72 protein-coding genes and 2 tRNA genes (1 of these 74 cut by a window edge) are annotated in these 85,365 nt (G+C 70.5%); 28 read left to right on the plus strand and 46 right to left on the minus strand.

The genetic code is table 11. The features are described from left to right. The 4 genes in view from ehuA to ehuB are tightly spaced (at most 34 nt apart) and all read right to left on the minus strand, a layout consistent with a single transcriptional unit that may run on beyond the window. Window positions 1-634, minus strand: partial view of an ectoine/hydroxyectoine ABC transporter ATP-binding protein EhuA gene (gene ehuA / locus ACIBW9_RS01060; protein ID WP_398952042.1) — the 5' portion only. Its footprint begins 137 nt before the window's first position; only the first 634 of its 771 coding nucleotides appear in the window; it begins with the start codon at window positions 632-634; its stop codon lies off the left edge, out of view. Window positions 635-668: 34 nt separating this feature from the next. Continuing rightward, window positions 669-1,319: an ectoine/hydroxyectoine ABC transporter permease subunit EhuD gene (ehuD, locus tag ACIBW9_RS01065; RefSeq protein WP_398949927.1), complete on the minus strand. Its 651-nt coding sequence runs from the start codon at window positions 1,317-1,319 to the stop codon at window positions 669-671. Continuing rightward, on the minus strand, window positions 1,316-2,071 hold the full coding sequence (gene ehuC / locus ACIBW9_RS01070; protein ID WP_398949929.1) for an ectoine/hydroxyectoine ABC transporter permease subunit EhuC: 756 nt from the start codon (window positions 2,069-2,071) through the stop codon (window positions 1,316-1,318). The genes ehuD and ehuC overlap by 4 nt, the downstream gene beginning before the upstream one ends. Next, window positions 2,068-3,003 (minus strand): ectoine/hydroxyectoine ABC transporter substrate-binding protein EhuB, encoded by a 936-nt coding sequence (ehuB, locus tag ACIBW9_RS01075; RefSeq protein ID WP_398949931.1) that lies wholly within the window; start codon window positions 3,001-3,003, stop codon window positions 2,068-2,070. The genes ehuC and ehuB overlap by 4 nt, the downstream gene beginning before the upstream one ends. Before the next feature lie 259 nt (window positions 3,004-3,262). Here ehuB and ACIBW9_RS01080 point away from each other — a divergent pair, with 259 nt between their 5' ends. Next, window positions 3,263-3,757: a DUF3830 family protein gene (locus ACIBW9_RS01080; RefSeq protein WP_398949933.1), complete on the plus strand. Its 495-nt coding sequence runs from the start codon at window positions 3,263-3,265 to the stop codon at window positions 3,755-3,757. Here ACIBW9_RS01080 and ACIBW9_RS01085 read toward each other — a convergent pair. Together ACIBW9_RS01085 and ACIBW9_RS01090 are read right to left on the minus strand one after the other, a co-directional pair. Further along, window positions 3,738-5,165: an amidase gene (locus ACIBW9_RS01085; RefSeq protein ID WP_398949935.1), complete on the minus strand. Its 1,428-nt coding sequence runs from the start codon at window positions 5,163-5,165 to the stop codon at window positions 3,738-3,740. The genes ACIBW9_RS01080 and ACIBW9_RS01085 overlap by 20 nt on opposite strands. A gap of 22 nt (window positions 5,166-5,187) precedes the next feature. After that, window positions 5,188-6,135, minus strand: coding sequence for a D-2-hydroxyacid dehydrogenase (locus ACIBW9_RS01090; protein WP_398949938.1), 948 nt, complete (start codon window positions 6,133-6,135; stop codon window positions 5,188-5,190). Between the two features lie 151 nt (window positions 6,136-6,286). Between ACIBW9_RS01090 and ACIBW9_RS01095 the strand changes: the two genes are divergently transcribed. The 3 genes from ACIBW9_RS01095 (at window position 6,287) to ACIBW9_RS01105 (ending at window position 9,141) form a co-directional block, all read left to right on the plus strand. Further along, window positions 6,287-7,084, plus strand: a complete 798-nt coding sequence (locus ACIBW9_RS01095) for an aspartate/glutamate racemase family protein (RefSeq protein WP_398949940.1) — start codon at window positions 6,287-6,289, stop codon at window positions 7,082-7,084. After that, the gene (locus tag ACIBW9_RS01100; RefSeq protein ID WP_398949942.1) at window positions 7,081-7,812 is read left to right on the plus strand and encodes a decarboxylase; all 732 of its coding nucleotides are present in this window, start codon (window positions 7,081-7,083) and stop codon (window positions 7,810-7,812) included. The genes ACIBW9_RS01095 and ACIBW9_RS01100 overlap by 4 nt, the downstream gene beginning before the upstream one ends. 240 nt (window positions 7,813-8,052) lie before the next feature. Beyond that, a complete protein-coding gene (locus ACIBW9_RS01105) occupies window positions 8,053-9,141 on the plus strand; it encodes an LLM class flavin-dependent oxidoreductase (protein WP_398949945.1) in 1,089 nt (362 codons plus the stop codon). Here ACIBW9_RS01105 and ACIBW9_RS01110 read toward each other — a convergent pair. Further along, window positions 9,120-10,997 (minus strand): putative bifunctional diguanylate cyclase/phosphodiesterase, encoded by a 1,878-nt coding sequence (locus ACIBW9_RS01110; protein WP_398949947.1) that lies wholly within the window; start codon window positions 10,995-10,997, stop codon window positions 9,120-9,122. The genes ACIBW9_RS01105 and ACIBW9_RS01110 overlap by 22 nt on opposite strands. Window positions 10,998-11,312: 315 nt before the next feature. Between ACIBW9_RS01110 and ACIBW9_RS01115 the strand changes: the two genes are divergently transcribed. Beyond that, window positions 11,313-12,593, plus strand: a complete 1,281-nt coding sequence (locus ACIBW9_RS01115; protein ID WP_398949949.1) for a M6 family metalloprotease domain-containing protein — start codon at window positions 11,313-11,315, stop codon at window positions 12,591-12,593. Window positions 12,594-12,922: 329 nt separating this feature from the next. Here ACIBW9_RS01115 and ACIBW9_RS01120 read toward each other — a convergent pair. The 7 genes from ACIBW9_RS01120 to ACIBW9_RS01150 all read right to left on the minus strand — a co-directional run bounded on the left by ACIBW9_RS01120 (window position 12,923) and on the right by ACIBW9_RS01150 (window position 19,190). Continuing rightward, window positions 12,923-12,996: transfer RNA gene (locus ACIBW9_RS01120), tRNA-Lys, on the minus strand. Next, window positions 12,987-13,580: a bifunctional DNA primase/polymerase gene (locus ACIBW9_RS01125; RefSeq protein WP_398949951.1), complete on the minus strand. Its 594-nt coding sequence runs from the start codon at window positions 13,578-13,580 to the stop codon at window positions 12,987-12,989. The genes ACIBW9_RS01120 and ACIBW9_RS01125 overlap by 10 nt, the downstream gene beginning before the upstream one ends. 121 nt (window positions 13,581-13,701) lie before the next feature. Continuing rightward, window positions 13,702-14,067 (minus strand): hypothetical protein, encoded by a 366-nt coding sequence (locus ACIBW9_RS01130; protein ID WP_398949953.1) that lies wholly within the window; start codon window positions 14,065-14,067, stop codon window positions 13,702-13,704. 150 nt (window positions 14,068-14,217) lie between these two features. Then, a complete protein-coding gene (locus tag ACIBW9_RS01135; protein WP_398949956.1) occupies window positions 14,218-15,558 on the minus strand; it encodes an AAA domain-containing protein in 1,341 nt (446 codons plus the stop codon). Then, complete coding sequence (locus ACIBW9_RS01140; protein WP_398949958.1) at window positions 15,555-17,144, minus strand: hypothetical protein; 1,590 nt, start codon at window positions 17,142-17,144, stop codon at window positions 15,555-15,557. The genes ACIBW9_RS01135 and ACIBW9_RS01140 overlap by 4 nt, the downstream gene beginning before the upstream one ends. After that, a complete protein-coding gene (locus tag ACIBW9_RS01145; RefSeq protein ID WP_398949960.1) occupies window positions 17,135-18,292 on the minus strand; it encodes a hypothetical protein in 1,158 nt (385 codons plus the stop codon). The genes ACIBW9_RS01140 and ACIBW9_RS01145 overlap by 10 nt, the downstream gene beginning before the upstream one ends. Continuing rightward, on the minus strand, window positions 18,243-19,190 hold the full coding sequence (locus ACIBW9_RS01150; RefSeq protein ID WP_398949962.1) for a phosphatase PAP2 family protein: 948 nt from the start codon (window positions 19,188-19,190) through the stop codon (window positions 18,243-18,245). The genes ACIBW9_RS01145 and ACIBW9_RS01150 overlap by 50 nt, the downstream gene beginning before the upstream one ends. 194 nt (window positions 19,191-19,384) lie before the next feature. Between ACIBW9_RS01150 and ACIBW9_RS01155 the strand changes: the two genes are divergently transcribed. Beyond that, window positions 19,385-19,984: a histidine phosphatase family protein gene (locus tag ACIBW9_RS01155; RefSeq protein WP_398949964.1), complete on the plus strand. Its 600-nt coding sequence runs from the start codon at window positions 19,385-19,387 to the stop codon at window positions 19,982-19,984. A 110-nt stretch (window positions 19,985-20,094) separates the two neighbouring features. Here ACIBW9_RS01155 and ACIBW9_RS01160 read toward each other — a convergent pair whose 3' ends face one another. Beyond that, window positions 20,095-21,561 carry a hypothetical protein gene (locus ACIBW9_RS01160; RefSeq protein ID WP_398949966.1) on the minus strand — a complete coding sequence of 489 codons (1,467 nt, stop codon included), beginning with the start codon at window positions 21,559-21,561 and terminating at the stop codon, window positions 20,095-20,097. A 288-nt stretch (window positions 21,562-21,849) separates the two neighbouring features. Here ACIBW9_RS01160 and ACIBW9_RS01165 point away from each other — a divergent pair, with 288 nt between their 5' ends. Further along, entirely contained in the window at window positions 21,850-22,281 is a 432-nt protein-coding gene (locus ACIBW9_RS01165) for a hypothetical protein (protein ID WP_398949968.1), read from the plus strand. 61 nt (window positions 22,282-22,342) lie between these two features. Further along, window positions 22,343-23,212: a spermidine synthase gene (locus ACIBW9_RS01170; protein ID WP_398949970.1), complete on the plus strand. Its 870-nt coding sequence runs from the start codon at window positions 22,343-22,345 to the stop codon at window positions 23,210-23,212. A gap of 10 nt (window positions 23,213-23,222) precedes the next feature. Here ACIBW9_RS01170 and ACIBW9_RS01175 read toward each other — a convergent pair whose 3' ends face one another. Beyond that, a complete protein-coding gene (locus ACIBW9_RS01175; protein ID WP_398949972.1) occupies window positions 23,223-23,732 on the minus strand; it encodes a hypothetical protein in 510 nt (169 codons plus the stop codon). Window positions 23,733-23,843: 111 nt separating this feature from the next. Between ACIBW9_RS01175 and ACIBW9_RS01180 the strand changes: the two genes are divergently transcribed. The 3 genes from ACIBW9_RS01180 (at window position 23,844) to ACIBW9_RS01190 (ending at window position 27,511) form a co-directional block, all read left to right on the plus strand. Continuing rightward, entirely contained in the window at window positions 23,844-24,548 is a 705-nt protein-coding gene (locus ACIBW9_RS01180; RefSeq protein ID WP_398949974.1) for a response regulator transcription factor, read from the plus strand. After that, entirely contained in the window at window positions 24,545-25,921 is a 1,377-nt protein-coding gene (locus ACIBW9_RS01185) for a sensor histidine kinase (protein WP_398949976.1), read from the plus strand. Before ACIBW9_RS01180 ends, ACIBW9_RS01185 begins: the two co-directional genes overlap by 4 nt. A gap of 147 nt (window positions 25,922-26,068) precedes the next feature. Then, complete coding sequence (locus tag ACIBW9_RS01190) at window positions 26,069-27,511, plus strand: cellulose binding domain-containing protein (RefSeq protein WP_398949978.1); 1,443 nt, start codon at window positions 26,069-26,071, stop codon at window positions 27,509-27,511. An 88-nt stretch (window positions 27,512-27,599) separates the two neighbouring features. On the opposite strand, the gene ACIBW9_RS01195 is transcribed toward ACIBW9_RS01190, so the two are convergent. The 4 genes from ACIBW9_RS01195 to ACIBW9_RS01210 all read right to left on the minus strand — a co-directional run bounded on the left by ACIBW9_RS01195 (window position 27,600) and on the right by ACIBW9_RS01210 (window position 32,428). Further along, window positions 27,600-29,039, minus strand: coding sequence for a GH1 family beta-glucosidase (locus ACIBW9_RS01195; protein WP_398949980.1), 1,440 nt, complete (start codon window positions 29,037-29,039; stop codon window positions 27,600-27,602). A gap of 148 nt (window positions 29,040-29,187) precedes the next feature. Beyond that, window positions 29,188-30,081, minus strand: a complete 894-nt coding sequence (locus tag ACIBW9_RS01200; protein WP_398949982.1) for a carbohydrate ABC transporter permease — start codon at window positions 30,079-30,081, stop codon at window positions 29,188-29,190. Continuing rightward, the gene (locus tag ACIBW9_RS01205) at window positions 30,078-31,106 is read right to left on the minus strand and encodes a carbohydrate ABC transporter permease (protein ID WP_398949984.1); all 1,029 of its coding nucleotides are present in this window, start codon (window positions 31,104-31,106) and stop codon (window positions 30,078-30,080) included. The genes ACIBW9_RS01200 and ACIBW9_RS01205 overlap by 4 nt, the downstream gene beginning before the upstream one ends. Next, window positions 31,103-32,428, minus strand: a complete 1,326-nt coding sequence (locus ACIBW9_RS01210; RefSeq protein ID WP_398949986.1) for an ABC transporter substrate-binding protein — start codon at window positions 32,426-32,428, stop codon at window positions 31,103-31,105. The genes ACIBW9_RS01205 and ACIBW9_RS01210 overlap by 4 nt, the downstream gene beginning before the upstream one ends. A 390-nt stretch (window positions 32,429-32,818) precedes the next feature. Between ACIBW9_RS01210 and ACIBW9_RS01215 the strand changes: the two genes are divergently transcribed. Then, complete coding sequence (locus ACIBW9_RS01215; protein WP_398949988.1) at window positions 32,819-33,859, plus strand: LacI family DNA-binding transcriptional regulator; 1,041 nt, start codon at window positions 32,819-32,821, stop codon at window positions 33,857-33,859. A 102-nt stretch (window positions 33,860-33,961) separates the two neighbouring features. Here the strand turns inward: ACIBW9_RS01215 and ACIBW9_RS01220 are convergent, their stop codons facing one another. From ACIBW9_RS01220 to ACIBW9_RS01240, 5 genes are all read right to left on the minus strand, one after another. Beyond that, window positions 33,962-34,459, minus strand: a complete 498-nt coding sequence (locus tag ACIBW9_RS01220; protein ID WP_398949990.1) for a GNAT family N-acetyltransferase — start codon at window positions 34,457-34,459, stop codon at window positions 33,962-33,964. Window positions 34,460-34,528: 69 nt separating this feature from the next. Next, window positions 34,529-34,601: transfer RNA gene (locus ACIBW9_RS01225), tRNA-His, on the minus strand. Between the two features lie 104 nt (window positions 34,602-34,705). After that, window positions 34,706-35,308 carry an oligoribonuclease gene (gene orn, locus ACIBW9_RS01230; RefSeq protein WP_398949992.1) on the minus strand — a complete coding sequence of 201 codons (603 nt, stop codon included), beginning with the start codon at window positions 35,306-35,308 and terminating at the stop codon, window positions 34,706-34,708. A 109-nt stretch (window positions 35,309-35,417) separates the two neighbouring features. Further along, complete coding sequence (locus ACIBW9_RS01235; protein ID WP_398949994.1) at window positions 35,418-36,653, minus strand: helix-turn-helix domain-containing protein; 1,236 nt, start codon at window positions 36,651-36,653, stop codon at window positions 35,418-35,420. Between the two features lie 377 nt (window positions 36,654-37,030). Further along, complete coding sequence (locus tag ACIBW9_RS01240; protein ID WP_398949996.1) at window positions 37,031-37,363, minus strand: hypothetical protein; 333 nt, start codon at window positions 37,361-37,363, stop codon at window positions 37,031-37,033. Window positions 37,364-37,697: 334 nt separating this feature from the next. On the opposite strand from ACIBW9_RS01240, the gene ACIBW9_RS01245 reads away from it, so the two are divergent. Both ACIBW9_RS01245 and ACIBW9_RS01250 read left to right on the plus strand, forming a co-directional pair. Beyond that, window positions 37,698-38,225: a universal stress protein gene (locus ACIBW9_RS01245; RefSeq protein WP_115908015.1), complete on the plus strand. Its 528-nt coding sequence runs from the start codon at window positions 37,698-37,700 to the stop codon at window positions 38,223-38,225. Window positions 38,226-38,375: 150 nt separating this feature from the next. Further along, the gene (locus ACIBW9_RS01250) at window positions 38,376-38,942 is read left to right on the plus strand and encodes a GPR1/FUN34/YaaH family transporter (RefSeq protein ID WP_398949998.1); all 567 of its coding nucleotides are present in this window, start codon (window positions 38,376-38,378) and stop codon (window positions 38,940-38,942) included. A gap of 347 nt (window positions 38,943-39,289) precedes the next feature. On the opposite strand, the gene glmS is transcribed toward ACIBW9_RS01250, so the two are convergent. Next, window positions 39,290-41,107, minus strand: a complete 1,818-nt coding sequence (glmS, locus tag ACIBW9_RS01255; RefSeq protein WP_398950000.1) for a glutamine--fructose-6-phosphate transaminase (isomerizing) — start codon at window positions 41,105-41,107, stop codon at window positions 39,290-39,292. A 12-nt stretch (window positions 41,108-41,119) separates the two neighbouring features. Further along, the gene (locus ACIBW9_RS01260) at window positions 41,120-41,377 is read right to left on the minus strand and encodes a hypothetical protein (protein WP_115908018.1); all 258 of its coding nucleotides are present in this window, start codon (window positions 41,375-41,377) and stop codon (window positions 41,120-41,122) included. Window positions 41,378-41,554: 177 nt separating this feature from the next. On the opposite strand from ACIBW9_RS01260, the gene ACIBW9_RS01265 reads away from it, so the two are divergent. After that, complete coding sequence (locus ACIBW9_RS01265) at window positions 41,555-43,120, plus strand: purple acid phosphatase family protein (RefSeq protein ID WP_398952044.1); 1,566 nt, start codon at window positions 41,555-41,557, stop codon at window positions 43,118-43,120. 51 nt (window positions 43,121-43,171) lie between these two features. On the opposite strand, the gene ACIBW9_RS01270 is transcribed toward ACIBW9_RS01265, so the two are convergent. Then, the gene (locus ACIBW9_RS01270; protein WP_398950003.1) at window positions 43,172-44,035 is read right to left on the minus strand and encodes a DUF4429 domain-containing protein; all 864 of its coding nucleotides are present in this window, start codon (window positions 44,033-44,035) and stop codon (window positions 43,172-43,174) included. Between the two features lie 132 nt (window positions 44,036-44,167). On the opposite strand from ACIBW9_RS01270, the gene ACIBW9_RS01275 reads away from it, so the two are divergent. Beyond that, the gene (locus tag ACIBW9_RS01275; protein WP_398950005.1) at window positions 44,168-45,679 is read left to right on the plus strand and encodes a beta-N-acetylhexosaminidase; all 1,512 of its coding nucleotides are present in this window, start codon (window positions 44,168-44,170) and stop codon (window positions 45,677-45,679) included. A 58-nt stretch (window positions 45,680-45,737) separates the two neighbouring features. Here the strand turns inward: ACIBW9_RS01275 and ACIBW9_RS01280 are convergent, their stop codons facing one another. The 10 genes from ACIBW9_RS01280 to ACIBW9_RS01325 form a co-directional block, all read right to left on the minus strand. Next, window positions 45,738-47,510 carry an IucA/IucC family protein gene (locus ACIBW9_RS01280; protein ID WP_398950007.1) on the minus strand — a complete coding sequence of 591 codons (1,773 nt, stop codon included), beginning with the start codon at window positions 47,508-47,510 and terminating at the stop codon, window positions 45,738-45,740. Further along, on the minus strand, window positions 47,507-48,046 hold the full coding sequence (locus ACIBW9_RS01285; RefSeq protein WP_398950009.1) for a GNAT family N-acetyltransferase: 540 nt from the start codon (window positions 48,044-48,046) through the stop codon (window positions 47,507-47,509). The genes ACIBW9_RS01280 and ACIBW9_RS01285 overlap by 4 nt, the downstream gene beginning before the upstream one ends. Continuing rightward, entirely contained in the window at window positions 48,043-49,326 is a 1,284-nt protein-coding gene (locus tag ACIBW9_RS01290) for a lysine N(6)-hydroxylase/L-ornithine N(5)-oxygenase family protein (RefSeq protein ID WP_398950011.1), read from the minus strand. Before ACIBW9_RS01290 ends, ACIBW9_RS01285 begins: the two co-directional genes overlap by 4 nt. After that, window positions 49,310-50,752 (minus strand): lysine decarboxylase DesA, encoded by a 1,443-nt coding sequence (gene desA, locus ACIBW9_RS01295; protein WP_398950013.1) that lies wholly within the window; start codon window positions 50,750-50,752, stop codon window positions 49,310-49,312. The genes ACIBW9_RS01290 and desA overlap by 17 nt, the downstream gene beginning before the upstream one ends. 130 nt (window positions 50,753-50,882) lie before the next feature. Continuing rightward, window positions 50,883-51,716: a siderophore-interacting protein gene (locus tag ACIBW9_RS01300; protein ID WP_398950015.1), complete on the minus strand. Its 834-nt coding sequence runs from the start codon at window positions 51,714-51,716 to the stop codon at window positions 50,883-50,885. Window positions 51,717-51,857: 141 nt separating this feature from the next. After that, the gene (locus ACIBW9_RS01305) at window positions 51,858-52,904 is read right to left on the minus strand and encodes an ABC transporter substrate-binding protein (RefSeq protein ID WP_398950017.1); all 1,047 of its coding nucleotides are present in this window, start codon (window positions 52,902-52,904) and stop codon (window positions 51,858-51,860) included. Window positions 52,905-53,070: 166 nt separating this feature from the next. Further along, window positions 53,071-54,231 carry an acyl-CoA dehydrogenase family protein gene (locus ACIBW9_RS01310; RefSeq protein ID WP_398950019.1) on the minus strand — a complete coding sequence of 387 codons (1,161 nt, stop codon included), beginning with the start codon at window positions 54,229-54,231 and terminating at the stop codon, window positions 53,071-53,073. An 8-nt stretch (window positions 54,232-54,239) separates the two neighbouring features. Beyond that, window positions 54,240-55,163: a hydroxymethylglutaryl-CoA lyase gene (locus tag ACIBW9_RS01315; protein ID WP_398950021.1), complete on the minus strand. Its 924-nt coding sequence runs from the start codon at window positions 55,161-55,163 to the stop codon at window positions 54,240-54,242. Next, window positions 55,160-57,100, minus strand: a complete 1,941-nt coding sequence (locus ACIBW9_RS01320; protein WP_398950023.1) for an acetyl/propionyl/methylcrotonyl-CoA carboxylase subunit alpha — start codon at window positions 57,098-57,100, stop codon at window positions 55,160-55,162. The genes ACIBW9_RS01315 and ACIBW9_RS01320 overlap by 4 nt, the downstream gene beginning before the upstream one ends. 11 nt (window positions 57,101-57,111) lie before the next feature. Then, the gene (locus tag ACIBW9_RS01325; RefSeq protein ID WP_398950026.1) at window positions 57,112-58,728 is read right to left on the minus strand and encodes a carboxyl transferase domain-containing protein; all 1,617 of its coding nucleotides are present in this window, start codon (window positions 58,726-58,728) and stop codon (window positions 57,112-57,114) included. Between the two features lie 95 nt (window positions 58,729-58,823). Between ACIBW9_RS01325 and ACIBW9_RS01330 the strand changes: the two genes are divergently transcribed. The 3 genes from ACIBW9_RS01330 (at window position 58,824) to tesB (ending at window position 61,598) form a co-directional block, all read left to right on the plus strand. Next, window positions 58,824-59,420 carry a TetR/AcrR family transcriptional regulator gene (locus ACIBW9_RS01330; RefSeq protein ID WP_398950028.1) on the plus strand — a complete coding sequence of 199 codons (597 nt, stop codon included), beginning with the start codon at window positions 58,824-58,826 and terminating at the stop codon, window positions 59,418-59,420. A gap of 107 nt (window positions 59,421-59,527) precedes the next feature. Beyond that, window positions 59,528-60,685, plus strand: coding sequence for an acyl-CoA dehydrogenase family protein (locus ACIBW9_RS01335; protein WP_398950030.1), 1,158 nt, complete (start codon window positions 59,528-59,530; stop codon window positions 60,683-60,685). A gap of 46 nt (window positions 60,686-60,731) precedes the next feature. Then, complete coding sequence (gene tesB, locus ACIBW9_RS01340; protein WP_398950032.1) at window positions 60,732-61,598, plus strand: acyl-CoA thioesterase II; 867 nt, start codon at window positions 60,732-60,734, stop codon at window positions 61,596-61,598. Between the two features lie 16 nt (window positions 61,599-61,614). Here tesB and ACIBW9_RS01345 read toward each other — a convergent pair whose 3' ends face one another. Beyond that, window positions 61,615-62,403 carry a phosphatase gene (locus ACIBW9_RS01345; protein WP_398950034.1) on the minus strand — a complete coding sequence of 263 codons (789 nt, stop codon included), beginning with the start codon at window positions 62,401-62,403 and terminating at the stop codon, window positions 61,615-61,617. A gap of 152 nt (window positions 62,404-62,555) precedes the next feature. Continuing rightward, complete coding sequence (locus ACIBW9_RS01350) at window positions 62,556-64,028, minus strand: PucR family transcriptional regulator ligand-binding domain-containing protein (protein ID WP_398950036.1); 1,473 nt, start codon at window positions 64,026-64,028, stop codon at window positions 62,556-62,558. A gap of 122 nt (window positions 64,029-64,150) precedes the next feature. Between ACIBW9_RS01350 and ACIBW9_RS01355 the strand changes: the two genes are divergently transcribed. From ACIBW9_RS01355 to ACIBW9_RS01365, 3 genes are all read left to right on the plus strand, one after another. Then, window positions 64,151-65,611 (plus strand): sodium:solute symporter, encoded by a 1,461-nt coding sequence (locus tag ACIBW9_RS01355; RefSeq protein ID WP_398950038.1) that lies wholly within the window; start codon window positions 64,151-64,153, stop codon window positions 65,609-65,611. A gap of 66 nt (window positions 65,612-65,677) precedes the next feature. Further along, on the plus strand, window positions 65,678-66,667 hold the full coding sequence (speB, locus tag ACIBW9_RS01360) for an agmatinase (protein ID WP_398950040.1): 990 nt from the start codon (window positions 65,678-65,680) through the stop codon (window positions 66,665-66,667). Further along, window positions 66,664-68,349, plus strand: a complete 1,686-nt coding sequence (locus ACIBW9_RS01365; protein WP_398950042.1) for a thiamine pyrophosphate-binding protein — start codon at window positions 66,664-66,666, stop codon at window positions 68,347-68,349. The genes speB and ACIBW9_RS01365 overlap by 4 nt, the downstream gene beginning before the upstream one ends. 32 nt (window positions 68,350-68,381) lie before the next feature. Here the strand turns inward: ACIBW9_RS01365 and ACIBW9_RS01370 are convergent, their stop codons facing one another. The 3 genes from ACIBW9_RS01370 to ACIBW9_RS01380 all read right to left on the minus strand — a co-directional run bounded on the left by ACIBW9_RS01370 (window position 68,382) and on the right by ACIBW9_RS01380 (window position 72,353). Further along, the gene (locus ACIBW9_RS01370; RefSeq protein WP_398950044.1) at window positions 68,382-69,110 is read right to left on the minus strand and encodes a class I SAM-dependent methyltransferase; all 729 of its coding nucleotides are present in this window, start codon (window positions 69,108-69,110) and stop codon (window positions 68,382-68,384) included. A 71-nt stretch (window positions 69,111-69,181) separates the two neighbouring features. Then, window positions 69,182-69,985: an endonuclease I family protein gene (locus tag ACIBW9_RS01375; protein WP_398950047.1), complete on the minus strand. Its 804-nt coding sequence runs from the start codon at window positions 69,983-69,985 to the stop codon at window positions 69,182-69,184. 136 nt (window positions 69,986-70,121) lie between these two features. Further along, the gene (locus ACIBW9_RS01380) at window positions 70,122-72,353 is read right to left on the minus strand and encodes an ArnT family glycosyltransferase (protein ID WP_398950049.1); all 2,232 of its coding nucleotides are present in this window, start codon (window positions 72,351-72,353) and stop codon (window positions 70,122-70,124) included. Between the two features lie 389 nt (window positions 72,354-72,742). Between ACIBW9_RS01380 and ACIBW9_RS01385 the strand changes: the two genes are divergently transcribed. From ACIBW9_RS01385 to ACIBW9_RS01405, 5 genes are all read left to right on the plus strand, one after another. Further along, a complete protein-coding gene (locus tag ACIBW9_RS01385) occupies window positions 72,743-73,597 on the plus strand; it encodes a serine hydrolase (protein ID WP_398950052.1) in 855 nt (284 codons plus the stop codon). A 48-nt stretch (window positions 73,598-73,645) separates the two neighbouring features. Then, on the plus strand, window positions 73,646-74,671 hold the full coding sequence (locus ACIBW9_RS01390; RefSeq protein WP_398950054.1) for an esterase-like activity of phytase family protein: 1,026 nt from the start codon (window positions 73,646-73,648) through the stop codon (window positions 74,669-74,671). 96 nt (window positions 74,672-74,767) lie between these two features. Next, the gene (locus ACIBW9_RS01395; RefSeq protein WP_398950056.1) at window positions 74,768-78,502 is read left to right on the plus strand and encodes an ABC transporter ATP-binding protein; all 3,735 of its coding nucleotides are present in this window, start codon (window positions 74,768-74,770) and stop codon (window positions 78,500-78,502) included. A 77-nt stretch (window positions 78,503-78,579) separates the two neighbouring features. Beyond that, entirely contained in the window at window positions 78,580-78,972 is a 393-nt protein-coding gene (locus tag ACIBW9_RS01400; RefSeq protein WP_398952047.1) for a hypothetical protein, read from the plus strand. Between the two features lie 97 nt (window positions 78,973-79,069). Beyond that, window positions 79,070-80,491, plus strand: a complete 1,422-nt coding sequence (locus ACIBW9_RS01405) for a S28 family serine protease (protein ID WP_398950058.1) — start codon at window positions 79,070-79,072, stop codon at window positions 80,489-80,491. Window positions 80,492-80,525: 34 nt separating this feature from the next. Here ACIBW9_RS01405 and ACIBW9_RS01410 read toward each other — a convergent pair whose 3' ends face one another. The 3 genes from ACIBW9_RS01410 to ACIBW9_RS01420 form a co-directional block, all read right to left on the minus strand. Next, the gene (locus tag ACIBW9_RS01410; RefSeq protein WP_398950060.1) at window positions 80,526-81,161 is read right to left on the minus strand and encodes a hypothetical protein; all 636 of its coding nucleotides are present in this window, start codon (window positions 81,159-81,161) and stop codon (window positions 80,526-80,528) included. A 165-nt stretch (window positions 81,162-81,326) separates the two neighbouring features. Beyond that, complete coding sequence (locus tag ACIBW9_RS01415; RefSeq protein WP_398950063.1) at window positions 81,327-83,120, minus strand: glycoside hydrolase family 3 protein; 1,794 nt, start codon at window positions 83,118-83,120, stop codon at window positions 81,327-81,329. Between the two features lie 331 nt (window positions 83,121-83,451). Beyond that, the gene (locus ACIBW9_RS01420; protein ID WP_398950065.1) at window positions 83,452-84,369 is read right to left on the minus strand and encodes a LysR family transcriptional regulator; all 918 of its coding nucleotides are present in this window, start codon (window positions 84,367-84,369) and stop codon (window positions 83,452-83,454) included. Between the two features lie 89 nt (window positions 84,370-84,458). Here ACIBW9_RS01420 and ACIBW9_RS01425 point away from each other — a divergent pair. Next, on the plus strand, window positions 84,459-85,365 hold a 907-nt coding region (locus ACIBW9_RS01425; RefSeq protein WP_398950067.1), incomplete at its 3' end, for an EamA family transporter.

Below are 85,365 nucleotides of genomic sequence, written 5' to 3' on the forward strand. Positions count from 1 at the left end.
TCTCATGGGTGACGCAGAGCATCGTGATGTCCGTCGTGTGCGCGATGTCACGCAGCACGTCCAGCACCCCGGCCACCAGCTCGGGGTCGAGTGCGGAGGTGACCTCGTCGAGCAGCAGCACCTGGGGGCGCATGGCGAGGGCGCGGGCGATGGCGACGCGCTGCTGCTGGCCGCCGGAGAGCTGGGTCGGGTACTTGTCCGCGTGCTCGGTCAGGCCGACCAGCTCTAGCAGCTCCCGCGCCCGCTCCTCGGCCTCGTCCTTGGACAGGCCGAGGACATGCACAGGGGCCTCGGTGATGTTCCGCATGACCTTCATGTTGGGGAACAGGTTGAACTGCTGGAACACCATGCCGATGTTCTTGCGCACCTCACGGACGTGCTTCTCGCCGGCCGGGACGAGCCCGTCGCCCCGCACCTCGTGCGTGAGGTACTCGCCGCCGACCTTGATGGTGCCCTCGTCGGGCTTCGTCAGGGTCATCAGCAGCCGCAGGATCGTGGTCTTGCCCGATCCGGACGGGCCGATCAGCGTGACGTGCTTGCCGGACGAGACGGTGAAGTCCAGTGAATCGAGGACGGTGTTGGCGCCGAAGCGCTTGGTGACCTTGTCGAAGCGGATCAGCTCGCTGCCGTCCACCGCGGGATTGGCCGTTTCTTTCGAGAGGCTGCTGTCAGCGGACAAGACGACGCTCCAGGACTCGCAGAAGAAGGGACGCAGGGTAGGAGATGACGATGAAGGCGATGCCGACGATCGTGATGGGCTCGACCGTGTGGAAGGTCTGGGCGGAGTACTGCCGGGCCTCGCCCAGCATCTCCAGCACACCGATCACGAAGATCATCGGAGTGTCCTTGAGCATCGCGACGACGTAGTTGCCCAGGGCCGGTACGACGCGCCTGATCGCCTGCGGCAGGATCACCGCGAACCAGGTTCGGGTGCGGGGCAGGTTGAGCGCCGTGGCCGCCTCCCACTGGCCCGCGGGCACACCGTCGATGCCGGTGCGGTACACCTCGGCGGTGTACGTCGAGTAGTGCAGGCCCAAGCCGATCACGCCGGTGGTGAGTGCCGAGAGCGTGAGCCCCCATTCGGGCAGCACGTAGAAGAGGAAGAACAGCTGCACCAGCAGCGGGGTGTTCCGTACGAACTCCGTGACCGCCATCACCGGCCAGCGCACCACGACGTGTTCCGAGCGCTGCATCATGGCCCACACCAGGCCGAGGGCGAAGGCGAGCAGGGCGCCGAGCGCCAGTGCCTCGAGGGTGACCAGCAGGCCGTGCCAGAACATCGGCATGAAGTCGCTGACCGCGTTCCAGTCCCACTTCACCGGACAGCACCTCCACCGGACGTCGCGCCCGACCGCGCGAAGTCGTCGACCTGGCCGCCGTTCATCCGGTCCCGCAGGCCCTCGCGCTTCTGCGGGGCCTGGCCGATGCCGGCCTTGGCGTGCCGCTCCACGACGCGCATGCCGCGGGTGAGGACGAACGCCAGCACGAAGTACATGACGAGGATGATCGTGTAGACGGGTGCGCTCTGGCCGGTGGCGTTGCGCACCAGTGAGGCGCCGAAGGTGATGTCGCCGACGCCCATGATCGAGACCAGGGCGCTGCCCTTGAGCATCTCGATGAGCAGGTTGTTGAACGGCGGGACCATCCCCGGCCAGGCCTGCGGAAGGATGATCTTGCGCAGTTGCTGGGCGGGGCTGAAGCTGAGCGCGATGCCCGCCTCACGCTGGGCCGGCGCCACCGCCTTGACGGCACCGCGCACGACCTCCGAGCCGTACGCGCCGTAGCTCAGGCCGAGGGCCAGCACCGCGGCCCACATCGGGACCAGCTGCCAGCCGAAGCCGATCGGCAGCACGAAGAAGATCCAGAACATCAGGATCAGCGCGGAGGTGCCGCGGAAGATCTCGAAGTACGCGCCGGAGAGGAAGCGCACGATCCACAGCCGGTGGGTGCGCGCCAGGCCGATGGCGAAGGCCACGACGGCGGCGAGTGCGGCACTGTAGACGGTGAGCTGGACGGTGACCCATATGCCGCCCAGGAGGAGTTTCCACAAACCCCAGCTGATTTCGCTCATGGCTTGCACTTCTCCTTGGCGGTGATCGTCGTCATCTGGTCCTTCGTGAAGCCGAAGGGCCGCATGACCTCCAGGAGTTCACCGCTCCGCTTCATCTTGTGCAGCTCGCGGTTGAAGGCATCCCGGAGACGGGTCTCGGGGCTGCGGAACGCGAAGGCGCCGACGTCGATGACCGGCTTTCCCTTCACATACGGCGTGACTTCCGGTGTGCCCTCCACCTTCCGGGACCTGCTCTGGTTCACGACATTGCGCACGGTGACCGCCGTGCCGACGAAGACATCGACACGGCCCTGCTCGACCGCGAGGAGGCCGGCCAGCTGGTCGGGCAGGGTCGTGATGTGCTTGACCCCGGCCTCCTTGGCGTAGTCGATCTCCGCGTAGCCGAGGCCGGTGGCCATTCTGGCGCCGGTCCTGGCGATGTCCTTGTAGGTGCGGAGGTTCTTCGGATTTCCCTTCGGCACGATGAAGGAATCGAGCATCTGGTATTCGGGGTCGGCGAAGATGACCTGGTCGCAGCGCTCCGGAGTGATGTACATGCCGGCCGCGACGCAGTCGAACTGAAGGGAATTCAGGCCGCTGATCAGTGAGCCGAACTCGGTCGCGAACGGCTCGACGTTCTCGACCCCGAGCCGCTTGAAGATGCGCTCGGCGACGGCCGGCGCCTCGCCCGTCATCTTTCCGTCCTTGCCGATGTAACCGAAGGGCTGTTCGCCCGCCAGGCCCAGCCGGACGACGCCTTTCGCCCGCAGTTGGTCCAGCAGATGCCCGCCGTCGCCGGTGTCCGCCGTCGCCACCCTGCTGCATGCGCTGGTCGCGCCCATGGCGCCCACCGCGCCGAGCGCCGCTACCCCCGCGAGCAGCGAGCGGCGCCGGATGCCATTTGTGTCGTTTCTTGTGTCGTTTCCTGAGTTCTTGCCCTGTGGTGGAGCCATGGGCGCGCGTCTACCCAGACCGATTCCAGCTATGCCGTCTGTTTGCGGCCCCTGATGAGGGCGGGGCACGCGAGACGCAGTTGGCCGGTCCGCCGCTGCACTGATGCTTCACAAGGGGGCACGCGTGGCGTCCTCCTGCGCGGGCACCAGGAGTCTTGTGGCGCGGGCACCACTGCTGCCGTTGGCTCTTGGGGAGGTGACCGGACGGGCAATCGGCGCGGCACACATGGCTGAAACCGGCTCCCTAGGAGGGCACCACATGGCCGACCGTCACATCGAAGTCTCGCTGCTCAAGCGGGGCGTCCACTGCACGGCGAAGCTCCTCGACGAGCGCGCCCCGCACACCTGTGCGGCGGTGTGGGACGCCCTTCCGCTCAGCGGCGACGTCTACCACGCCAAATACGCACGCAACGAGATCTACGCGCTGTTCCCGCCGTTCGCCGACCGGGAACCGCCGCTGGAGAACCCGACGGTCACACCCATTCCCGGCGACCTCTGCTACTTCTCCTTCGCCGGCACGGAACTGGGCACCAAGGCCTACGGCTACGACACCGACGTACGCCCCGGCACCACCGTCGTCGACCTCGCCCTCTTCTACGAGCGCAACAACCTGCTGCTCAACGGGGACGTGGGCTGGGTCCCGGGAATCGTCTGGGGCCAGGTGACCGAGGGCCTCGCCGCGATGGCCGAGGCCTGCAACGACCTGTGGCGGTCGGGTGCGGCGGGGGAGACGCTCAGCTTCCGGCGGCTGTGACGCCTGAGGTGACACCCGCCGCGATCCCCGCCTCGTAGAGCGCATGCGCCGCCCGCAGCACCAGGGCGTCCCGATGCCGTGCGCCCACCAGCTGCAAACCGATCGGCAGGCCGTCCCCGTCCACGCCGACCGGGACCGTCGCCGCCGGCTGCTGGGTCATGTTGAAGGGGTACGTGAACGGGGTCCACCCCGTCCAGCGCCGGTGACCGGAGCCCTTCGGCACCTCGGCGCCCGCCTCGAACGCCGTGATCGGCAGCGTCGGGGTGACGAGGAGGTCGTGGGACTCGTGGAAGCGGCCCATGCGGCGGCCGAGTTCCATGCGGACGTCGACCGCGGCGAGGTAGTCCAGCGCGGTCAGGCGGGCGCCCGTCGCGCAGATCTCCCGCAGTCCCGGGTCGAGCAACTTGCGCAGTTCAGGGCCCAGTTGCTGGGTCACCCGGGCCGCCCCGGAGAACCACAGGGTGTGGAAGGCGTCCACCGGGTCGGTGAAGTCGGGGTCGGTCTCGGTGACATACGCGCCGAGCTCCGCCAGCCGTTCCACCGCCCGCCGTACCGCGGCCGCCACCGCGGGCTGCACCGCCACCTGGCCGCCGAAAGACGGCGAGTAGGCGATCCGCAGACCCTTCACCCCGCCGGACAGCCCGGCGGCGAAGGAGTCCGGCGCGGCGGCCAGCGCCGACCAGTCGCGGTGGTCCGGCACCCCGATCACGTCCAGGAGCAGCGCCGCGTCGGCCGCGTCCCGGGTCATCGGGCCGACATGGGCCAGGGTGCCGAAGGCGCTCGCCGGGTAGAGGGGCACGCGGCCGTACGTCGGTTTCAGGGCGAAGATGCCGCAGAAGGCGGCCGGGATACGGACGCTGCCGCCGCCGTCCGTGCCCAGCGCGAGGGGTCCCGCGCCCAGCGCCACGGCCGCCGCCGCGCCACCGCTGGAGCCGCCCGCGGTGCGGGCCGGGTCGTACGGATTGCGGGTCACCCCTGACCGCGGCGAGTCCGTGACGCCCTTCCAGCCGAACTCCGGGGTCGTGGTCTTGCCGATGAACACGGCTCCGTGTTCGCGCAGGCGGGCGACGGACGGGGCGTCCTCGTCCCAACTGCCCTGCTCGGAGATCGTGTCGGAGCCCTTGAGGGTGGGTGACCCCCGCAGCAGGATGATGTCCTTCACCGTCGTCGGGACCCCGTCCACCAGCCCCTTCGGTTCGCCGCGCCGCCATCGCTCCGTCGACTCCTGGGCCTGCGAGAGGGCCTCGTCGGCCAGCAGTCGCACAAAGGCGTTCACCTCTGGCTGGCTCTGCTCGGCCCGTTCCAGCGTGGCCCGCGTGACCTCCTCCGGACTGAACTCGCCCTTGCGGTAGCCCTCGACGATCCGTACGGCGGTCAGTTCGGTGAGGTCGAGGCCGGGGTCCGTCATCTGCCCTCCATCGCTCGGCGGTTCAGCGTCCTGGTACGTATCCGCGCTTCTTGTCCACCACGTTCAGCAGAGGTCTGCCCGCCTCCCAGCGTTCGTACAACTCCACGAACTGGGAGCCGAGTTGATCGCGCCAGCCGACCGTGTCGCCGCTCATGTGCGGGGACACGATCAGACCCGGGACCTCCCACAACGGGCTGTCGGGGGTGAGGGGTTCGTGTGCGAAGACATCCAGTGCGGCGCCCGCGATCCACCGCTTGGCCAGCGCCTCGGCGAGCGCCTCCTCGACGACCAGACCGCCGCGCCCGATGTTGATGAAGCGCGCGGAGGGCTGCATCACACCGAAGCGGCGCGCGTCGAACATGCCGTGCGTCTGCTCGGTCAGCGGGGCGGCCGCGATCACCCAGTCGGCGCGGGCGATCAGCCGGTCCAGGTCGTTCGGGCCGTAGATGCCGGTGTGCGGAGTGCGCCCGACGATCGCCGTCGTCATGTCGAGCGCCTTGAGCGTGCGGGCGATCGTACGGCCGATGGGCCCGGAACCGACGACGCAGGCGCGCGTGCCCGCGACCCGCTGCGTCTCACGGTGCCGCCAGGTGTGCTCCCGCTGCAGCTCCCAGGTCCGCGGCAGATCCTTGGCCATGGTCAGGACGAGCGCGGCGACGTACTCGGCGATGGGCTGGTCGAAGACGCCGCGGGCATTGGTGACCACCGTGTCGGAGGCGGCGAGTTCCGGACACATCAGGTGGTCCACGCCCGCGCTCGCCGTGTGCACCCAGCGTGGCCGCGGGCCCTCGCCCGGCCAGGCGGAACGCACGGCCCGGGACGTGAAGTCCCAGACCAGCAGGACGTCGGCGTGCGGCAGGCGCTCGGCGAGGGTCGACTCGTCCGCGTGCTCGATCCGGGCGCGGCCGGTGAGTCTGCCGAGGCGGGGCAGGGGGTCGGTGTCCAGGACGAGAAGCGTCGGGGTGGTCATGCGGAAAGCCGTTTCTTCGGGAGGTTGCGGCCGTCTGACATGCGAGGTTTGACCACGCTCGCACCCGAACCTACCTTCGTCAACACGGGTGCGATGGGGGGTCCGTTGCTCCGCTGTTTCTCACGGTGAGGCGGTGGCCGCCATGGGCGCCATGGATGTTTCCTTCCTCGGTGGACCACTTCCCCAGCGGGGTGTGGGTGTGGTCGCCCCCTTCGACTTCGCTCTGGACCGCGAGCTGTGGCGCTGGGTCCCGGACGACGTCTCGCTGCATCTGACGCGGACGCCGTTCGTGCCGGTCGAGGTGAGCCTCGACCTGGCCCGGCTGGTCAGCGAGCACGAGACGCTGGACGACGCGGTCCGCACCCTGAACGCGGTCGCGCCGGAGGTCGTCGCGTACGCCTGCACCTCCGGCAGCTTCGTCGGCGGGATCGCCGGGGAGCGCGCGATGTGCGAGGCGATGACCCGGGCCGGTGCGATGCCGTCCGTGACCACCTCCGGCGCCCTGCTCGAGGCCCTGGTGGCGCTCGGCGCCCGACGGGTCGCGCTGGTGACGCCGTACACCGTGTCCGTCACGCGCGCGCTGGAGGAGTACGTCGCCGAGGCCGGCATCAAGGTCACCGGACGCGCGTACATGGGCCTGACCCGGCACATCTGGAAGGTCCCGTACCGCGATGTGGTCGCCATGGCCCACAGGGCCGTACGACGACCGGCCGACGTCCTGTTCATCAGCTGCACCAACCTCCCGACCTACGACGTCATCCCGCAACTGGAGGCCGAACTGCGCATCCCGGTGATCTCGGCCAACCAGGTGACGATGTGGGCTGCGCTGTCCCGACTGGGTACCCGGGCCGTGGGGCCGTATCAGGCGCTGATCGATCCGGCGGCGCGCTCCGGCCCCGTACTGCCACAGCTCCCGGACGGCGAACAGCAGCAGGAAGGCAGGTCATGACGGCACTCGGATTCCTCTACCCCGGCCACTCCGCCGAGGACGAATACCCACGCATCGAGCAGTTGCTCGGCAGCAACGTCCGCCTCGACGTCGTCCACACCGACATCGGCGAGGACGCGCACCGGGTGGACGCGCTGCGGGAGATGGGCTCGGCCGAGCGGCTCGCGGCGGGAGTCGAGGAGCTGCGCATGGCGGGCGCCGAGTCGGTGGTGTGGGCGTGCACCAGCGGGAGCTTCGTCTACGGCTGGGAGGGCGCCCATGAGCAGGTGCGCGCGCTCGCCCTCGCGGCCGGGATGCCGGCTTCGTCGACGTCCTTCGCCTTCGTGCACGCGCTGCGGGAGGTCGGGGTGCGGCGGGTGGCGGTCGGCGCGACGTATCCCGAGGACGTGGCCGGGCTGTTCGCGGAGTTTCTGCGGGCGGGGGGTGCCGAGGTGACGTCCGTGCGGGGTGCCGGGATCATCACCGCGGCGGAGGTCGGGACGTGGGGGGAGGCGGAGGTGTGGTCGCTGGCCCGTGCGGCTGATCGTCCGGATGCGGACGCGCTGTTGCTGCCGGACACGGCGTTGCATACGGCGGCGCATATCCCCGCCTTGGAGAAGGAGCTGGGGAAGCCCGTGCTCACCGCCAACCAGGTCACTGTGTGGGAGGCGTTGCGGTTGGCTGATCGGCGGGTGAATGCGCCGATGCTGGGGGCTTTGTTCACTCGGGAGCCTGTTGTGCAGGTCTGAGGGCTTTCACCCCCGCCGCCCCTACCCGTCCCGACCCGGGGGCCGGCCCCCGGACCCCCGCTCCTCGAACGCCGGAGGGGCTGGATTCGGCGCAGTCACTCAGCCCGTCCGGCGTCTGGGGACGAGGCCCCTTCAGGGCCGAACGGGGGTCTGGGGGCGGAGCCCCCAGGGAATAAAGCGGAGAGTGCCTCCTGTTAGGCCTTGCGGATACGGCGTCGCAGCTAACAGGAGGCATTCACCGTGACGGCAGACGAGATCCGGGGGACCGCTCAGGGCAGTGCGCCCGTGCCCCTCTCCGTACTGGACCTGGTGACCGTCGGTGCGGGGCGCACCGCCACCGATGCCCTGCGCACCAGCGTCGAGCTGTCCCGTCTCGCGGAGTCCCGTGGCTTCCACCGGTACTGGGTGGCCGAGCACCACTCGATGCCGGGTGTGGCCTCCTCGTCGCCCGCCGTGATCCTCGCCCACCTCGCCGCCCACACCGAGCGGATCCGGCTCGGTTCCGGCGGTGTCATGCTGCCCAACCACGCGCCGCTCGTGATCGCCGAGCAGTTCGGCACGCTGGAGGCCATGGCGCCGGGCCGGATCGATCTCGGCCTCGGACGCGCCCCCGGCACGGACGGCGCCACCGCCGCCGCCCTGCGCCGTACCGACCGCCTCCACGAGGGCGCCGACGACTTCCCCGAGCAGCTTGCCGAGCTCACCCGGTTCCTGGACGACGACTTCCCGGACGGCCACCGGTACCGCCGTATCCACGCCGTCCCCGGCCCCGTCCAGGCGACCTCCCCCGGCGGCGTCCAGTCGCCCCACCGCCCCCCGATCTGGCTGCTCGGCTCCTCCGGCTTCAGCGCCCGCCTGGCGGGTGTCCTCGGCCTGCCCTTCGCCTTCGCGCACCACTTCTCCGCGCAGAACACCATCCCGGCCCTTGACCTGTACCGGGAGTCCTTCCGGCCGAGTGAGGTCCTGGACGCCCCGTACGCCCTGATCGGCGTCTCCGCCCTCGCCACCGACGACGAGAAGGAGGCCCGCCGCCAGGTCCTGGCCGCCGCCCTCAACATGGTCCGCCTGCGCACCGGCCGCCCCGGTCTCGTCCCGACCCCCGAGGAGGCCGAGGCGTACGAATTCAGCCCGATGGAGCGGGAGTTCGTCGACTCCTGGAACGCCAACGTCATCCACGGCACCCCGGACGAGGTCCGCGGCGGTCTCGACGACCTCCAGAAGCGCACCGGCGCCGACGAGTTGATGATCACGGGCAACGCCCACAGCGGTGAGGTGCGGCTGCGCTCGTACGAACTCATCGCGGACGCCTACGGCTTGACGACCGCCTGATCCCCGGCGCGGGCGCTCTGCTCCTCGCCGGGCCCGAGCAGCCGGGAGATGCGATCCGGTGACACCGGCCGTGAATACAGCCACCCCTGGCCGGTGTCGCAGCCGATGCGCCGCAGGCGGGACGCCTGTGCCGAGGTCTCCACGCACTCCGCGGTGACCGTGATGCCGAGGCGGTGGGCGAGTTGGATCATCGCCTCGACGACGACCTCGTCGGCCGGATTCGGCGCGACGGTGCCCTCCTTGTCGCTCTCGTACTGGAAGCCCCGTACGAAGGAGCCGTCCAGCTTCAGGACCGACACCGGCAGTCGGCTGAGGTACGCCAGGTTCGAGTAGCCCGTGCCGAAGTCGTCGATCGCGATGCCGACGCCCATCCCGCTGAGGGCCTGGAGGGCTTGCAGAGGGCGGCCCGCCGAGCCCATCACCGCGGACTCCGTGAGCTCCAGCTGGAGCAGATGGGGCGCGAGCCCGGTCTCCGCGAGGGTCTCGGCCACATCGGCCACCAGATCCGAGTCCCAGACCTGACGCACCGCCACATTGACGCTGACGAACAGCGGCGGCTCCTCCGGATGGTCCACCTGCCAGCGGCGCGCCTGGCGGCAGGCGGTGCGCAGGATCCAGCGGCCCAGCGGCACGATCGAGCCGTCTTCCTCCGCCAATCCGATGAACCGATTCGGCGTCAGCATGCCGAACTGAGGATGGTTCCAACGGACGAGGGCCTCGACACCGCGCAGCCGCCCGTCCTCCATCCCCACCAACGGCTGGTATTCAAGAACGAATTCGTCGCGTTCAATGGCGGGACGCAGCGTGGAGGCCAAGGCCTGGCGGGTCATGCGGTGGGCGTTGCGCTCCGGGTCGAAGAGCGTCCAGCGGGCCTTACCGTCGGCCTTCGCCCAGTACAGCGTGGTGTCGGCCGCCTGCATCAGGGCGGTGGCGGTGGTGTCGGCCGCGCGTCGCTCCACCACACCGATCGACGCCGACACCGACACCCGCTGACCGGCGAGGTCGAACGGAGCCTGCACCGCCTCCAGCACCGCCTCCGCCAGATCGGCCAGTTGCTCCGTGCCCGTCGAGTCCTCCACCAGCAGGGCGAACTCGTCGCCGCCGAGTCTCGCCACCAGGGGGGCGCTCGTCCTGCCGTAACCCGCCTCGTCGGCACAGCGCGTGAGGCGTTCGGCGACGGCGGCGAGCAGCCGGTCGCCGACGCGATGGCCGAGCGTGTCGTTGACCGCCTTGAAGCCGTCCAGGTCGAGGTAGCACAGCCCGATCCGCCCGGTGCCGCTCTCCTCGTAGGACTCCGCCTCCAGCGTGGCCGTCAGCCGTTCGAAGAACAGGGTGCGGTTGGGCAGCCGGGTGACCGGGTCGTGCATCTGCAAGTGCCGCAGCCGGCCCTGGAGTTCACGGTGGGCGCTGATGTCGGTGAGCGACATCAGGAGGCCCTCCTCGTGGGCGGCCAGCGGCGAGACGGTGACCTGGACCCAGACCGACTGGCCGTCGGGACTCTTCAGCCGGCGCGTGCAGCACAGTCTGGCCTCGCGGCCGCGCAGCACCTCGCGGTACGCGTGCCAGGTGCGGGCGTCGGACGCCAGGTCCACCAGGTCGGCGGCGAGGCGGCCGGCCAACTCGTCGGGGGCGCTGCCGAACAGGGCGCCGAACCCGTCGTTGGCGCCGACCACCAGCCCCTCGCGGTCGACGACAGCCATGGCCACAGGTGCGGCCTCGAAGACCGAGCGATACGCGGGCGACTCGGCGCGAGTCGTCAGCGGCTCGGTACGAGGAGACGCGCTGTCGTCACTCTCTGTCACAGCGCCCCGGTCGAGGTCTGCCGCGGGCGCCGGCCCTTCGGACGTTCCGCTCACCGCTCGCTCCCGCAGTGCACTCGATCTCTGTCCGTGCCGGAAAGTGTGCCGATCATAGAGGCAGACCCAAGGGCCTTCCACCCCACGCTCAGTGTCCCGGATCGAGCGGCACTTCTGACAGATCGTTTCTGCCCGCAGCTGGACGGGTCGTTGGGGCGGCTGACCGCTTGTGACGTTCCGTGAGCGTTTCGGGGGTGTCGGCTCTGATCGGGCCTCGCGGCCGCGTCACTCTTCTGGGGCAGGCGAACAGGGCGTAATACGACAAACTGACACAGGCTGGGTGCGGTGTCCCGTGTACCGCCCCCGGAGGTTCCTGTGCCGTGTCAGTCCCCCCTCAAGCATTTCAGGGGTTCCCGACTGCGCAGCACCGCCGCCGTGTTCACCACCCTGTCGGCGCTGGCCGCGACCTCGCTGGTGACCGGGCCGTCGATCGCCGAACCCTTCTCGGCGGTGCCGTGCGCGCTGCAGCGGACCGACGCCCATCACTCGGAGGGGCTCGACACCTGGAACGCCGCATATCCGCGGCCGGCCCGGGCGTTGAGCGCCGTGATGATCTTCCTGTCCTTCCCGGACGCGGTCCCGCGGACCACGCCCGCCCAGTTGACCGCCGACCACTTCCCAGCCACCAGCCGCTACTTCGAACGTGCCTCCTACGGCAGGTTCACCCTGCATCCGCATCCGCTCCGGCACTGGATCCGGATGCCGAGGCCGTCCACGGCGTATGCCATGAAGCGGGACTGGAACGCCGAGCACCGGGCCGCGTATCTGCACGACGCGCTGACCGCCGCCGACCCGCAGGTCGACTTCTCCCGGTACGACATCGTGTACTTCGTCGCCGACCCGGACGCGCCCGGTGTGGACTCGGACGCGACGAAGGTCGTCAACCTGGACACCCCGCTCAGGGCCGACGGCACGGACATCCGCCGCGTCGTCACCGTCTTCGAGAAACACCCGCCGGACCGGCTCGTCCTCGCCCACGAGACCGGACACGTCTTCGACCTGCCGGATCTCTACCACCGCCCCGACGACGGCAAGGGCGACTGGGACACCTACGTCGGGGACTGGGACCTGATGGGCAGCCAGTTCGGCCTCGCCCCCGACCTGTTCGGCTGGCACAAGTGGAAGCTGGGGTGGCTGACGCCGCGGCAGGTGGTGTGCGTGCGGGAGGCGGGCGTCACCCGGCTGACGCTGGAGCCGCTGGACGCCGTCGCGGGGGCTCAGGTCAGGGGTGCGGCGGGGCCACCGTCCTTCGGGCTCGGCCGCGGGGTGAAGCTGGCGGTGGTGCGGACCGGTCACGACAGCGTGCTCGCCTTCGAGGCGCGCGGGCCCCTCGGCAACGACACGGCGGCCTGCCGTTCGGGAATCCTCGTCTACCGGGTCCGCGCCGGAGCCCAGTCCGGCGGCGGCCCGATCGAGGTGCTCGACGCCCACCCCCACACGGAGGCCTGCTGGGAGAACTCCGTCTACCCCCCTCTCGCGGACGCCCCGGTCTCCCTGGGCGAGACCTTCAGGGTGCCGGGGGAGGCGATCCGGGTGCAGGTGGAGGGGCGAACGGTTTCGGGCGCGTGGACAGTGAAGATCACAGCCGGCGCCTGACGCCGCCGGCCAGGTCTGCCGGGTGGTTCCCCTGGGCTGTGGCACTGGTGGCTTTTTTGGCCTGCGGCCACGGCAGCCGCCGATGAAGACCGTCGGCGGCGCGATCCCTCCCCGCCGGGTGGTTCGCCCGGGGCTGTGGCACTGGGCGGGTTCCTCGGTCTGCGATACCGGTGGGCGCCGGATGTCCTCTTAGCTCCGGGGCACCGCCGGCCGCCGGTAAAAGGGGGGTGTGGGTGGCGAAGCCCCCACAACGCGCGGCGAAGCCGCGCAAAAACAACGATGGCGAGACGGTTCGCGCTTTCCGCGAACACACCTCGCCATCGCCATCGTGCGCCGCCAGGGACTCGAACCCCGGACCCGCTGATTAAGAGTCAGCTGCTCTAACCAACTGAGCTAGCGGCGCCTGCTGACGTCGTAGACCTTAGCATCCTGATCGGCCGGGGGAAAAATCGATATCCGTACGGCTGCGCGGGCCGCCCGCACGGCTGCCCAGAGCAGGATCTCGGGGCCCGGCAGCCAGGGGTGGCGGGTGTCCGGGGCGACCAGCCAGCGGGAGTCGGGGGCGGTCGGCGGGGTGGCCGCGAGCAGGGGCGGGACGGTCACCGCGTCGCCGTTGCCGTGGCACAGCAACGGCGGGATCGCTCCGGTCCGGCCGAACTCCTCCCAGCGCAGCAGTGAGGGCAGCCGCTGGGCGGTGCCCGGCGCGGCGAACAGCAGCATCCGGCCCCGGAAGGTCGCCACCGGGCCGGACCCCGGTCCCTCGTCCCACAGTCGGTCGACCATCCGCCGCGCGAAGACCGCCGGAGCGCTGACGACGTCGAAGACCGTGCCGCACGGGAGCACCACCGGGGCGTCGGCGCGCTCCTTCCAGAGGGCGAGCGTGCTGCGCGGGTATGTCCCTGCCGAGGCGAGCCAGGCGGCCCCGTCCGCGGTGACTCCGCTGACGTCGTAGAGGTCGGAGAACGGATCGTTGCGTTCGCTGCTCATGACATCTATGTCTACCGGCTGTGAACGTACCGCTCCTCACGGTTGCCGGAAACCGGGACAGGTGGGAGAGAAGAGGAGTATCTTGCCCGCCTGGCATATGCCAAACCGAAGTGGACCGTGTTCACACCGGGTCGGCGGAGCCCCGCCCTTCGGCGCCGCTCATCAGGTCCCGCCCGTACTCGACCATCTTCTTGGCATAGTCCTCGGTCCACTCGGCGCGTTCCGCGATGTCCGCCGGCGTCAGCCGGTCGAACCGCCGGGGGTCCGCCAGCTGCGCGGCGGCCATCGCCTGGAACTCCACCGCCCGGTCGGCCGCCGCGCGGAACGCCTGCGCCAGCTCCGTCGAGCGGGTCAGCAGCGCCCGCGGGTCGTCGATCGACTCCAGGTCGAAGAAGTGCTCAGGGTCGGAGGCCGCCTCCGCGGGCTCGAAGAGCAGGGGCGCGGGGCGTAGCCGCGGTTCGTTCCGACGCGGCGTGGGCTCCGCCATGTCTTCTCCTCCTCGTACGTCGCAATCGACCCGTCCAGGACCACCGGGCCACCGTCCATTGTCCCGCGCCCACGCAAGTGGGCCCGGAACCCCAGGTCCCTCAAGGCCTGAACGCCACCCGATGTTCCCCGAGCCGCACCGGCACCGCGGTCATGGCCGCCAGCTCACCCGGTGCTCCGCCAGCCGTGCCAGTACCGCGTGGTTCGCCTCCCAGCCGTCCGGGAACTTCACCAGCGTTCCCAGCTGCACCGGCTCCGTGGACGGGTAGTCGTCCAGGAGCTCGCTCACCCCTGCCCGGCAGACCACGATGCAGGCGTGGCGGTGGCGGGAGGCGAGGACGCACAGGCGGCCTGTTTCCAGGTGGAAGGCGGTGGCGTCGGGGCGGCCGGAGAGGGGGTGGAGGACGACCGTGACGTCGTACTCGCGGCCCTGGAGACGGTTCGCCGTGTCGACGGTGACGTCCGTGACACCCAGCTCCGCGAGCGCCGCCCGGACGGCCGCCGCCTGGTCGCGGTGGGCCGTGCCGACGGCGATCCGGTCCGGAGTCAGCGCCGCGGGCTCCTCGGGGGCGCGCTCCGACGTGGCCGCGCCGCCCCGGTCCAGCAGCCGCCGTACGACCGTCGCCACCGCCCGCACCGCCTCGGGGTCCGTGCGCGGGGTGTGCCGTGCGGGCAGTTCCAGCAGGCCCCAGCCCGACTCGGCCGCCTCGTCGATCACCCGGTCGGGGCCGGAGCCGTCCGAGGGGACGGCGAAGGCGAGGCGGCGGTCGCCGTGGTCCGTGCCGCTGCGGAAGGGCGTGTACGGGTAGAAGGCGTCCGAGACCAGGGGGGCCGCGGAGGCCGGGAGGCGCCAGGACACCGGCAGGCGGTGCTGCGGGAGTTCCGGGTTGTGGGCCAGCAGGGTGGTCACGGCGGAGGCCGAGGGGTCGTACGAAAGGCCCGCCCACTGCTCGCTGCCCACGATGGAGAAGGGGTCGAGCTGCCCCGGGTCGCCCACGAACAGCGCCCGCTCGAACAGCCCCGCCACGGCGAGCAGCGCGTCCGAGCGCATCTGGTACGCCTCGTCCACGATCGCGTGCCGCCACGGCTCGTCGACCTTCACATGCGCCCACTTCGCGGCCGTGGAGACGACGACCGAGAGGCCGGTCAGCTCGCCCGCCTTTGCCGACTTGCGGACGTTCGGCAGGTCGTCGAGCGCCTTGTCGTACGGGTCGGTGTCGCTGCTGTGCAGACGGCCGACCGGGAGCTCGGGGTTCTTCTCCGCGAGCCGCAGCACGAGGTCGTCGACCTGGGCGTTCGTCTGGGCGACGATCATCAACGGGCGCCCCGCATCGGCCAGTTCGAGGGCCGCCCGGACGACGAGCGTGGACTTTCCCGCACCGGGCGGCGAGTCGACGACCACGCCCCGGTGGGTGCCGTGCAGGGTGTCGCGGAGGATGGCGTCGGTGGCCTCGGCCGCCAGGGCGCCGGGGTCGAATGCGGTGGTGGTCACAGCACGTCCTCCGCGGTCAGGGGATCGGCGGCCTCAGCCGCGGCCTCACCCGGCGGCCCGCCGTGCGTCCACGGCGTCTCCTCCGGGTCGGGCAGTTTCGGACCGCCCCGCTGCTCGTGCTCGAAGAGGGTGAAGCAGATCCGGTCGCCCTTCTCGGGCACCGAGCCGGCCTCGGGCTCCTTGCCGCGGCCCATCTTGTCGAGGACACGCAGCACGAGCAGATCCTCCGCCTCCCGCCCCACGAACTCCGCCGCCTGCGGCTTGCCGCCCAGCGAGCGGTACACCTTGACCCGCTCACCCAGGTGCGGACGGTCCTCCGTCCGCACGGTGACCAGCGGGCGGGGGCTCGGCCGCTTGCCCTCGCTGTACGCCATCACGACGTCCGTCACCTCCCCGGCGAACGCCTCCCCGGACAGCCGCCGCCCCGCCATCACCAGCGGATCGTCGAGCGCCTCCTGCGCCTCGAGACGGGCCTGTTCGCGCTCGCGCGCGGCGAGCTTGTTGGCGGCGGTGACCGCGTCATCCCGGCGCGGCTGCGGCGGCTCGCCCGCGACGATCCGGTCGCGGTGGCCCGTGAACGACCAGCGGTCGCGCGTCCACCGCTCCTCGACATGCGCCCCGTCGGGCAGCGCCCGCAGCAGGTCCAGGCCCTGCCACACCTTCTCCCAGGTGGGCAGCGTGCGGCTCAGCACCAGCTCGCGGATCTCCCGCTCGGCGGCGGTGAGTTCACCGAGCCGGTCATCCGCCTCCAGACCGTCCTCGGCGCCGGCGAGGGCGGTACGCGCGCGGTCGTAGCGCTCGATGGCGGGCGCGAGCAGCTTGTTGTCGAACGCCGGGTCGGTTGCCGGTCCGGCGGGCGGGCAGAGCAGTTGGCCCTTGGCGTCGCGGGCCAGCTCGGCGTGCAGGGCGGCCTCGGCGCCCGTCGAGCCCTCCGGAGGGGCGATCCAGGCGAGCAGGGCGCCCAGATGCTGGTCCTCCAGGGTGGACTGCCCGGTCGCCCAGTGCAGGGCCAGGACATCCGTCATCGCCAGCAGGAGGGAGGATCCGGGAACGCGGGCGCGCTCCCCGAAGTGCGTCAGCCAGCGGCCGAGCAACGGCACGCGCGGGGGCGCGGGATACGGCGCCTCCGGGTCCTGTTCCGCCGTACGCCTGAAGCGCATGGAGCGGCCGAGCAGCCGTACGAAGTCGACGCCCGCGCGGCTCGGCACGATCAGCTGCGGGGCGTCCGCGCACAGCTCGACCTCGACCTTGACCCGCTTGCCGGTCTCCGGATCTGTCTCGTTGCGCTCGGCGGCCTCCACGTCCTGTGCGTACGCCTCGAGATACGGCAGCACGACGTCGGCCAGCTCGGCCAGGAACGCGAACCTGAGGTCACGGTCGCGCGGCTGGGGTACGGCCAGCAGACGCGGCGCGTCCCGGTCGGTGCCGACGAGCGCGCCGAGCGGGGCGCCGGCCTCGCCCGCGGTGGTGAGCGGCACGAAGACCAGCGGCCGCTCGGACAGGTGCCGGTGCCGGACGGTGGCGGCGGCCTGTGCGCGGCCGGTGCGCACCGCTTCCAGGCGGGCGAGGGTGGAGATCAGTGACACGGGGTGACCTCCTGACCGAGAGGAGCGAGGGGAGCGAGGGGAGCGAGGGCTTCGGCCCGCAGTTGCGCCGCCCTCCGCAGCGCCGCCACCGCCGGGTCGTCCGGGTCGCCGCTCTCACCGCGGGCCGCCGAAAGGACCTCCTCCACCGTCGTCAGGCCGCCCAGTTCGGCGCGGACCGAGCGGCCCAGGGACGTCACCGCGCCGGCCGCGCGGGAGCGGTCGCGGCAGTGGAAGGCCAGCTCGCAGGCGGACAGGCACTCGGGTGCGTACGTCGCCGGGACCGACTCCACGGCCGAGGTCAGCTCGGCGGCGGGCAGCTGAGGGGAGAAGCAGGTGCCCTCGGGGAGCGTGTCGGCGATGTCCTCGATACGGGTCAGACGCGCCAGCTGACGGCCGGTGACCGCGCGCTGCTTGCGCACATCGACGGCCGAGGCGGTGGGGAGGTTGGAGAAGTCCTTGGGGCAGACGAGCAGGATCCGCTGCCGTACCTCGGGGGCCGGATCGAGGCGGGCGGCGACCTCTTCCAGGGCGAGGACGTACACCGCCGCCTGGCGTGCCGCCGCGCCCACCTTCGCCGGGTCCGCGCTGCCGTCCAGCATCGGGAAGGACTTGATCTCCACGACCGTCCAGCTGCCGTCGGGATGCACCACCACGGCGTCCGGCTCCAGGAACGCGGGGGAGCCCGCCACGTCGAGCGCGAGCATCGGGTGGTCGAGGAGCGTCCAGCTGCCGGCGGCCGCCGCGGCCTCGCGCAGCGCCAGCGCCGTACGGGCCGCGCGGCCCTCGGGACCGGAAGCGGAGAGGTCCGGCACCCGCGCCTCGGCGGGGGGCTCCGCGCGCCGGTCCAGCTTCTCGTGCACCAGCTTCAGCAGCTCCGCGCCGCCGTCCGCCTTGACCTTCGCCTCGAACGCGTTGCCCCGCGTGAACGCGAACTGGGACTGCCCGAAGACCGAAGGGGAACCCAGGGCGCTCGCCACAGCCGCCTTGTTCACCCCGGCGCCGTCGAGGATCGCGCGCCTCTTGCACCCGGGGTTGGCGGCGAGGGCGGCCAGGGCGCGCGCGTCCAGCGCCTTGGCCGGTACCTCGGGACCGCGCAGCTCAGCGAGCCGCTGCCGGAGCGCCTTCCCCCGCGTCCGTGGGAGAGGCACCCGGCTCGGCTCCGGATCCGGTCCGGGACTCGCGCTGCCGTGGAATTCGCTCACCCGCGGAAGTCTGGCATCCGGCACTGACAATTGAGGAACCTGCGACCTGAGCGCCCCCTGCGCCGAAGGACAGCCGCTCCTTGATCCCGTCCGCGCCCCGCATGACGTACGGCGTCAGGACCAGCCCGACGCCCATCACGGCCGCACCCGCGACCGCGTCGAGGAAGTAGTGGTTCGCGGTGCCCATGACCACGATCGTCGTCAGCAACGGGTAGGCGACGGCGGCGGCCTTCGTCGTACGCGTCCTGCCGTACCGCCACAGCATGACCCCGCACCACAGCGCCCAGCCGACGTGCAGGCTCGGCATGGCGGCGTACTGGTTCGTCATGCCCCCGAGGCCGCGCGGGGCGCTGGCCTCGCCGCCCCACCAGCCGTACGAGCTGTAATGCGCCATCGTGTCGACGAAGCCGTGGCCCGCGGAGAGCAGGCGCGGCGGGCAGGTCGGCAGCAGCGTGAAGCCGATCAGGCCGAAGAACGTGGACGTCATCAGCCAGGTGCGGGCCGCGCGGTAGTGCACGACGTGCGATCGGAACAGCCAGACCAGGATCGCCGGTGTGACCAGGTAGTGCAGTGACGCGTACCAGAAGTCCGCAGGGACGCCGAGCCAGGCCTCGCGGGTGAAGAGCCGGTTGAGCGGGTGCTCGGCGTTGATGTGCAGGAACTTCTCGATGTGCAGGATCGCCACGCCGTGGTCGACGGCGCCCGAGGTGTCACCGCGGGCGAGGAGCCGGCCGGCCGAGTAGCAGGCGTACACCAGCAGGATCAGCGGCAGCTCGGTCCACCAGCGCAGGCGGGTGTGCGGGGTCGCAGCCTCGATGCCCGGTGTCGTCTCGGTCCTCGGCATCCGATCGCCCTCCCCCTTCGTTCTCGCGCGGCGCCCGGCGGGCCGGTCGTGCCACTTTACGGCGTACGTGCGCACCCGCTTCGGGCGCCCCGGCCCTCAAAGACGCAGAGATCGCCCGCCGGGTTGCCCGCCACCAGCGTGCGCGATGATGGACTGGTTCCGCCTGCGATTTCTCCCGGAAGGCCTTTCAGCTCATGGCACCGCGCATTCTGCTGGCCCGGCACGGACAGACCGCGTGGTCGCTGTCCGGCAAGCACACCGGCAGGACCGACGTGCCGCTCCTGGAGGAGGGCCGGCGGGGCGCCAAACTGCTCGGCGAGCGGCTGCACAGGATGCCGTTCGACGGGCTTCCCGGGGTTGCCGTCCGCACCAGTCCGCTGGCACGCGCGCGTGAGACGTGCGAGCTTGCCGGGTTCGGGGAGCGGGCGGTGGTGTGGGACACGTTGATGGAGTGGGACTACGGGGCGTACGAGGGGTTGACGCCCGAGGAGATCCAGGGCGTGCGGCCGGGGTGGTTGATCTGGCGGGACGGGGTGCCCGGGGGTGAGTCGCTCGCCGAGGTGGCCTCGCGGGCGGATGAGGTGGTGGCTTGGGCGCGGGGTGAGGAGCGGGATGTGCTGGTGTTTGCGCACGGGCACATTTTGCGGTCGATCGGGGCTCGGTGGTTGGGGCTGCCGTTGGATTTTGCCGCGCGGATTCGGTTGAACCCGACGTCGTTGTCGGTGTTGGGGTGGGCTTATGGCGAGCCTGCCATCGAGAGCTGGAACGACTTGGGGCACTTGACCGCGGTGTGAGCTGTGCCCGGTGCTGCAGGTGCGAGGGTTGGCTTGCCCGCCCTGGCGGGGTGCCGCCTGCGCCCACCCGTGCCGCCCCAGCGGCACGACTGCCCGCAGGCTGAGCCAAGTCAGGCCGTACGCGGCTGCGAGGCGTGACGCTCCAGAAACTCCGACACCCCCGACGCCCGGCGGTGCGGAAGCAGCACCCTCGCCGTTCCCGCCAGCATCGTCTGGACTCGGGAGGACTGGACCTGGTCCAGGAGGTCCAGTACCTGCATTCCGGCCGTTGCCGCCTCGTCCGGGCGGCCGCCTCTGGCCAGGTCGTCCGCCAGTTCCGCCGTGTACAGGGCGATGTTGCGGGTGAAGTGCGGGTTCTGGAGCCGGGCCGCGCGGCGCGCGTGGCGTGCCGCGCGCTGCCAGTCGCCCAGAGTCGACCAGCACTGCGCCTCCAGGCCCTCCAGCTCGGCCTCCCCGTAGAAGCTCATCCACTCGGGGTCGGCGTCCGAGGGGCCTCGCTCGAAGAGGGTCTGCGCACGGACGAGCGACTGTTCGCAGGCGGTGCGGTCGGCGAGTCCCGCCCAGCCGCCCGCCTCGCGCAGCGCGAGCAGCGACATCAGCCGGGCGGAGCCCAGGGGGCGCGCGACGCGTTGTGCGGCCTGCGCGGCCCGGACCGCCTCGCGCGGGCGTCCGGCGTCGCGCGCGAGGAAGGCCGTGTTGCAGAAGGCGTGTGCCTCCAGGGCGTCGTCGCCGGTCATCCGGGCGGTCGCGAGCGCCTCCGCGTAGTGCGAACGGGCATCGTCGAACCGCCCCGAGTCGTGCGCCAGCCAGCCCACGGAGATGGCGAGTTCACCGGCGCCCGAGTGGAGACGGTCGGCGGTCGTCTGCCGGGTCGCCCCGGCGTCCAGCAGCGCATAGGCGGCGCGCAACGGCGCCGACGCGCGCCGGTAGAGCCCGTCCGCGCCGTGCCGGTCGTCGAGCAGCCGGATTCTGCGTACAGCCTCTTCGAGTGCGTACGCGTCGTTCGCGCCGGGGCGGCGGACGGGACGTCCCGCTGCCGCGGCGTCGAAGGCGAGCCCGATCGGGCCCAGCGAGGCGGCGGCCACCGTGGCGCCACCGCCGGTCATGAATGCGCGACGCAGCACGTCGCTCTCCTCGTAGTTCTCGTGATGCGCATGGCTCTCGTGACGGCCATGCGGGTCGTAAGGGACTTGCGGGTGATCAGGGACCTGCGGGTCCGGGTTGTCCTGTCTCTCATACGGCTCGTACGCCCCCGGTGTCTCACCGGTGGTGTGCGCCCGGCGCCCGCGGACGGACGAGCGGGGCGCGAAGCCCAGGTCGGTGAGGGTGCGGCCGGGGAACATGTGCAGGAACACCCGTTCGTATGCGTAGTTGGGGCAGCGGATCTCGCCCGCCTCGACCCGGCCGATGTAGCGCGCGTCGCAGCTAACCCGCTCCCCGATCTCGCGCGCGGCCCGGCGCACCGCGGCGGCGAACTCGGCCGGCGAGCGCTGTCCGCGCAACTGCCGGAAGACGAGGTTCGGCCGCGCTGGCCTGGGGGGCGTGGGCTGGGACGAGGTCAGCTGTGACGACGCCATGGCCGGGTCCTCTCGTGCGAACCGTCGAACCATGCCGGATTCAGGGCGGGTTGTCCGTGAAGAGCCCTGTCTCCAGCGGGGAAGAACGTACCTGCTGTGCCGGAGTACTCACGCTGTGTTTGGCTACAAACCGGATATCTCATACGGGATCTGCCATGAACTGCCATCCTTTGTGGCTGACTTCCGCCGTAGCCGTTGACGCCCGCGCCGCGTTGAACCCTGCGGACCGGGAGCCGCCCGACTCCCGACCCGCTTCGTTCAAGGAGGGGTTCCGTGGTGGAGGCCGGGATGGAGACCAGACAGAGCGTCGTTCCTCGTACGTCGCCCGCGACCGTGGCGCACGCCCCGGAGTGCGGCGAGCCGCCCCTTCCCGACGGTGCGTGCGACCTCGTCACCGTGCCCACCCGGCAGGGTCTTGAGGCCGTCGACATCCTGCGGCGCGGCGCGGGCGACGCGGTCGGCCCCGTCCTGCACGACGACGACTGCAACACCCTGGGCTTCGTGGTGCCGCCCGGTACGGCCGCCGCCTGGGACGTCCCGGGCAGCACCTGTACGGAGACCGACGGCCGTGGATCGAGACTGAACCCGGAGCCGCCCGTGGCGGGCTCGGACTGGCTGCTCCCACCCGGCGAGGCCGATCTCGCGACCGACCCGGCGGTGCTGCGCGCCGCGCTGGGCGAGGCGGCACGGATCATCGAGGCCGCGGACAACTGCCGCTGACCTGGTCGCTCGTGACCACCCCGCGCAGGCGTGGCCGCCCGACGCTGCCGATAATGGCGCAATGGGAAAGTCCAGGAACCCCCGGCGCTCAGGCGGCGGCGCCGAGGCGGTCGTCGAGGCCGTCGACGGCGGGCTCGCCGAGCTGATGCCCGACCGGGACCGGGCGCGGGCCTGGACGCTGCTGATCGACGGGGCGCCCCAGTCGCATGTCGATCTCGACGATCCCTCCTACCTCTCCTTCGAGTACCAGCGCCGGCTCGGGCATGTGATCGACCTCGTCGCACCGGCCGGGAAGCCCGTGCACGCCGTGCACCTCGGCGGCGGAGCCCTCACCCTCGCCCGCTATGTCGCCGCCACCCGCCCCCGCTCCACCCAGCAGGCCGTCGAGCGGGACGCCGCGCTCGTCCAACTGGTCCGCCGGGAGCTGCCGTTGGACCCGAACGCCCGCATCCGGGTGCGTTCCGTCGACGCCCGCGAAGGGCTCGCCAAGGTGCCCGACGGCTGGGCCGACCTCGTGATCGCCGATGTGTTCAGCGGCGCCCGCACCCCGGCCCACCTCACCTCGACCGAGTTCCTCGACGACGTCCGCCGGGCCCTGAAGCCGGGCGGCTGCTACGCCGCCAACGTCGCCGACGGGCCGCCGCTCGCCCACCTCCGCGGCCAGATCGCCACCGCCGCCGCCCGTTTCCCCGAACTCGCGCTGGTCGCCGACCCGACCGTGCTGCGCGGCAAGCGCTTCGGCAACGCGGTCCTCGTCGCCTCCGACACCCCGCTGCCGATCGCGGAACTGACCCGCCGGGCCGCCTCCGACCCGCACCCCGGCCGCGTCGAACACGGCCGCGCACTCCTCGACTTCACCGGCGGGGCGACCGCGGTGACGGACGAGGCGGCGGTCGCCTCACCGACGCCGCCGCCCTCGGTGTTCCGCTGACCTGCAGGGGCTAGTAGTTCCCGATCTCCACATGCGGCGGCCCGTCGTGCCAGGTGCAGATCACCGAGACCTTGTCGGTGCCCGCGGTGAACTCCACCCGGATCCAGGTCGCCGTCTTCCACACCTGCATCGACCAGCCCGAACCCGGCGTCGCCGACACGAGCGTCGCGGAGGCCTTGCCGAGGTCGAAGACCACCCGCCCGCCGTCGGTGTCGTAGCTCTTGACCTGGCCGGATGCGGTAGGGGGTGGGGTGGGGCTCGAGGTCGGCGTCGTCGACGGCGTGGGCGTCCGGGAGGGCTTGCCCGCCGCGCCCTTCGACGGTGACGGCGACGGCCGCTTCGTCGACGACGCCAGCGGCTTCGACTCCTGTGTGGTCGCGTCCGCCGCAGTGATCGGCAGGGCGCGCGGCGGGTCGTACGCCGTGCCCGCCATCACCGTGTGGACACCCCACCACGACAGCGTGACCGCCGCGCCCGTGGCGAGCGACCAAGCCAGTACGTGTACGAGTCCTCTGCGCATCGCGGGCCATACTGCCTCACGCGTCCCACGGGTGTCCCCTCCGTTGTCCACAACCGAAGAGTTGTCCACAGGCTCCGATGCGCCTGTTCCGCATGGCGTACGGTGCCGCGCATGGCAAGTGTGCTCGTGGTCGAGGACGACCAGTTCGTACGCTCGGCGCTGATCAGGCACCTGACCGATGCCGCGCACACCGTGCGCAGTGTCGGGACGGCGCTGGAGGCGCTGCGCGAGGTCGCCCATTTCCGCTTCGACGTGGTGATTCTGGACCTGGGACTGCCCGACCTGGACGGGTCCGAGGCCCTGAAGATGCTGCGCGGCATCACCGACGTGCCTGTGATCATCGCCACCGCGCGGGACGACGAGACGGAGATCGTCCGCCTGCTCAACGCGGGCGCCGACGACTACCTGACCAAGCCGTTCTCCGTCGAGCACCTGTCCGCGCGGATGTCCGCGGTCCTGCGACGGTCCCGGTCCTCCCCTTCGGACGGCTCACCCTCCACGGTCCTGCGGGTCGGCGGCCTCACCGTCGACCCGCTGCGCCGCCAGGCCGAACTGGACGGCGTCCGCCTCGATCTCACCCGCCGCGAGTTCGACCTGCTCGCCTTCCTGGCCGGCCGGCCGGGCGTCGTCGTACCCCGCAAGGAGCTCCTCTCCGAGGTGTGGCAGCAGTCGTACGGCGACGACCAGACCATCGACGTCCATCTGTCCTGGCTGCGGCGGAAGCTGGGCGAGACGGCGGCGCGGCCTCGCTATCTGCACACGCTGCGGGGCGTCGGCGTGAAGCTGGAGCCGCCGGATGGGGAGCCGCCGCGATGAGATGGGCACTGGTCAAGGTCTGTCTGGCGGTCACCGCCATGGTCGTCGTCGCCTTCGCGGTGCCGCTCGGGCTCGTCATCAAGGAGATGGCCCGCGACCGTGCGTTCTCCAACGCCGAGCGGCAGGCCGCCGCGGTCGCCCCGGCGCTGTCCATCACCACCGAGCGCGACCAACTGGAGCGGGTCGTCGCCTCCGCCGGCTCGGACTCCGGGATGGCCGTGCACATACCGGCGGCCGCCGGCCAGTCCGCCCTCGACATCGGGCGGCAGCGCGCCGCCGGCGAGGACATCGCGACCGTGCGCAAACTGGGCCGCGCCTCCACCACCGCGGTCTCCGGTGGCTCCACACTCCTCCAGCCCGTCGCGCTGAGCACCGGCGCGATTGCCGTCGTCGAGGTGTACGTCCCCGAGTCCGAGGTCAGCAACGGCGTCGGTACCGCGTGGGCGGTGCTCGCGGGGGTCGGGATCGCCCTGATCGTCGGATCCGTCGCGGTCGCCGACCGGCTGGGCGTACGGATGGTGCAGCCCGCGCAGAAGCTGGTCGAGGGCGCGCACGAGCTGGGAGAGGGGAAGCTGGGGGCAAGGGTGCCGGAGGAAGGGCCGACGGAACTGCGGCTGGCGGCGGTCGCGTTCAACTCCATGGCCGACCAGGTCGTACAACTCCTGGCCAATGAGCGGGAGTTGGCGGCGGATCTGTCCCACCGGCTGCGGACCCCGCTGACCGTGCTGCGGCTGAATGCGGCCTCGCTCGGCGAGGGACCGGCCGCCGAGCAGACCCGGGCCGCCGTCGCCCAGTTGGAACGCGAGGTCGACACCATCATCCGCACCGCCCGCAACGCCAAACCGCAGACCGCGGCTGCCGGCCCCGGCGCCGGATGTGACGCGGCCGAGGTGGTCCGTGAACGGATGGCGTTCTGGTCGGCGCTCGCCGAGGACGAGGGCCGCAAGTGGCGGATGGCCGGCGCCGACCGTCCGGTCCGCATACCCGTGGCCCGGGCGGACCTCGCGGCCGCGCTGGACGCCCTGCTCGGCAACGTCTTCCGGCACACCGCGGAGGGCACGGCCTTCGCTGTCGACCTGCACAACGGCGAGGACGCGGTGATCGTGCTGGTCTCCGACGCCGGTCCCGGGATCCAGGACCCCGAGGCCGCCATGGCGCGCGGGCGGGGCTCCGGCAGCGACGGATCCACCGGACTCGGCCTCGACATCGTGCGCCGGCTCGCCGAGTCGACCGGCGGTGACGTGCGGATCGGGTCCTCGGTCCTCGGCGGGACCGAGGTGCGGATCTGGATCCAGTTGGACGGGCGGGAGCGGACGCCAGGACGGGGCCACCGCTCCGCACGGCGCCGCAGACAGAGGAAACTCGTCCAGTAATTGGTCTCTACCTTTAACCGTCCCCGATCCCTTCCTTAAGCGCACCCTAAGATCCTCAACCCCCGCCCGGATCAGGCACTTTGCCCGGTTCCGGCTCGCTAGCGTGCTGCCGCACCCGACCCCCGAACCATGAAGGCAGGCACGCGCATGAGCACGCACCGGCGCAGGATCAGTGGCAGGAACAAGGCGATCGGCGGAGCGGTCGCCGCGGCCGTGATCGGTGGCGGCGCGCTCCTGCTCACCGGTACCGCCCAGGCGGCCGGTGTGGCCGCCGCGTACACGAGGACCAGTGACTGGTCGACCGGCTACACCGCCCAGTACGTCGTCACGAACAACACCGGGCAGACGGAGAAGAGCTGGAAGCTGGAGTTCGACCTGCCGTCCGGCGCCAGGCTGAGCTCGCTGTGGAACGCCGAGTCCAGTGTGAGCGGACAGCACGTGACCGTGACACCGGCCAAGTGGGACACCGACGGCCTCGCGCCCGGCAAGTCCGTCACCGTCGGCTTCGTCGTCAACGGCACCGGGAACCCGAGCAGTTGTCTCGTCGACGGCGCCAACTGTTCCGCGGACGACGGCCCGACGCCCGAGCCGAGCGGCCGCCCGACCCAGTCCCCGACACCCACCCCCACTCCCACCAAGACGGCGCCCCCCACGGCCACCCCCACCCCGACCCACAGCTCCGGCACCGGCACCACGGCGAGCGCCGGCTTCGCCCCCTACGTCGACACCTCCCTCTACCCCGCCTTCGACCTGCTCGCGAGCGCCGACGCGACCGGCGTGAAGAACTACAACCTCGCCTTCATCACCGACGGCGGCGGCTGCACCCCCAAGTGGGGCGGCGTGACCGACCTCGGCAGCGACGGGGTCGCCTCCCAGATCGGCGCACTGCGCGCCAAGGGCGGCGACGTCCGCGTCTCCTTCGGCGGCGCCTCCGGCTCCGAACTGGCGACGACCTGCTCCTCGGCGGACGCGCTGGCGGCGGCGTACGGCAAGGTCGTGGACCAGTTCAAGCTGACCAAGGTCGACTTCGACGTCGAGGGCGGTGCGCTCCCCAACACCACGGCGAACACGAACCGCGCCAAGGCGATAGCCAAGCTCCAGGCGGCCCACCCCGGCCTGGACGTCTCCTTCACCCTCCCGGTCATGCCCGAGGGCCTCACCCAGGACGGTGTGAACCTGCTCTCCGACGCCAGGTCCAACGGCGCGAAGATCGACACCGTCAACATCATGGCGATGGACTACGGCGCCTCCTACAGCGGCGACATGGGCACCTATGCCGAGCAGGCGGCCACCGCCACGCAGGCGCAGGTCAAGAGCGTGCTCGGCCTCTCCGACGCCGCCGCCTGGAAGACGGTCGCGGTCACCCCGATGATCGGCGTCAACGACGTCTCGTCCGAGATCTTCAAGGTCGACGACGCCACCCAGCTGACGGCCTTCGCCAAGGCCAAGGGCCTCGGCGGCCTCTCGATGTGGTCGGCGACCCGTGACCAGCAGTGCGCCGGCGGCACCAAGCCCACCGCCGACGCCGGCTGCAGCTCGATCACCCAGGACAAGTTCGCCTTCTCGAAGGCGTTCGGCGCCTTCAACTGACCACCGCCCAACGGGGGTTGGCGCGCCCCGGCCGGACTTCCCCCCATCCGGCCGGGGCGTGGCGCGTCTCCTCGGCCGCCGCGCCCGGTCAGTCCGCTGCCACGGGAGGCAACGTCCCCGTCCGAGCAGCCTGCCCATACCAAAGGGCACTCGCCTTCGGCGTACGGGCAAGCGTGGCGTAGTCGACGTACACCGCCCCGAAACGCTTCTCGTAGCCGTACGCCCACTCGAAGTTGTCCATCAGGGACCACAGGTAGTAGCCGCGCACGTCCGCGCCGTCGGTGATCGCCCGGCGTACCGCCCCGAGATGCTTCTCCAGGTAGGCGATGCGCTCGGGGTCGTGGACGCGGCCGTCGGCGTCGGGCTTGTCGTCGTAGGCGGCGCCGTTCTCGGTGATGTACAGCGGCAGGCCGGGGGCCTCGCGGGTGTACCGCATGATCAGCTCGTGCAGGCCCGTCGGGTCGATCGTCCAGCCCATCTCGGTGCGCTCACCCGGCGTCTGGTGGAAGGCGACGTCGTCCGCGCCCGGCCAGGGGGAGTGGTCGCTGGCGCCGTGGCCGTCGGCGCGCGGGGCGCTCGCGTTCGCGTCGGTCGCCGAGACCAGCGCGGGCGTGTAGTAGTTGAGGCCCAGCGCGTCCAGCGGCTGGTTGATCGCCTGCAGGTCGCCGTCGAGGACGTACGACCAGTCGGTGATCCGCTCGGTCGCCGTGAACAGCGACTCCGGGTACGCGCCGTGCAGGATCGGGCCGTGGAAGACGCCGTTGGCCAGGTCGTCGATCTTCCGCACCGCCGCCAGATCCGCCGGGTCCTGCGGGGAAAGGGGCCTGACCACCGAGGAGTTGAGGCTGAGCGCGACCGAGTTGCGCGCCGGCATCACCGACCGCAGGGCCGAGGTGCCGAGCCCGTGCGCCAGGTTCAGATGGTGAGCGGCCCGCAGCGACGCCTCCGGGTCCGTGCGGCCCGGTGCGTGCACCCCGGAGCCGTAGCCCAGGAACGCGCTGCACCACGGCTCGTTCAGGGTGATCCACTGTTCCACCCGGTCGCCCAGCGCCTCGCCCACGATCTGCGCGTACTCGGCGAACCTGAGCGCCGTGTCCCGCTCCGGCCAGCCGCCCGCGTCCTCCAGCTCCTGCGGCAGGTCCCAGTGGTAGAGGGTGACGGCCGGCTTGATGCCGTGCTCGAGCAGCTCGTCGACCAGCCGCCGGTAGAAGTCCAGGCCGACCTGTACCGCAGGCCCCCGGCCCGTCGGCTGCACCCGCGACCAGGAGATCGAGAAGCGGTACGCGGACAGACCCAGCTCGGCCATGAGGGCCACGTCTTCGCGGTACCGGTGGTAGTGGTCGACAGCGATGTCACCGTGCTCACCGCCGGCGGTCTTGCCCGGCGTATGGCTGAAGGTGTCCCAGATCGAGGGCGTACGACCGCCCTCCCGCACCGCCCCCTCGATCTGGTACGCGGAGGTCGCGGCACCCCAGAGGAAGGCGGGAGGAAAGGTCACCGGGGTCGCCGGCTGTGCGGACTCAGGCATGGAAGCGCTCCCATAAATGGTCGTCGAGACCGAAGAGTTGGACGGGGAGTGGGAGGGACGGGGGGAAGGAGGAGAGGGGGCCGAGGCGGCGCTGCCCGGCCCCGAGGGGACGTACGACGACGTACGGCAGATTCGGAGTGACGAGCCGTCAGCCCTTGATCGCACCCTGCATGATGCCGCCCACGATCTGCTTGCCGAACAGGATGAACGCGATCAGCAGCGGCAGCGTGCCGAGCAGCGCGCCCGCCATGATCACCGCCTGGTCGGGGACGTATCCGGTGCCGAGCGAGTTGAGGGCGACCTGCACGGTCGGGTTCTGCTGGTTGAGGGCGATGATCGGCCACAGGAAGTCGTTCCAGGCGAACACGAAGGTCAGCAGGCCGAGAACGGCCATCGCGGGGCGGGCCGCCGGGAAGACCACGTGCCAGACGACTCTCAGGCTGCTCGCCCCGTCCACCCGGGCCGCCTCGATCAGCTCCGTGGGCAGCGCCTGCACCAGGTACTGCCGCATGAAGAACGTACCGAAGGCCGTCACCAGCGTCGGCAGGATGACCGTCTGCAACTGGTTCGACCAGCCCAGGTTGCTCATCCACAGATACAGCGGTACGACGGCCAGCTGCGGCGGGATCATCATCGTGCCGATCGTCAGCAGCAGCAGCACGCTGGAGAACCGGAACCGCAGCTTGGCGAAGGCGAAGCCGGCGAGCGTGGAGAAGAGCACCGTGGCGACGGTGATGGTGCCCGCGACGACCGTGCTGTTGAACATCGCGGTGCCCATGCCGGCCTGGTCCCAGGCAGCCTGCAGGTTCTTGAACAGGTTCCCGCCGAACCACAGGGGTGGCGGGGTCTCGGCCAGCCGCCGGTCGGTGCGGGAGGCCGCGACCGCCGTCCACACCAGGGGCGCCAGCGAGATCAGCGCGAAGACCGTCAGCACGAGGTACGTCACGGGGCCCGCGTGCAGCTGCTTGCCCGCGCCCATCACCCGGCGGGAGCGGTCCTTCTTCGGTCGCGCCTGAGGCAACGTCAGTTCACTGGTGGTCATTGGGACTTCCTCAGGCGTCGGGTGAACAGCATGTTGATCACGGCGACGATCAGCAGGATCAGGAACATCGACCAGGCGATCGCGGACGCCTTGCCGAGGTTGCCGATGATCCAGCCCTGGTCGTACATGTACAGGCCGAGCGTCTGGTACTGGTGCTCGGAACCGCCCTTGGAGCCGCTGACCCCACCGAACAGCAGGGGCTCACCGAAGAGCTGGGTCGCGCCGATCGTGGAGACCACCACCGTGAACAGGATGGTGGGCCTGAGTTGCGGGATCGTCACGTGCCGGAACTGCTGCCAGCGGTTGGCACCGTCGAGCGCCGCCGACTCGTACAGGTCGACCGGGATCGCCTGCATCGCCGCCAGGTAGATCAGCGCGTTGTAGCCGGTCCACCGCCAGATCACGATCGACGACACGGCGAACTGCGAACCCCAGTCGGACTCACGCCAGTTGACCGGACCGATCCCCACGAAGTGCAGGAACCAGTTGATCATGCCGCCGTCCCAGGAGTAGAGCAGCGTGAAGACGAGCGTCGCCGCCGCCACCGAGGTGGCGTAGGGGGTGAGCATCACGACCCGCCAGACGGTCGAGCCGCGCAGCCGGTAGTTCAGCAGGTGCGCGAGGGCGAGCGCCGCCATCAGCTGCGGCACGGTCGAGATCACACCGATGGTGAAGGTGTTCTTCAGCGCGTTCCAGAAGAAGTCCGAGCTGAGCAGGTTCCGGTAGTTGTCCAGGCCCGCCCAGGTCTGGGTGTCCAGCGAGGACAGCTGCACGTTGTGCAGCGAGTACCAGGCCGTGTACAGCAGCGGGACCAGGGAGAACGCCCCGAAGATGATGAAGAACGGGGCGATGAACGCGTACGGCGACGCCTTCATGTCCCAGCGGTACAACCGGCTGCGCCAGGAGTCGGCGCCCGCAGGTGGCGTACCGCGACCGTGAGCGCCCCGGGCCGCGCCCGGCGGGGTGCCGGGCGCGGCCTCGGCGCTCGACGCGGGATGCGCGAGTGCCTGCTTGGAGCTGCTCACTGGCCGAGCACGTCCTTGATCTCGTTCTTGGCCGCGTCCCAGCCCTGCGAGGGGCTCTTGCCCTTCTGCTCGACCTGGAGGATGCCCACGTCGGTGATGGCGGTGTTGATGGGCTGGTCCTTGATGCCGAAGTACTGGCTCGGGATGGTCTTCGCGGAGTCGGCGAAGATCTGGGTGAGCGGTGCGTTCGAGAAGTACGTCGTGGTGTCCGGGGCCGGCTTCAGGTTCGCGTACGCCGCCGGGGTCGACGGGAAGCTGGCCTGCTTGGCGAAGACCTTCGCCTGCTGCTCGGGCGCGGTCAGCCACTTGGCCAGGGCGATGGCCTCCTTCTGGTGCTTGCCCGCCGTCGGCACGCCGAGGAAGGAGCCGCCCCAGTTGGACGCGGTCGGGGCCGCCGCGACGTCCCAGTTGCCCTTGCCGGAGTCACCGGACTTCTGCTCGATGTAGCCGATCATCCAGGCCGGGCAGGCCACCGTGGCGAACGTGCCGTTGGCGTAGCCCTGGTCCCACGGCTTGTCGAACTGCTTCAGCTTCGCCGACATGTTGCTGGTCGCCACCGACATCGCGACGTCCCAGGCCTTCTTCACGCCGGCGGACTTGTCCCAGACGACCTGGCCGGTGCTCTTGTCGTAGTAGCGCTCGCTCGCGCCGCCGAGGGCCGCGTTGTAGACGGAGGAGGCCGAGTCCACGAACTTGGTGCCGCTGGGCGCCTTCTTCATGTACTGCTTGCCGACGTCGACGTACTTGGCCCAGTCGCCCTTCCACTGCGCGGCGAGCTTGGTGCGGTCCGTCTCGAGGCCGGCCTTCTTGAAGAGGTCCTTGCGGTAGCAGATCGCCATCGGGCCGACGTCCGTGCCGAGCCCGATCAGCTTGCCGTCCTTGGTGGTGGCCTGGGCGTTCTTCCAGTCCAGCCACTGGGACTTGTCGACGTCCTTGCCGAGGTCGACGAACTTGCTGCCCTGCGTCTGCACGGCCTCGGTGATGTTGCCGACCTCGATCGCCTGGATGTCGTCGGTGCCGGAGCCCGCCTGCAGGCGGGTGAGGACCTTCGGCCAGTACACGTCGGTACGGGTGGTGACGTTCTCCTTGATGCTGATGTCCGGGTGCAGCTTCATGTACTCGTCGTAGAGACCGGCCTGCTTGTATCCGAACACACCGAAGGTGCCGATGGTCAGCGTGGTCTTGCCCTTGCTGTTGCCACCGCCGTCGTTCGACGAACCGTCGTCCGAGTCCTTGGAGCAGCCGGCCAGCAGTCCCGTGGTCAGCGCGGCGACGGCCGCGAGGGCCATCAGCCGGTGGGACCGGCGGGTACTCGTGCTCATTGCGTCCTCCTGTTGCCTGACGTGCCGACCCCCCGGCCAACTGCATTGTTGGGCCCGTTCATTCTCGCTGCGGCTCGGGCGGGGAACGTGCGGGATGTGTATGTGTCAGGTACTGTGGGAGCGCTCCCACAAGTGATGTGTTGAAGGGTCGTCGGTTCGGGCGGGGGTGTCAAGGGAGTCGGCACGGCGAGATGTGTTCAGTTATCGGGCTGTTAACTGGACGAAAGGAGTCCGGTACTGATCGGGTTTTCCAGACGGTCCAGCTGGAGGGGGCGGCCGTCGGGTCGGGAGCCGGGGTCTGGGGGTGACAGCCCCCAGGGGCGGCCACGGACACCCCGGGACTGTTAGATTCCAGGCCAGCTGCAGTAACGGCGGAAAGGGCGGAGCCAAATGCGGAGCCGGAGCGGTGGGCGCCCCACCCTCGAAGAGGTCGCCGCGCGCGCGGGCGTGGGCCGCGGCACGGTCTCCCGCGTGATCAACGGCTCGCCCCGGGTCAGCGACGCGACCCGCGCGGCGGTCGAGGCGGCGGTGGCCGAACTCGGATACGTCCCCAACACGGCCGCGCGCGCCCTCGCGGCGAACCGCACGGACGCGATCGCCCTGGTCGTCCCCGAGCCGGAGACCCGTTTCTTCGCGGAGCCGTACTTCTCGGACATGCTGAAGGGTGTCGGTGCCGAGCTGTCCGACACGGAGATGCAGCTCCTGCTGATCTTCGCGGGCGGCGACCGCGAGCGCCGCCGCCTCGCGCAGTACCTCGCCGCGCACCGCGTGGACGGCGTCCTGCTGGTCTCGGTGCACGCGGACGACCCGCTTCCGGACCTGCTCGCGCAACTGGAGATCCCCGCGGTGATCAGCGGCCCCCGGTCGGCCGCCGAGACCCTGACCTCGGTGGACTCGGACAACTACGGCGGCGGCCGCTCGGCGGTGGAGCACCTGCTCTCCCGGGGCCGCCGCAAGATAGCCCACATCACCGGCCGCCTCGACGTCTACGGCGCCCAGCGCCGCGTCGACGGCTACCGCGACGCCCTGAGCGACGCGGGCCAGGAGGTCGACGAACTCCTCATCGAACCGGGTGACTTCACCGAGGAGGGCGGCCGCCGGGCGATGACCAGGCTGCTCGGCCGCTGCCCCGACCTGGACGCGGTCTTCGCGGGCTCCGACGTGATGGCGGCGGGCGCCCGCCAGGTCCTGCGCGAGGAGGGCCGCCGGATCCCCGACGACGTGGCGCTGGTCGGCTACGACGACTCGGCCATCGCCCGCCACATGGACCCGCCCCTCACCAGCGTCCGCCAGCCCATCGAGGTGATGGGCCGCCGAATGATCGACCTCCTCCTCAGCGAAATCGCGGACCGCCGCCCGGCCGTCTCCCGCGACCTGGAACGCCGCCAGGTGGTCCTGGCAACGGAACTGGTACCCCGCACGTCTTCCTGACCGCGCCCCGGCCATACGGCGTCCGGCCTGGCCCGGGGACGCGACCGGGGTGAACGGTTCGAAGGCGTACGGGAGCCGGTGGCGGCGTGGCGGGCGGCGACGTCAGGGGGGCAGCGAGAGGCGCCAGCGCTGTTCGCCGTCCTGCTGCTCGCCCGTCGGGAGGAGCCCGGCCGACCGGGCCACGGCCGCGGAGGCGAGGTGCTCGGGACGGATGTGCGCGAGGACCGTACGGATGGGCTGTCGGCGCAACCGTTCGACCAGCCCGCGCGCCGCCTCCGAGGCGAACCCGCGCCCCTGCCAGGGCGTGCCGACGACCCAGGCGATCTCCGCGACCGTCCCGGTGACCGTTGCCTGGACGGTCCCCACCAGCCGGGACTCCTCCCTCTCCCGCAGCACCCAGTTGCACCAGGAGACGGAGGGATCGGGGGAGCCGTCGACGAGGCGTTCGTAGCGGACGCGCAGGGCCGCGGGGGACAGGGGGCTGCCGCCGATGAAGGTGTGCAGTGCCGGGTCGGCGAGGACGGTGGCCATCTCGTCGGCGTGCGAGACGCGGAGGGGGAGCAGGTCGAGGCGCGGGGTGCTGATGGTGTCGGCGTCCATGGGCACGCGGCCTCCCCGCAAACGAATCAGCCAGTGACCCCTTCTCAGGGTCACCGGCTGATTACTCAGGGTGAGTGACGGGACTCGAACCCGCGACATCCTGGACCACAACCAGGTGCTCTACCAGCTGAGCTACACCCACCACGACCGGCGGTTCACTTCGTGGTTTTCCGACCGGCCGAGAAAAAGTGTACAGGGTCCGAAGGGGTGCTCGCGCACGCCTTTCGCGGCGCCCCCTCGGGGGCGTTACTCCCCAGGCAGGACGTGCTTCGCGGCGATCGACCTGGCGGTCTCGGAGTCGGGGCCGGGCTGCGGCACGAAGATCGCCTCGCGGTAGTAGCGCAGTTCCGCGATGGATTCGCGGATGTCGGCGAGTGCGCGGTGGTTGCCGTTCTTCTCGGGGCTGTTGAAGTAGGCCCGCGGGTACCAGCGCCGGGCGAGCTCCTTGACGCTCGACACGTCGACGATCCGGTAGTGGAGATAGTCCTCGAGGGTCGGCATGTCGCGGAGCAGGAAGCCGCGGTCGGTGCCGACCGAGTTGCCGCACAGCGGGGCCTTGCCGGGTTCCTTGACGTGCTCGCGGACGTAGGCGAGGACCTGTTCCTCCGCGTCGGCCACCGTCGTGCCGCCGGCGAGTTCGTCCAGCAGCCCGGACGCGGTGTGCATCTGACGCACCACCTCCGGCATCGTCTCCAGTGCCTTGGACGGCGGACGGATGACGATGTCGACACCCTCACCGAGGATGTTCAGCTCGGAGTCGGTGACAAGGGCGGCCACCTCGATGAGAGCGTCGTCGGACAGCGAGAGGCCGGTCATCTCGCAGTCGATCCACACCATGCGATCGTTCATGCGACCACCCTAAGGCTGGTGCCCGCAAAATCGGCCCCTCGGGTGTTCGAGGAGCAGGCGTACGGGAGGAGGGAGCGGGTGGCCTCGGTCACCCGCCCCCTCCTCGACGTCATGTACCGCTGCGCTGCCCCGGCAGGCTCGCCCGGCTCGTCACATAGGCCTCGCGGCCGTTCTCCGCCGCGGCCGCGGCGGAAAGCGACGCACCCGATCCGACGGCACTCGCCGCAGCGCGCCTGCTCTGCAGCGGAACCGGCCCCTCCGGATGCAGCAGGGGAGTGGGCCCAGGCGCCCCGGACGCCCCCTCCATGTCGGCCGGCTTGTCGCCCTGCGGACGGCGAGCGCGGTACGCGGCACGGTAGGCCGCCGGGGACGAGCCCAGCTGACGGCGGAAGTGGCCGCGCAGGGCCACCGGCGAACGGAAGCCGCAGCGGCCCGCGACCTCGTCCACCGAGTAGTCCGACGTCTCGAGCAGCCGCTGCGCCTGCAGCACCCGCTGGGTGATCAGCCACTGCAGCGGGGCGCTGCCGGTGAGCGAGCGGAACCGGCGGTCGAAGGTGCGCCGGCTCATGTACGCACGCGCGGCGAGGGTCTCCACGTCGAACTGCTCGTGGAGGTGCTCCAGCGCCCAGGCGACGACCTCCGCGAGCGGGTCGGCGCCGATCTCCTCCGGTAAAGACCGATCGAGGTAGCGCTCCTGACCGCCCGACCGGCGCGGCGGCACGACCAGACGCCGGGCCAGTGCGCCCGCCGCCTCGTTGCCGTGGTCCGTCCGCACGATGTGGAGACAGAGGTCGATTCCGGCCGCCGTACCGGCGGAGGTCAGCACGTCGCCGTCGTCGACGAAGAGCTCTCTCGGGTCGACGTGCACCGACGGGTAGCGCTTGGCCAGCGTCGGTGCGTACATCCAGTGTGTGGTCGCGGGGCGGCCGTCCAGCAGGCCCGCCGCCGCCAGCACGAAGGCGCCGGTGCACAGCCCGACTATGCGGGCGCCCTCCTCGTGCGCCCGGCGCAGTGCGTCGAGCGCCTCCTCCGGCGGCGGAGACGTGATCGAGCGCCAGGCCGGTACGACGACCGTGCCGGCGCGCGATATCGCCTCCAGGCCATGTGGCGCGGTGAGTTCCAGGCCCCCTGTGGTCCGCAGTGGGCCTTCCTCGCCGCCGCACACCAGCAGTCGGTAGCGCGGCACGCCGGCGTCCTGGCGGTCGATCCCGAACACCGACAGCGGTATGGAACTCTCGAAGATGGGGCCGCCGCTGAACAGCAGCACCGCGACGATCTCCTTGCGGCGTCGCCCGGAAAGCTTCCGGGCCGCGGCTTCCGGCGCGGCAGTGGAGTCGTGGCTCATACTGCTAAGCCCCCCTCGGTGGTCGCGGCTCCTCGGTTGTGTCGCTCCTGCACGTTTCCCCTCGGTCCTGCACGAGTCCCCCGCCGTAAGACGTCAAGATCGAATCTACTGTGTCGCAAGGTGCCGGTGTGACCAGTTCGCCAACCGGCACATTGTCGACATGGCAACTTGGCGTGAAGCATTCGATCACGAAGCGTTGCACTCGCGGGCCGTGCAGGGAAGTGCGCCTTGTCGCAGTGGCCAATCCACGTAGGGTACGCGGGGCCCCCGCGCCCCTTTCTCTGCAGGTGGAACGGGGGTTGGGGGGTGGTCGGGGCAAGGGATGCCCCAGGTCCGGAAGTTGGCTGAAAAGCATCGGACGCGTGCGCGGAAACCGGTCAGCCGACCGGTGTACTTCCCCCAGTGTGACGCCTGCCTCTGTGAGCACCCGTGCCGCTTCTGTGATGGCGGCCCCGACGGGACGTGTGGTCCTCGCTCCGCGGGCGGGCCGCCACCCGTTCGGACTGGCGCAGCAGCAGCCGGCACACCGCGGTGACGGCGGCGAGACCGAACGCCGTGCCCGCGGCGCCGGCGAGCGAGGTGCCGTACCAGAGAAGGACCACGGGGACGAGGACACAGCTGAACGCCGCCCAGCGGACGACATCGGTCACGGTGTCCTGGGGCGGGGCGGTCGCGCGGGGAGTCTCGGGGGTGGGGTGCGGTCCGGACATGCGTGCTCCCTGGGGGCCTGGGTCTCGGTGTTCAACGCGTGTTCGACCGGGCGGTCACTGTGCGCGGCCGCCACCGGCCCCCGGACAAGTGAACCCTGTGCAAACCGCCTGTACAGCGCAGCAACCATTGCGTTACGGGCGCACCCTCGTGCATGCTCCCTGGAACCCCCACGCAGGGTGGGCGGGATCTGGGCTAAGGAGGCGTGCCGCCGTACCCTTGGGGGTATGGGGTTGGGAAGATGATTCCCGGACACAGCTCCGCCGCACATGCTGCATCCGTCAGCGAGCTCCGCTCGCGGGCTCTCCCATAAAGGATCAAAACGCCGAGACAGCCATGGCCGGTCACGAATTCTTCGAACCCGCGGACCGCAAGCGGCCCGTCGCCGACCCCACGGCGGCCGAGCCCCAGGCGGCGGAAGAGCCACGCCATTCCTGCGATCCAGCCTTCAAGCACGGCGTGGTCGTCGGCTTCGACGGTTCCACGTCCAGTGAGCGGGCCCTCGCCTACGCGATCGGCATGGCCCATCGTTCGGGATCGGGCCTGATCATCGTGCACGTCGCCAACCGGCTGCCCACCACGGTGTGGGCCGGCTGCGAGCCACCGGTCTTCGTCGACGTGCCGGACCACCGCACCGAGGTGCTGGGGCTCGAGCTGGCCTGTGCGGACTATCTGGCCGAGGTGCCCTGGATCCTGGTCGAGCGCGGCGGCGACATCTGCCACGAACTCGAAGAGGTGGGGCGGGAGTATGAGGCGGACGCGATCGTCGTCGGCTCCACACAGGGCATCGTGGGGCGGATTTTCGGCTCCGTCGCGGGGCGGCTCGCCAAGCGGGCGAAGCGGCCCGTCGTTGTCATTCCGTAACTCCTCGTTCTCCCAGGTGAGATGCGATCTGGGAACGGTCTCCCGGCTTTGTGCAGCGCGCAAATCTACTCGCGCGTAGAGGTGTTTGTGCCTTTGTGAAGGGCATATATCGGTCACCGCACAACTGCACATGCATGAAGGGAGCCCGCCGTGGACAACGACGTCTCCGCGGGAAGCGGAACCACTACCGTGGTCGGCCGACTCGCCCTGGGTGTCACCCTGTTGGCGTTCGGACTCGGACACACCGACGTGATCAATGGCGTGTCGGCCGCTGACGCCGTCTCACTGGCCCACTACGTAGGCGGCGTTGCGCTCTTCGTCGCCGGACTTCTCGCCTTCCGTGACGGTGACTCCGTCAACGGGACGGCGTACTCGGCGCTCGGCGCGCTGTGGTTCACCTGGGCCGTGACGGCCGGCAACGCGATGTCCGCCAACGCGGCGGGGCTGTTCCTGGCCCTGTTCGCCCTCGTGGCCCTGACGTTGACCCTCGCGGGTGGGGACCAACTCACGCAGGGCACCTACGGGTTGTTCTTCGTCTCGCTGGTGCTTCTCGCCATCGCGCAGTTCGCGACCAGCGGGTCGCTGGCGAAGGTGGGCGGTTGGTTCGCCGTGGCCGCCGGGGCGGTTGCCTGGTATGCGGCCACCGCGGCGCTGGCTCACTGGCCGACGGTGCTTCCTCGGCGTGCTGCGGGTCGGGGTGTGACGGCCACCGGCTAGCTGCGCAGGCTGGGGGTTGGGCGGCCCCCGGCGAATGGGCGGACCCCCCGTGCGTTGGTGGCAGCACGTGGGGGTCCGTTCTGTTGTGTGGCCTCTGCGGGTGGGTGGGGGCTTGTCGCGCAGTTCCCCGCGCCCCTGAAAGACTGCAGTTCCCGGCGGTCCCAAAAGCTGCGCCGTTCCCCGCGCCCCTTAAAAGGTGCGCTGTTCCCTGCGCCCCTTAAAAGGTGCGCTGTTCCCTGCGCCCCTTAAAAGGTGCGCTGTTCCCCGCGCCAAGGTGCGCTGTTCCCCGCGCCCCCAGAAGACGCGCCGTTGCCCGTGCCCGTAAAAAGGTCAGAAGCCAAAAGGCGCTACTCGACCGTTACCGACTTTGCCAGGTTCCTGGGCTTGTCGATGTCGCGGCCCAGGGACAAGGCCGTGTGGTAGGCGAGGAGTTGGAGGGGGATGCCCATCAGGATGGGGTCGAGTTCGTCCTCGTTCTTCGGGACGACGATCGTCTCGTCGGCCTTCTCCTCGTGCTGGTGGGCCACCGCGAGGATGCGGCCGCTGCGGGCCTTGATCTCCTCCATGGCGGCGCGGTTCTTCTCCAGGAGGTCGTCGTCGGGGACGATCGCGACCGTGGGGAGGGCCGGCTCGATGAGGGCCAGGGGGCCGTGCTTGAGCTCGGAGGCCGGGTAGGCCTCGGCGTGGATGTACGAGACCTCCTTGAGCTTGAGGGAGGCCTCGCGGGCCACCGGGTAGCCCCGGACGCGCCCGATGAAGAGCATCGAGCGGGCGTCGGCGTACTGCTCGGCCAGCTTCTTGATCTCCTCCTCCTGCGCCAGGATCTCGGTGATCTGGGCGGGGAGCTTGCGCAGGCCCTCGATGATCCGCTTGCCGTCGCGGACCGAGAGGTCGCGGGTGCGGCCCAGGTGCAGGGCGAGCAGCGCGAAGGCGACCGTGGTGTTGGTGAAGCACTTGGTCGAGACGACGCAGACCTCGGGGCCCGCGTGGACGTAGATGCCTGCGTCCGCCTCGCGGGCGATCGCCGAGCCGACCACGTTCACGATGCCGAAGACCCGGGCGCCCTTGCGCTTCAGCTCCTGGACGGCCGCGAGGACGTCGTAGGTCTCGCCGGACTGGGAGACGGCGACGTAGAGGGTGTCGGGGTCCACGACCGCGTTGCGGTAGCGGAACTCGGAGGCCGGCTCGGCGTCCGCCGGGATGCGGGCCAGCTCCTCGATCATCTGGGCGCCGATCATGCCCGCGTGGTACGAGGTGCCGCAGCCGAGGATCTTCACCCGGCGGATCTGGCGGGCCTCGCGGGCGTCCAGGTTGAGGCCGCCGAGGTGGACGGTGGAGAAGCGGTCGTCGATGCGGCCGCGCAGCACGCGGTCCACGGCGTCGGCCTGCTCGTGGATCTCCTTGTGCATGTAGGTGTCGTGGCCGCCCATGTCGTACGAGGCGGCCTCCCACTCCACGGTGGTGGGCTCCGCCGTGGTGCGGGTGCCCTCCGTCGTGTAGGTGCGGAAGTCGTCGGCCTTGAGGGTGGCCATCTCACCGTCGCCGAGAGTCACTATCTGCCGCGTGTGGGCGACCAGGGCGGCGATGTCCGAGGCGACGAACATCTCCTTCTCGCCGATGCCGAGGACCACGGGGGAGCCGTTTCGGGCCACCACGATCCGGTCCGGGAAGTCGGCGTGCAGCACCGCGATGCCGTACGTGCCCTCGATGACCCGGAGGGTGTCGCGGACCTTCTCCTCCAGGCTCTCGGCCTGGGAGCGGGCGATGAGGTGGACGAGGACCTCGGTGTCCGTCTCGGAGAGGAACTCGACACCGTCCGCCTCCAGCTTGCGGCGCAGGTCGGAGGCGTTGTCGATGATGCCGTTGTGGACGACGGCGACCTTGCCCTCGGCGTCCAGGTGCGGGTGCGCGTTCACGTCGGAAGGGGCACCGTGGGTGGCCCAGCGGGTGTGGGCGATGCCGGTCGTGCCCTTGAAGCGGGCCGGGACCTTGGCCTCCAGGTCGCGGACCCGCCCCTTGGCCTTGACCAGCTTCAGGCCGGCCGTCTTGGGGGACGTGACGACGATGCCGGCCGAGTCGTAGCCGCGGTATTCGAGCCGCTGCAGGCCCTCGAGGAGGAGGGGGGCCACATCACGCTTCCCGATGTATCCGACGATTCCGCACATATATACGTAGTCCTAGCCGTAGACGATGCGGCGCAACTGCCTGAGCGTAAGCTCCGGCGGCGCGACCGCCCGGTATTTCAGGTCCGCCTCGATCCGTTCGAAGATCTCCGCGTTCACCAGGCCCTGGGCCTGCAGCTCGCGGTGGCGGCGACGGACGTATTCCTCGGTCGTCTCGTCGAAGTAGGCGAGCACGTCCTGGATCACCCGCAGCGCCTCGCCCCTGCTCAGGGGCGTGGACCGCGTCAGGTGATCGACAAGTTCCTCGTGCACCCGGTAGATCCTGAGGTACCGAAGGCCGTTTCGCAAGAATCCTGCCCGATATCGGGCAAGCCGCTGTCGTGGTGACTCTTGATGTTCTTGTGAACCTCTGTTCGCCGACTGTCCATTCTGAGTCTTGCGCCGTGTTGCTCAAGTCGACGAGTTTCAGACGCCATGGACATACCTCGTATGGGAGTACCGGAGCAGCTCGCCGAGCGCATGAGCATGGCCGAGCAGCACGAGTACCTGCGCGCGAGATTCTCGCGGCGCAACCTGATGAGAGGCGGCGCCGTGACGATCGGCGCCGTCACCGGTGGCGCATTCGTGACGGGTGCGGTGGCCCAGGCCGCCGTTCCCACGCAGCGGACCGCCCCCGCCACCGAGACGGTCGACGGTTCGCTCGTCGCCCCGTTCGGCCGCCACCTCGCCTACGGCAGCGACGCCGGCACCGAGATGACGGTCTCCTGGCAGGTGCCGGTCGCGGTGAAGAAGCCGTTCATCCGCATCGGCGCCCACCCCTGGGACCTCTCCCGCAAGATCGAGGCCGAGGTCCGCAGCCTCTACACCCCGGCGGGTGTCGGCGCCAGCGGCGACCACACGCAGTACTACATCCACGCCAAACTCACCCACCTGCGCCCGGGGAAGACGTACTACTACGGCGTCGGCCACCAGGGTTTCGACCCCGCCGAGCCGCACCTCGTCGGCACCCTGGGCACCTTCACCACCGCGCCCCGGCACAAGAAGCCGTTCACCTTCACGGCCTTCGGCGACCAGGGCGTCAGCTACCACGGCCTGGCCAACGACAGCCTGATCCTCGGCCAGAACCCGTCCTTCCATCTGCACGCCGGCGACATCGCCTACGCCGACCCGGCCGGCCAGGGCAAGTCCGCCGACACCGGGTTCGACTCGCGGGTGTGGGACCAGTTCCTCGCCCAGACCGAGTCGGTCGCCAAGTCCGTGCCGTGGATGGTGAGTTACGGCAACCACGACATGGAGGCCTGGTACTCGCCCAACGGCTACGGCGGCGAGGAGGCCCGCTTCACGCTCCCCGACAACGGGCCGGACAAGGCGAACCTGCCGGGCGTCTACTCCTTCGTCCACGGCAACACGGCGATCATCTCGCTCGACCCGAACGACGTGTCGTACGAGATCCCCGCCAACCTCGGCATCTCGGGCGGCACCCAGACCAAGTGGTTCGAGGCGCAGCTGAAGAAGTTCCGGGCGTCGAAGGACATCGACTTCATCGTCGTGTTCTTCCACCACTGCGCCTACTGCACCTCCACCGCGCACGCCTCGGAGGGGGGCGTGCGCCAGGAGTGGGTGCCGCTGTTCGAGAAGTACACGGTGGACCTGGTCATCAACGGCCACAACCACCAGTACGAGCGCACCGACGTGATCAAGGGCAACCAGGTCACCAAGAAGCTGCCGATCGGTGAGACCGCGTACCCCGAGACCGAGGGTGTCGTGTACGTGACGGCGGGCGCCGCGGGCCGCAGCCTGTACGCGTTCACCGCGCCGGACTCCTACGAGGGGCACGAGCACGAGGTCGACTCCGTCGCCTCGTTCATCAACACCAAGGACGGCAAGGTCAACGAGACCGTCGCCTGGTCCCGGGTGCGCTACCTCAACTACTCCTTCCTGCGCGTGGACGTCGAGCCCGCGCCGCGCGGCCACTACGCCAAGCTGAAGGTGTCGGGCATCGCCGAGACCGGCGACCGCATCGACCACTTCACGGTGGCGCGCAAGGCCAAGTAGGCGTACCCCCCGAAGGCAGGGCGTACGCGGTACAGGCGGTCCTCACCGGCGCTACAGGCGCTTGAGGACCGCCTGTTTGGCCATCGTGAACTCCTCGTCCGTGAGGACACCCGTGCGGTGCAGCTCACCCAGTTCCCGCAGCCGCCGCAGCAGTGCGTCGTGGTCGTCCCGGGGCTGCTCCTCCAGCTGTCTCGGCGGTACGTCCACGGGGGCAGCCGAGGGGTGCGGCAGCCGCGCCTGCACGGCCGCCGCGACCAGCGCCATCAGCGGGTCCTTCTTGAAGCCCCACAGTTCCACCGAGTTCGGGTCGTACTTGGGCGGTGCCTTGGTGTCCGCGCCCCGTACGGTGAACCGCAGATACCCGTTCTCCAGGCCGGCCGCGGGCTGCCACTCCACGGCGACGACGTCGGTGACGGCCAGGGTGCGGGCGCCGGCGGCGGCCTTGGCGTCCTCCGTCTTCCAGTTCCACTCCAGGCGGATCTGCTCGCCGTCGAAGCTCGCGGTGCCGTCGCCCGCGGAGACGGAGAGCGGCACGGCCGGGCCGGGCAGCAGGTATGCGTCCGTCGGGTCGGACGGGACCTCGTCCAGCAGCAGGGCGCCTCGGACCTCGTCCGTGAAGTACTCGGCGACGCCGTAGCGGTCGGACTCGACGAGCAGCTGGTACGGGTCGTTGGGCTCGGTGAGCCGTCCGCCGGAGGCGTGCAGCAGGGGGTCGGCGCCGTCGCGCAGCCGCAGCCTCAGCCGCCCCGACTTCTTGCCCTGCTCGAAGGAGATCCCCGCCAACGCGCCCAGCGGGACGACGAGTTCACCCAGGGTGCGGCGGAGCAGGCTGACGTTTCTGTCCCGCCCGGGCGTCAGTCGCAGGGCGTCGCAGTCGAAGACCCACGTGCCGTCCCTCTGGATGATTTCCGCCATGGGGGGATTGTTTCACCGGATCTGCGGGAGAGTGGTCTCTACCAATCGGAGGGAGCGCATGTGAGACTGCACCGCGTTCTGGCGTCGCTGTTGCTCGTGGCGGCGGCCGGCACCTTCACGGTAGGAGCGACCATGCCGACGAAAGTGAGCGCGACCCCGCTCGACCGGGTGGTCCCGGCACCCGCATCGGTCAAGCCCTGGGGCTCCCCGTACCGCATCACCGGCGCCACCGCCATCCGCGTCGACGACTCCCCGCGGGTGGGCCGGATCGGCCAGTACCTCGCGGACATCCTGCGCCCGTCGACCGGCTACCGGCTGCCCTTGGTCCACTCGGGTCGCGGCGGCATCCAACTCCGGTTCCAGAGACAGGCGAAGGGCGGGCTCGGGGCGGAGGGCTACCGCCTCGACAGCTCGGAAGCCGGCATCACCATCACCGCCACCGAGCCCGCCGGCCTCTTCCACGGCGTCCAGACCCTGCGCCAACTGCTGCCGCCCGCGGTGGAGAAGAAGTCCGTACAGCCCGGACCGTGGCTGGTCGCGGGCGGCACGATCAAGGACAGCCCGCGCTACGCCTACCGCGGCGCGATGCTCGACGTCTCCCGGCACTTCTTCACCGTGGCCCAAGTCAAGCGCTACATGGACGAGTTGGCGCTATACAAGATCAACAAGCTGCATCTGCACCTCAGCGACGACCAGGGCTGGCGCCTCGCCGTCGACTCCTGGCCGCGGCTCGCGACCTACGGCGGCTCGACGGAGGTGGGCGGCGGCCGGGGTGGCCACTACACCAAGGCCGACTACCAGGAGATCGTCCGGTACGCCGCCTCCCGCTATCTGGAGGTCGTCCCCGAGATCGACATGCCCGGCCACACCAACGCGGCCCTCGCCTCGTACGCCGACCTGAACTGCAACGGCACGGCACCCCCGCTCTACACCGGCACCGACGTCGGCTTCAGCTCGCTGTGCGTCGGCAAGGACGTCACGTACGACTTCGTGGACGACGTCATCCGTGAGCTGGCCGCGATCACGCCCGGCCGCTATCTCCACATCGGCGGCGACGAGGCGCACTCCACCAGCCACGAGGACTACGTGAAGTTCATGGACCGGGTGCAGCCGGTCGTCGCCGAGTACGGCAAGACGGTGATCGCCTGGCACCAGATCACCGGCGCGCACCCGGCCAAGGGGGCGATCGCCCAGTACTGGGGACTGGACGACACCGACGCGGCGGAGAAGGCGCAGGTCGTGAAGGCCGCGCAGAACGGGACCGGGCTGATCCTCTCGCCCGCCGACCGGATCTACCTCGACATGAAGTACACCGAGGACACCCCGCTCGGGCAGGACTGGGCCGGGCTGGTCGAGGTGAAGCGGTCGTACGACTGGGATCCCGGCAACTACCTTGCCGGAGCGCCCAGTTCGGCCGTCCGAGGCGTCGAGGCGCCGCTGTGGACGGAGACGATCGTGACGGACGCCGACCTCGACCAGATGGTGTTCCCGCGGTTGGCCGGGGCGGCCGAGCTCGGCTGGTCGCCTGCGTCGACGCATGACTGGGACGCCTACAAGGTGCGGGTTGCTGCGCAGGCTGCGCGGTGGGATGCGCTGGGGATTGGTTACTACCGTTCGCCGCAGGTCCCGTGGCCGGCGAAGTAGGCCGCACCTGCTGAACGGGCGCCTCGGAGGACGTACTCCGAGGCGCCAGTCCCCTTGATCAGAACCCCGAGACGGGATTTTTCAGGGTTCCGACCAGTTGGAGGGCGCCCGCCGGGTCCGACAGGTCGACCATCTGGCGGTTGTTGCGCAGTTGGAGCCGGTTGAGGCAGGACCGTGCGAACTCCGGGGCGAACATGTCGTACCGCTCGAACTTCTCGGCGAGTTCGGGCACCGACGCCTGGTACTCGCGGGTGACCTCCGCGACCGTCCGCCAGAAGTCGTCCTCCTCCAGGATCCCCTCGGCGGCGAGGTTCGCGGCGAGGAAGCGGAAGAAGCAGTCGAAGACGTCCGTGAAGATCGACAGGAGTTTCTTGTCCTCCGGGACGTCCACGCGCAGCCGCTCCACCGTCGGCGGCAGCACCGCGTCCGGGTCCATGACGGCGATCTCCTCGGCGATGTCCTTGAAGATCGCGCGCCGCACGACCCCGTCCTTCAGGACCAGGATCACGTTCTCGCCGTGCGGCATGTAGACCAGGTCGTAGGCGTAGAAGCTGTGCAGGAGGGGCGTGAAGTACGCCCGCAGGTAGTGCCGCAGCCACTCGGCCGGCGCCAGGCCCGACTGCTCGACCAGCGCGCCCGCGAAGGACGCGCCCTCGTGGTCGACATGGAGGAGGGAGGCCATGGTGGCGAGCGACTCGCCGTCCCGGAGGCCGGGAACCGGGCTCTCGCGCCACAGGGCCGCGAGCATCTTGCGGTACGGCGAGTAGCGGTCCGTGGCCTTCTCGTACTCCAGGTGCCGGTAGCCGACGGCGGCCCGCTCGCGGATGATCGACAGTCCGGTGGACTTCAACACCGGGTCACCCTCGATGAGCTGGGCCAGCCAGTCGTTGATGGCGGGGGTGGCCTCCATGTAGGCGGCCGACAGTCCGCGCATGAAGCCCATGTTGAGGACCGAGAGAGCCGTCTTCACATAGTGCTTCTCGGGGTGCGAGCTGTTGAAGAAGGTCCGGATGGATTGCTGGGCCAAGTACTCGTCGTCGCCCTCGCCCAGGCACACCAGGTGCCGGCGGGCGATCTCGGCGGCGAAGGTGACGGTGAGCTTGTTCCACCACTGCCAGGGGTGGACGGGGATGAGCAGGTAGTCGGCGGGGTCCAGGCCCTGGTCGCGCAGGAGGCCGTGGAACCGCTCGACGGTCCGCTCGCCCAGCTCCTCCCGTACGAAGGTCTCGTACTCGATCCCGACCCCCGCGGTGAAGCCGGCGCGCGACCGGTGCGCGGCCAGCCACACCAGACGGACCGGGCTCGCGGTCTCGGGGGCGTACGACAGGTACTCGTGGATGCCGAAGCCGAGCCGTCCGTTGTTGGCGACGAAGCAGGGGTGGCCCTCGGTCATACCGGTCTCGATGTCCTGGAAGGAGCTCTTCACCAGTTCGGCGGCCGGTGTCGGCGGCTTGGTGAGCTTGTAGCAGGTGCCGGAGAGGGTGGAGGAGATCTCCTCCAGGTAGACGGGGAGGATCTCGTCGCTCAGACCCAGCGCCGTCTTCAGCTCGATGAAGAAGTCCAGTGCGGCGAGGGGGAGTTCGGCGCCGTCACGGAGGCGGGTGATCGAGTCGGGGTCGATCTGCCAGTGGTCGAGGGCACGGCGTGTGGCGGTGAAGCGGTAGCGGGTCAGGCCGTCGTCGCTGCGGACGACGTACCCGTTTTCCGCGGTGGCTTCCGGCGTGATCAGGCGCTCGTGGGCGAACTCGGCGAGGGCCTTGCGGACCAGGAGGCGGTTGGCCCGCTCCCAGCGTTCGGGGGAGAGGTGGGCGACGGTGTCGGTGAGGGTCATACCGGCACCACCGCGTTCTCGAACTGCTCGCGTGTGCAGAAGCTCAGCAACGCCTTCTTCTCCGGCTTCTCGATCTCGCGTTCGGGTACAAAGCCGACGGCCTCGTTCAGGGCCTGGACGGACGTGTTGGCGACGTCCGGCTCGACGACGACGCGCCGCACCGCCGGGTCCTCGAAGAGGCGTGCCATCACGGCGGTGATCACGGACCGGGTGAAGCCGTGCACGGGCGTGTCGGTGGCGGGGGTCAGGAAGTGCATGCCGATGTCGCCCGGCTGTGGCTCGTAGAGGCCGACCAGTTCGCGGTGGGCGGGGTCGTAGTACTCCATCAGGAAGGCGGGTTCGCCGTCCCCGTCGAGTCCGAGCAGCGCGTGATGGTGCTCGTCGGCCGCGATCTCCATGTAGGCGCGCTCGACGTCTTCCAGTTCGGCGTCCTGCATCATCCAGAACGCGGCCTTGGGGTGGGTGACCCAGGTGTGCAGGAGTTCGGCGTCGGTCAGGGGGTCGAGGGGGCGGAAGGTGAAGGTCGTGGGGCTCATGCGGTGAACTCCTGGAACGCGATGGTCTTCTCGACGGGGTAGTACTCGGTGCCGAGCAGCTCGCGGATGATGTAGCTGTTGCGGTAGGCGCCCATGCCCAGGTCGGGGCTGGTGATGCTGTGGGTGTGCACGCCGGCGTTCTGCAGGAAGACACCCCGGCCGGTGGTGTCGATGGAGTAGTTGCGGGCGACGTCGAAGTTGCCGTGCGAGTCGTAGAGCAGCCGTTCGCGTACGGGCTTCAGGAACTCCGGCTCGGCGTACTTGTAGCCGGTGGCCAGGATCAGCCCCTCGGACTGGATCTCGTAGTCCTTCTCCTGCTCCTCCTGGCGGAAGGAGAGCGTGTAGGCGCCGTCCTCGTAACGCGCGCCGGTCAGCGACGAGTTGGTGAGCAGCCGGGTGGGCACGGGGCCGCCGAGGTTCTTCCGGTAGAGCAGATCGAAGATGTCATTGATCAGGTCGCCGTCGATGCCCTTGAACAGGCTCTTCTGTTCGGCCGTGAGCCGGTAGCGGGTGGCCTCCGGCAGCTCCCGGTAGTAGTCGATGTACTCCGGGGAGGTCATCTCCAGCGTGAGCTTGGTGTATTCGAGGGGGAAGAAGCGCGGGGAACGGGTGACCCAGTGCAGGCGGTATCCGTGGACGTCGATCTCGCTCAGCAGGTCGTAGTAGATCTCGGCGGCGGACTGCCCGCTGCCGACCAGCGTGATCGACTCCTTGCGCTGCAGCTCCGCCTTGTGCTGCAGATAGCGGGAGTTGTGGATGAAGTCGCCGCCCAGGCCTTGGCAGGACTCGGGGATGTACGGCGGGGTGCCCGTGCCGAGCACGAGGTGACGGGCGCGGTACACGTCTCCGCCCTCGGTGCGTACGAGGTAGCTCTCCGCCTCTTCGTCGTACGTCACCTCGGTGACCGTCGTGCTGAAGCGGACGCTGCTCAGGTTGTTCGCGGCCCAGCGGCAGTAGTCGTCGTACTCGACGCGCAGCGGGTAGAAGTTCTCGCGGATGTAGAACGAGTAGAGCCGGCCCTTCTCCTTCAGATAGTTGAGGAAGGAGTACGGCGAGGTCGGATCGGCGAGGGTGACCAGGTCCGACATGAACGGGGTCTGGAGATGGGCGCCGTCCAGGAACATGCCCGCGTGCCACTCGAAGTCCGGCTTCGACTCCAGGAAGACACCGTCCAGCTCGGCGATCGGCTCGGTCAGACAGGCCAGGCCGAGGTTGAACGGGCCTAGCCCGATCCCGACGAAGTCATGGGTCCGGGTCGGCTTCTCAGGACGCGCGGTCAAGGGACTCTCCCAGGTACTGCTCGGCGTGGCCGGCTATCAGGTCCAGGACGGCGGCGATGTCCTCGGTCGTCGTCTCGGGGTTGAGCAGGGTGAACTTCAGGTAGTGGCGGCCGCCCACCTTGGTGCCCGCGACCACCGCGTCACCGGAGGCGAACAGGGCCCTGCGGGCGTACAGGTTGGCGCGGTCGATCTCGGCGGGACCGGTGACGGCGGCCGGGATGTAGCGGAAGACAAGGGTGGACAGCAACGGCCGGACGACCACGTCGAAGCGGGGGTCGGCGGCGAGGAGGCGCCAGCCTTCCTGCGCCAGGTCGCACACCTCGTCGAAGAGTTCGCCGATGCCGTCGGCGCCCATCACGCGCAGCGTCATCCACAGCTTGAGGGCGTCGAAGCGGCGGGTGGTCTGCAGGGACTTGTCGACCTGGTTGGGGATGCGCTCGGTGACCATCCGGCGCGGGTTGAGGTACTCGGCGTGGTAGGTGGCGTGGCGCAGGGTCGAGGCGTCCCGCACCAGCACGGCGGACGAACTCACCGGCTGGAAGAAGGACTTGTGGTAGTCGACGGTGACCGAGTCGGCACGCTCGATGCCCTCGATGCGGTCCCGGTACCTGAGCGAGGCGAGCAGCCCGCAGCCGTACGCCGCATCCACGTGCAGCCAGGCGCCGAACTGCTCGCACAGCTCGGCGATCTCCGGCAGCGGGTCGATGGAGCCGAAGTCGGTGCTGCCGGCGGTGGCGACGACGGCCATCGGGACCAGGCCGTCCTTCCGGCAGCGCTCCAGCTCACGGGCGAGGGCGACGGTCTGCATCCGCTTGTCGTGGTCGACGGGGATGGAGACCACCGCGTCCTGGCCGAGGCCGAGCAGTTTCGCGGACTTCTGCACGCTGAAGTGGCTGACCTCGGAGGCGAAGACGCGCAGTCCGGCCAGGGAGTCCGTCTTGGATTCCTCGCGGGCCAGCAGCAGCGCCTGCAAGTTGGACTGGGTGCCACCCGAGGTGAACACCCCGTCCGCGGCGGGGCCGAGGCCGATACGGGTGGTCGTCCAGTCGATGAGCTTGCGCTCGATCAGGGTGCCGCCGGCCGACTGGTCCCAGGTGTCCAGGGAGGAGTTGACGGCGGACAGGACGGCCTCGCCGAGCACCGCCGGGATGACGACCGGGCAGTTGAGGTGGGCGAGGTAGCGGGGGTGGTGGAAGTAGACCGCGTCGCGGAGGTAGACGTCCTCCAGCTCGTCCAGGACCGCGCCGGTGTCGCCCAGCGGCCGGTCGAGGTCGATGGCGTCGATCCGGGGAGCGAGCTCGTCGACGGTGACACCGGTGAACGGACGGTCGGTGGTGGCGAGTTTGGCCGCCACCCGCTCGACTCCTTCGGTCACGGAGCGGCGGTAGTGCTCCGCGGTCAGGTCATTGAGCAGGTGCGAGCGCATTGGGGGTCCTCCGGTGGGGACGGTCCGTGCGGGTGGGGGTGAGGGACGAAGCGGCCGACTCGGCCCGGTCAGCTTAGGTAAGCCTAACCTAAGTTATTGGGGTTTAATCCTGTCCCTCCCGTGACCGCCGTCACTCCTGCTCGCGCAACTGCTCCTCGCTCAGGCCCTCTCGCCAGTAGCCGACGAAGGTGACCCGCCGCCGGTCGATCCCGCACCCCCCGACGAGGTGCCGCCGCAGCTGCTTCACGCTTCCGCTCTCGCCCGCGATCCAGGCGTACGGGTGCCGGGCGGGCGGCAGTCGGTCGGTACGCAGGGCGTCGAGGGCCATGGGGGACCCCTCGACGGCCCCTGCGTCCCGCACCAGCCAGGTGATCTCGGCCTCGGCCGCGGTCACCAGGTCCTGGATGTCCCCGGCGTCGTGCACCTCCAGCCAGACCCGGGCGAGGGCACCCGCCGGCAGTGACTCGAGGATCGCCGACACGGCCGGAAGGGCGGTCTCGTCCCCCCAGATCAGCGTCAGATCGGTGTCCTCGGGCGGCCGGAAACGGATCGCCCGGTTGTCCGCGACCGCGGGCCCGAGCACCACGACACGATCACCGGCGGCGGCCCGGGCGGCCCATCGCGAGGCGGGACCCGCCGGAGTGTGCAGCACGAAGTCGATGTCGATCTCGTCGGGCTCACGGCGCAGGCTCCGCAGTGTGTACGACCGCATCACGGCCCGTACCCCGTCGGGCAGTTCACGCCAGGCCTGCCACCAGCCGTCCCCGAGCTCGTACGGCACGACGGGCTCGCTCTGCCCGGGATGCGGCAGGAACAGCGACAGCGACTGATCCCGCCCGTCGGAGGCGAAGTACTTCAGGTCCTCCCCGGCGAAGGTCACCCGGACCAGAGACGGGCCGAGCAGCCTCGTCCGTACGACCTGGAGGGAGAAGAATCGGAACGGGGCGGCTACGGCGGTGGTCATACGGGCTCCTGAGTTGCCGTCAGGTGGTAAGTGGGGGCAGGTGCACCAGGCTTGAGGGGCGCGGGGCTGCATCGATATGCGGCTCCGCCGCGTGGGCGCGACCAGCCACGATGGACCCGCAGATACCCACGGCCTCAAACGTCAACTGACCTTCTTCGCCTTCTCCAACGCCTCAGCGAGGTTCGTCAGAAGCGGCGTGCACTTGTCGTAGGACAGAATCGGTTCAGGGGAGCGGGGAATGACCTGCCCCGCCTTCACCGCCGGCAGCTTCTTCCAGGTCGCCTTGGTGATGTCACCCGGCTGAATGGCCGACGACCGATCGTCCATCATGATCACGTCGGCCTGGTACTTGTCGACGTTCTCCCAGCTCAGCGACTCGTACCAGCCACCCCCCTTGGCCTTCGCCTTCTCCGGCGGCTCGACGAAGTTCACGCCGAGCGCCTTGAAGTACTCCAGGTCGATCGAGAGGTTCGTGCCGGAGACGTAGAAGAGCGCGTCGCTCGCGGAACCGGCCAGCACCCTGATGTCGGGCTTGGCCTTCGCGGCCTTGCGCAGTCGGGCGGCGGCCGCCTCGAAATTCTTCTTCGCCTCGGTGACCTTGGCCGCCTTCATGTCCGCGCCGAGCGACTCCGCGAGCGCCCACATGCGCTGCAGCGGCTCGGTCAGCTGGCGGTCGTAGACGGAGATGCCGACGCTGGGAGCCAGCTTGGCGATCTTGTCCTTGGAGGCCTCCGGGACGTACCAGAGGGTGCCGGCGCCGTCGAACATCGTGGAGATGAGCACGTCGGGCGCGAGGGCCGCGTACTTCTCGACGTTGAACTGGTCCCAGACGTTGCCGAGGATCGTGACCTTGCTGATGTCCATGTCGCCGGCCTGGACGTCGGGCTTGCCGTCCGCGGTCTTCGTCGGGCCGAAGACGCCCTTGACGCTGATGCCGTAGTCGAAGAGCGCGGCGGCCACACCGGTGAACGCGACGATGTCGGCGGGCACCTGGTCGAGCTTCACGGTCGTGCCGCGGTCGTCCTTGAAGGACCAGGGGCCGGACTTGGCGGCGGTCGTCCCGTTGCCGGAGCCGCCGCTTTTCGCGTCGTCGTCGCCGCAGGCCGCGAGCACGGCCCCGAGGCCGAGGGCGCCGCCCGCGGCGAGGATGCCGCGTCGGGTCGGATGGGTGGCTCTGGCGTTGGACATGCTGGCTGCTTTCGAACGGAGCGGAACGCCCGCCGGACGACAACGCCCGCCGGACAACTTCGAACGTAGGTTAGCCTAACCTCACTAGATGTCCAGGGGGTGTGGGCGTTCCGAGCCCGAACCTGTCAGCAGCCTGTGGGCCGGAGCCCTGGTGTCATGCCCGCGGTCAGCCGACCAGTCCCAACTCCCTTGCGATCAGCATGCGTTGGACCTCGCTGGTGCCCTCGCCGATCTCCAGGATCTTGGAGTCGCGCCACATTCGGGCCACCGGGTACTCGTTCATGAAGCCGTAGCCGCCGTGGATCTGGGTGGCCTCGCGCGCGTTGTCGACAGCGACGGTGGAGGAGTGGAGCTTGGCGAGCGCGGCCTCCTTCTTGAAGGGGGCGCCGCTCACCAGCCGGGCGGCCGCGTCGCGCCACGCCAGCCGGGCGGTGTGGGCCTTCATCTCCATGTCGGCGATCTTGAACTGGATGGCCTGGTTGGCGCCGATGGGACGGCCGAAGGCCTGGCGTTCCTTCGCGTACTTCACCGACTCGTCCACGCAGCCCTGGGCGAGCCCGGTGGCGAGCGCGGCGATGGCGATCCGGCCCTCGTCGAGGATGCGCAGGAACTGGGCGTAACCGCGGCCCTTCTCGCCCAGCAGGTTGGCCGCCGGGACGCGGACCTCGGAGAAGTGCAGCTCACGGGTGTCCGAGGCGTTCCAGCCGACCTTGGAGTACGGGGCCGCCACCGTGAACCCCGGGGTGCCGGACGGGACGATGATCGAGGAGATCAGCGGTTTGCCGTCCGGCTTGCGGCCGGTCACCGCCGTCACCGTGACCAGGCCCGTGATGTCCGTGCCCGAGTTGGTGATGAAGCACTTGGTGCCGTTGATCACCCATTCCTCCGACTCCTCGTCCAGCCGGGCCGTGGTACGGGTGGCTCCGGCGTCGCTGCCGCCGTCCGGCTCGGTCAGGCCGAAGGCGCCGAGGATCTCACCCGAGCACAGGCGGGGCAGCCACTGCTGCTTCTGTTCCTCGGTGCCGAAGACATGGATCGGCATGGCGCCCAGGGAGACACCGGCTTCCAGGGTGATGGCGACGGACGAGTCCACGCGGGCCAGCTCCTCCAGTGCCACGCCCAGCGCCAGGTAGTCGCCGCCCATACCGCCGTACTCCTCCGGGAACGGCAGCCCGAACAGGCCCATGCGGCCCATCTCGCGGACGATCTCGTAGGGGAACTCGTGGTGCTCGTAGAACTCGCCGATCTTGGGTGCCACGACATCGTGTGCGAACTCCTCGACGGTGCGGCGGAGTTCCTCCAGCTCGGGTGAGAGTCGGTAGTCCATGGCTGTGATCACTGCTCCTGGTGGGAGAGGGCGCGGACGGTGCGGGACGGGCTGGGTCGGCCCAGTTGTTCGGCCATCCACACGCTGGTGGCGACGAGGCGGCCGAGATCGACTCCGGTGTCGATGCCGAGGCCCTGAAGCATCCACACGAGGTCTTCGGTGGCGAGGTTGCCGGTGGCGGACTTGGCGTACGGGCAGCCGCCGAGTCCGCCGGCGGAGGCGTCGACCGTGGTGACGCCGTACTGGAGGGCGGCCAGGGTGTTGGCGAGGGCCTGGCCGTAGGTGTCGTGGAAGTGGACGCCCACCTTCTCGACGGGGACGTCCAGGTCGGTCAGCAGGGCGCGGACATGGCCCGGCGTCGCCACCCCGATCGTGTCGCCGAGGCTCAGTTCGTCGCAGCCCATGTCCAGCAGGGCCCTGCAGACCCGGACCACCTGGGGGATCGGGACCGCCCCCTCCCAGGGGTCGCCGAAGCACATGGAGAGGTAGCCGCGGACATGGACCTGCTGGGACTTGGCCCGGGCCACCACCGGCTCGAACATGGCCAGCGCCTCGTCCACCGTGCGGTTGAGGTTGGCCTTGGCGAAGGACTCCGTGGCGCTCGCGAACACCGCGACCCGGCCGGCGCCGAGCGCCAGGGCGCGATCCAGGCCGCGTTCGTTCGGGACGAGGACCGGGAGGTCCACGGGCAGATCGCTGATCTGCGGGAACAGCTGCTCGGCGTCGGCGAGTTGGGGCACCCACTTGGGGTGGACGAAGCTCGTCGCCTCGATCGTCGTGAGCCCCGCGTCGGCCAGGCGGCGGACGAACTCCGCCTTCACCTGAGTCGGCACCGTCGACTTCTCGTTCTGCAGGCCGTCACGCGCGCCGACCTCGTGGATACGGACGCGGGCCGGCAGACCGGGAGCCGGTACGGCCATGGGCAGCGTCATTTCTCCTCCTCCGCCGGGTTCCCGGCCGGCGTGATGACCGCCAGTACCTGGTCCATGGCGACCGTCGTGCCCGGGGTGACGTCCAGTTCGGCGACCGTGCCGGAGTGCGGGGCGGAGATGACGTGCTCCATCTTCATCGCCTCGACGACCAGCAGGCTCTGCCCTGCGCTCACCTCGTCACCGACGGCGACCTTCACCACCGTGACCGTGCCGGGCATGGGCGCGGTGAGCGAGTCGGCGCCCGCGTGCCGCGCACCCGTGAGGGACGCGGCCACCGGGTCGTGGTCGCGCACATGCCAGGCGTCGCCGTCGCGGCCGATCCAGTCGGCGGCGCGGTGGAAGGTGTGACGGACGCCGTCGAGGGTGACGGAGACGGTGTCGTCGGTGAGGGTGTGGCTGCCGCGCGGCACGTACTCCGCGGGGTCCTGCACCCGCAGGTGGAAGCCGACGGGCCTCGGCACCCCGCCCAGACGCCAGCCGCTCGGCACGGAGAACGGATCGGTCCAGCCCTCCCCGCGGGGCTCCAGGGCCGCCAGCCGTACGGCCGCCGCCGCCTCGTACACCTCCTCCGGCACGTCCGTGGAGACGAGGCCGTCCACCTCCCGCTCCACCAGGCCGGTGTCCAACTCGCCCGCGACGACGGCCGGATGCGCCAGCAGCCGCCGCAGGAACCCGGCGTTGGTCTGCACGCCCAGCGTCACCGTCTCCGCGAGGGCTGCCCGCAGCTTCCGGATCGCCGTCTTCCGGTCCGGCCCGTACGCGATCACCTTGGACAGCATCGGGTCGTACAGCGAACCGACCTCGGTGCCCTCGCTGAGCCCGGAGTCGGTGCGGACGCCGTCGCCCTGGGGCTCGCGCAGCCGCAGCACCGTGCCACCGGACGGCAGGAAGCCGCGCGCAGGGTCCTCGGCGCACACCCGCGCCTCGATCGCGTGCCCCGTGAGTGTGATGTCGCCCTGCTTGAACGGCAGTTGCTCGCCCGCCGCCACCCGCAGCTGCCACTCCACCAGGTCCAGCCCGGTGATCAGCTCGGTGACCGGGTGCTCCACCTGGAGCCGGGTGTTCATCTCCATGAAGTAGTACGAGGAGGGGTCCCCGCCCGGCACGATGAACTCCACCGTGCCCGCCCCGCGATACCCGCACGAGCGGGCCGCCTGGACCGCCGCCTCGCCCATCGCCGCGCGCGTTGCCTCGTCGAGGAGCACGCTGGGCGCCTCCTCGATGATCTTCTGGTGCCGGCGCTGCAGCGAGCACTCGCGCTCGCCCAGGTGCACCACGTTCCCGTGGCCGTCCGCCAGCACCTGGATCTCGATGTGCCGGGGCCGGTCCACCCACCGCTCCACGAGGAGCGTGTCGTCGCCGAAGGAGGCGCGGGCCTCGCGGCGGGCGGCGGCGATCTCGTCCGCCAGCCGCTCCGCGTCGCGCACCAGCCGCATGCCCTTGCCGCCACCGCCGGCCGACGGCTTCAGCAGCACCGGCATCCCGATCTCCCGGGCAGCGTCGGCGAGTTGGGAGTCCGAGAGCCCGCTGCCGCTGGAGCCGGGCACGACCGGCACTCCGGCCGCCTTCACCGTCTCCTTGGCGCGGATCTTGTCGCCCATGAGGGAGATGGCCTCGGCGGGCGGCCCGATGAAGACCAGCCCCGCGTCGGCGCACGCGCGCGCGAAGCCGGCGTTCTCCGCGAGGAAGCCGTATCCGGGGTGGACGGCCTGCGCGCCGGTGCGGGCGGCGGCCTCCAGCAGCCGCTCCACCGAGAGGTAGCTCTCAGCCGCGGGCGCCGGACCGATCCGTACCGCCGTGTCGGCCTCCCGGACATGCCGTGCGTCGGCGTCGGCGTCGGAGAAGACGGCCACCGAGCGCACGCCCAGCGAGCGGAGCGTACGGATCACGCGGACGGCGATCTCGCCCCGGTTGGCCACGAGCACTGTGTCGAACATGGGTCCCCTCCTCACATCCGGAAGACGCCGAACTGGGGCTCACCCAGCGGCGCGTTGGCACAGGCGGTCAGCGCGAGACCCAGCACCTGGCGGGTCTCCAGCGGGTCGATCACGCCGTCGTCCCAGAGCCGGGCGGTGGCGTAGTAGGCGTTGCCCTGGCGCTCGTACTGCTGCCGGATCGGCGCCTTGAAGGCCTCCTCGTCCTCCGTCGGCCACTCCTCGCCCCGGGCCTCCAGCTGGTCCCGCTTGACGGTCGCGAGCACGGAGGCGGCCTGCTCGCCGCCCATGACGGAGATCTTGGCGCCGGGCCACATCCACAGGAAGCGGGGGGAGTAGGCGCGGCCGCACATCGAGTAGTTGCCCGCGCCGTACGAGCCGCCGACCACGACCGTCAGCTTCGGTACGCGCGTGCAGGCCACGGCGGTGACCATCTTCGCGCCGTGTTTGGCGATACCGCCCGCCTCGTAGCCCTTGCCGACCATGAAGCCGGAGATGTTCTGCAGGAACAGCAGCGGGATGCCGCGCTGGTCGCACAGCTCGATGAAGTGGGCGCCCTTCTGGGCGGACTCGGAGAACAGGATGCCGTTGTTGGCGACGATCCCGACCGGGTGGCCGTGGATCCGCGCGAAGCCGGTGACCAGGGTCTGCCCGAACTCCGCCTTGAACTCGGCGAAACGGGAGCCGTCGACCACGCGCGCGATGATCTCCCGGACGTCGTACGGGGTACGGGGATCGACCGGCACCGCGCCGTACAGGCCGTACGGATCCACCTTGGGCTCCACGGCCGCCGTGACCTCCCAGGGCAGCGGCCCGCGCGCGGGGAGCGTGGCGGCGATGTTCCGCACGATCCTGAGCGCGTGCGTGTCGTCCTCCGCCAGGTGGTCCGTCACCCCGGATACCCGGGAGTGCACCTCGCCGCCGCCGAGCTCCTCGGCGGTCACCACTTCACCGGTCGCGGCCTTCACCAGAGGAGGCCCGCCCAGGAAGATGGTCCCCTGGCCCCGGACGATGACCGCCTCGTCGCTCATCGCCGGGACATACGCCCCGCCCGCCGTGCACGACCCGAGGACCGCGGCGATCTGCGGGATACCCGCCCCGGACATCCGGGCCTGGTTGTAGAAGATCCGCCCGAAGTGCTCACGGTCGGGGAAGACCTCGTCCTGCATGGGCAGGAAGGCGCCCCCGGAGTCGACCAGGTAGATGCACGGCAGGCGGTTCTCCAGGGCCACCTCCTGGGCGCGCAGGTGCTTCTTCACCGTCATCGGGTAGTACGTGCCGCCCTTGACGGTGGCGTCGTTGGCGACGACCACGCACTCGCGTCCACTGACCCGCCCGATACCCGCGATGACCCCGGCGGCGGGTGCGGCCCCGTCGTACATCCCGTCCGCGGCCAGCGGCGCCAGCTCCAGGAACGGTGAGCCCGGGTCGAGCAGTGTGTCCACCCGGTCCCTCGGCAGCAGCTTGCCGCGCGCGGTGTGCCTGGCCCGCGCCTTCTCGCCGCCGCCGAGCCGCGCCGCGGCCAGCTTGCCGCGCAGCTCCTCGACGAGCGCCCGGTGCGCCGCCTCATTGGCCCGCCAGGCCTCCGACGCGGGATCGGCCGCGCTCGTCAGCTCCGGTGCCTCGTGCATCCTGCGGTCCCCTCACCCAGTGGTCGACTGTTAATGAGCGTTAACCATTTCCTTCAGGTTAACGACCGCTAACCTCCCTGTCTAGAATTACCTTCATGGCCACCAGAACCGACGCCCCCACCCGCCGCGAGCAGATCCTCAAGGAGGCCGCGCGGCTGTTCGCCGAGCGCGGTTTCCACGGGGTCGGAGTCGACGAGATAGGTGCCGCCGTCGGCATCAGCGGCCCCGGCCTCTACCGCCACTTCGCCGGCAAGGACGCGATGCTCGCGGAGCTGCTGGTGGGGATCAGCGGCCAGCTGCTGACCGGTGCCAAGCGGCGCCTGGCGGAGGCGGACGGGGGCCCCGCGGAGGCGGTCCTCGACTCGCTCATCGAAGGGCACATCGACTTCGCGCTCGACGACCGCCCCCTGATCACCCTGCACGACCGCGAGCTGGACCGCCTCCGGGACAGCGACCGCAAGCTGGTGCGCCAGCTCCAGCGGCAGTACGTCGAGCTGTGGGTGGAGGCGCTGCGGAAGGTCTATCCGGGCATCGCGGAACCCGCCGCCCGCTCCGCCGTGCACTCGGTCTTCGGCCTCCTGAACTCGACCCCGCACCTGGGCCGCCCCGGCTCGCTGCCGGGCCGCGGGGCGACGGCGGAGCTGCTGCACCGGATGGCGCGGGGAGCCTTCGCGGCGGCCGCGGCGGAGTGACGAGCGTTACGGGATCACCTCTGGACGCCTCTCCTTACCCGCCGGTACCTTGGTGTTCTGAGCAAGCGCTTAGACATGGACCCAAGGATCAGGTGGAGGTGGCGGCGGTGCGCCGTACGGTGTTCAACGAGGACCACGAGGCGTTCCGGGAGACCCTGCGCGCCTTCATCGAGGCCGAGGTCGTCCCGGTCTACGACGAGTGGTTCGCCGCCGGCCAGGCGCCGCGCGACTTCTACTACAAGCTCGCCGAGCTCGGCGTCTTCGGCATCCGCGTGGACGAGGAGTACGGCGGCGCCGGCATCGACTCGTACAAGTTCGAGGCCGTGATGTACGAGGAGACCGCGCGCGCGGGCGTGCAGTTCGGCGGCTCCGGTGTGCACGTGCTGCTCGGTCTGCCGTACATCAAGATGCTCGCCACCGACGAGCAGAAGAAGCGCTTCCTGCCGAAGTTCGTCTCCGGCGAGGAGATGTGGGCCCTCGCGATGACCGAGCCGGGCACCGGCTCCGACCTCGCGGGCATGAAGACCACCGCCAAGCTCTCCGAGGACGGCACGCACTACGTCCTCAACGGCGCCAAGACCTTCATCACCGGCGGCGTCCACGCCGACCGCGTGATCGTCTGCGCCCGCACCTCCGCGCCCACCGCCGAGGACCGCCGCTTCGGCATCTCCCTGTTCGCCGTGGACACCAAGTCCGAGGGCTACTCCATCGGCCGCAAGCTCGACAAGCTGGGCCTCAAGACCTCCGACACCGCCGAGCTGGCGTTCGTCGACGTCAAGGTGCCCGTCGAGGACCTCCTCGGCGAGGAGAACAAGGGCTTCTACTACCTCGGCCACAACCTCGCCTCCGAGCGCTGGGGCATCGCCTTCGGTGCCTACGCGCAGGCCAAGGCCGCCGTCCGGTTCGCCAAGGAGTACGTCCAGGAGCGCACCGTCTTCGGCAAGCCCGTCGCCGCCTTCCAGAACACCAAGTTCGAGCTGGCCGCCTGCCAGGCCGAGGTGGACGCCGCCGAGGCCGTCGCCGACCGCGCCCTGGAGGCCCTCGACGCCGGTGAGCTGACGCCCGCCGAGGCCGCCTCCGCCAAGCTGTTCTGCACCGAGGTCGCCCACCGCGTCATCGACCGCTGTCTCCAGCTGCACGGCGGCTACGGCTTCATGAACGAGTACCCGATCGCCCGTCTGTACGCGGACAACCGCGTCAACCGCATCTACGGCGGCACCAGCGAGATCATGAAGACGATCATCGCCAAGGACATGGGTCTGTAAGACCCGGGAAACCCCTAGAAATCATTGGCGGGTACAACTGTCTGCCATGAGCCAGGCACTACAGGGTCTCCTCGATCTGCTCGACCTCGAGCAGATCGAGGAGAACATCTTCCGCGGCCAGTCCCGGTCCGCCGTCGTCCCCCGCGTCTTCGGCGGACAGGTCGCGGCCCAGGCGCTGGTCGCCGCGGGACGTACGGTCCCCGCGGACCGGTACGCCCACTCGCTGCACGCGTACTTCCTGCGGCCGGGCGACCCGGGCGCGCCGATCGTCTACCAGGTCGACCGCATCCGTGACGGCCGGTCCTTCACCACCCGCCGGGTGGTCGCCGTCCAGCACGGCAAGCCGATCTTCCATCTGTCGGCCTCCTTCCAGACCGACGAGGAAGGCCTCGACCACCAGACCCCGATGCCGCCCGCGCCCGACCCGGCCACGCTGCCCACCTCCCAGGAGCGGCTGCGCGGCTACGACCACCTCGACCCGATGGTGGTCGAGCGGTTCCTGGAGGCGCGCGAGGCCGTCGACCTGCGCTACGTCGAGGAGCCGCCGTACGGGAAGTTCGGCGAGCCGCGCGAGCCGCACTCCCAGGTGTGGTTCCGCACCAACGGCAAGCTCGACGACGACCCCCTGCTGCACGTCGTCCTCGCCACCTATGTCTCCGACATGACCCTGCTCGACTCGATCCTGCTCGCGCACGGCCGGGGCGGCTGGGCCGTCGGGGACGTGGTCGGCGCCTCGCTCGACCACGCCATGTGGTTCCACCGCCCCTTCCGCGCCGACGAATGGCTGCTCTACGACCAGGAGTCGCCGACCAGCCACGGCGGCCGCGGCCTCGGCCAGGCCCGGATCTACACGCAGGACGGGCAGCTGGCCATCTCGGTGATCCAGGAAGGGCTGGTCCGGGTCCCGCGCTGACGGGACCCCCGGACCGTCAGGACAGACCCGCCTCCGCCAGCAGGTACGCCGTCATCGGGTCGTAGTGGCGCGGGCTCGGCACATGGTCGTCGAGGGGGACCGTCACCTGTACGGTGCCCTCGGCCTCGGCGAGGAAGAGGGCCGGGTCGTTGCAGTCGGCGTAGCCGACGGAGTCGACGCCGTGCTGGCCGGCGTAGCCCGCCCAGCCGTGGTCGGCGACGACCAGGTCCGGCAGCGGGCGGCCCTCCTCCTCCAGTGCCGTGAGGATGGCCTTCATCGGCTCGCCGGAGTGCGTGTGCCACAGGGTGGCGCCGTGCTCCAGGACCGCCACGTCCGCGAGCTGCCAGACGTAGCCCTCGTCGGTCTGCAGGCCCTCAGGGATCACCACGATCTCGCAGCCGGCTGCGCGCAGTGCGGCGGCCGTGGCGCGGTGCACGTCGAGCAGGCCGCCCGGGTGGCCGGTCGCGAACAGCACCCGCTGCCGCCCCTCGGCCGCCTTGCGCAGCCGTGCCGCCATCCGCTCCAGACCGCCCACCGTCAACTCGGGGTCGATGGTGTCCTGGCCGTACCGGTACTCGGGGTCGTCGTTCACGCCCACCCGCTCCGCCATCACCGCGAGCACGTCCTGCTCGTCGGTCCACCGGTCGCCGAGTTCCAGTCCGAGCCAGAAGTTGCGGACGCCGTTCGCGAGCTGTCGGTAGTGGGAGAGGTTGTTCTCGCGCGGGGTGGCGACATCGCCCGCGATGCGGGTCTTCACGAGGTGCTCGAGGAGCTCGGTGCGGCTGGGTGTCCCGGGTATCGGCATGAAACCCATTGTGAGGCAGCCGACTGTGCGATTCCCTGGCGTCCGGCGCGCTGGGACGCGCGTCACGTACTCAGCGACATGGGCTCGCATACCTATTGCTGCCGTACCTGTTGCTGCCGTACCTGTTGCTGCCGTACCTGTTGCCGTCGTCCCTACTGCTGCCGCAGCGCGAACCACAGCTCCATGCGTACGTCCGGGTCGTCCAGGTCGGTGTCGAGGAGGGCGGCGCAGCGGGTGATGCGCTGGCGGACCGTGTTGCGGTGCACGGACAGGGCGACGGCCGTACGGTCCCAACTGCCGTGCAGGGAGAGCCAGGTGCGCAGGGTCTCGGCCAGCGCGGGGGTGCCCGCGATCGGGGCGAGCAGCGTGCGGGCGTGGGCCGCGGCCTCCTCGGAGGGCACCAGGTCGGCGAGGCCCGCCCGGTCGCCGTGCCGGACCAGGGCCGCGCGGGTGGCGCGGGCGCGGGCCAGCGCGCGGCCGGCCTGGGTGTCGGCGGCCGGCCACCCGGCCGGGGTCGAGACGGCGCTGACGCCCAGCGTCCAGCCCGGCTGTGCGGACGGTTCGCGGTCGGCGGGCACCAGGACCCGTACGACCTCGTCCGCCAGGTCGACCAGCGGTGACCCGAGGGCGGCACCCAGGGCCGAGGCGGCCACCGGGTCGGGTGCCTGCGCGTCCTGCCGGGCGTGCACCACGAGCCAGGGGCCGGGCCCGAGGAGGGCGGCCACCTCGGCCGGCGGTGCCCCCAGCAGCAGCCGTACCAGCGCGGACGACCGTGCCGCACCCGTGCCGCTCTGGTGCTCGCCGGTGAGGAGGGAGAGCAGGACCGCGGCCACGGAGGCGATGGTGTGATCGCCGGGCTCCCGCCGCGGCGCGGCGACCCCGAGTGCGAAGCCCTGCCCGGTGCCGAGGGCGTAGGCGGCGAGGTGGGTGCCGGCGGCCGTGTCGGTGGCGGAGGTGGGCGTCCCCGGACCGGAGGGGCGTACGACCTCCGCGAGCCGGGCCAGCGCCTCCCGGACGGCGGTCTCCGCCGGGCGCCCCGCGGAGGCGATCTCCGCGCCCTCCGGTCCGTACAGCACTGCCCGGCCGCCCACCCGCTGGGCCAGCTGCCGCAGCACCGACGGCACCGGGTCCGGGCGGGAGGCCGCCGCCGCGAGGCTCTGCTGGGCCTCCGTCACCCGGCGCAGTTCGGCGAGGCGGGCCTGGGCCATCAGCTGCCAGACGGCGCGGGCGATGCCGGAGAACGTGGTCTGCTCAGGGACCTCGACGAGCGGCAGCTCGTGCGCGTCGCACGCCGCGACCAGGGCGCGGGGCACCGAGTCGTGCACGGGAGCCAGACCGAAGCCGAGGGCCGCGCCGCCCGCCGCCACGATCCTCGCCACGTAGTCGTCGAAGTAGGTGCCGGAACCGGCGGCCTCCGGGACGTGGACCCCGGCCGTCAGCAGCAGCTCCCCGCCCAGCAGATACGGGTACGGGTCGGCCATCTCCGAGGTGTGCGCCCAGTGGATGACGATGCTCGGGTCGGCAGGCCCGGCGATCTGCCGCAGGGCCAGGTCCTCACGGGCCAGGAGTGCCGACAGAGGCACGGGTGGCGTGGGTGGCGTGGCGGGAACCGCGGAGTCCGGCATGGTGTGCGCTCCCTCCACCCCGTACGGCTCGAATGGATGAAACGTACACTTCGCAGTCGCTTTTCAGCCACCTAGTGTCAGTGCTCATCACCCGCCGGCGAGACCGAGCGAAGGAGGGCCCCGTGGCCATCGACTACACAGTGATCGTCGTCTATCTGGCCGGAATGCTGGCCGTGGGCTGGTGGGGCATGCGCCGCGCCAGGTCGAAGAGCGAGTTCCTGGTCGCGGGGCGCCGCCTCGGGCCCGCCATGTACTCCGGCACCATGGCCGCGATCGTCCTCGGCGGCGCGTCCACCATCGGCGGCGTCGGCCTCGGCTACCAGTACGGCCTCTCCGGCGCCTGGATGGTCTTCACCATCGGCCTCGGGCTGCTCGCCCTGTCCGTCTTCTTCTCCGCCCGCATCGCCCGCCTGAAGGTCTACACCGTCTCCGAGATGCTGGACCTGAGGTACGGCGGCCGCGCGGGCGTCATCTCCGGTGTGGTCATGTGGGCGTACACGCTCATGCTCGCGGTGACGTCCACCATCGCGTACGCCACGATCTTCGACGTCCTGTTCGACATGAACCGCACGGTCGCGATCGTCCTCGGCGGCTCGATCGTGGTCGCGTACTCGACGCTCGGCGGCATGTGGTCGATCACGCTCACCGACATGGTGCAGTTCGTGGTCAAGACGGTCGGCGTGCTGCTGCTCCTGCTGCCCATCGCGGTCGTCAAGGCCGGCGGCTTCTCCGAGATGAAGGCCAAGCTGCCCACCGCGTACTTCGACCCGCTGGGCATCGGCGGCGAGACGATCTTCACGTATGTCCTGATCTACACGTTCGGCATGCTGATCGGGCAGGACATCTGGCAGCGCGTCTTCACCGCCCGCAGTGACACGACGGCGAAGTGGGGCGGCACGGTCGCGGGCACCTACTGTCTGGCGTACGCCCTCGCCGGCGCCGTCATCGGTACGGCAGCCAAGGTGCTGTACCCGAAGCTGGGCAGCCCGGACGACGCCTTCGCGACCATCGTCAAGGACGAACTCCCGGTCGGGGTGAGGGGCTTGGTGCTGGCCGCCGCGCTCGCCGCCGTGATGTCGACCTCGTCCGGCGCGCTGATCGCCTGCGCCACCGTGGCCAACAACGACATCTGGTCGCGGCTGCGGGGAGCCGTACGGAGGTCCGAGGGCGAGCACGACGAGGTGAGGGGCAACCGCGCCTTCATCCTGATCATGGGCCTCGCGGTGATCGGTACGGCGATCGCGCTCAACAACGTCGTCGAGGCGCTGACCGTGGCGTACAACCTGCTGGTCGGCGGGCTCCTCGTGCCCATCCTCGGCGGGCTGCTGTGGAAGCGCGGCACCGTGCAGGGCGCCCTCGCCTCGGTGATCGTCGGCGGCCTCGCGGTCATCGGCCTGATGGCCGGCTACGGCATCCTCGCCAACGAGCCCGTCTACTACGGTCTTCTGTCGTCCCTCGTCGCATATGCGGCGGTCTCCCTGGGGACGAAGCCCACGGACGAGCGTGTCCTCGCCACCTGGCGCGAGCGTCTCGCGGGACGGTCCTCCGAACTCGCGTCCGAACCGGTCCCGGCTCCCCAGTAGAGTCGTACGAGAATCAGAACGTATCGCTCCATACGCGACGAAGCGTAGGAAAGAAGGCATCAGCCCATGAGCAGTAACGAGACGCCCCGCGGCCCCGTCGACTCCTCCCGCATCCCGCGGTACGCCGGACCCGCGACCTTCGCCCGGCTGCCCCGCCTCGACGAGGTCGGCCGCGCCGATGTCGCCGTCGTGGGCGTGCCGTTCGACTCGGGCGTCTCGTACCGGCCGGGCGCCCGCTTCGGCGGCAACGCGATCCGCGAGGCGTCCCGGCTGCTGCGGCCGTACAACCCGGCGCAGGACGCGTCCCCGTTCGCGCTGGCGCAGGTGGCGGACGGCGGGGACATCGCAGTGAACCCGTTCAACATCAACGAGGCCGTGGAGACCGTCGAGGCGGCGGCGGACGAGCTGCTGGGCACGGGCGCCCGCCTGATGACCCTGGGCGGCGACCACACCATCGCGCTGCCGCTCCTGCGCTCGGTGGCGAAGAAGCACGGCCCGGTCGCCCTGCTCCACTTCGACGCCCACCTCGACACCTGGGACACCTACTTCGGCGCCGAGTACACCCACGGCACCCCGTTCCGGCGGGCGGTGGAGGAGGGCATCCTCGACACCGAGGCGCTCTCCCACGTCGGCATCCGCGGCCCGCTCTACGGCAAGCAGGACCTCACCGACGACGAGAAGATGGGCTTCGGCATCGTCACCTCGGCGGACGTCTACCGACGGGGCGCCGACGAGGTCGCCGACCAGCTGCGGCAGCGCATCGGCGACCGCCCGCTGTACATCTCGATCGACATCGACTGCCTGGACCCGGCCCACGCGCCCGGCACGGGCACCCCGGAGGCGGGCGGCATGACCTCCCGCGAGCTGCTGGAGATCCTGCGCGGCCTCGCCTCCTGCAACCTGGTCTCGGCGGACGTCGTCGAGGTGGCGCCCGCGTACGATCACGCGGAGATCACGTCGGTGGCCGCGTCCCACACGGCGTACGAACTGACCACGATCATGTCCCGCCGGATCGCCGCGGCCCGCACGGAGAACAAGGGGAACGAGGGCAAGTGACCCACGACCACGACCTGGAACTCCGCCCGACCGAGGCGCAGATCTCCGCCGCTCTGAACCCTCCTCCCGGCCGCAACGGCGGAGACCTGGTCGTGGAGACGCTCGCCGGACTCGGTGCGACGACGGTCTTCGGACTGCCCGGCCAGCACGCGCTGGGCATGTTCGACGCGCTGCGCCGGTCGGCGCTGCGGTATGTGGGCCTGCGCGTGGAGAACAACGCGGGGTTCGCGGCGGACGCGTACGGCCGGATCACCGGCGAGGCGGCGCCGCTGCTCCTGTCCACCGGCCCGGGGGCCCTGACGTCCCTGGCCGCGTTGCAGGAGGCGGCCGCGGCCTCGGCGCCCGTGCTGGCGATCAGCAGCCAGATCCCGACGGCGGGGCTGGGCGGCGGCAGGCACGGCTATCTGCATGAACTCCCGGACCAGGCGGCCTCGTTCCGGGGCGTGGTCAAGTCGGTGCACACGGTCCGCACCCAGTCCCAGATCCCGTCCGCGATCGCGGCGGCCTGGAAGTCGGCGCTGACCGCCCCGCACGGCCCGGTGTGGGTGGAGATCCCGCAGGACGTACTGCTGGCGCAGACCTCGCTGCCGGTGGTGACGGGGGTGGATGCGACACCGCAGGACCTGGTGCCGCGCCCCGAGCTGACGGCCGTGGCCGCCGACCTGCTCTCCCGCGCCGAACGCCCGGCGATCATCGCGGGCGGGGGAGTGGTACGGGCGGACGCCTCGGGCAAACTGCGGCAGCTGGCGGAGGTGTTGCAGGCGCCGGTGGTGACGACACCGGGCGGTAAGGGGGCCTTCCCCTGGAAGCACCCGCTGTCCCTCCAGTCCTGGATCGAGGACCGGCACACGACGGACTTCCTGGAGGACGCGGACGTCCTGCTGGTGGTCGGCTCGGGCCTGGGTGAACTCTCCTCGAACTACCACACGTTCAAGCCCCGCGGCCGGGTCGTGCAGATCGAGGCGGACCTCGGCAAGCTGGAGTCCAACCACCCGGCGCTGGGGATCCACGCGGATGCGCGCCTGGCGTTGCAGGCGCTGCTGGAGACCGTGTCCGAGCGCACGGACCCCACGGCACCGGAGCGGGTCAGGGCGGTCCTGTCGAAGGTCACCGAACGCATCGCCGCCCAGGAACTCACCCTGGAACAGGACGTGTTGGCCTCCGTCCGCCGGGCGCTGCCCGCCGACTCCCCGTCCTTCTGGGACATGACGATCCTGGCCTACTGGGCCTGGTCGGCCTTCGACGCGAAGGGCCCCAACCTCCTGCACTCCGCCCAGGGCGCCGGCGGCCTCGGCTACGGCTTCCCGGCGGCCCTGGGGGCAGCGGCGGCCGACCCGACCCGCCCGGTGCTGGCGGTGTCGGGTGACGGCGGCGCCCTGTACTCGATCGCGGAACTGGCGACGGCCCGCCAGTACGACCTGAACGTCACCTGGCTGATCGTCGACGACGGCGGCTACGGCATCCTGCGCGAATACATGACGGACGCCTTCGGCCGGGCGACGGCGACGGAGCTGTCCCGTCCGGACTATGTGGCCCTCGCCGAGTCCTTCGGGGTGCCGGGAGTGCGTACGACGCCGGAGGCCCTGGAGACGGACCTGGGGAAGGCGCTGGCGTCACCCGGCCCCTCGGTGGTGGTGCTTCCGGCGGTGCTGCGGATGTTCGCGGCGACACATCTGGACTGACGGCGGGTCGTCGCGGGGCGGGGAGTGGCCGTCTACGGACGTCGTGCGAGGAAGACGAACTCCCTGCCCGGCCGGTCGGGTGCCTCGCGCACGCCTTCCACCGCGTACCCCTGCGCCACCAACTCGGCCTCGACCTCGTGCCGTTCGCGGAAACGCAGTGTCGAGTCCGAGGTCAGCACCTGCCCGGTCGCGGCGAACACATAGGTCCAGCGGAATGCCACCAGTGGCCCGCTGACCTCGGTCAACCGGACCCAGCTCTCGACCGCGCCGACGCCCGGGATCTCCGTCACCCGGCAGGAGTCCTCGCGGTTCCACTCCTCCCAGGCGCGCCGGGCCGGATCGCGGGTCTCGAACACCAGCCGGCCGCCGGGTCGCAGCGCGCGGTACGCCCCCTTCAGCGTCTTCTCCCACTCCTGGGCGTCGACGATCTGCTGGGCGACGTTCGCCGTCATGGTCGCGAGGTCGACCTGCAGCGGCGGAAGTGCTGTCACCTCACCGCAGATCCAGCGCACCCGTTCGCTGCCCGGCTTGGCCCGGGCGACATCGAGGGATGCCCGGGCGGGATCGCAGCCGACGACCTCGATCCCGCGGTCGGCAAGCAGGAGTGCGAACACCCCCGTCCCACAGCCGATGTCCAGAACCCGACGGGCCCCGAACTCCTCCGCCATGCGGACGTAGGCGTCGAGATCGCTGCGGTCGGGGTCCAGTCGGTCGTAGATCGCGGCAAGCTGTGGATGCGTGAAGCATTCGTCGGCAGCCATGCCGCCGAACCCAGGCGGAGCCGGCCGTGCCGGACCACGGAATTTCACCGGCCCCGCCCGGCGCCACCGGCCTACCAGATCGCGTCCACCCACTCCGGGTGGTCGATGAACGGGTTCCGGTTGTGCTGGTAGGTGTCGTAGATGACCTGGTTGCGCTTCTCCTCGAAGGCGCTCGGCGGGTCCTCGTCGTTCCACTGCTTGAGGACCGAGAGCTTGCCGATGTACGGGTTGCTGCCGTTGTTGACCTTCTCGTCGGGCTCCAGGTCGGGGAAGCCGTCGCCGCCGTCGTAGCGGACCGCCATGTAGAGGATCATGCGGGCCACGTCGCCCTTGTCCGCGTCGCGCGGCTCGAAGGAGTCGGAGTCGACCTTGCTGCCGCCGCCGCCCGTGACCGCGCTGCCGCCGTTGTCGAAGTCGAGGTTGCCGCGGATGGCGTTGACCTGGACGTCGGCGGGGCGCAGATGGTGCAGGTCGGTGCCGGGACCCGTCGAGGTGCCGAAGTCGCCGTGGGACTTGGCCCATACGTGCTCGCGGTTCCAGTCGCCGGTGTCGCCTCCGTTCAGGGACTTGGCGCGGGAGACACCGCTGTAGAGCAGGATGACGTTGTTGCTGTTGTTCGGGTCCTGGTCGGTGACCTTGAGCGCGTTCCAGACCGCGTCGTACGAGATCTTCGTCTGGCTGCTGATGATCGTGTGCAGGGAGGACTTGAGGCTCGCGCCCGTCTTGCCGATCGCGTTCTTGTAGTACGTCGAGTCGTAGTCGGTCGTCGTGGCGCCGGCCGGAGTCGCGGTCAGGGCCGGGGTGGTGAGGCCGACCAGGACGGCCGCGGTGGCCCAGGCCACCGACTTCCAGCGGCGGGTGCGTGTCGCCGTCATGTGGGGGTTCCCATCTACGCGGGTTGAATGGAGGCGGCAAGAAGGAGGGTGACATGGACATGAGGTCAAGCAGGTAAACGGGACGTAAAAAGGGGCCCCGGCCAATGTGGTCGGGGCCCCTCGGTGCCGGAGTCCGTCAGCTGACGTCCGACGGGTCCAGGCGATAGAGGGACGACGAGCTCGAACGGGACGAGGACGACGAGGAGTTCGTGTTCGGGGTCGCGTTCGACGTCGAACTCTTGCTGTAGGCGCTCTCCTTGACCGCCGTGCCGTGCTGCTGCACCCAGTTCGACACCTCGGTGCTCAGGTTGTTGCCGCCGCCGGGGCCGCCGCCCATGCCGCCGCTGCCGATCTGGATGTAGTGCAGCTCGCCCTTCTTCACCAGCTCCTTGAGCCTGGCGACCGTCATCGCGTTGTCGGAGCCGGTGAAGCCCCACATGGAGATGACCGGTTCCCTGGCGCTGAGCTCGATCTGGGCGGCGCTCTGCGAGTTGGACACCGCGAGCAGCCACTCGGCGCCGTCCTGGTGCTCCTTCAGGTACGAGACGAGCCCGCTGTCCGCGCCGCCCATACCGCCGGGGCCACCACCCATGCCGCCACGGCCGAAGCTGCCGCCCTGTCCGGATGTACCGCTCAACTCGCCGCTGCCGCCGGGGGTTTGGCCGCCACCTTGCTGACTGCCACCCGGCATCGTCTGATCGCCGCCCGGCAGTTCACCGTTCTGGCCCTGCTGCCCGCCGCCGGGGAAGCCGCCCGCGCCCTGGGCCTGGCCGCCTGCCCGGGTGCCACCCGGCAGTTCGCCGCCGCCCGGGAAGCCGCCGCGGTTGCCGCCGGGGCCGCCGCCGAAGCCGCCTCCCGTGGAGGGGCCGGCCGTCGGGTTGGTGCCGCCCATCATGCCGCCGGAGGAGCCGAAGGCCGGCGAGGCCGCATACGCCGTAGGGCCCGCGAGGGCCGCGATGACCGCCGCCGCCAGCGACGCCGTCAGCAGCCGGGCGCGGGAGCCCGAGCGGGACACCAGCATGCCGACGACGCCGGCCACGGTGAGGACGCCGACCGTGGGCCACAGCCAGGTGTTCCAGCCGGAGGCGCGCCGGAGCAGCACGATCGCCCAGACACCGGTGACGCCGAAGGCGACCGGGAGCACCCACGCCCAGCGCTTGTCGCGGCGGAAGGCGTCCAGCAGCATCGCGCCCCCGCCGCCGCACAGTGCCGCGATGCCCGGGGCGAGAGCGGTCGTGTAGTACGGGTGCATGGTGCCCTGGGCGGTCGCGAAGATCACGTAGTGCAGCAGGGTCCAGCCGCCCCACAGCACCAGTGCCATCCTGCGCGGGTCGGTGCGCGGGGCGCGCCCGCACAGGACCAGGCCGCCGACCAGGGCGATCGCGGAGAAGGGCAGCAGCCAGGAGATCTGGCCGCCGAGGATGTCGTTGAACATCCGCCCCAGGCCGGCGGAACCGGAGAAGCCGCCGCCTCCGCCCCCGCGGCCTTGGCCGTTGCCCTCGCCGCCGAAGACGCGGCCGAGACCGTCGTAGCCCATGATCAGGTTCCAGGCGGAGCCGTCCGTGGAGCCGCCGATGTAGGGCCGGTCGGAGGCCGGGACCAGGGAGACGGCGACCGCCCACCAGAAGCTGGAGACGGCCAGGACGACCGCGGCGAGCAGCAGGTTGACGACGCGCTTCACCCAAGGGGCCTGCGATGCGTAGAGGTAGAGCGCGAAGACGGCCGGCAGGGCGATCCAGCCCGCGAGCAGCTTGGTGTTGAAGGCGAGGCCGAAGCAGGCGGCCGAGCCGAGCAGCGGCAGCAGTCTCTCGTCACGGGTGGCACGGAACGCCAGCGCCGCGCCCGCCACCATGAGGAAGACGAGCAGGGTGTCCGGGTTGTTGTCGCGGTTGATGGCGACGGTGATCGGGGTGAGCGCCAGCACCAGCGCGGCGACGGTTGCCGCGCCGTGGCCCCAGACCCGCTTCACCGTGGTGTGCAGGATCCAGATCGTGGCGAGGGCCGCCACGATCATCGGGGCCATCATCTGCCAGGTGCCGAAGCCGAGGACGCGGCACGACAGGCCCATGACCATGAGCGCGAACGGCGGTTTGTCGACGGTCAGGAAGTTGCCCGGGTCCAGCGACCCGAAGAACCACGCCTTCCAGCTCTGCGTGCCCGCCCAGACGGCACCGCTGTAGAAGGTGTTCATGCTGGAGCCGGAGAGATTCCAGGCATACAGGGCAGCCGCCAAGGCGAGAATCGCGATCAGCGCGGGCAGCGACCAGCGGGGCGCCCTGTCCGGGGGTACCGCGGTCGGGGCCGGCGGCGGCCAGTCGGCGGACACGGTCTCGGTGGTGTGGGGGAGTGGATCGGTGGCAGATGTCACGAGCGCATCGTGCAAAGGGGGAGTAGGTGCGGGCTGTGGCGAACCTGGTCATCGGCTGTGAATCAGTTGGGGAACCCGCCGTCCCTGACGTCTGCGAGAAGTCCCGGTTCCGGCCGAGCCGCCTCAGTCCGCGTCCGTCAGTACGGAGCGCGGCGACCCGAGTGATCGCAGCGTCGTCCGCACACCGCCCGTGCCTCGTCCCGGAACCGCCGTGCCAGGGGCGTGAGTTCCTCCGGAGAAGGGCGCTTGGCCGAAGGGGGCGGACCGCGAATCGCCGAACACGCGTACAACTTCCGGCCGTTCCTGTGAGTCAAGAGGGGTGAGCGTGCCTAGAGTGCGCCAGGAACGCGCTGTGCGCTCATTGGTCATCAAGATGACGGGGGACCTCCATGACTCACCACATATCCCGGCGCGCCCGCGTGCTCGGCGCGGGCATCGCGGCCGGCGTACTCATACCGATCGTGGCCGCCGCCACGCCCGCCGCGGCCGCCACGACACCGGCCGTCAGCTGTACGTCCTCCAAGGCCGCCCTGGCCACCAAGCTCCAGAAGGACATCACCGCCGCCCTCGCGAACCGCACGGGCACCGTCTCGGTCGGCCTCTACGACCGCTCCACCAACACGACTTGCTCCCTGCGGGCCACCTCTTCCTACGACTCCGCCAGCGCCGTGAAGGTCACCGTCCTCGCCACGCTGCTGTGGGATGCGAAGAAGCACAACCGCTATCTGACCGACACCGAGGCCTCCTTGGCCAAGGCCATGATCACCAAGTCGGACAACAACGCGACCAGCAAGCTCTGGAAGCAGCTGGGCCTGACGAAGATCAAGGGCTTTCTGAGCGCCGCCGGCATGACGAAGACCGTCCCCGGCGCGAACGGCTACTGGGGCCTGACCCAGATCAACGTCACCGACGAGCAGAAGCTGCTCAAGCTGATCACCGCGTCGAACGCGGTCCTGAGCGACAATTCCCGCGCCTACATCCTGAAGTTGATGAGCCAGGTCATCTCCTCGCAGCGCTGGGGCACACCGTACGGAGCGCCCTCCGGGGTCTCGGTCCATGTCAAGAACGGCTGGCTGCAGCGCTCCACGCACGGCTGGCGGGTCCACAGCCTCGGCACCTTCAACGGCGGCGGCCACGACTACATGATCACGGTGCTGACATGGGGCAACAGCACCATGAACTACGGCATCAGCACCATCCAGGGCGTCGCCAAGGTCATCCACCGGGATCTCGCGGCGAGTTGACCCCTCCCGGTCTCCCGCCCGTCACCCACCCGCTCTACGGTGACGCCCATGCGCCTGAGAACCGTACTCGCGACCGTCACCGCGGCCCTGGCGGCGGCCACCAGTCTGACCGCCGCCGGGCCCGCCACCGCCGACACCCGGCAGGGCCACGCCTGTTCGCCCTCCGTCTCCGTCGACCGCTTCTCCGACGCGCTCGACAAGACGACGTACCAGGGCACCTTCGTCGGCAACTTCTCCGCGCTCGCCGTGGACCGCGACGGGTCGATCGCCGCGCTGGAGGACCGCTCGTCGCTGTTCAGCCTGGACCGGAAGACCCTCGCGCCGAAGTCCGTCGTCCCGCTCGCCGACGAGAAGGGCGCCGCGCTCGACAGCGAGGGCCTGGTCATCGACCGGGACGGCACCCGGCTGATCACCTCGGAGACGGAGCCGTCGATCCGCCGCTACAGCGTGGACGGCAGGATCCTCGACCGGCTCCCGGCCCCGTCCCCTCTCCTCGTCGCACCCGCGGGCCGCGCCACGGCCAACCAGACCTTCGAGGGCCTGACCCTGCTGTCCGGCGGCAACACCCTGCTGGCCTCGATGGAGAACGCGATCTCCGGCGACGCCACGAACATCGTCCGCTTCCAGACCTGGGAGCGCACGAAGGGCGGGCACTTCCGGCTCGGCGCCCAGTACGCGTACCCGATCGACTCCGGTCTCGGTGTCCCGGAGGTCCAGGCCATCCCTGACGGCCGCCTGCTCGTCCTGGAGCGCGGCTTCACCTCCGGCGTCGGCAACACGGTCCGCCTCTACCTCGCTGACCCGCGGCACGCGACGGACACCAGCGGCATCGAGAACCTCACCGGCCAGTCCGGCGTACGCCTGATCAAGAAGACGCTGCTCACGGACCTGGTGACCTGCCCGTCACTGGGAGCGACGGCCAAGCAGCCCCAGCCCAACCCGCTCCTCGACAACATCGAGGGAATGGCGATCACGGGGTACTCGAAGGGCCGCCTGAAGGTGCTGCTGGTCAGCGACGACAACCAGAACGCGGCACAGACGACCCGCTTCTACCACCTGCGGGTTCGCGTCTGAGCCTCGCCCTGGTTTGTTGCGGCGGGATGAAATCCGCCCCTGAGTGTGTTGGTGCCTTCCGGTAGATCAGGGCTTGTGACAGACGGAGGGCACCGAGTGAGCGGGCAACGGGGATGGGCACGGCGACTGGCCGGATACGCCTGGCGGTATCCGAAGGACGTCCTCCTCGCCCTCGGCTCCTCGCTCGCCGGCATGGCCGTGATGGCGCTGGTCCCGCTGGTCACCAAGGTGATCATCGACGATGTGATCGGGGACCACAGCCGCCGTATGGCCCCCTGGGCGGGAGCCCTGCTCGGCGCCGCCGTCCTCGTGTACATCGCCACCTACATACGCCGCTACTACGGCGGCCGCCTCGCCCTCGACGTCCAGCACGACCTGCGGACCGAGATGTTCGAGACGATCACCCGGCTCGACGGGCGCCGCCAGGACGAGCTGTCCACCGGGCAGGTCGTCGGCCGCGCCACCAGCGACCTCCAGCTGATCCAGGGCCTGCTCTTCATGCTCCCGATGACCATCGGGAACCTGCTGCTCTTCCTGATCTCCCTCGTGATCATGGCCTGGCTGTCGCTGCCGCTGACCCTGGTCGCCCTCGCCGTCGCCCCCGCCCTGTGGTGGATCGCCAAGCGCAGCCGCTCCAAGCTGCACCCCGCCACCTGGTACGCACAGGCGCAGGCCGCCGCCGTCGCCGGTGTGGTGGACGGCGCCGTCAGCGGCGTACGCGTGGTGAAGGGCTTCGGGCAGGAGGAGCAGGAGACCGGGAAGCTCAGGGAGGTCGGGCGCCGGCTGTTCGCGGGGCGGCTGCGCACCATCCGGCTGAACAGCACGTACACCCCGGCGCTCCAGGCCGTCCCCGCGCTCGGCCAGGTCGCCATGCTGGCGCTCGGCGGCTGGCTGGCCGTTCGCGGGCACATCACGCTCGGCACCTTCGTCGCCTTCTCCACCTACCTCGCCCAGCTGGTCGGCCCGGTCCGCATGCTCGCCATGGTCCTCACGGTCGGGCAGCAGGCGCGCGCCGGCACCGAGCGCGTCCTGGAGCTGATCGACACCGAGCCGTCCCTGACGGACGGGACGAAGGAACTTCCCGCCGACGCGCCCGCGACCGTCGAGTTCGACGACGTGTCGTTCGGGTACGACCATGAGCGCCCGGTTCTGGACGGCCTCAGCTTCGAGATCCGCCCCGGCGAGACCCTCGCCGTCGTCGGCTCCTCCGGCTCCGGCAAGTCCACGGTCTCCCTCCTCCTGCCGCGCTTCTACGACGTCACCCACGGCGCCGTCCTGATCGGCGGCCACGACGTCCGCGAGCTCACCCTCGACTCGCTGCGGGCCGCGATCGGGCTGGTCCCGGAGGACTCCTTCCTCTTCTCGGACACCGTGCGCAGCAACATCGCCTACGGCCGTCCCGACGCCACCGACGAGCAGATCGAGGCCGCCGCGCGTGCCGCCCAGGCGGACCGTTTCATCCGCGAGCTGCCGGACGGCTACGACACCAGGGTCGGCGAGCACGGCCTGACCCTCTCCGGCGGTCAGCGCCAGCGTGTCGCCCTCGCCCGCGCGATCCTCACCGACCCGCGGCTGCTCGTCCTCGACGACGCCACCTCCGCCGTGGACGCCCGTGTGGAGCACGAGATCCACGAGGCGCTGAACCAGGTCATGCAGGGCCGCACCACCCTGCTCATCGCGCACCGCCGCTCCACGCTCAACCTCGCCGACCGGATAGCCGTCCTCGACGCCGGCCGCCTCGCCGACATCGGCACCCACGAGGAGCTGCAGGAACGGTCCGCCCTCTACCGCCGCCTCCTCACCGACCCCGACGAGCTCGGCGGCGTATCGCCCGGCCACACCCAGCCCTCCGTACCGGCCGAGGACACCTCGGTACGGGACGAGCTGGACGCCGAGTTCGACGCGGAGCGCGGTGTGACGCCCCGCCTGTGGACCGGTGACCGCGAGCGCAAGGACACCGCGCCGGCCGGGATGCCCGCCACCCCCGAACTCCTCGCCGAGGTCGAGGCGCTGCCCCCGGCGAACGACACCCCGGACATCGACGAGGCACGGGCGGTGCGGCCGGAGGAGTCGTACGGCCTGAAGCAGCTGCTGCGGGGCTTCGGGCTGCCGCTGCTGGTCAGCCTGGCGCTGGTCGCCGTGGACGCGGGCATGAGCCTGCTGTTGCCGATCATGATCCGGCACGGCATCGACCAGGGCGTCTCCAAGCTCGCCCTCGGCGCGGTCTGGTCGGCCTCGCTGCTGGCGCTGCTCGCCGTGGTGGTGCAGTGGGCGGCGCAGCGCGGTGAGACCCGGATGACCGGGCGCACCGGGGAGAGGGTCCTGTACTCGCTCCGGCTGAAGATCTTCGCCCAGCTCCAGCGGCTCGGACTCGACTACTACGAGCGGGAGCTGACCGGCCGGATCATGACGCGGATGACGACCGACGTCGACGCGCTCTCGACCTTCCTGCAGACCGGTCTTGTCACCGCCTTCGTCTCCGTCGTCACCTTCTTCGGGATCATGGTCGCCCTGCTGGTGATCGATGTGCAGCTGGCGCTCGTGGTCTTCGCGACGCTGCCGCCGCTGGTCGTCGCCACGTTCTTCTTCCGGCGGGCGAGCGTGAAGGCGTACGAGCTGGCCCGTGAGCGGGTGTCGGTGGTCAACGCCGACCTCCAGGAGTCCGTCTCCGGGCTGCGGATCCTGCAGGCCTTCCGGCGCGAGGGCGACGGCGGCCGGCGGTTCGCGGAGCGCAGCGACAGCTACCGCAGGGCCCGTATCCGGGGGCAGTGGCTGATCTCGATCTACTTCCCCTTCGTGCAGCTGCTGTCGTCCGTGGCCGCGGCCTCCGTACTGATCGCGGGCGCGGGACGGGTCGAGGAGGCCACCCTCACGACCGGCGCGCTGGTCGCGTACCTGCTGTACATCGACCTGTTCTTCGCCCCGGTCCAGCAGCTCTCCCAGGTCTTCGACGGCTACCAGCAGGCCAGCGTCTCCCTCGGCCGCATCCAGGAACTGCTCCAGGAGCCGACCTCCACCAAGTCCGCCGACGAACCCCTCGAAGTGCTCTCCCTGCGCGGCGAGGTCGCCTTCGAGGACGTGCACTTCGCGTACGGCTCCGCCGAAGAGGCAAGAGGGGAGGAGGCGCTCGGCGGCATCGAGTTGAGCATCCCGGCGGGCCAGACGGTGGCCTTCGTCGGCGAGACCGGCGCCGGCAAGTCGACCCTCGTCAAGCTGGTGGCGCGGTTCTACGACCCCACGAGCGGCCGGGTCACGGTCGACGGCCAGGACCTGCGCACCCTCGACCTCACCTCCTACCGGCACCGGCTCGGCGTCGTCCCGCAGGAGGCGTACCTGTTCCAGGGCACCGTCCGCGACGCCATCGCCTACGGCCGCCCGGACGCCACCGACGCCGAGGTCGAGGCGGCGGCCCGCGCGGTCGGCGCGCACGAGATGATCGCCACGCTCGACGGCGGCTACCTCCACGAGGTCGCCGAACGCGGCCGCAACCTCTCGGCCGGCCAGCGCCAGCTGATCGCCCTGGCCCGCGCGGAACTCGTCGACCCCGACATCCTCCTCCTCGACGAGGCGACGGCCGCCCTCGACCTGGCCACCGAGGCCCAGGTCAACCAGGCCACCGACCGCCTCGCAGGCCGCCGCACCACCCTCGTGGTGGCCCACCGCCTGACCACGGCGGCCCGCGCGGACCGCGTCGTGGTCATGGACCACGGCCGGGTCGTCGAGGACGGCACCCACGAGGAGCTGCTGGCGCTTCAGGGGCGGTACGCCGCGCTGTGGCGGACGTTCATCGGGGAGGCCGAGCCCGAGGAGCCGGTGGGCGCGTCCTACTGACGGTTGTGCAACCATCGGACATACGTCCTGCGTCCGTACACCCGTACGTTCATCGTCGGGGTACGGGAGGGATGACAGTGGACAGTGGTTCGATACGGCGGCGGCTCGGGGCGTTCCTTGCCGTGCTGGCCGCTTCCGGGCTGCTCGCGCTCGCTGCGCCGGGAGAGGCGCAGGCCGCCGACTCCTCCTGCGCGGGCCGCAAGATCAGGACGTTCACCTTCTCCACCGGCGCCGTGAAGCTGTACAAGAGCGGCAACTACCTCTGCGCCCTCACCGTCCCCAAGAACGCCGGCAGCAGGCAACCGATGATGGTCAGCCTGCAGGCCCGCGGCTTCGAACCCGTCATCGACAAGGGGCTGTTCACCCGGCACGCCGGCCCGGTCCGCTCGTACGTCGGACACCGCAAGGTGTGGATCAAGGGCTCGGTCGGCAGCGGGTCGTACGACTCCGGTGGCTGGAAGCGCTACTAACCCGCCAATCACAGCAGTAATCCCTCATCTCCCCTGGTGCGCAGCGGAGTTGCTCCGATAGCTTCCGCTCGCACATCTGATTCACAGGGGAGGGTGCATGCGCAAGGCGCTCAGATGGCTGCTCGCGCTCGCCGTGTTCATAGGCACGTTGAGCACGGCGGGTACGGCCACCGCCGCACAGCCGGAGGCCACCGGAACGACCGACATCAAGGATCAGCTGCTCGCCGTACCGGGGATGAGCCTGATCGAGGAGAAGCCGTACCCCGGCTACCGCTTCTTCGTCCTCGACTACACCCAGCCGGTCGACCACCGCGACCCGTCCAAGGGCACGTTCCAGCAGCGCATCACCGTGCTGCACAAGGACGTCAGCCGCCCGACGGTCTTCTACACCAGCGGCTACAACGTCTCCACGACCCCCGGCCGCCGCGAGCCGACCCAGATCGTGGACGGCAACCAGGTCTCCATGGAGTACCGCTTCTTCACGCCCTCCCGGCCCGCCCCGGCCGACTGGAGCAAGCTGGACATCTGGCAGGCGGCCAGCGACCAGCACCGCATCTTCCAGGCGCTGAAGTCCGTCTACACCAAGAAGTGGCTCGCGACGGGCGGTTCGAAGGGCGGCATGACCGCCACCTACTACGAGCGCTTCTACCCGCGCGACATGGACGGCGTCGTCGCGTACGTCGCCCCGAACGACGTCGTCAACGACGAGGACTCCGCCTATGACCGCTTCTTCACCCAGGTCGGCACCAAGGAGTGCCGCGACCGGCTGAACGCCGTGCAGCGCGAGGCCCTCGTGCGCCGGGAGCCGCTGGAGAAGAAGTACGCGGCCTACGCGGCGGACAACGGCTACACCTTCCACACCATCGGCAGCCTGGACCGGGCCTACGAGGCCGTCGTCCTCGACTACGTGTGGGGCTTCTGGCAGTACAGCCTGCTGCGTGACTGCGACACCGTCCCGGCGGACGCCAAGACCGCGACCGACCAGGCCATCTGGGACTCCGTGGACAGCATCTCCGGCTTCTCCTTCTACACGGACCAGGGCCTGGAGCCGTACACGCCGTACTACTACCAGGCGGGCACACAGCTGGGCGCGCCGGACATCCACTTCCCGTACATCGAGAAGCAGTACATCCGCTACGGCTACGAGACTCCGCGCAACCTGGTCCCGCGCGACATCCCGATGAGGTTCCAGCCGTACGCGATGCGCGACGTCGACTCCTGGGTGCGGCACCACGCGCACCACATGCTCTTCGTCTACGGCCAGAACGACCCGTGGGGCGCGGAGCGCTTCCGTGTCGACAAGGGCGCGAAGGACGCGTACGTCTTCACGGCACCGGGGCTGAACCACGGCGCGAACGTGGCCGGCCTGGTCGCCGACCAGAAGGCCCTGGCCACCGCCCGCATCCTGCAGTGGGCCGGCGTCCCCGCCGCCTCCACGGCGCAGGCGAAGCCGCTGGCCCGGTTCGACAGCAAGCTGGACGTGCGGGACGTGGAGCGCGAGCCGGCCCTGCGGCCGTAACTCCGGCGACTCCCGTGCTGCGCCCGGCGGTTGTTCACACCCGCCGGGCGCAGCCCACCGGCTGTGCGCCCTCCAGATGCACATACAGCGCCGTCGCCGCGGGGCACTGGGCGCGCCTGGCGACCGCCTCGACCACCTTGTACTGCGGTTTCCTGTTGCCGCTGCCGTCGCACGCCGTCTCGCGGACCTGCCCGCTCCCGGAGCCGTAGACGCAGTCGCCGGCGATGGTGCGGGGGCCGCCCCCGCCGCCCGGGTCGCCGGGGTGCGGGGGCTCCAGGTTGCGCATACAGGCGTAGCCCTGCGGGATCGAGCCGTCACCGTCCTCGTCGGCGGACGGGCTCTGCCGGCTGATGTGCAGGACGAAGTCCGTGGTCGCAGGGCACAGCGGACCGTCGCCCACCGTGCCGTCGTAGCGGGCCACGACCCGGGCCGCCGCCCGCTCGCTGGTGCACGGCACCTCGGTGAAGCTCGTCGAGCCGAACGAACTGCACTCGTCGACGGCGAGGAACACCGCCCCGTAGCCGGAGGGCCGGGCCGTGGCCGCCTTCGGTGTCGCATCGGCCCTGCCGTCCTTGCCCGCCCCGGACTTCAGGATCTGGCAGCCGCTCAGCAGGGCGGCGACCAGTACCAGCAGCGCGCAGACCACCCCCGCGGAACTTCTCTCACGCATCGCGAACCCCCCGGGCACCTCCCCAGATGACCCGCATCCAGCGTGACCCGCCGCAGCGGGCACACGCCAGACGCGCGGGAGGCTTTGGGCCAGTTTGGGGTTGCGCGCCGGGTGCGTGACGTATGCGCCCTACGCCCCCTGCACCGGGTGCCGGGCGCACGGGTTCTAGTACGTCAGCCCGTACCCGACGGGATACAGCACCTTCGCCGGGTCGTCCGCCTGCTGCACCGGCACCGGCAGCTTCCCGCGCGGCGCCGCCCTGCCCGCGATGACGCGCGCTGCCGCCCGCAGCTCCACGTCGGTCCAGGAGTACGTGGCCAAGTGGGCGGAGACAGATGGTAGTTGGGACACGTCGTAGGGGTTGCGGATCGCGATCGCCACCACCGGCCTTCCGGTCGCCGCCAGCTGTTCGACCAGCGTGCGCTGCGAGCTGCCCGCGGTGACGTTGTAGGTGCCCACGACCACCGCGTCCGCGTCCTGCGCCGCCGCGACCGCCGCGGCGACGGTGGCCGCGGAGGGGGCCGTGCCCGTGGACAGGGCGGTGGCGGTGAAGCCCACTTCGGTGAGGGCGCTCGCGAGGACGCCGGTGGGCGGTCCCGTCGTACCGGACGGGGAGGCCGGGTCGGCGCCGACGACCAGGACCTTCCGGTGTGTGCGCCGGGACAGCGGCAGCAGGCCACCCTTGTTGACCAGCAGGGTCGTCGTGCGCTCGGCGACACGGTCGGCGGCGGCCAGGTGCGCGGCCGTGCCCACGGTCCGGTCGACGCCCTTGTGGCTGACGTAGGGCTCGTCGAAGAGCCGCAGCCTGGCCTTGAGCCTGAGGATGCGCAGGATCGACTCGTCCAGCCGGGATTCGGTGAGTTCCCCGTCCTGTACGGCCTTGAGGACCGCGTTCCAGGCGGTGGCGAGGTCGGGCGGGTTGAGGAGCTGGTCGACACCGGCCTTGAGCGCAAGCACAGGGACGCGGTCGTCGCCGTACTTGGTCCGTACGCCCTGCATGCCCAGGGAGTCCGTCACCACCACCCCGTCGTAGCCGAGCTCCTCGCGCAGGATGCCGGTGAGGATCGGGCGGGAGAGGGTCGCCGGGTCGCCGGAGTCGTCCAGGGCCGGGAACTGGATGTGCGCGGTCATGATCGAGTCGATGCCCGCCTTGACCGCCGCCCGGAACGGCACGGCGTCCAGCTTCTCCCACAGCTGACGGCTGTGGGTGATCACCGGGAAGCCGTAGTGACTGTCGACGGCCGTGTCCCCGTGCCCCGGGAAGTGCTTGGCGGTCGCGGCGACCGACGACCTCTGGTAGCCGGCGACCTCGGCGGCGACCAGTGCGGCCACCGCGTCCGGGTCGGCGCCGAAGGAGCGGACGCCGATGACCGGGTTGGCCGGGTTGATGTTGACGTCGGCGTCGGGGGAGTAGTCCTGGTTGATGCCCATCGCGCGCAGCTCGGCGCCGGAGATCCGGCCGAGGGTGCGGGCGTCCTCGCGGGAGCCGCCGGCACCCATGGCCATGGCGCCCGGAAAGAGGGTGGCGGGCCTGCCGACGCGGCAGACGATGCCGTGTTCCTGGTCGGTGGTGACGAGGACGGGCAGGCCGCGGGGCTGGCTGAGGGAGGCGCGCTGGATGCCGTTGGACAGGTCCGCGATCTGGTGCGGGTCCTTGGTGTTGTGTGCCCAGGTGAAGTAGATGATGCCGCCGACGCGGTACTTGGCGATCAGCTCGGCGGCCGTGCGGACACCGATCTCCTTGAGGTTGGCGTCGATGTCGGCCTGGTCCGGGTCGGTCGCGGAGTGGCCGTAGACCCGCATGACGAAGAGCTGGCCGACCTTCTCCTCCAGGGTCATACGGGAGACGAGGGAGCGGAGTTTCTTGTCGCCGGGGGTGCCGGCGCTTGCCGTGGTGCCGACGGCCAGAGCCGCGGTGACGCCTGCGCCGGCGGCGAGGACGGTACGTCTGGAGGGCACGTGCGCTCCTTCCGGAGTGATCCGCTGGAGATCGGCTGAAGGAAACTTCCGTGAGGGAGTGAATATCCGGGAAGTTTCTGCCGGTCAAGGGAGCGCGCACGGCAGGGGTTTGGCGGAGGGGCCGCCATCGGCGCTGTTGGAGGGGGGCGCGCCGATGGCGGCATGCTGCCGGCCGCTGTACGGCGGAGAGGGTGGAGTCAGCGATCGCAGCCAGCAGCGAGGGCCGACACCGCACGGCGGAGACTCATCCGGCAGCTTGCGGGTTGGACGAACCGTATGCGGGGCGGGTTCCCGCCTTCCCGGCGATTTCCGGAAGTTGGTGCCCGAGGGTTCAACGGGACGGGTGGGACGTGATGCCCGGCCACTGCTCCTGCAGAGTGCGTACGGTCTCTGCGATCGCCGGACGACGTGCGGCTCCTTTGCGCCACAGGGCGTACAGGCGTCGTACGGGGGCGGGTTCGAGATGCACCTCGACGACCCGGGCGGGCAGCGGGCCGCGGCCCAGGCGCGGGACGAGACAGATGCCGAGGCCGCCGGCGACCAGCGCGACCAGGGTCGGGTTCTCGTCGGCCTGGTGGACGATCTCCGGCTCGTGCCCGGCGGCCCGCATGGTCCGCATCAGCCAGTCGTGACAGACCCGCCCCGGCGGCTGGCACACCCACCGCTCCCCGCCCAGCTCCTCGCGCCGCACGGACTCCCGCCCGGCGAAGGGATGGCCGACGGGCACCAGCAGCGTGCTGCGGTCGTCGCCGATCACCGCGTGCTCGACGCCCGGCGGTACGGGCAGCGGCGCGATGTCCCAGTCGTGCACCACGGCCAGGTCGACTGCGCCCTTGGCGACCAGGTCGACGGAGAGATGCGGGTCGATCTCGGTGAGCCGGGCGTCGAGCGCGGCGTGCCGGGCGGCCAGGTCGGCGAGCACGGCGGGCATCAGGCCGCGCGCCGCCGAGGCGAACGCGGCGATCGTCAGCCGCCCCGCCGGCACCCCGCGCCGCTCCTCCAGCGCGGTCTCGGCCCGCTCGACTATGGCCAGCAACTCCTGCGCCGTATCGACGAGTTGATGCGCCTCGGGGGTCAGCCGCACCCCTCGTCCTTCTCTCTCCAGGAGTACGGTCCTGGTCTCCCGCTCCAGCTTGGCGATCTGCTGGGACACGGCGGACGGCGTGTACCCGAGCGCGGCGGCCGCCGCTCCCACGGTGCCGTGGACGGAGACGGCGTGCAGGGCGCGCAGGCGTTGGAGATCGAGCACGGCAGCTCCCGTTCATCAGCGTTGCTTCATCCGACCATGCAGTAATCATCGCTGGTGCTACACGGTCGTGGGACGTGATGCTCGAACGCATGCGACCTGCACACCTTGCTCTCGCCATGGTCGTCGCCGCCGTCTGGGGCGTGAACTTCACGGTCATCGAGATCGGCCTCGACCACTTCCCGCCGCTGCTGTTCTCGGCCCTGCGCTTCCTCGCGGCGGCCCTGCCGGCCGTCTTCTTCGTGGGCCGCCCGAAGGTGGCGTGGAGGTGGGTGCTGGCGGTGGGGCTGGTGCTCGGCGTGGCCAAGTTCGGACTGCTGTTCATCGGCATGGACGCCGGAATGCCGGCGGGACTGTCCTCGCTGGTCGTACAGATACAGGCGGTGTTCACGGCCGGCGTGGCCTTCGTCGTCCTGGGTGAACGGCCTTCCGCGATACGGGTGTCGGGCATGGCGGTGGCGCTGGCGGGCATCGGTGTCGCGGCGGTGGACGAGGGCACCTCGGGCCCGCTCGGCGCCGCGCTCGTGATCGGCGCGGCGGCCTGCTGGGGCGTCTCGAACGTCCTGACCCGCAGGGCGGCCCCGCCGGACGCGCTGAACTTCATGGTCTGGGTGAGCACGGTCCCGGTCCTGCCGCTGCTCTGTCTGTCGCTGCTGCTGGAGGGGCCGAGCAGGGACTACGCCGCCCTGCGCGCCCTGGACTGGCAGGGTGCCGGCACGGTCGTCTACGTGGCCTGGGTGACGACGGTGTTCGGCTTCGGGGCGTGGGGGTGGCTGCTGCGCCGCTACCCGGCGTCGACGGTCGCGCCGTTCTCGCTCCTCGTCCCGGTCTTCGGGGTGTCGTCGGCGGCCGTCTTCCTGGGGGAGGGGGTGAGCCCGCTGCGGTGGTGCGCGGCGGCGCTGCTGGTGGGCGGGGTGGGGCTGGCGTCGGTACTGCATCACTCCGGGGGCAACCCCCGGACCCCCGGCAGAAAAGCAGGTCAGCAGGGGCGGCCGACGC

Origin of the sequence: Streptomyces sp. NPDC049541, from assembly GCF_044465725.1 — a bacterium.
Classification (GTDB): Bacteria; Actinomycetota; Actinomycetes; order Streptomycetales; family Streptomycetaceae; genus Streptomyces.

What these genes read in the sequence shown, in the direction of transcription:
- ACIBW9_RS01130 (WP_398949953.1), bottom strand. Translation starts at nt 14,067, where the DNA reads ATGGCGGAGCCCACGCCGCGTCGGAACGAACCGCGGCTACGCCCCGCG.
- ACIBW9_RS01320 (WP_398950023.1), bottom strand. Translation starts at nt 57,100, where the DNA reads ATGTTCGACACAGTGCTCGTGGCCAACCGGGGCGAGATCGCCGTCCGC.
- ACIBW9_RS01270 (WP_398950003.1), bottom strand. Translation starts at nt 44,035, where the DNA reads ATGGCGGAAATCATCCAGAGGGACGGCACGTGGGTCTTCGACTGCGAC.
- glmS (WP_398950000.1), bottom strand. Translation starts at nt 41,107, where the DNA reads ATGTGCGGAATCGTCGGATACATCGGGAAGCGTGATGTGGCCCCCCTC.
- ACIBW9_RS01090 (WP_398949938.1), bottom strand. Translation starts at nt 6,135, where the DNA reads ATGACCACCCCGACGCTTCTCGTCCTGGACACCGACCCCCTGCCCCGC.
- ACIBW9_RS01200 (WP_398949982.1), bottom strand. Translation starts at nt 30,081, where the DNA reads ATGACCACCAGTGAACTGACGTTGCCTCAGGCGCGACCGAAGAAGGAC.
- ACIBW9_RS01305 (WP_398950017.1), bottom strand. Translation starts at nt 52,904, where the DNA reads ATGTCCAACGCCAGAGCCACCCATCCGACCCGACGCGGCATCCTCGCC.
- ACIBW9_RS01210 (WP_398949986.1), bottom strand. Translation starts at nt 32,428, where the DNA reads ATGAGCACGAGTACCCGCCGGTCCCACCGGCTGATGGCCCTCGCGGCC.
- desA (WP_398950013.1), bottom strand. Translation starts at nt 50,752, where the DNA reads ATGCGCTCGCACCTGCTCAATGACCTGACCGCGGAGCACTACCGCCGC.
- ehuB (WP_398949931.1), bottom strand. Translation starts at nt 3,003, where the DNA reads ATGGCTCCACCACAGGGCAAGAACTCAGGAAACGACACAAGAAACGAC.
- ACIBW9_RS01180 (WP_398949974.1), top strand. Translation starts at nt 23,844, where the DNA reads ATGGCAAGTGTGCTCGTGGTCGAGGACGACCAGTTCGTACGCTCGGCG.
- ACIBW9_RS01350 (WP_398950036.1), bottom strand. Translation starts at nt 64,028, where the DNA reads ATGCCGGACTCCGCGGTTCCCGCCACGCCACCCACGCCACCCGTGCCT.
- ACIBW9_RS01175 (WP_398949972.1), bottom strand. Translation starts at nt 23,732, where the DNA reads ATGCGCAGAGGACTCGTACACGTACTGGCTTGGTCGCTCGCCACGGGC.
- orn (WP_398949992.1), bottom strand. Translation starts at nt 35,308, where the DNA reads ATGAACGATCGCATGGTGTGGATCGACTGCGAGATGACCGGCCTCTCG.
- ACIBW9_RS01325 (WP_398950026.1), bottom strand. Translation starts at nt 58,728, where the DNA reads ATGCACGAGGCACCGGAGCTGACGAGCGCGGCCGATCCCGCGTCGGAG.
- ACIBW9_RS01095 (WP_398949940.1), top strand. Translation starts at nt 6,287, where the DNA reads ATGGATGTTTCCTTCCTCGGTGGACCACTTCCCCAGCGGGGTGTGGGT.
- ACIBW9_RS01215 (WP_398949988.1), top strand. Translation starts at nt 32,819, where the DNA reads ATGCGGAGCCGGAGCGGTGGGCGCCCCACCCTCGAAGAGGTCGCCGCG.
- ACIBW9_RS01125 (WP_398949951.1), bottom strand. Translation starts at nt 13,580, where the DNA reads ATGAGCAGCGAACGCAACGATCCGTTCTCCGACCTCTACGACGTCAGC.
- ACIBW9_RS01315 (WP_398950021.1), bottom strand. Translation starts at nt 55,163, where the DNA reads ATGACGCTGCCCATGGCCGTACCGGCTCCCGGTCTGCCGGCCCGCGTC.
- speB (WP_398950040.1), top strand. Translation starts at nt 65,678, where the DNA reads ATGAGCAGTAACGAGACGCCCCGCGGCCCCGTCGACTCCTCCCGCATC.
- ACIBW9_RS01085 (WP_398949935.1), bottom strand. Translation starts at nt 5,165, where the DNA reads ATGACGGACCCCGGCCTCGACCTCACCGAACTGACCGCCGTACGGATC.
- ACIBW9_RS01190 (WP_398949978.1), top strand. Translation starts at nt 26,069, where the DNA reads ATGAGCACGCACCGGCGCAGGATCAGTGGCAGGAACAAGGCGATCGGC.
- ACIBW9_RS01100 (WP_398949942.1), top strand. Translation starts at nt 7,081, where the DNA reads ATGACGGCACTCGGATTCCTCTACCCCGGCCACTCCGCCGAGGACGAA.
- ACIBW9_RS01385 (WP_398950052.1), top strand. Translation starts at nt 72,743, where the DNA reads ATGACTCACCACATATCCCGGCGCGCCCGCGTGCTCGGCGCGGGCATC.
- ACIBW9_RS01375 (WP_398950047.1), bottom strand. Translation starts at nt 69,985, where the DNA reads ATGACGGCGACACGCACCCGCCGCTGGAAGTCGGTGGCCTGGGCCACC.
- ACIBW9_RS01410 (WP_398950060.1), bottom strand. Translation starts at nt 81,161, where the DNA reads ATGCGTGAGAGAAGTTCCGCGGGGGTGGTCTGCGCGCTGCTGGTACTG.
- ACIBW9_RS01285 (WP_398950009.1), bottom strand. Translation starts at nt 48,046, where the DNA reads ATGAGCCCCACGACCTTCACCTTCCGCCCCCTCGACCCCCTGACCGAC.
- ACIBW9_RS01265 (WP_398952044.1), top strand. Translation starts at nt 41,555, where the DNA reads ATGGGAGTACCGGAGCAGCTCGCCGAGCGCATGAGCATGGCCGAGCAG.
- tesB (WP_398950032.1), top strand. Translation starts at nt 60,732, where the DNA reads ATGAGCCAGGCACTACAGGGTCTCCTCGATCTGCTCGACCTCGAGCAG.
- ACIBW9_RS01160 (WP_398949966.1), bottom strand. Translation starts at nt 21,561, where the DNA reads ATGGCGTCGTCACAGCTGACCTCGTCCCAGCCCACGCCCCCCAGGCCA.
- ACIBW9_RS01240 (WP_398949996.1), bottom strand. Translation starts at nt 37,363, where the DNA reads ATGTCCGGACCGCACCCCACCCCCGAGACTCCCCGCGCGACCGCCCCG.
- ACIBW9_RS01155 (WP_398949964.1), top strand. Translation starts at nt 19,385, where the DNA reads ATGGCACCGCGCATTCTGCTGGCCCGGCACGGACAGACCGCGTGGTCG.
- ACIBW9_RS01150 (WP_398949962.1), bottom strand. Translation starts at nt 19,190, where the DNA reads ATGCCGAGGACCGAGACGACACCGGGCATCGAGGCTGCGACCCCGCAC.
- ACIBW9_RS01235 (WP_398949994.1), bottom strand. Translation starts at nt 36,653, where the DNA reads ATGAGCCACGACTCCACTGCCGCGCCGGAAGCCGCGGCCCGGAAGCTT.
- ACIBW9_RS01345 (WP_398950034.1), bottom strand. Translation starts at nt 62,403, where the DNA reads ATGCCGATACCCGGGACACCCAGCCGCACCGAGCTCCTCGAGCACCTC.
- ACIBW9_RS01165 (WP_398949968.1), top strand. Translation starts at nt 21,850, where the DNA reads ATGGAGACCAGACAGAGCGTCGTTCCTCGTACGTCGCCCGCGACCGTG.
- ACIBW9_RS01280 (WP_398950007.1), bottom strand. Translation starts at nt 47,510, where the DNA reads ATGACCCTCACCGACACCGTCGCCCACCTCTCCCCCGAACGCTGGGAG.
- ACIBW9_RS01245 (WP_115908015.1), top strand. Translation starts at nt 37,698, where the DNA reads ATGGCCGGTCACGAATTCTTCGAACCCGCGGACCGCAAGCGGCCCGTC.
- ACIBW9_RS01170 (WP_398949970.1), top strand. Translation starts at nt 22,343, where the DNA reads ATGGGAAAGTCCAGGAACCCCCGGCGCTCAGGCGGCGGCGCCGAGGCG.
- ACIBW9_RS01275 (WP_398950005.1), top strand. Translation starts at nt 44,168, where the DNA reads ATGCCGACGAAAGTGAGCGCGACCCCGCTCGACCGGGTGGTCCCGGCA.
- ACIBW9_RS01195 (WP_398949980.1), bottom strand. Translation starts at nt 29,039, where the DNA reads ATGCCTGAGTCCGCACAGCCGGCGACCCCGGTGACCTTTCCTCCCGCC.
- ACIBW9_RS01330 (WP_398950028.1), top strand. Translation starts at nt 58,824, where the DNA reads ATGGCCACCAGAACCGACGCCCCCACCCGCCGCGAGCAGATCCTCAAG.
- ehuC (WP_398949929.1), bottom strand. Translation starts at nt 2,071, where the DNA reads ATGAGCGAAATCAGCTGGGGTTTGTGGAAACTCCTCCTGGGCGGCATA.
- ACIBW9_RS01300 (WP_398950015.1), bottom strand. Translation starts at nt 51,716, where the DNA reads ATGACCACCGCCGTAGCCGCCCCGTTCCGATTCTTCTCCCTCCAGGTC.
- ACIBW9_RS01080 (WP_398949933.1), top strand. Translation starts at nt 3,263, where the DNA reads ATGGCCGACCGTCACATCGAAGTCTCGCTGCTCAAGCGGGGCGTCCAC.
- ACIBW9_RS01310 (WP_398950019.1), bottom strand. Translation starts at nt 54,231, where the DNA reads ATGGACTACCGACTCTCACCCGAGCTGGAGGAACTCCGCCGCACCGTC.
- ACIBW9_RS01405 (WP_398950058.1), top strand. Translation starts at nt 79,070, where the DNA reads ATGCGCAAGGCGCTCAGATGGCTGCTCGCGCTCGCCGTGTTCATAGGC.
- ACIBW9_RS01390 (WP_398950054.1), top strand. Translation starts at nt 73,646, where the DNA reads ATGCGCCTGAGAACCGTACTCGCGACCGTCACCGCGGCCCTGGCGGCG.
- ACIBW9_RS01185 (WP_398949976.1), top strand. Translation starts at nt 24,545, where the DNA reads ATGAGATGGGCACTGGTCAAGGTCTGTCTGGCGGTCACCGCCATGGTC.
- ACIBW9_RS01370 (WP_398950044.1), bottom strand. Translation starts at nt 69,110, where the DNA reads ATGGCTGCCGACGAATGCTTCACGCATCCACAGCTTGCCGCGATCTAC.
- ACIBW9_RS01220 (WP_398949990.1), bottom strand. Translation starts at nt 34,459, where the DNA reads ATGGACGCCGACACCATCAGCACCCCGCGCCTCGACCTGCTCCCCCTC.